The organism is Flavobacterium calami (assembly GCF_038290035.1).
GTDB classification, from domain to species: domain Bacteria; phylum Bacteroidota; class Bacteroidia; order Flavobacteriales; family Flavobacteriaceae; genus Flavobacterium; species Flavobacterium calami.
Genome location: NZ_JBBYHS010000012.1, coordinates 115,343 through 198,891 on the forward strand (window position 1 = coordinate 115,343; position 83,549 = coordinate 198,891).

General features: G+C 33.7%; 80 protein-coding genes (1 of these 80 cut by a window edge). 29 read left to right on the forward strand and 51 right to left on the reverse strand.

The features are described from left to right. A protein-coding gene (locus AAEO57_RS12550; protein ID WP_341693099.1) for a pectate lyase family protein crosses the window boundary here: on the forward strand, positions 1-189 show its end. Its footprint begins 918 nt before the window's first position; 189 of the gene's 1,107 nt are visible here — the last part of the coding sequence; its start codon lies off the left edge, out of view; it ends in the stop codon at positions 187-189. A 295-nt stretch (positions 190-484) separates the two neighbouring features. Here the strand turns inward: AAEO57_RS12550 and AAEO57_RS12555 are convergent, their stop codons facing one another. The 4 genes from AAEO57_RS12555 to AAEO57_RS12570 form a co-directional block, all read right to left on the reverse strand. Continuing rightward, positions 485-868 carry a DUF3037 domain-containing protein gene (locus AAEO57_RS12555; protein WP_341693101.1) on the reverse strand — a complete coding sequence of 128 codons (384 nt, stop codon included), beginning with the start codon at positions 866-868 and terminating at the stop codon, positions 485-487. Further along, positions 858-1,640 (reverse strand): HipA family kinase, encoded by a 783-nt coding sequence (locus tag AAEO57_RS12560; RefSeq protein WP_341693103.1) that lies wholly within the window; start codon positions 1,638-1,640, stop codon positions 858-860. Before AAEO57_RS12560 ends, AAEO57_RS12555 begins: the two co-directional genes overlap by 11 nt. 165 nt (positions 1,641-1,805) lie before the next feature. Further along, positions 1,806-2,852 carry an RluA family pseudouridine synthase gene (locus AAEO57_RS12565; protein WP_341693105.1) on the reverse strand — a complete coding sequence of 349 codons (1,047 nt, stop codon included), beginning with the start codon at positions 2,850-2,852 and terminating at the stop codon, positions 1,806-1,808. Then, positions 2,842-3,465, reverse strand: coding sequence for a PASTA domain-containing protein (locus AAEO57_RS12570; RefSeq protein ID WP_341693108.1), 624 nt, complete (start codon positions 3,463-3,465; stop codon positions 2,842-2,844). The genes AAEO57_RS12565 and AAEO57_RS12570 overlap by 11 nt, the downstream gene beginning before the upstream one ends. Before the next feature lie 465 nt (positions 3,466-3,930). Here AAEO57_RS12570 and AAEO57_RS12575 point away from each other — a divergent pair, with 465 nt between their 5' ends. From AAEO57_RS12575 to AAEO57_RS12605, 7 genes are all read left to right on the forward strand, one after another. Continuing rightward, on the forward strand, positions 3,931-4,902 hold the full coding sequence (locus AAEO57_RS12575; RefSeq protein ID WP_341693110.1) for a D-alanine--D-alanine ligase: 972 nt from the start codon (positions 3,931-3,933) through the stop codon (positions 4,900-4,902). A gap of 79 nt (positions 4,903-4,981) precedes the next feature. Continuing rightward, positions 4,982-5,584 carry a zinc ribbon domain-containing protein gene (locus tag AAEO57_RS12580; RefSeq protein ID WP_341693112.1) on the forward strand — a complete coding sequence of 201 codons (603 nt, stop codon included), beginning with the start codon at positions 4,982-4,984 and terminating at the stop codon, positions 5,582-5,584. Between the two features lie 62 nt (positions 5,585-5,646). Continuing rightward, a complete protein-coding gene (locus AAEO57_RS12585) occupies positions 5,647-6,339 on the forward strand; it encodes a DUF421 domain-containing protein (RefSeq protein WP_341693114.1) in 693 nt (230 codons plus the stop codon). Between the two features lie 97 nt (positions 6,340-6,436). Continuing rightward, a complete protein-coding gene (gene coaD / locus AAEO57_RS12590) occupies positions 6,437-6,895 on the forward strand; it encodes a pantetheine-phosphate adenylyltransferase (protein WP_341693115.1) in 459 nt (152 codons plus the stop codon). A 244-nt stretch (positions 6,896-7,139) separates the two neighbouring features. Further along, positions 7,140-7,718, forward strand: coding sequence for a PhnA domain-containing protein (locus tag AAEO57_RS12595; protein ID WP_341693116.1), 579 nt, complete (start codon positions 7,140-7,142; stop codon positions 7,716-7,718). 379 nt (positions 7,719-8,097) lie between these two features. Beyond that, on the forward strand, positions 8,098-8,622 hold the full coding sequence (locus tag AAEO57_RS12600) for an ExbD/TolR family protein (protein ID WP_341693118.1): 525 nt from the start codon (positions 8,098-8,100) through the stop codon (positions 8,620-8,622). Positions 8,623-8,634: 12 nt separating this feature from the next. Continuing rightward, positions 8,635-9,153, forward strand: coding sequence for an ExbD/TolR family protein (locus AAEO57_RS12605; protein WP_341693120.1), 519 nt, complete (start codon positions 8,635-8,637; stop codon positions 9,151-9,153). A gap of 85 nt (positions 9,154-9,238) precedes the next feature. On the opposite strand, the gene AAEO57_RS12610 is transcribed toward AAEO57_RS12605, so the two are convergent. The 4 genes from AAEO57_RS12610 to AAEO57_RS12625 all read right to left on the reverse strand — a co-directional run bounded on the left by AAEO57_RS12610 (position 9,239) and on the right by AAEO57_RS12625 (position 16,667). Continuing rightward, positions 9,239-11,359, reverse strand: a complete 2,121-nt coding sequence (locus AAEO57_RS12610) for a DUF7619 domain-containing protein (RefSeq protein WP_341693122.1) — start codon at positions 11,357-11,359, stop codon at positions 9,239-9,241. Positions 11,360-11,499: 140 nt separating this feature from the next. Beyond that, positions 11,500-13,275, reverse strand: a complete 1,776-nt coding sequence (gene rpsA, locus AAEO57_RS12615) for a 30S ribosomal protein S1 (protein WP_276173444.1) — start codon at positions 13,273-13,275, stop codon at positions 11,500-11,502. A 457-nt stretch (positions 13,276-13,732) separates the two neighbouring features. Continuing rightward, the gene (locus AAEO57_RS12620) at positions 13,733-15,226 is read right to left on the reverse strand and encodes an aminotransferase class V-fold PLP-dependent enzyme (protein ID WP_341693127.1); all 1,494 of its coding nucleotides are present in this window, start codon (positions 15,224-15,226) and stop codon (positions 13,733-13,735) included. Positions 15,227-15,401: 175 nt separating this feature from the next. Then, positions 15,402-16,667: a BamA/TamA family outer membrane protein gene (locus AAEO57_RS12625; protein ID WP_341693129.1), complete on the reverse strand. Its 1,266-nt coding sequence runs from the start codon at positions 16,665-16,667 to the stop codon at positions 15,402-15,404. A gap of 245 nt (positions 16,668-16,912) precedes the next feature. Between AAEO57_RS12625 and msrA the strand changes: the two genes are divergently transcribed. After that, positions 16,913-17,446: a peptide-methionine (S)-S-oxide reductase MsrA gene (gene msrA, locus AAEO57_RS12630; RefSeq protein WP_341693131.1), complete on the forward strand. Its 534-nt coding sequence runs from the start codon at positions 16,913-16,915 to the stop codon at positions 17,444-17,446. A gap of 3 nt (positions 17,447-17,449) precedes the next feature. Then, positions 17,450-19,015, forward strand: coding sequence for a protein adenylyltransferase SelO (locus tag AAEO57_RS12635; RefSeq protein ID WP_341693132.1), 1,566 nt, complete (start codon positions 17,450-17,452; stop codon positions 19,013-19,015). Positions 19,016-19,105: 90 nt separating this feature from the next. On the opposite strand, the gene AAEO57_RS12640 is transcribed toward AAEO57_RS12635, so the two are convergent. The 6 genes from AAEO57_RS12640 to AAEO57_RS12665 form a co-directional block, all read right to left on the reverse strand. After that, positions 19,106-20,086 (reverse strand): YpdA family putative bacillithiol disulfide reductase, encoded by a 981-nt coding sequence (locus AAEO57_RS12640; RefSeq protein WP_341693134.1) that lies wholly within the window; start codon positions 20,084-20,086, stop codon positions 19,106-19,108. A gap of 7 nt (positions 20,087-20,093) precedes the next feature. Then, positions 20,094-20,567 carry a CYTH domain-containing protein gene (locus tag AAEO57_RS12645; protein ID WP_341693136.1) on the reverse strand — a complete coding sequence of 158 codons (474 nt, stop codon included), beginning with the start codon at positions 20,565-20,567 and terminating at the stop codon, positions 20,094-20,096. 95 nt (positions 20,568-20,662) lie between these two features. After that, on the reverse strand, positions 20,663-21,709 hold the full coding sequence (locus AAEO57_RS12650) for an o-succinylbenzoate synthase (protein WP_341693138.1): 1,047 nt from the start codon (positions 21,707-21,709) through the stop codon (positions 20,663-20,665). Between the two features lie 106 nt (positions 21,710-21,815). Next, positions 21,816-23,018 (reverse strand): tetratricopeptide repeat protein, encoded by a 1,203-nt coding sequence (locus tag AAEO57_RS12655; RefSeq protein WP_341693140.1) that lies wholly within the window; start codon positions 23,016-23,018, stop codon positions 21,816-21,818. Between the two features lie 224 nt (positions 23,019-23,242). Next, positions 23,243-24,781 carry a DEAD/DEAH box helicase gene (locus AAEO57_RS12660; RefSeq protein WP_341693142.1) on the reverse strand — a complete coding sequence of 513 codons (1,539 nt, stop codon included), beginning with the start codon at positions 24,779-24,781 and terminating at the stop codon, positions 23,243-23,245. 109 nt (positions 24,782-24,890) lie between these two features. Further along, positions 24,891-25,424: a DUF6155 family protein gene (locus tag AAEO57_RS12665; RefSeq protein WP_341693145.1), complete on the reverse strand. Its 534-nt coding sequence runs from the start codon at positions 25,422-25,424 to the stop codon at positions 24,891-24,893. 105 nt (positions 25,425-25,529) lie between these two features. Between AAEO57_RS12665 and AAEO57_RS12670 the strand changes: the two genes are divergently transcribed. Continuing rightward, the gene (locus tag AAEO57_RS12670) at positions 25,530-25,817 is read left to right on the forward strand and encodes a DUF3817 domain-containing protein (protein WP_341693146.1); all 288 of its coding nucleotides are present in this window, start codon (positions 25,530-25,532) and stop codon (positions 25,815-25,817) included. Further along, a complete protein-coding gene (locus AAEO57_RS12675; RefSeq protein WP_341693148.1) occupies positions 25,810-27,069 on the forward strand; it encodes a mechanosensitive ion channel family protein in 1,260 nt (419 codons plus the stop codon). Before AAEO57_RS12670 ends, AAEO57_RS12675 begins: the two co-directional genes overlap by 8 nt. 60 nt (positions 27,070-27,129) lie before the next feature. On the opposite strand, the gene AAEO57_RS12680 is transcribed toward AAEO57_RS12675, so the two are convergent. Both AAEO57_RS12680 and AAEO57_RS12685 read right to left on the reverse strand, forming a co-directional pair. Next, the gene (locus AAEO57_RS12680) at positions 27,130-27,555 is read right to left on the reverse strand and encodes a hypothetical protein (protein ID WP_341693150.1); all 426 of its coding nucleotides are present in this window, start codon (positions 27,553-27,555) and stop codon (positions 27,130-27,132) included. Between the two features lie 82 nt (positions 27,556-27,637). Next, the gene (locus AAEO57_RS12685; RefSeq protein WP_341693152.1) at positions 27,638-28,024 is read right to left on the reverse strand and encodes an acyl-CoA thioesterase; all 387 of its coding nucleotides are present in this window, start codon (positions 28,022-28,024) and stop codon (positions 27,638-27,640) included. Positions 28,025-28,095: 71 nt separating this feature from the next. On the opposite strand from AAEO57_RS12685, the gene AAEO57_RS12690 reads away from it, so the two are divergent. The 3 genes from AAEO57_RS12690 (at position 28,096) to AAEO57_RS12700 (ending at position 30,475) form a co-directional block, all read left to right on the forward strand. Continuing rightward, positions 28,096-28,503 (forward strand): glyoxalase, encoded by a 408-nt coding sequence (locus AAEO57_RS12690; RefSeq protein WP_341693154.1) that lies wholly within the window; start codon positions 28,096-28,098, stop codon positions 28,501-28,503. A gap of 346 nt (positions 28,504-28,849) precedes the next feature. Continuing rightward, a complete protein-coding gene (locus tag AAEO57_RS12695; protein WP_341693156.1) occupies positions 28,850-29,425 on the forward strand; it encodes a Crp/Fnr family transcriptional regulator in 576 nt (191 codons plus the stop codon). 78 nt (positions 29,426-29,503) lie between these two features. Further along, positions 29,504-30,475, forward strand: a complete 972-nt coding sequence (locus tag AAEO57_RS12700; RefSeq protein WP_341693158.1) for a quinone oxidoreductase family protein — start codon at positions 29,504-29,506, stop codon at positions 30,473-30,475. A 64-nt stretch (positions 30,476-30,539) separates the two neighbouring features. On the opposite strand, the gene AAEO57_RS12705 is transcribed toward AAEO57_RS12700, so the two are convergent. The 3 genes from AAEO57_RS12705 to AAEO57_RS12715 all read right to left on the reverse strand — a co-directional run bounded on the left by AAEO57_RS12705 (position 30,540) and on the right by AAEO57_RS12715 (position 35,297). Continuing rightward, positions 30,540-32,282 (reverse strand): DUF885 domain-containing protein, encoded by a 1,743-nt coding sequence (locus AAEO57_RS12705; protein ID WP_341693160.1) that lies wholly within the window; start codon positions 32,280-32,282, stop codon positions 30,540-30,542. A gap of 60 nt (positions 32,283-32,342) precedes the next feature. Continuing rightward, positions 32,343-34,319 carry an alpha-ketoacid dehydrogenase subunit alpha/beta gene (locus tag AAEO57_RS12710; RefSeq protein WP_341693162.1) on the reverse strand — a complete coding sequence of 659 codons (1,977 nt, stop codon included), beginning with the start codon at positions 34,317-34,319 and terminating at the stop codon, positions 32,343-32,345. 228 nt (positions 34,320-34,547) lie between these two features. Then, positions 34,548-35,297 (reverse strand): 4-hydroxy-tetrahydrodipicolinate reductase, encoded by a 750-nt coding sequence (locus AAEO57_RS12715; protein WP_341693164.1) that lies wholly within the window; start codon positions 35,295-35,297, stop codon positions 34,548-34,550. A 247-nt stretch (positions 35,298-35,544) separates the two neighbouring features. Between AAEO57_RS12715 and AAEO57_RS12720 the strand changes: the two genes are divergently transcribed. From AAEO57_RS12720 to AAEO57_RS12750, 7 genes are all read left to right on the forward strand, one after another. After that, complete coding sequence (locus AAEO57_RS12720; protein WP_341693166.1) at positions 35,545-36,495, forward strand: isopenicillin N synthase family dioxygenase; 951 nt, start codon at positions 35,545-35,547, stop codon at positions 36,493-36,495. A gap of 97 nt (positions 36,496-36,592) precedes the next feature. Further along, positions 36,593-36,925, forward strand: coding sequence for a translation initiation factor (locus tag AAEO57_RS12725; protein ID WP_341693168.1), 333 nt, complete (start codon positions 36,593-36,595; stop codon positions 36,923-36,925). Between the two features lie 197 nt (positions 36,926-37,122). Then, on the forward strand, positions 37,123-37,992 hold the full coding sequence (locus tag AAEO57_RS12730; RefSeq protein WP_341693170.1) for a nucleoside phosphorylase: 870 nt from the start codon (positions 37,123-37,125) through the stop codon (positions 37,990-37,992). Positions 37,993-38,020: 28 nt separating this feature from the next. Then, entirely contained in the window at positions 38,021-38,401 is a 381-nt protein-coding gene (locus AAEO57_RS12735) for a VOC family protein (protein ID WP_341693172.1), read from the forward strand. 8 nt (positions 38,402-38,409) lie between these two features. Further along, entirely contained in the window at positions 38,410-38,883 is a 474-nt protein-coding gene (locus AAEO57_RS12740) for a DUF4265 domain-containing protein (protein ID WP_341693174.1), read from the forward strand. A gap of 113 nt (positions 38,884-38,996) precedes the next feature. After that, a complete protein-coding gene (locus AAEO57_RS12745) occupies positions 38,997-39,848 on the forward strand; it encodes a substrate-binding domain-containing protein (protein WP_341693176.1) in 852 nt (283 codons plus the stop codon). Between the two features lie 20 nt (positions 39,849-39,868). Continuing rightward, a complete protein-coding gene (locus tag AAEO57_RS12750) occupies positions 39,869-40,801 on the forward strand; it encodes a transglutaminase-like domain-containing protein (RefSeq protein ID WP_341693178.1) in 933 nt (310 codons plus the stop codon). An 18-nt stretch (positions 40,802-40,819) separates the two neighbouring features. Here AAEO57_RS12750 and AAEO57_RS12755 read toward each other — a convergent pair whose 3' ends face one another. The 12 genes from AAEO57_RS12755 to AAEO57_RS12810 form a co-directional block, all read right to left on the reverse strand. Continuing rightward, positions 40,820-41,410, reverse strand: a complete 591-nt coding sequence (locus tag AAEO57_RS12755; protein ID WP_243235720.1) for a hypothetical protein — start codon at positions 41,408-41,410, stop codon at positions 40,820-40,822. A 105-nt stretch (positions 41,411-41,515) separates the two neighbouring features. Then, positions 41,516-42,112, reverse strand: coding sequence for a bifunctional phosphoribosyl-AMP cyclohydrolase/phosphoribosyl-ATP diphosphatase HisIE (gene hisIE, locus AAEO57_RS12760; RefSeq protein WP_341693183.1), 597 nt, complete (start codon positions 42,110-42,112; stop codon positions 41,516-41,518). A gap of 175 nt (positions 42,113-42,287) precedes the next feature. After that, on the reverse strand, positions 42,288-43,043 hold the full coding sequence (gene hisF / locus AAEO57_RS12765; RefSeq protein WP_341693185.1) for an imidazole glycerol phosphate synthase subunit HisF: 756 nt from the start codon (positions 43,041-43,043) through the stop codon (positions 42,288-42,290). Between the two features lie 80 nt (positions 43,044-43,123). Beyond that, entirely contained in the window at positions 43,124-43,849 is a 726-nt protein-coding gene (hisA, locus tag AAEO57_RS12770; protein ID WP_341693187.1) for a 1-(5-phosphoribosyl)-5-[(5-phosphoribosylamino)methylideneamino]imidazole-4-carboxamide isomerase, read from the reverse strand. 89 nt (positions 43,850-43,938) lie between these two features. Then, a complete protein-coding gene (gene hisH, locus AAEO57_RS12775) occupies positions 43,939-44,532 on the reverse strand; it encodes an imidazole glycerol phosphate synthase subunit HisH (protein ID WP_341693190.1) in 594 nt (197 codons plus the stop codon). Positions 44,533-44,599: 67 nt separating this feature from the next. Next, positions 44,600-45,736, reverse strand: coding sequence for a bifunctional histidinol-phosphatase/imidazoleglycerol-phosphate dehydratase HisB (gene hisB, locus AAEO57_RS12780; protein ID WP_341693192.1), 1,137 nt, complete (start codon positions 45,734-45,736; stop codon positions 44,600-44,602). A 30-nt stretch (positions 45,737-45,766) separates the two neighbouring features. Then, the gene (locus AAEO57_RS12785; protein WP_341693194.1) at positions 45,767-46,192 is read right to left on the reverse strand and encodes a DUF2846 domain-containing protein; all 426 of its coding nucleotides are present in this window, start codon (positions 46,190-46,192) and stop codon (positions 45,767-45,769) included. A gap of 22 nt (positions 46,193-46,214) precedes the next feature. Then, on the reverse strand, positions 46,215-47,252 hold the full coding sequence (gene hisC / locus AAEO57_RS12790) for a histidinol-phosphate transaminase (RefSeq protein ID WP_341693196.1): 1,038 nt from the start codon (positions 47,250-47,252) through the stop codon (positions 46,215-46,217). Positions 47,253-47,349: 97 nt separating this feature from the next. Beyond that, a complete protein-coding gene (gene hisD, locus AAEO57_RS12795; RefSeq protein ID WP_341693198.1) occupies positions 47,350-48,633 on the reverse strand; it encodes a histidinol dehydrogenase in 1,284 nt (427 codons plus the stop codon). Positions 48,634-48,743: 110 nt separating this feature from the next. Beyond that, the gene (gene hisG, locus AAEO57_RS12800) at positions 48,744-49,601 is read right to left on the reverse strand and encodes an ATP phosphoribosyltransferase (RefSeq protein WP_341693200.1); all 858 of its coding nucleotides are present in this window, start codon (positions 49,599-49,601) and stop codon (positions 48,744-48,746) included. Between the two features lie 300 nt (positions 49,602-49,901). Then, the gene (locus AAEO57_RS12805; protein ID WP_341693202.1) at positions 49,902-51,290 is read right to left on the reverse strand and encodes a sensor histidine kinase; all 1,389 of its coding nucleotides are present in this window, start codon (positions 51,288-51,290) and stop codon (positions 49,902-49,904) included. 3 nt (positions 51,291-51,293) lie between these two features. After that, entirely contained in the window at positions 51,294-51,956 is a 663-nt protein-coding gene (locus tag AAEO57_RS12810; RefSeq protein ID WP_341693204.1) for a response regulator transcription factor, read from the reverse strand. A 208-nt stretch (positions 51,957-52,164) separates the two neighbouring features. Between AAEO57_RS12810 and AAEO57_RS12815 the strand changes: the two genes are divergently transcribed. Then, positions 52,165-54,258, forward strand: coding sequence for an LTA synthase family protein (locus AAEO57_RS12815; protein ID WP_341693206.1), 2,094 nt, complete (start codon positions 52,165-52,167; stop codon positions 54,256-54,258). 200 nt (positions 54,259-54,458) lie between these two features. After that, positions 54,459-55,091, forward strand: coding sequence for an MCP four helix bundle domain-containing protein (locus AAEO57_RS12820; protein WP_341693208.1), 633 nt, complete (start codon positions 54,459-54,461; stop codon positions 55,089-55,091). A 66-nt stretch (positions 55,092-55,157) separates the two neighbouring features. Here the strand turns inward: AAEO57_RS12820 and AAEO57_RS12825 are convergent, their stop codons facing one another. Then, positions 55,158-56,156 carry a zinc dependent phospholipase C family protein gene (locus AAEO57_RS12825; protein ID WP_341693210.1) on the reverse strand — a complete coding sequence of 333 codons (999 nt, stop codon included), beginning with the start codon at positions 56,154-56,156 and terminating at the stop codon, positions 55,158-55,160. Positions 56,157-56,338: 182 nt separating this feature from the next. Here AAEO57_RS12825 and AAEO57_RS12830 point away from each other — a divergent pair, with 182 nt between their 5' ends. Then, positions 56,339-57,295 carry a hypothetical protein gene (locus tag AAEO57_RS12830; protein WP_341693212.1) on the forward strand — a complete coding sequence of 319 codons (957 nt, stop codon included), beginning with the start codon at positions 56,339-56,341 and terminating at the stop codon, positions 57,293-57,295. A gap of 2 nt (positions 57,296-57,297) precedes the next feature. On the opposite strand, the gene AAEO57_RS12835 is transcribed toward AAEO57_RS12830, so the two are convergent. The 14 genes from AAEO57_RS12835 to AAEO57_RS12900 all read right to left on the reverse strand — a co-directional run bounded on the left by AAEO57_RS12835 (position 57,298) and on the right by AAEO57_RS12900 (position 74,178). Then, complete coding sequence (locus AAEO57_RS12835) at positions 57,298-58,263, reverse strand: YeiH family protein (protein ID WP_341693214.1); 966 nt, start codon at positions 58,261-58,263, stop codon at positions 57,298-57,300. A 74-nt stretch (positions 58,264-58,337) separates the two neighbouring features. Beyond that, the gene (locus AAEO57_RS12840; RefSeq protein WP_341693215.1) at positions 58,338-59,234 is read right to left on the reverse strand and encodes a LysR family transcriptional regulator; all 897 of its coding nucleotides are present in this window, start codon (positions 59,232-59,234) and stop codon (positions 58,338-58,340) included. Between the two features lie 123 nt (positions 59,235-59,357). After that, positions 59,358-61,385: a hypothetical protein gene (locus tag AAEO57_RS12845; protein ID WP_341693216.1), complete on the reverse strand. Its 2,028-nt coding sequence runs from the start codon at positions 61,383-61,385 to the stop codon at positions 59,358-59,360. Positions 61,386-61,493: 108 nt separating this feature from the next. Beyond that, a complete protein-coding gene (gene fabG, locus AAEO57_RS12850; protein ID WP_163410913.1) occupies positions 61,494-62,240 on the reverse strand; it encodes a 3-oxoacyl-[acyl-carrier-protein] reductase in 747 nt (248 codons plus the stop codon). 185 nt (positions 62,241-62,425) lie between these two features. Beyond that, on the reverse strand, positions 62,426-65,914 hold the full coding sequence (locus AAEO57_RS12855) for a T9SS type A sorting domain-containing protein (protein WP_341693217.1): 3,489 nt from the start codon (positions 65,912-65,914) through the stop codon (positions 62,426-62,428). 123 nt (positions 65,915-66,037) lie between these two features. After that, on the reverse strand, positions 66,038-66,463 hold the full coding sequence (locus AAEO57_RS12860; RefSeq protein WP_341693219.1) for a hypothetical protein: 426 nt from the start codon (positions 66,461-66,463) through the stop codon (positions 66,038-66,040). A 143-nt stretch (positions 66,464-66,606) separates the two neighbouring features. Then, entirely contained in the window at positions 66,607-67,479 is an 873-nt protein-coding gene (sucD, locus tag AAEO57_RS12865) for a succinate--CoA ligase subunit alpha (protein ID WP_163401176.1), read from the reverse strand. A gap of 86 nt (positions 67,480-67,565) precedes the next feature. Beyond that, on the reverse strand, positions 67,566-67,928 hold the full coding sequence (locus tag AAEO57_RS12870; protein ID WP_341693221.1) for a nuclear transport factor 2 family protein: 363 nt from the start codon (positions 67,926-67,928) through the stop codon (positions 67,566-67,568). Between the two features lies 1 nt (position 67,929). Then, positions 67,930-68,859 (reverse strand): UDP-3-O-(3-hydroxymyristoyl)glucosamine N-acyltransferase, encoded by a 930-nt coding sequence (locus AAEO57_RS12875; protein ID WP_341693222.1) that lies wholly within the window; start codon positions 68,857-68,859, stop codon positions 67,930-67,932. Positions 68,860-68,979: 120 nt separating this feature from the next. Further along, the gene (efp, locus tag AAEO57_RS12880; RefSeq protein WP_095929274.1) at positions 68,980-69,546 is read right to left on the reverse strand and encodes an elongation factor P; all 567 of its coding nucleotides are present in this window, start codon (positions 69,544-69,546) and stop codon (positions 68,980-68,982) included. Positions 69,547-69,628: 82 nt separating this feature from the next. Continuing rightward, positions 69,629-70,414: an acyl-ACP--UDP-N-acetylglucosamine O-acyltransferase gene (gene lpxA, locus AAEO57_RS12885; protein ID WP_163394580.1), complete on the reverse strand. Its 786-nt coding sequence runs from the start codon at positions 70,412-70,414 to the stop codon at positions 69,629-69,631. A gap of 70 nt (positions 70,415-70,484) precedes the next feature. After that, positions 70,485-71,873, reverse strand: a complete 1,389-nt coding sequence (locus AAEO57_RS12890) for a bifunctional UDP-3-O-[3-hydroxymyristoyl] N-acetylglucosamine deacetylase/3-hydroxyacyl-ACP dehydratase (protein WP_341693232.1) — start codon at positions 71,871-71,873, stop codon at positions 70,485-70,487. Further along, the gene (gene lpxD, locus AAEO57_RS12895; protein WP_341693234.1) at positions 71,866-72,909 is read right to left on the reverse strand and encodes a UDP-3-O-(3-hydroxymyristoyl)glucosamine N-acyltransferase; all 1,044 of its coding nucleotides are present in this window, start codon (positions 72,907-72,909) and stop codon (positions 71,866-71,868) included. Before lpxD ends, AAEO57_RS12890 begins: the two co-directional genes overlap by 8 nt. 39 nt (positions 72,910-72,948) lie before the next feature. Further along, positions 72,949-74,178: an HD domain-containing protein gene (locus tag AAEO57_RS12900; protein ID WP_341693236.1), complete on the reverse strand. Its 1,230-nt coding sequence runs from the start codon at positions 74,176-74,178 to the stop codon at positions 72,949-72,951. Between the two features lie 271 nt (positions 74,179-74,449). On the opposite strand from AAEO57_RS12900, the gene guaC reads away from it, so the two are divergent. Together guaC and AAEO57_RS12910 are read left to right on the forward strand one after the other, a co-directional pair. Then, complete coding sequence (guaC, locus tag AAEO57_RS12905) at positions 74,450-75,490, forward strand: GMP reductase (RefSeq protein ID WP_341693238.1); 1,041 nt, start codon at positions 74,450-74,452, stop codon at positions 75,488-75,490. Positions 75,491-75,492: 2 nt separating this feature from the next. Next, a complete protein-coding gene (locus AAEO57_RS12910; RefSeq protein ID WP_341693240.1) occupies positions 75,493-75,990 on the forward strand; it encodes a GNAT family N-acetyltransferase in 498 nt (165 codons plus the stop codon). Here the strand turns inward: AAEO57_RS12910 and AAEO57_RS12915 are convergent, their stop codons facing one another. From AAEO57_RS12915 to AAEO57_RS12930, 4 genes are all read right to left on the reverse strand, one after another. After that, on the reverse strand, positions 75,991-76,563 hold the full coding sequence (locus tag AAEO57_RS12915) for a pentapeptide repeat-containing protein (protein WP_341693242.1): 573 nt from the start codon (positions 76,561-76,563) through the stop codon (positions 75,991-75,993). Between the two features lie 85 nt (positions 76,564-76,648). After that, the gene (locus AAEO57_RS12920) at positions 76,649-77,962 is read right to left on the reverse strand and encodes an MFS transporter (protein ID WP_341693244.1); all 1,314 of its coding nucleotides are present in this window, start codon (positions 77,960-77,962) and stop codon (positions 76,649-76,651) included. An 85-nt stretch (positions 77,963-78,047) separates the two neighbouring features. Continuing rightward, positions 78,048-78,521 carry a 23S rRNA (pseudouridine(1915)-N(3))-methyltransferase RlmH gene (rlmH, locus tag AAEO57_RS12925; RefSeq protein ID WP_341693246.1) on the reverse strand — a complete coding sequence of 158 codons (474 nt, stop codon included), beginning with the start codon at positions 78,519-78,521 and terminating at the stop codon, positions 78,048-78,050. 49 nt (positions 78,522-78,570) lie between these two features. Continuing rightward, positions 78,571-79,989, reverse strand: a complete 1,419-nt coding sequence (locus tag AAEO57_RS12930; protein WP_341693248.1) for an adenosine deaminase — start codon at positions 79,987-79,989, stop codon at positions 78,571-78,573. Between the two features lie 349 nt (positions 79,990-80,338). Between AAEO57_RS12930 and AAEO57_RS12935 the strand changes: the two genes are divergently transcribed. Together AAEO57_RS12935 and tpiA are read left to right on the forward strand one after the other, a co-directional pair. Beyond that, positions 80,339-80,833 (forward strand): TlpA family protein disulfide reductase, encoded by a 495-nt coding sequence (locus AAEO57_RS12935; protein WP_341693250.1) that lies wholly within the window; start codon positions 80,339-80,341, stop codon positions 80,831-80,833. A 62-nt stretch (positions 80,834-80,895) separates the two neighbouring features. Next, the gene (gene tpiA / locus AAEO57_RS12940) at positions 80,896-81,648 is read left to right on the forward strand and encodes a triose-phosphate isomerase (protein ID WP_341693252.1); all 753 of its coding nucleotides are present in this window, start codon (positions 80,896-80,898) and stop codon (positions 81,646-81,648) included. Between the two features lie 58 nt (positions 81,649-81,706). On the opposite strand, the gene AAEO57_RS12945 is transcribed toward tpiA, so the two are convergent. Continuing rightward, positions 81,707-83,359 (reverse strand): M1 family metallopeptidase, encoded by a 1,653-nt coding sequence (locus tag AAEO57_RS12945; RefSeq protein WP_341693254.1) that lies wholly within the window; start codon positions 83,357-83,359, stop codon positions 81,707-81,709. Positions 83,360-83,549: the final 190 nt, after the last annotated feature.

Consider the following 83,549-nt stretch of genomic DNA (forward strand, 5'->3'; position numbering starts at 1 on the left):
ATGAGTGGCTATACAGCTGTTACTGAAAGCGACAATGTTTTCACTAATACAACAGGAAATAAAGCAGGTAACAAAACAGCTTTTACACCTCCTTATACTATTGTAAAACTTAATAAAACAGCTGTCAAAGCAGATATTTCTTCTAATGCGGGAGCTACTTTAGGCGGTAACATTTGCGGTTCATTCTAATGAAACCAAAATAGAAAAAAATTAGTTTAGTTTTTAACCACGGATTGCAGTTGTGCAGTTCGTGGTTTTTTTAGTTCAGCTTGAAATCAAATAAGTTTCTTATGTTTATTTTACAGTTATACAGTCTTTTAAGTGCTTTTTGTTTAACGCAGCATTTTAAAAAAATAATCCGATGAAATAAAACATTTTATCCATTTAATCTGTAAATAAAAAACTTTGCACGATTTTAAAATATTGTGTCAGACGTACAACAGTGGGGCTTTAGAGAAAATCTTTGAATATCAAACATCAAAAGCTAAAGAACCAGCTCTTCAAACAACCTCTGAATCGTTTTCTCCAAGTCCACACACAACCCCGGATGCGGCCTCGACGTTTGAATCGCAGAACTTCGAATAGCCGTTAACCATCTAAAGCGCTCCGGAATATCAAACTCAGCAATTGGACCGCCGTCTTTGGCTCCGTTTGTGATTTTTACTAATGACGTTAAATTGCATTCCAATTGTTCTATGTCAAAATCAGCAGAAAGGGCTCGTATTTTTTCTTTATTTAAGTGAAAAAGAACCTTTATAAATTTGGCTTTTTTGCAAAACAAAATGATTCCGATATTCAGGAATTCTTCGCGCTCTACCCTTGGCACAACCCGAATCACAGCATACTCATATAAGTGATTATCTTGCATTTTGAGCCTGATTTACAAATATTTCTGAATTGGCTAACCTTGTCTTTAAAAACTGTAAATATACATTTCGTAAACCTTCCGGTGTTTCGTCTGTGTCCTCCCATTCCAGCCAGTCAAGCGGAATCGTATTTACAATTTCTTCTAAAATTTCGGGTGTCAAAATCGCTTTAAATTCGGCGTCAACTTCCTTTAAAAGTGAGGCCTGAGGCAGTAAAACGTGATCTTTTATCAAAGCAAAAGGACTTTTGGCATGCTGTTCCCAGTTATTCCAGGAATGATGAAAATACAAACATGCACCGTGATCGATCAGCCATAATTCTTTATGCCAGATCAGCATATTGGTGTTTTTAAAAGTTCGGTCGACATTTGTGATATAAGCATCCAGCCAGACAATCTGCGAAGCTAATTTGGCATCGACAGTCGTAACAACAGGATCAAAAGTAATCGCACCCGACAGAAAATGAAGCGCCAGATTTAATCCCTGACTTCCCTGAAGCAAATCCTGAATCTCTTCATCGGCTTCGGTTCTTCCAAAAGCTTCATCGAGATTGGCAAAAACCAATTCAGGAAGCTGTAATTTTAAGGCTTTCGCAACCTGTCCGCCTACCAATTCGGCAATCAAAGCTTTTACGCCATGACCGGCACCTTTAAATTTCAGGACATATTTAAAATCGTCATCGGCTTCCGCCAAAGCAGGCAAAGAACCTCCCTCGCGCAAAGGCGTAATGTAACGCGTAACATTTACCGTTCTGAGATTGAAATTGTTTTTCATAATTATTTTCTGAAATACAAACTTAGTAATTTAGAATGTTAGACTTCTTAGATTTTAGACTTTTTAGATTTCAGTTTCTTTTCATGAAACGAAAAAGCTCCATTTTAAGGAGCTTTTCATTTTTAAAAAGTAATTATCTAATTGACAAATTATCTCATTATCAAATTATCCCTCTTCATCTTCAGTATTATGCGATTTCACATAATTGCGCCATTTTTCAATACAATCCTGAAAATCCTGAGGCAATTCGGTATCAAACCGCATCATTTCGCCCGTGTTCGGATGAACGAATCCAAGTGTTTTAGCATGCAATGCCTGACGTGGCAAGGCTTTAAAACAATTTTCGATAAACTGCTTGTATTTCGTAAAAGTAGTTCCTTTTAGAATCAAATGACCTCCGTAACGTTCATCATTAAACAATGGATGCCCGATATGTTTCATGTGCGCACGAATCTGGTGTGTTCTTCCTGTTTCCAGTTTACACGAAATCAAAGTCACATAACCAAAACGTTCGAGAACTTTATAATGCGTAATTGCAGGTTTCCCTATTTCAGGATCAGCAAAAACCGCCATTTGCATGCGGTCTTTTAAATGTCTGGCAAGATTTCCTTCAATCGTTCCGCTTTCTGCAGCCACATTTCCCCAAACCAAAGCAACATACTCACGTTCTGTGGTTTTAGCTTCAAATTGTTTTGCCAGATGCGTCATCGCAGCTTCCGTTTTGGCTATAATCAAAAGCCCGGACGTATCCTTATCAATTCGGTGAACCAAACCTGGGCGTTCGCTGCTGTTCATTGGCAAATTTTCAAAATGAAATGCCAAAGCATTCACCAAAGTTCCGGTATAATTACCATGACCGGGATGCACTACCAATCCGGGTGGTTTATTGATAAGCAGGAGCGCTTCATCTTCATACACGATATCCAGTGGAATATCCTCCGGATCTACTCTATTCTCAAACGGCGGATGCGACAACATTACGGTTATCACATCAAAAGGTTTTACTTTATAATTTGACTTTACCGGAATATCATTTACAAAAATGTTCCCGTCATTTGCCGCGTTCTGAATTTTATTACGCGTGGCATTCTGAATCAAATTCATTAAATATTTGTCAATACGCAAAAACGCCTGACCTTTTGGGACTTCAAATCTGTAATGTTCGAATAATTCGTCTTCCAGATCTAAATTTTCTTCAATATTATTGTTCATCAGCTGGGGTTTCTTCAATTGGCGCAGCAGTACTGTCTATAGCCTCACTTTCATCTACATAACTCGCTTTTCCGTCACCTAAAACCAAATCGATTTTAGACGCTTTCAGCACACGGTCTCCTGCTTTCAGGTTTCTGCCTTTATAACGGAGTTCCAGAACCATATCTTTTCCAAGATTCGGAATATACGTAATCGTTCCTTCCTGAAGTCCTAAAGCTTTCAATGTCGGAACTGCCTCGCGATAGGTTTTATCAATTAAATCAGGAATTCGAACAGATGAAAATCCCGACGCATTAATTTTAATATATATTTTTCGTCCTACTTTTACCATTGTTCCCGGCAGCGGATCCTGCTCTACAACGCTAAATTTCGGAAACTCACTTCTATAATCAACACTATCCAAAAGCACATAATCCAGGTCAAGTTCATCCAGTTTTTCTTCTACCTGCTCCTCAGTCAGTTTAGCTAAATTCGGAACCGCAATTTCATGTCCGTGATCTGTTGTAAACGTCAGCCAATGCATAAACAAATAACCTAAAACCGCAATAATAGCAGCTGCACCCAACACTTGTAAAAAAAACACACGGCTCGTTAAATACTTACGTAAACTCATAAATTTATTTTTAGATGAACGCAAAGATAAAGCTATTTCGTTTCAAAAAAAATGATAATTTTGTTTTAAGCAAGAAAGTAACGTGATGTTATAAATGCTGAAGACAAAGATTATTGGAATTTGGAATTTTAATATTTAGAATTTCAATTTTAAGGAGCTGTTTCCTGCTGTCCGCTGTATCTTTTGCGCCGAACCCCGGCACAAAAGGATGCCGCTTCCATCAGGGCTAGGTCTCCGGGTTTCATAACAACGTTTTCGTCACTATTATTGACAATCGTGTCAGACTGAGCGGAGTCGAAGTCCTATATGCCGAATCACTTTGCGGGGACTTCGACTCCGCTCAGTCTGACAAAAAAGAAGTTGTAAAACATGACACGAGGCTTTAACCGAATTGGCGTAGCAAACAAAGAAAACCTGAAACCTTAAACAAAGAAAATTAACGATTAAACACATAAACACCAAAAAATGAAAAACATAGCCATCATCATGGGCGGATATTCAAGCGAATATAAAATCTCTCTAATCAGCGGAAACGTAGTAAAACAATACCTTGACAAAACAAAATACAACGGATTCCGTATTCATATTTTCAAAGAAAAATGGGTGTATGTAGACGAAAACGATGCTGAATTTCCAATTGACAGAAACGATTTCTCTGTAACCGTAAACGGCGAGAAAATCAAATTTGACTGTGTTTTTAATGCCATTCACGGCTCTCCGGGCGAAGACGGACTCATGCAGGCGTATTTTGAATTGCTGGGAATACCTCAAACTTCCTGCGATTATTATCAGGCAGCCGTAACCTTCAATAAACGTGATTTATTATCGGTTTTAAAACCATACGGAATCAAAACAGCTATCTCTTATTACCTAAATAAAGGAGACGAAATCAATACAGCTGAAATCGTAAAAAAAGTAGGTTTGCCTTGTTTCGTAAAACCAAACAAAGCCGGATCAAGTTTCGGAATCTCAAAAGTAAAAACCGAAGCCGAATTGCCAATCGCTATTGAAGTAGCATACAAAGAAGACAACGAAATAATCATCGAAAGTTTCCTTGACGGAACGGAGGTTTCTGTTGGGGTTATCAATTACAAAGGCGAAATCATCGTGTTACCCATCACCGAAATCGTTTCTGACAATGATTTCTTTGATTACGAAGCGAAATACGAAGGAAAATCACAGGAAATCACTCCTGCGAGAATTTCAGATGAACTGACACAAAAAATTGGCGAAACAGCCAAACGTGCTTACGAAGTGTTGAAAATGAAAGGATTCTCAAGAAGCGAATTCATTATCGTAAACAACGAACCGCACATGCTGGAAATGAACACCATTCCGGGTTTAACAACAGAAAGTCTAATTCCGCAGCAAGCCAAAGCAGCCGGAATAACTCTTGAAGATTTATTTACCAATGCTATTGAGCTGGCTTTAGCGTAAGCTTGTCAAGATATTAGAGGTGCTGAGTTTCTAAAATTTCAGCACCTCATTTTTTTAATAAAATGTCACACATTAATTTATGATGATTTTAGTTGGAACGCGGGATTCAAACATAAAAAACGGAATAATTTTAAACGAAAAATGTCCAAAATGCAACGAAGAAAACACATTGCATTTTAGTATTTACAGAAAATATATTTCTCTTACTTTAGTTCCTTTGTTTCCGGTTGGTAAAACGGTTTTTATTAATTGTAATCATTGCGATGAAAATTTTGATTACGAAGATTTACCTGAAAGTATTCAACTAAAACTGAGAAATGAAAAATTAGATGCTACACCCTGGATGTTTTTGGGTTCCATTATTTTAGTTGCATTCATTATTTTTTCAATCAGTAATTATTTTGAAGAAAAGGACGAGACCAGCATTCTAATAAAAAATCCAATTGAGGGAGACGTTTATAATTTAAAGTTCTCTAACGGTTATTATTCGAACATGAGAATTGATAAAGTAACCAAAGACAGTGTTTATACTACCCATAATGATTTTGAGGTCTATATGCCATACGAAATCGACGATTTAGATAAGCCTGAAAATTTTTCAAATCAAAAAGTTTATTATTCCAGAAAAGATATTTTAAAACTTTATCAGGAAGATGAAATAATAAAAATAAGGCGAAAATAATAGTTTAATTTTCCAATAAAAACTCAGTAACTTAGTTCCTCAGAACCTTAGCACCTCAACAAATGAAAGAAATCTTCGAATGGAATAGATTGCTATTTAATGAATTACCGGGAGTATTTCTTCTGGAAGTCATATTTCGTTCCACCGTAATGTTTATTATTTTACTGCTGACCTTAAAACTGGCAGGAAAAAGAGGCGTAAAACAATTATCAATTTTTGAAACCGTAATTGTCATTGCTTTAGGATCTGCAGCGGGTGATCCTATGTTTTATGAAGATGTCGGGATTGTGCCGGCTATCATCGTTTTTGCCGTTATTATGATTTTGTACAGGACTGTAACCTGGCTGACCGGAAAAAGCAAAAAATTTGAAGAATTTATTGAAGGTAAAACCGAATGCCTTATTCAGGACGGAAAATTTTCTATAACCAGTTTCAAAAAAGAAACTTTGGCACAGGATGAATTTTTCTCTGAACTTCGTATAAAATCTATCGAACACTTAGGACAGGTGAAACACGCTTTTATAGAACCTAGCGGAGAAATAAGCGTTTTTTATTACCCAGACGAAGAAGTCGGCTACGGATTGCCAATATTGCCTGCTTTGTTTACTGAAAAAAGCAAAATTATTCCAACAGACGGAACTTATTCCTGCTCGTTCTGCGGACACACAGAAAAGCAAAAAGCAGGTACTGCAAAATGTAAGGTTTGTCAAAAAGAAGAATGGGTTGAATCTATAAATACAAAAAGGATAACGTAGAGAAATTCCAATATTTAAAAATACCAAATTCCAAAGCTTTCTGCTTTGAAAAAAAACTTAGAAGCTTAGCTCCTCAGAACCTTAGAAACTTTAAAAAATGAAAAAAGCTATATTTCCGGGATCGTTTGATCCTATTACTCTTGGACACGAAGACATTATCAAAAGAGGAATCCCTTTGTTTGATGAAATTATAATAGCCATTGGAGTCAATGCTAAAAAAAAATACATGTTTTCACTTGAAGAAAGAAAACGGTTTATTGAAGAAACATTCAAAGATGAACCCAAAGTTTCGGTTATCACTTACGAAGGTTTGACCATCGATCTGGCAAAAAAACTAAAAGCCAATTTTATTTTAAGAGGTTTGCGTAATCCTGCCGATTTCGAGTTCGAAAAAGCGATAGCGCACACCAATAGAAAACTTTCTAAAATTGAAACTGTATTTTTACTAACTGCAGCAGGTACTTCATTCATCAGTTCGAGTATTGTTCGTGATGTATTGCGCCACGGAGGTGAATATGAAATGCTGGTTCCAGATGCGGTGAGGGTTAAGAAATAATCTTATAAAACCTTTTGAAAGCAAAATTTTCTAATCTAGCCCTGATAAAAGCGCTATCCTTTTTCTAGCTTTTTAAATAGAAAAAGATACGAGCGGATAGCGGGACAAATGGTGTTGAAAAAATAAAACTTCTGCTTCAAAAAAATACACTCGCCGGCAATTTAAATATTTTGTGACCCTAAATATAAATTTGTAAGCCATTCAAATTATAAGTAATTTCGGCCTTTCAAATAAAAATCAAACAATGAGCATCGAAAGAGAATTAAACAAACGCAGCGGATCTAAATGTGAACTTTGCGGCGCTGAAGAAAACCTAAAAGTATATACCGTTTTACCAACTCAAAAAGGCGGCATTGATGAAGCTGTATTAGCTTGCAGCACTTGTATTGACCAAATTGAAAATCCTGATAACGTTGATTTAAATCACTGGAGATGCCTTAACGACAGTATGTGGAATGAAAACATTCCGGTTCAGGTTGTGGCCTGGAGAATGTTGAGCCGTATGCGTGCTGCCGGCTGGCCTCAGGAACTGCTTGACATGATGTATTTAGACGAAGATACTCTTGCTTGGGCGCAGGCAACCGGTGAAGGCGAAGATGACGAAAACAAACTCGTTCACCGTGACAGTAACGGCGTAGTTTTACAACACGGAGATTCTGTAGTTTTAATCAAAGATTTGAAAGTAAAAGGATCAAGTATGGTAGCCAAACAAGGCACTGCTGTTCGTAACATTCGTTTAGACCATGAAAATGCTGAATATATTGAAGGAAAAGTAGATGGTCAGCAAATTGTCATTATAACACAATACGTTAAGAAAATATAGGTTTAAAAAAAGTCACAGTTTTTGATTTAAATTACTAACTGTGACTTTACTTTTTAGAAAACACTTTTATTTACCCACATTGTGGTTCCTCCCCCCCTTCCCTATATTGGTTTTCGCATTTATAGTGAAATTCAAATTCTAAATTTAAACTGCTATTCCTAAAAATTTACTAGTTTTCACAATGAATGTTTTTAAGTTATAAGTTTATTTAAGTTATAAGCTTCGGTTTGGTTTTAGTTAAAATATTGAAAAGGATAAAAAGCACTGCATTTTTATCAAAAAAATCTACAAAACAAGACATTAAAAACTCGAAATATTTTTAAAAGAAATCATTTCGTACTTAAATATTGTTTAAATTTAGAATTCAAAACCACCTTTTATGAAAAACTTACCTCAAAAAATCCGAAGTAGAAAGCTAAATTCCAGAGTCGATTTAACCGCAATGGTCAGCGTTTCTTTTTTATTGATTATTTTTTTTATGGTGGCAGCAGAATTAAGAAAACCAAAAATAATGAATCTGGGTTTGCCAGAAAGATATTGTGATGACGATGGGGTAATACGTTGTGCTATTGGCATTGAAAATAGAGTTATGACCGTTTTACTTGATGAAAATGATAAAATTATAACTTATACAGGGCTATTAGAAGTCTCTGATAAATCACCTAAAAAAATAAAATATGGTCAGGAAGGAATCCGAAAAGAACTACTAAATAAAATTAGACAAGTTCAGGAATATACCGGAGACCCTGAAAGAGGTGTAATTGTAATCATAAAACCAAGTAAAAAGTCTAATTTCGGAAACTTAGTGGACATTTTAGATGAAATGGCTATTGTAAATATTGGCACCTATGCAATCGTAAATGACTTCACTCCAGAAGAATCAAAACTATTAGCAGCCAACTAAAATTCAAAAGCAATGGAAATTAATAAAAAAGTTCGAAGCAGTAAATTAAATGCAAAAGTTGATTTAACAGCAATGGTCAGCGTTTCATTTTTACTGATTATATTTTTTATGGTTGCAGCTGAATTGAGGAAACCAAAAATAATGGATTTAGGTTTGCCGGATTATGATGTGGCTATATGCGGATGGGGTTGTGGTGCCGGTTTACCAAATCGCACTTTAACTGTTTTACTTGATGATAAAAATAAAATTATATCCTATTTTGGTCTTCTAGGTTTTTCTCATGAATCTCCAAAAAAATTAAAATATGGCAAAGAAGGTATTCGAAGAGAATTAGTAACTAAAACTAAACAAATTCTGGAATACACTGGAGACTACAGAAAAAGCATCATAGTAATCATAAAGCCAAGTAAAAAATCTAATTACGGAAACTTAGTTGATATTTTAGATGAAATGGTTATTTCAAAAATTGATACATATGTTATTGTAAATGATTTCACTCCTGAAGAAACAAAATTACTTGCTTCAAATTAATTTTATTCTGAAAACGATTATCTCAAATTAAAACAATAAAAAAGTCCTACGCTGGTAGGACTTTTTTATTTTAATCAATATAGTTTTATTTCTTTATAAACTTCATACCGGAACTACCCTTATCTGTTTTCACTTTAATAAAATAATTACCAGTTCTAAGCTTTGAAACATCAACAGCAGAAACTGATTTCGCATTTGGAACCGCAATAATCAATTGCCCCAAAATATCATAAATAGCTAATGATTGTATTTCTATATCCTGTTTAGCATTAATATTCAAAACATCATTTACAGGATTTGGATACAAAGTAAAATAATTCGAAAATTCAAAATCAGGATTACTTAAAGTCGTTTGGAATTTTGATGTTGCTTTATTGGTCAGTATCGGGAAATTATAATCAAAATAAATATTAGCCTCGTTAGTAAACGAATCCCCAACTTTTAATGTTGGAAGTGTCTTGATTTTAAAAGCAACATAACCGTCATTATTGGCATCATCAAAAGGAAGATTGATATTTTCGAATATAAATTCTGCTTTATTACCTTCTGAAATTTTAGTAACAAAAGAATGACTTGAACTGGTTGGAATTAAAGTCGAAATATCAAATTTTGACAAATCAATCATGTCTTTTACAACGATGTTTTGTGCTGCATAAGTTCCGGTATTTTCAAAACGAATCATATAATGCACATACTCGCCTATTAAACTTGGAGTAATAAGAGAACCTTCTAAACAAGTCTTGTCATTTGGATCATAAGAGCCTACAACTGTCTGATTTAAAGTGAATGTGTTATCAAGTGGAGTTTCGTCTGCGCTTTGTGATGCTATTGTTGTTACAAATTTTAATATATCACCGTTGTTTACTGCAGGTATTTCCATTGGCGAATTTACATCTAATGTAAAAGTAATTTCTCTAGTCTCAAATGGTTTTAAATTAGAAAAAATCCAGGATAAGTTACCTTCAGTTTGAGTAGAAGCTACAGGACTAGCATCAACCAATTCCAAAACTGCATCTTTAAATTGTAAATTAATTGTCCCGTTTTCTATTCTGTTTCCTTTGTTTTTATAGATGATTTTATAATTAGCCTCAAAGCCTGGTCTGGCAGAATTAATAGGAACAACTATTACTTCAACATCATGTTTGTCAAAATTAGAAACACAGAAATTTTGAATAAACGGACTAACTTGTGTTGGAAAATTAACTGTAATATTTTGAGGAGTTATAGAAAAATAGCTTGGATTTTCTAGTAGTGGTGTTAGCGTGTATTCTCCAGCTTGTACAGGAATATAATAGGATCCAAAATTGTTTGCAAATAGTATTTGAGTAGAAGTACCATCACTAAATAAGTATTTGGAATACGGAATTAAATTATCATCACTATCACAACCGTCATTTAAAAAATCTAATTTTTGGTTACCTTCAATAGTATAAAAAGTACCTCCGGGTGTAAAACTACAATAAGTATTAACATGACAATTTGGTAAATTTGAAGTCTCCTTTTGAACCAACGATAAATCTTCTTCATCTGCACATATATATCTTAAATATCGTTCACCATTATGAATAAATAATTTTCCCCAATTATTGGTGTTACCATTTTTAATATTTAAAAATTCTAATTGATTATAAAAAGATACTAACCAATTTAAATTTGGGCAATTTGATACATCTAACGAAGTAAGTTTATTATCTTGACAAGAAATACTTTCTAATCTTACATTGTTAGAAACATTTATCAGGGTTAAATTATCAGATATACAAGTAAGTGTTTTTAAATTAATTAAATTAGATAAATCAATTTGACTTAAACTACCAGTATTGTAATTCATTTGAAATTGCACTAAACTTGGAATTAAGTTAAGTTCAGATAAATTTGATATTTTATTACTATGGCAAAAAAGTGTATGCAAATTACTAAAATATGATAAGCCTGTTAAATCAGTAATATTTGCATTAGAAATATCTAATGATTTAATTAATAATGCTTCACTAATTTGAATTTCACCATCATTGTTTGTATCAATCTTATTGTAATAAGTTGGATATCCTGGATTAACATATTGTATAGATGCAACCGGTACAGTATTTCCGGAAGCTGCTGTTAAAAGTTTTGCTTTTAATTTAGCATCAGGAAAATTAATAACCTGTGCACTCAAAACATTTAAAAAGCATACTGTAATAAGCAAAAAGTAGAGTTTTTTCATATAGTTAAATTTTGAAACAAAAATAACTTTTTAAGACTATAACACAACTTTATTTGTTAAATTTTCTTAACATTAAATATATAGTTCAAAAAAAAAGTCCCACATTACTGTGGGACTTTCTATTTATAAAAAGCTAAGAATTATTTTTTCTCAGTTTTTTCCATTTTAGCTTTTAAAGCAGCTAATACATCATTGTTGTCACCTAAAGTCGCAGCTGGTGCGTTAGTAGATGCAGATGCAGTAGTTTCAGCAGCAGCTTTCACGTTTTTCTCTTCTTCTTCTCTGAAGATAGCAGTGTGAGAAGCAACTACTCTTTTGAATTCTTTGTTGAATTCGATTACTTTGAAATCAGCTGTATCACCTTTTTTCAATTTCTTTCCGTCTTCTTTTTCAAGGTGACGAGTAGGAATGAAAGCAACGATATCATCTCCGAATTCTACAGTAGCTCCTTTGTCAACAATTTCAGAAATCTCACCGTTGTGGATAGTTCCTACAGCGAAAGAATCTTCGTATTGATCCCAAGGATTAGCAGTAGTTTGTTTGTGACCTAAAGATAATTTACGTCCTTCAACATCTAATTCTAATACAACAACATCAAGTTTTTCACCAACGTTTACAAACTCAGATGGGTGTTTAATTTTCTTAGTCCAAGATAAGTCAGAGATGTAGATTAATCCATCAATTCCTTCTTCTAATTCTACGAAAATACCAAAGTTTGTAAAGTTTCTAACGATACCTGTATGTTTAGAACCTACTGGGTATTTAGAAGTAATGTCAGTCCATGGATCTTGAGTCAATTGTTTGATACCTAATGACATCTTACGATCGTCTCTGTCAAGAGTTAAGATAACTGCTTCAACAACATCTCCAACTTTCACGAAGTCCTGAGCAGAACGTAAGTGAGTTGACCATGACATTTCAGAAACGTGGATTAAACCTTCAACACCTTCAGCAACTTCGATGAAAGCACCGTAATCAGCGATTACAACTACTTTACCTTTAACTTTATCACCAACAGTTAAGTTAGCATCTAAAGCATCCCATGGGTGAGCGTTTAATTGTTTCAATCCTAATTGAATTCTTGTTTTCTCATCATCGAAATCAAGGATTACAACGTTTAATTTTTGGTCTAATTCAAGAACTTCACTTGGGTGGTTGATTCTGCTCCAAGAAAGGTCAGTAATGTGAATTAATCCGTCAACACCACCTAAGTCAATGAACACACCATAAGAAGTAATGTTTTTAACAACACCTTCTAATACTTGTCCTTTTTGTAATTGACCGATGATTTCTTTTTTCTGTACTTCAATATCAGCCTCGATAAGAGCTTTGTGAGATACAACAACGTTTTTGAATTCGTGGTTAATTTTTACCACTTTGAATTCCATCATTTTGTTTACATATACATCGTAGTCTCTAATTGGCTTAACGTCAATTTGAGATCCTGGTAAGAACGCCTCGATACCGAATACGTCAACGATCATACCTCCTTTAGTTCTGCATTTAACAAAACCGTTAACGATTTCTCCAGTTTCATTAGCTGCAATAACTCTATCCCAAGATTTGATAGTACGTGCTTTTCTGTGAGATAATACTAACTGACCTGTTTTATCCTCACGGATGTCGATTAATACTTCTACTTTGTCACCTACTTTTAAGTTTGGGTTGTAACGGAATTCGTTTAAAGAAATAACACCTTCAGATTTAGCATTGATATCAACGATAACGTCTCTATCTGTAATTCTAACAACAACACCTTCAACTACTTCTTCCTGATCTGTAGCGATGAAAGTTTTTGATACTAGTTCTTCAAACTCTTGTAAGTTTTTCTCATCTACTGCGTCGATACCTTCTTGGAAGTTATGCCAGTTAAAATTTGCTAAAAACTCTTCTTGTGATTTTAATTGTTCAGACATGCTGATAAAAAAATTTGTATTCTGTTTTCCCCGAGTTTCATAAAGCAGTAAAAAAACAGAAGTTGTTTTACATAAATAGTTGATTCCTAATGGAAACTCTTCTCTGCCAAAAGGACTGCAAAATTAATACATTTATTTATAACAGCCAACTAAAAACGGAATGATTATCAGTTAATTGGTCAGAAGCAGATGATTTTGTGGTTTTCAAGACCAAAAGTCCCGCTATACGTTACAATCTTTTGCGCCGAACCCCGGCACAAAAGGATTTTCACTTCTATCGGGGCTAGGTTAGAAAATTATCATTTCATAAGAATCAACAAACCCGACAGATTTACGAACCTGTCGGGTCTAAACTTTATAATACCCCTAACTAAAAAGGTGTCAGGCTGAGCGGAGTCGAAGCCCTTTCTCGTCTAAAAACCTTCGACTCCGCTCAGGATGACATCTTAACTTTAACTTACGAATTAAACCAACCCGCCACCAATTCATCTTCAAACGAATTCGCATTTTTATGTACAAACTCATTCGTGTTTTTATCATAATTATAATCCAGCTTCCAGCTTTCGTGATTCTCAGCAAGTTCTTTAATACTTTCACAAACAAAAGCAATTTCTTCATTTGTAGTCGTCGGATGAATCGACATTCTGATCCAGCCTGGCTTTTTGATCAAATCACCAATGGTAATTTCATCAACCAGTTTACTTGAAGTCTCCTGATCTACATGTAGTAAAAAATGCCCGTAAGTACCGGCACAGCTGCACCCGCCTCTGGTCTGAATACCGAATTTGTCATTCAGCAACTTTACTCCTAAATTAAAATGCAGATCATCAATAAAAAACGAAATCACTCCTAATCTCTCCTGATGATGTCCTGCCAGAATGTTAATATTCGAAACCGGATTCAGTTCATTAAAAATAAAATCTACGATTTCATGCTCACGCTGCAGGATATTCTCAATTCCCATCTCTTCTTTCAGTTCAATAGCAAGAGCAGTTTTAATTACTTGTAGAAAACCTGGTGTTCCACCGTCTTCACGGTCTTCAATATTATCGATATATTTATGTTCACCCCACGGATTCGTCCAGCTAACGGTTCCTCCGCCCGGACAATCCGGAATCATATTGTTGTATAACTTTTTATTAAAAATCAACACTCCTGAAGTTCCTGGGCCTCCCAAAAATTTATGCGGCGAAAAGAAAATCGCATCAAGATAGGCTTCCGGATCTTCGGGATGCATATCAATTTGAACATAAGGTCCTGAACAGGCAAAATCTACAAAACAAACACCATTGTACTGATGCATCAATTTTGCCACGTCATGAAAAGGAGTTTTCAGCCCTGTTACGTTTGAACATGCTGTAATCGAAGCAATTTTTATTGTTCTGTCTTTATATTTTTCAAGTAATTGTTTCAGATTATCCAGACTAAAAAGCCCTTTTTCAGTTTCAGAACACGGAATAATCTCTACATCTGCAATCGTTTCAAGCCAGGAAGTCTGATTCGAGTGATGCTCCATGTGCGAAATAAACACAATTGGTTTTTTCTCTGCCGGAATATCTGTAAAAGGTTTTAAGTTTTCAGGAACTTTCAAACCTAAAATACGCTGGAATTTATTGATAACACCTGTCATTCCAGTACCATCTGTAATCAAAACATCATCTGAATTAGCATTTGTATGACGTTTAATAATATGGCGCGCATGATGATAAGCCTTAGTCATGGCAGTACCAGAAACAGTAGTTTCGGTATGGGTATTGGCAACAAAAGGACCAAATTGGTTTAAAAGTTTCTCTTCAATAAGGCGATATAGTCTTCCGCTGGCTGTCCAGTCGGTATAAATGATTTGTTTTTTTCCGTAAGGCGAATCAAATTCCTGATCTATACCTACTATATTTTCTCGAAAACGTTTAAAATATAACTCTAATGAAGTGCTTTTAGTTGTAGTGTCCATTTGTGCTTTTTTATTTGCACACAAATATATTCCTTTTTTGTAAAATTGTTAATTTATCAATAATAAAGTTTAAAATTTAACTTATGCAGTATTATAATTACAAAACAAGTCTTTTTTTAATCAATTTAATAATATTCCCTATATAACAAGTAGAGTAACTGGAAATTGATAAAACTTAAAAAGTTTCGCCTGCATTAAGATAAAATGCTTTAGAATTCCGACCCCATGCGTAATCAAAAACCAAATTAGTTTTTGTTGCTTTATCAATCAATAGTCGCAAACCAATTCCCGCAGAAGGCTGAATATGATTAAAAAGGCGCACACTGTTATCTTCATTACTTGTTGTTATAAAATTGGTAAAAACCGTACCGCTCAAAAGCTGATTACAGGTAATTGGAAACCTGAATTCGGTAGACAAATAAACCAAATTAGGACCTCTGAAAAGTCCCTGAGTGTATCCTTCTCCACTTCTGCTCCGCTGATCCCAGCCCAATGCAGGCAAATTTAAATAAGGAACTTTCCCACGGACAACAAATTGCCCATAAGTCCAAATTGCCAGTAAGTATCGTTTTTTAGGATTAAAAACAGGAATAAAATGACGGTATTCTCCAAATAAAACATTGCTGTACCTCTGATTATTGAATAGCACAGGATTAAAACGGTAATTGAAATTAGCAAACCAGCCTTTACTGGCATTTATTTGATTGTCTCTTGAATCATAAACCACATTAAAACTGAATCCGTTTAGAAAATATTCGAGATTGTCAAATTCATATTTTTGACTATAGTCGTAATGATAAGTTGACTGATTGTTTTCTAAATTCAGGTTATGATCTTTTATAGAGGAATACCAATCGATGTTTATCCCTCCTCCAACATAAAAGTTTTCCCGTACTTTCCATGAAGCAGTCTGATGAAATTTAAAATAATTATAATCCATTGGCTGTTCTATAGTACTGATGTCAAAATCGCTGTCTTCTCTTTTTTTCGGAACAATACCGGTTCCCAATCCATAATTTGACTGTGAAAAAACATACAATCTGTAATCCCCGCTCAGGAATATGTTGTTGTTATTAAGTAAAACATTGTTTTTTGCATTGATTAACCATTGCTTTTTTGTGGTATAGGTAACTCCCAGATTTACGATTGAGTATTTATCCTGAGCTTCTTTTCCTTTAAAAGTATATTGAGTAACCGCTCCAAATACAAACCCTGTTGCTGGCTGGGAACCAATGACCGGAATCACCAGAAAAAAATTGTCTTTAACCGGTTTCACTACCAAAACTGAATCTTTCTTTTTAAAAACATCAAATATTGTTTTTGGAGGACATAAAGTATCTGTAATAACTTCATTTTGCGCAGTCAGATCAGGAGAGTTTAAAAGTAGAAATCCTAAAAAAACTACACTTATTATGCGATATTTATTTTTAAAACTGCCCAAATGATTTTGATTTAAATGGTTATTTTCAAAATATTATTCATCATAGTAAATATACTCATATATAATTCATTAACAACTACATAAAAAGCAAAAAACAATTAAATATATTAAAAAAAGTATTCTTCATCTGATTTAAACCTGCTTAATTTATTTATAATTCAATTAACGTTTCAGACTATCAGAATCTGTATAAATAGTTTTAAATTTGATAAAACTATCCAATTCAGGAATCCAAAATTTACAAGATGAAAAATCAGTCAATTGCCACCTTTGGCGGAGGCTGCTTCTGGTGTATAGAAGCCGTAATCCAACGCTTAAAAGGTGCAGAAACTATAAAATCAGGTTATTCAGACGGGCAGATTAAAAATCCTGCCTACAGGGAAGTATGCACAGGACGAACCGGTCATGCTGAAGTCGTACAAGTCGTTTTCGACCCGGATATACTTTCTTATCATGATTTAATTACTGTTTTTATGACCAGCCATGATCCAACAACCTTAAACCGTCAGGGTGCCGATGCTGGTACACAATACCGTTCAATCATTTTATACCATGACAATATTCAGAAAGAAACTGCCGAAAAGGTATTTGAAGAATTAAAATCTGTTTTTTCAGGTCCTATTGTTACCCAGCTAAAACCTTTTCAGGTGTTTTATGAAGCAGAAGAAGATCATCAGAATTATTACAATGAAAATCCGGACGCAGGTTATTGCCGAATGGTGATTGACCCGAAAGTACACAAATTGAAAAAAATGTACGCTGAAAAATTAACTGAATAGAACATGCACTTAAAAATAAACAATCGTTTTACTGCCGAATTGCCCGCAGATCCAGACGAAACCAACGAAATTCGTCAGGTTTCGAAGGCACTTTTTTCTTATGTAAACCCAACGAAACCGTCTGAACCAAAATTAATTCATGCTTCAAAAGAAGTAGCAGAATTGATTGGAATCTCAGCAGATGAAATTCAGACTGAAGAATTTTTAAATATTTTTTCCGGTAAAGAAATTCTGCCCGACACACATCCGTATGCGATGTGTTATGCGGGACATCAGTTCGGAAACTGGGCGGGACAATTAGGAGACGGTCGTGCAATCAATTTAACCGAGATAGAACATGACAAGCAATTTTATACGTTACAATTAAAAGGTGCCGGAAAAACACCTTATTCAAGAACTGCTGATGGTTTGGCTGTTTTGCGTTCTTCTATTCGTGAATATTTATGTGCTGAGGCGATGCATTATCTGGGTGTTCCTACTACCCGATCTCTTTCGTTGATTTTATCAGGCGATCAGGTACTTCGTGATATTTTATACAATGGAAATCCTGCGTACGAAAAAGGTGCCATTGTATGCCGTGTCGCACCTTCTTTTATCCGTTTTGGAAGTTTTGAAATGCTTGCTGCCCGAAATGAGCTTAAAAACCTGAAACAATTTGTGGAATACAACATCAAATATTATTTCCCTGAGATTAAAGGTGAGCCAAAAGAACAATATTTACAGTTTTTTAAAACCGTAGCCGATACAACCAGAGAAATGATTTTGCATTGGCAGCGTGTAGGTTTTGTTCATGGCGTAATGAATACCGATAATATGTCGATTCACGGAATCACAATTGATTACGGGCCTTATGGCTGGCTGGAAAATTACGATCCAAACTGGACGCCTAATACTACTGACAGTCAAAACAGAAGATACCGCTTCGGGAATCAGCCTCAGATTGCACAATGGAATTTATTTCAACTGGCAAATGCTCTTTATCCTTTAATCAATGAAGCAGAGCCTTTGGAAAAAATATTAGAATCGTTTATAATTGATTTTAATTCCGATTATAAAAAAATGATTTTAGGAAAATTAGGCATCATTTCACAAGCGGATAACGATGATGAATTTATCTCCTATCTGGAGTCGAATTTGCAATTATCTGAAACGGATATGACTATTTTTTATCGCAATCTGAATAAAATTAAAAAATCAGATTTGGCAGAAAATGCTTTAAAAGCTATTGGGGATGCTTTTTATAAACCTGAAGAAATTAAGGATACTATTAAAGAAAACTGGCTATTGTGGTTTACCGATTATCTGGAACGTCTAAATCAGGAAAACACTTCAGATGACGAACGAATTGCACTTCAAAATTCAGTAAATCCTAAATATGTATTGCGAAATTATATGGCACAATTAGCAATTGATGCTGCTGATAAAGGAGATTATTCGCTAATTACAGAATTATATGAATTACTTAAAAAACCTTATAACGAACAGCCTGAATACGAGAAATGGTTTGCAAAACGACCAGACTGGGCGAGGTCAAAAGTAGGATGTTCTATGCTTTCGTGCAGTTCTTAAAATATAAATTAACTTTTGTCAATTCGAGCGGAGTCGAGAACCTTTAATATTTGAAGCATTTCGACTCCGCTCAATATGACATTGTAATTACTATTTCTGTTTAGATTTCGAAGTAATATAATCCACAATCATACTGGCATGAATACGCGAGTTTTCAATGAACCATTTGTGAGTCTGCATTCCGCCGCAAACTACACCTGCTAAAAACAATCCTGAAACATTAGTTTCCATCGTTTCAGCATTGTAAGCTGGTATTTTCAATTCATCGTCGGATAACTGGATACCCATTTTTTCAAGGAAAGATAAATCAGGTTTATAGCCCGTTAGTGCCAAAACAAAATCATTTTTGATAGTTACTTTGCCATCCGGAGTTTCAATTTCTACTTCATCTTCCCGAATTTCAGTAATATTCGATTCAAAATATGCTTTTATACTTCCTTCGACAATTCGGTTTTCAATATCCGGTTTTACCCAATATTTTACTCTACTGTTGATTTCAGTTTTACGAATTACCATCGTTACATTCGCTCCTTTTCGCCAGCATTCCAGAGCTGCATCTACAGAAGAATTATTGGCTCCAACCACCAGAATATCCCTAAAAGCATATTCGTGTGCTTCTTTGTAATAGTGACGAACTTTTGGCAGTTCCTCGCCTTTTACTCTCATTTCAATCGGAATATCATAAAAACCTGTTGCGATAACTATATTTTTGGCTTCGTAAAAACCTTTATCAGTTGTGATTTTAAAGATTTGATTTTCCAGTTTATGAACTTCAGTAACTTTTTCGAATAAATTAATATTGAAATTAAAATAACGGTGAATGTTTCTGTAATATTCCAATGCTTCCTGTCGGCCCGGTTTTGGTGCCAGGCAATTAAACGGAATGTTGCCAATTTCGAGTCTTTCTGCCGTAGAAAAAAAAGTCATATACAAAGGATAATTGAAAATACTGTTTACAATTGCCCCTTTCTCGATAATCAGATAATTCAGGTTTTTCTTTTGAGCTTCAATTGCGCATGCAAGCCCAATTGGACCGCCTCCCACAATAATCAGATCGTATGAATGTGTCATAAAATTGTTATTTTTCCCAGTCTTTAAAAGGATTTTTGCTTAAATAAGCATTGTAGTAGCGCTCATCATTGGTCACCTCATCACCCAGCCAGTCCGGTTTCTCAAAAGATTCCGTTTCAGATTCCAGTTCAATTTCTGCGATAACCAAACCTTCATTTTCTCCGTAAAATTCATCCACTTCAAAAACATGTTTCCCGAATTTTATTTCAAAACGTGTTTTTTCAATCTTTCCTTTCTCACATAATTTAAGCAATTCCTGTGCTTCGTCTAGCGGAATTTCATTCTCCCATTCAAAACGCGACATTCCGCCGTGATGCCCGATTCCTTTTATCGTGATGAATCCCCTTTCGCCTTTGATTCTGATACGTACTGTTCGTTCAGGAAGCGAACTTAAATAACCCTGCGCAATTTTATTTTGGGCAAAAGCCTGAGCTTTGAATTCGTCCGATTTTACAAGAAACTTTCTTTCAATCTCAATCATTAGTTCTGCAAATTAAATTTTATGCAAGTTACTTAATTTAGCGCTAAACCCGGATTCGTTTGTTCTGATTTTAAGAAGGCAAAAAAGTGATTTTATCAGGCTTTTTCTAAAAATGAAGTATCCCAGTTTTTAGTTTTGCTGTACCACAATTGTCCGTTCAAAACTTCCAGCGGGCAATCGATATTATTGGTATAAAGTGCTCCGGTACCTAACCCCTGAGGCATGTTAGAATTTAGCAGAAATGTCCATTGTGCAATTGCGTTTAAACCAATATTACTTTCCAGTGCTGAAGTAATCCACCAGCCGATATTGTGTTTTTCTGCTAATGTAATCCACTCCTGAGTTCCTCTGAAACCACCCACAAAACTTGGCTTCAAAATGATATATTGTGGCTTTATTTTTTGTAAAAGCGCTTCTTTTTCTTCCAATGAGAAGACACCAATCAGTTCTTCATCCAAAGCAATTGGAAAAGGTGTTCTTTTACATAGCTCTGCCATACTGTCATTGTTGTTTTTTTGAACAGGCTGCTCTATACTATGCAACTCAAAACCAGATAATTGATTTAATTTATCTAAAGCTTCATTTAAAGCAAAAGCACCGTTCGCATCTACCCTGATTTCTATCTGTTCAGCAGTAAAATGAGTACGTATAAAACGTAATAATTCGAGTTCTTTTTGAAAATCTATGGCTCCGATCTTGAGTTTTATACAGGTAAATCCCAGTTTGAGTTTTTCTTCAATCTGTTCTTTCATGAAGACTTCTTCCCCCATCCAGACCAAACCGTTAATTACAATTGATTTTGAATTATTCGTAAAATCGGAAGGAAACAACAGATACGGATTTTCACTTTTCAAAGACAAAAAAGCCATTTCAACTCCGAATTGAATGGAAGGGAATTTTAGTAAATTTTCCCAAAGTACGTTTTCACCTAAATGAATATTTTGACAAACCCAGTTTAATTTTTCTTCATAATCTTCTCTGTCGTCTGCACTCAGTCCTCTAAGAATTCCACACTCACCTATTCCTTTTTTACCGTCTTCTTCAAGAATTATAAACCAGGTTTCTTTTTCGGTCATAATACCGCGAGACGTCCCGGAAGGACGTTTGAATTCGAGCATGTATTTTTCGTAAGTGGCTTTCATATTTGGTGCTTTTTTTAAACCATATAAGTGATTATAAGAAAATTTAAGTCAGCTTTTTTGGCAAATTTAAATGACCTTATAATCACTTATATGGTGAAAATGTTTTTTAATTATACAGCTTCAAAACTCTCTCAAAGTCTGATGAAGGTAATCCTGCTTTTTGAAAAAGAGCAAAATCCTGTTTGGTTTTGTCTATCCAACTCAGACTGTCTGTTACGTTTTGAGACTGGTATTTTTTATAAATTGCCTTTGCCTGACTGTAATCATCGCTAACTAAATAGGCATGAGCCAGATTTAATTTCACTAATAATTCGGTATCATCCAGTTTTTCACCTTCTTTTAAAAACTTTATGGCTTTTGCATATTGTTTGGTCAAAATATAACTGTAACCAATTGAGCTGTAATCCAAAGCAGTTGCTTTTCCTGCAGTTATGATTGTGTTTAATTTAGGAATCGCTTCGTTATATTTTTGAAGTCTAATTAAAGTATTTGCCTGTGTACGCAAATCATTGTAGACGTTTTTAGAAATAGAGGCATCATTATAACAGGCGTTCCCAAAATCCTTGTAAACCTTGGTTTTTTCTATTGCAAGCAATTTTTGGTACTCACCATAACGGTATTGTTTCATGATTTTATTCAGGATACAAACGCAAAAATCGTCTGAATTTGCCATTTTTTGGGCCATTGTAGAGGTTTTACATAAACTGACAATTTCATTTTTATTATCCTGATTCCAGCCACGGTTTAATTTTGTATCAACCCATGGCACAACTTCCAAAACTATTTTTTGTTTCAGTAACCAGTTTTTACTTTCGAATCCAAACCAAATTGTAGTGGTATTTGCACTTAAGCAAGAAGATTTATCAAGCGACAATCGTTTAGCATCTTTACTTACTGGTTCTGTCTGAGCGTAACAGGCATCGTTGGCTTTACCATCATCTACATATTTTTTGGCATTCACATCAGAGGTAAAAAGTGCATAGGCGCATTTATCATCCCCGGAAATTTTTGACATCAGGAATACGGCACCCGCAGAGCCCTGTCCTATTCCGTAGGGATCAGGAATAGCTTTTAATACATTCACCAGGCTGTTTGTCATTTGCTGGTTTTCGTCTAAAAGTGTTACCCTGTAAACGATTTCGGTTGTACCAACAGGCAAATCCTCAGTTTTAACAGTTATCCTGTCGCCTGCAGAAACGATTATTTCTTTTGTTGTAGCACGCTCCTTGTCCCAATACCCATCTTTTTGCGCAAAAGCATTATAAAAAGAACTAATTAAAAACAAAACAAATATTCTCTTCAAATTCATCTTTTATGGATTAACGTGTTTAGCCCTGATGGGAACGGCATCCTTTTGTGGCGGGGTTCGCCACAAAAGATACAGTGGACAGCAGGAAATTGCTTCTAAAAATTTTCAATATCAATTGCAATGTCAAAAATCAATTTCAATGCCAAACTAAAATCGATTCAACTTCATCAGCGTGGTATTTTTTAAACTGGAAACCAAACATGAAACCTGAAACAAAAGACGTATCAATCCGGTTCGTTCATGATTTTTTCACGATACTTTTTACCAATCAGTAATGTTAGGTTTTTCTTGTAATCATCAACCAGCCACTCGCGGTAGTTTTTACTGCACTGGCTCAGGCATTTTGCATAACGTTTGATTCTGCATTCGATATCGTCATCCAGCTCTTTTCCTAATGCTTTTGCTTCCTGAAGGGTTTCGGTATTATCTACACACATTGCTGAATGCTGCTCCAATGATTTGTCCAGCACAATTTTTGAACGCAGATTTTGCTTAATTGCTAATTTATGTTCTTCATCAACATCAAAAGTGACATCTGCAGTTTTACTGAATTTTGCACGCAATTCAGGCGGCATGCTGTATTTGAAAAACATTTCGATTTCATTGTCGTCCCGTAAATTCTCCAAATAAAATTCAGGTGATTTAAAAATATGCTGCCAGTTGACAGGATCACTCCACAAACCAAAACGGGCGGCATTGTTTCCTAAATCAATAACTGTAAATTCATCTTTTCCCGGCAGTTTACGGGATCCACGGCCAATCATCTGAAAATATAACGTAAGGGATTTTGTAGCCCTGTTTAAAATAATAGTTTCTACAGTCGGTTCATCAAAACCTGTCGTTAAAATTCCTACCGAAGTCAAAATAGCATCAGGCGTTTTTTTGAACCATGCCAAAATTTCTTTACGCTCTTCTGCTCCACTTGTGTTATCAAGGTGTCTGATGTCATAACCTGCTTCCCTGAAAGTATCATACACATATAAAGAAGTATGAATACCATTATTGAAAATAAGTGTTTTTTTACCCAAAGAACGCTCCGTATAAGCATGCAGCAATTTCTCCTGCATCAGCGTATTGGTGTACAAATCATCTGAAGATTTTACTGTATAATCTCCGTTGATACCTACTTTCAAAGAAGTCAGTCCTACATCATAACTATAGGTAGTCGCACGTGCCAGGAATCCTTTTTCAATCAATGAACCAATAGTGTCTCCTACAATCAGCTCATTATAGCTTTGATGCATCGGTAATTTTATATTAGAACTTAAAGGTGTGGCCGTTACTCCAAGAATGAAAGCGTTCTTGAATGAGTTTAACAGTTTTCTGAATGAATTGTAATGCGCTTCGTCAATAATAACAAGACCGATATTATCGAGATGCAGTTTCTCGTCATTAATACGGTTTTTTAAAGTCTCAACCATTGCCACAAAACATGAATATTCATTCTGATCCGGCAAATCTTTCACTTTACTGTTGATTATTTTGTTACTTACGCCAAATCCTTTCAGCATTTTTGAAGTCTGCTTACAAAGTTCGATACGATGTGTCAGGACAACTACCTTTTTATCGTTATTAGCTAAATAACGACGAACAATTTCAGAAAATATCACCGTTTTTCCACCACCTGTAGGTAATTGATAAAGTAAATGATGTTTTGAAGGAGCATTGTCTAACCGGTCAAAGATGGCGTCAATATCGCCTTTTTGATATGCATAAAGTTCTTTTCTGTCTTCTCTTTCTAATTCTAAAGTGTCTTGAGGCATTGTAAATTTTTGAATTTTTGCAAAAATACACCTAAAAAACAGTTTTTCATCTTAATTTAACCTAAAATAAATGTTTTTTTTAAACAAGATTTTTTTATACTAAAAGCATTTAAAAGTCGATTTTATCTACAATTGCTTCAAAATCATATTTATTTTTCCATTTTTGTTGAATAGTCTCTTGTTGGATCGCAATAATTCGGGCTTTAAATTCGCCTAAAATTCCATTAGAAATTGCAAAGTTTACCGCTTGTTCAAAGGAATTAAGCATACTCTTATAGAATAATTCCTGTTTTATAAAATTTTCTGCAGAATAGGTCTGTGCAATTTCAATATTATAGAGCATAATATCTGCAATCACAAAAGAATCAACTCCCAGAACGATAAAATGCTTAATTATTTTCTGTGCCACAGAACGACGCATTTTTGCTTTTGGACGCCATTTTACACCCGGCTTTTTAACCGGGAAATATTCATGAGAAATCTTCGTTCTGCTTTCCTGCAAAAGTTTATCTTCTTTCGGATTGAAAGCAAAATCATAATAGACTTTTACCGGACTGAATTTTTCGTACAATTCTATAATTTGTTCTTCGAGCTGCTCTTTATTCAATTCAGCCAAATATTTTTTTAAATCGCGTTTGCTCATAGCCAGAGTTTAAGAATACAAAAGTAAATTACTTTTATTACAGATACCTTAATAATCGCCGATAATACTTAATTTTGCCGGTATTAAATTCAAAAAACAAAAAGTATGCTCAGGATTTTTAAAGTTACTGCCATTTTAGAAGGAATCTCTTATTTAGTTTTATTCGCTAATATGCTTTTTATCAAAACGAATAACCCGGAACTTTACCACACCTTACTACAGCCACTTGGGATGAGCCACGGAATCTTATTTATTGGTTACATTATTTTGGCTTTTTTATTAAGAAAATCTCAAAACTGGGATTTAAAAACATTCGGAATCATTTTGGTTGCTTCTCTTATTCCGTTTGGAACTTTCTATATTGAGAAAAAATATTTAGAAAATAATGCATAAGCTTTTGGATAAAATATTCAACTTTTTATATCCACTTTTCAGAGATTGGGGAATGAGCCGCAGTTTTGCATCTTATACCAGCCTGATTTTTAATATTGCCGTTATGCTGGCTTTGGCTTATGCCATTTATTATATTGCCAAATTCGTTCTGGTAACGCTGACAGCTATTTTTGCACAACGTACCAAAACCAAATTTGACGATTATCTGATAAACAATAAAACCACAAAATACACCGCCTATTTAATTCCGTTTTTCTTTATTTACAAAGCAGTTCCTGTTATACTCGACAAATATGAATACTGGGAAGCTGTTTTCGGAAAAATTGTAGGCGTATATATCGTCCTGATCAGTTTATGGATTATCAGGACCATCTTTAATGCCTTGCGTGATTATTTAAAAAACAAACCTGAGTACAGCGACAAGCCGATTGACAGTTTTGTTCAGGTAATCATGATTGTACTCTGGATTTTTGGAGTAGCCCTTATAGTATCGACGTTGTTTGGTATGAAAAGAGGAGAACTCTTAACAATCTTAGGAACACTTTCGGCTATCATCATACTTATTTTCAGGGACACTATTTTAGGATTTGTATCGAGTGTACAGGTAGCCATCAACGATATGGTGCGTATTGGAGACTGGATTACTATGGATAAATTTGGCGCCGACGGAGATGTGATCGAAATTAACCTGACTACTGTAAAAGTTCGAAATTTTGACAATACCATTACTACAATCCCTACGTATGCCTTAAGTTCAGACTCGTTTCAGAACTGGCGAGGTATGCAAAATTCTCAGGGAAGACGCATTAAAAGACATATATTAATCAAAAGCAGCAGTATTCGTTTTTTGAATGATGAAGATTTAAATCAGATGAAAAAAATACAGCTAATAACTTCTTATATCGAATCCAGACAAGCCGAAATTGAAAAATATAATGACTTGCGGGGTGTTGATAAAAGTTTGGCAATTAATGGCCGGAATATGACCAATTTAGGCTTGTTCAGAAAATACATTATTCAGTATTTAGTAAATACCCCTGGTCTCAACAAAGACATGCATATTATCTGCCGACAGCTGCAATCGACTGCCCATGGGGTTCCGTTGGAAATTTATGTTTTTTCCAGTGACAAACGCTGGGCTAATTACGAATATATTATGGCTGATATTTTTGACCACGTTATGGCAGCCGTGGGCTATTTTGATTTAGAAATATTCGAGTTACCTTCTTCTCTCGGACGTTTAGACGGGTAATTTCAGAGATTTCAGGTTTCAGGTTTCAGGTTTTAAAAAAATTAAACCCGAAACCTGAAACTATTTTTTTACTTGCTTAAAAACAAACTCAGAATCCTTATAATCAAGAGTTCCAGGCAAAAAACACGGAAGATTCATATAGGTTCCTATTACACCATTTCCTAGAAACAGTTTATTTTCTTTCTTTAACAAAGCAATCGGAACCCTTTTCCAGCTACCTCCACTGGTTATGTAATGAAAATCGCCTCTTAAAGTATCTCCTTTTATATCTCCTCTTACATCTCCCGAGTCTTTACCATTTCTGTAGTACGATCTTTCATAACGTCCGTAAAAACGTTTATCGCTTATTTTAATAGCTAAAGTTGCAGTATCCTTGTTGTTCACGGCACGATAAACAACCTCATTATATTTATCTTTTTGTTCTTTAGAATTGCAGGACATTAAAAAAGTAAATAATACATAAAACGTTATGATTTTTTTGAGCATTTTCTAAAGTTTTTTAGCCATGTAAGTAATAAAAGCTCTTGCGCAAAGTTGCATAAACTCACATCACTTATATGGTGAAATTTTACAGCAAACGATCCTTTACAAATTCGATTTTGGTTTTACCGTGCGGTTTTGGCTTCCCGTCTTCACCTAAATTAACCATTGTAGTGTGGTCAATTGTAATGATGATTTCACGGGTCATCATATTTCTTACGGCACATTTAAGAACCAGAGAAGTCGTTCCGAATTTTACCACATCGATTCCAATTTCTACAATATCACCTTGTCTGGCAGAACTTTTAAAATTGATTTCAGACATGTGTTTGGTTACCACTTTCGGATTTTCTAATTGCACAATTGAATACAAAGCAAGCTCTTCGTCAATCCAGGCTAATAATTGTCCGCCGAATAAAGTTCCGTTCGGATTTAAATCTTGGGGTTTTACCCATTTTCTGGTATGGAATCTCATAATTTTTATTTTATAAAAACAAAAATAGGGTTTTACTATGGGATTTTTTCCTTAATTTTAAAAGAAAAACCATGAGCGACAGAGACACTTTTTTAAGAGAATTCAGAGGCGAAACTTTAGGAACCGTAAGCGCTCAGTCATCTTCTGATGAAATATTTCAAAATCAAACCATTAGACCAATTTTAAAACTTCAGAACGATTTATTCATTGCTGTTTTTATCAACTATGTAAATAAAAACAAAGCTGATTTTTATTCATATACTGTCGAAAAGAAACTGCAGGTGATCGAAAATTCTATTCAAAAAGATATCAAATTCAGAAATTCTTTAAAAGGAATTGTAATGGCGCTTTTTACCGTTGAAGAATATGAAACTTATATTCAAAATTCTTCCGACTTAAATAAACGAATGATGAATTTATTGATTGACAGATTGAAAAGTCAGGTGCAGTTGTTTGAAAAGGAATCTGATTTTAAATAATTTTTTAGATGCTTTTGTGAGATAACTCAAAAGTGACGACAAAGTCTTTTTTTCATCAGAATGGAAAATTATTGTTTTATTCAGTAGTAAAATTTAATTGGACAAATAGAGTTGTAAATATTTACAATCAAAATGATGATTTATTTTTAGAATTAAAATACAGATCATTTTTCATCAAACCCAATTATAATATTTTATTTCAAAAAAATCAATCTCGAACACCATTCATCCAAAATGGTAATTGATATAAACGATGAAAGTTTAGAGTTTTTAGATCAAATAGTAATACCTGTACTTTCAATGGAACTGGGGTTTCCGTTGATTAAATACCTCAAAATAATCCATAATGTTCGACCAATTTCGAAATAATTTTCCGCTTGACGATTCAAAATGGCATGAATATACAAGCTATTTCAATCGCATGGAAGTTCCTGCAAAAACAATTCTTTTAGAAGAAGGCGAGATTTCAAAAAAGCTTTTTATAATTGAAAAAGGCTGTATTCGGGTTTGGGTTAATACTAATGGCAAAGACATTACTACTCAGTTCTTTTTTGAAAATCAAAGTGTGGCTTCTATTGAAAGTTTTATTAAAAAATTTCCAAGTCCTGTTGTTGTAGAAACTATAGAACCTTCTGTTTTGTGGTGGATTCATAAAAAAGATGTTGATCTCATTATTGAAGATATTAAGGATATTCCAGCATTACGAGACCGTTTTATCAACAAGCTTTTTGAACGCACGTTTGATTATATGAAACACTTTGTGTCATTTATAAAAGACTCACCTACCCAACGTTATCTTAACTTAATAGAAGAAAGACCCCAGATTCCTTATCGGGTTCCGCAACATTATATTGCATCTTATCTTGGAGTAAGCAAAGTACACTTAAGCCGTATCAAAAGCAAATTACTTCACGAAAAATAATCGAATTTCATTTGATAACAAATGTTATCGTCTAAGTATAAACCGCTATCTAAATTTGCTTCATAAAATTTATTATATATGAAAGCAGCAGTAGTTTATAAAAAAGGTGAATTGCCTAAATATGCAGAATTGCAAGAGCCAATTGCAATCAATGAAAATGAGGTTTTAGTTGCGATGAAAGCAGTTGCGATTACAAATCTGGAAAAAGGAATCGTAAGCGGTAAACATTATTCGGCAGAAAATGAAAATCATGAGAAAGTCATAATCGGAAGTGATGGTATTGGTTTACTTGAAAACGGAACAAGAGTCTATGTTCGTGGAATCTCCGGTACAATTGCTGAAAAAGCAGTTGTAGATAAAACCAGAATGGTCCCGCTGCCTGAAGAAATTGATACTGCTATCGCTGCAGCCATACCCAATGCAGTTGCAGGATCAGCAATGGCACTTCGTTTCAGATCCGAAATAAAATCTGGAGAAACTGTTTTAATTAATGGTGCAACAGGTTTTACTGGTCAAATGGCAATTCAGATTGCGAGACATTACGGAGCAGCAAAAATAATTGCAACAGGACGAAATGAAAATGCACTTCAAAGTTTATTAAATTTAGGTGCAGATGAAATCATTTCTCTAAAACAAAATGACGACGAAATCATACAGCAACTCAAAGAAATTCATCTAAACACTCCTATTGATATTGTACTGGATTATATTTGGGGGCATTCCGCTGAATTGATTTTTAGTTCTTTGAAAGGAAACGGTTCATTTTCACACAAAGTGCGCTATATTTCAATTGGCGCGATGTCGGGAGATACTATTAAATTATCAGCATCGATTTTAAGAAGTGTCGATTTACATCTGTCGGGTTCAGGCTTAGGAAGCTGGACAAAAACTGAAGTCAGATTATTATTTACTGAAATACTTCCCGAAATGTTACTTTTGGCTGCCCAAAACAAATTAAAAATTAATATTGAAAATGTAAATTTAAGGGATATTGAAAAAGCATGGAATACTGAACTTTCAGATGGCAGGCGATTGGTTGTAAATATCTAAGAAAATCAAAAGGGTTCGATAAAATTAATTATCAAACCCTTTGTATAATCAATAATCTTAAAATTTAATTTTCAGACAACATCAATTCTCTGATGTATTTAACCGGAGCGCTTCCGAAGCTTAAGAATTTCTCATGGAATTTTTTCAGATTAAAATTCTCTCCTTCTTTCTTTTTAAGCTCTTCTCTTAAATTATAGATTTCGGTGTATCCTGTAAAATAAGAGCATAATTGTACTTGTGAAAGAGTTACACGCTTCCATTTTCCTTCTGCTTCTGCCTGCTGCTGAAAAGCTTCTTTGATAAGTAAATCCAAAGCCGCTTCTTTAGACATGTTTTTGGTATGGACACTAATATCCAAAATGGTGTTACAAGTTGCTCTTAAATTCCATTTATAATACATCAGCCACATTTCGTCAGAATTTTTGTAACCGCTTTCCAGCATCATTTTTTCTGCATAAACAGCCCATCCTTCTACCATTGCACCATTCCCGAGAATAGATTTAATAATACTTGGCGACTGATTGCTGTAAACCAGTTGCGTGTAATGTCCCGGAATTGCTTCGTGAATATTTAAAATCTGTAAAATATAATCATTGTATTCTCTCAAATAACTTTCAGCATTTTCTGCCGTCCAGCCAGACATACTCCCAACGTTGTAATAAGTATTTCCGTTTTTGTCATAAGGACCCGGAGCAGAGATCGAAGCTCCGGCAACTCCGGCCATATAAGCAGGCTCTTTACGTACAATAAGAGGTTTTGAAGGATCGATGTATAATAAATCTTTCGCTTTTACATAAGCGGTCAATTCTGGAATCTGTTTTTCAATTTCAGACTGAAATTTTTCAGGAGTAGTATGTTTTAATGAGATCTTATCAATAACCTGTTTGATTAAATCCAGTTTATTTGTTGGTTTTACTTCGTTTCCTTTGTATTTGGCCCAAAGTTTATCAGCCAGAGCAAACATTTTATCATGCAGGTCTTTTTTGTGATCAACTGCAATTTTATAAATTTCATCAGTAGAATAACCCGACTGAATATCAAAACTGAACTTTTTAGCATACAAATCAGCTCCTAATCTGAAAGAACGTGGTGTTTTATTGGACAGATTTTTAAGCCACTCTGCATAATCTTTGATTGCTTTTACAGAGACTTTTGCTTTGTCCTGAATTTCTTTTTTCTCAGCAGGAGTCAGCTTACTTTTTGCAAGAGCTTCATTTAAATCTGTTTCAAAGACAGAAGAGCCTCCTATATTTTGGGCAATTGCAAGTTCTGTGTGCTCAACCGTTGGGTTTTTAATATTCTTTTTAGCTGCTTCGTAATAAGCCGGAATAGCATTCATTTTTGCATTAAAAGAACGCAAACGAACTTCTAATGAATCGTATTTACCATTTAAAATTTCTGCAAAAGCACCACAGACATTATATCCCGATGGATCCCATTGCGAGGATTTTAATTCTTTGATACTAAAAATAGTAGATTCCAACTGATTTTTTATCATGTGATAATCTGTCTTATTTTTATCTGATAAATCTTCAGGATTATATTGTTTTAAAGAATCTAATTGTGCATTTGCAAAATCAAGCTGTGCCTTGTCTGCCACATCATCCGGAACCACCAAAACACTATCCAGTTTATGATAGCCTACAACAGAAGCCCAGCCTGGATTGATTTTCCATAAAGCGGTTACAAAACCATCTTTATACTTATCGAATTTTTCATCTAAGGCTTTATCTTCACCTGATTTCGTGCCTTTATTACAAGAAAAAAGGAGTGTAAGTGTAAAAATAGAAACAAACAGTTTTTTCATATTTTATTTTTTATAGTATTCATTTTTTAAATAATTCAATAAGTGCTAATTCTTTTAATTTTAATAAGCCAGTAAATCCAGAAGTTCTTTTTCGAATCTGTTTCTGGGCAAAAATTGATCTTCCAAAGCTTTTGTAAACGGAATTGGTGACTCTAAACTGGCCACTCTTTTGACAGGACCATCCAGATATTCGAAACATTTTTCCATAATCAGAGCCGAGATATCGCTGGCAATTCCACCAAACAAAGTATCTTCCTGATAAATAATCGCTTTTCCGGTTTTCTTTACAGAAGCAAAAATAGTTTCGTTATCCAAAGGCTGTAATGTTCTTAAATCTATTAAATCTGCCTCAATATCCGGGTTTTTATTCAAGGTTTCCAATGCCCAATGTACTGTTGCACCAAAGGCAATAATGGTTATCTTTTTCCCTTCTTTTAACAATGCAGCTTTGCCTAACGGAATTGTATAATAATCTGTTGGTACATCCTGATAAACACTTCTGTATAATAATTTATGTTCGAAAAACAATACTGGGTTAGGATCATTTATAGAAGCATTTAATAATCCTTTTGCATCATACGGAAAAGCGGGATAAACCACTTTTAAGCCGGGAGTTTTGGTAAACCAGGCTTCATTTGTCTGTGAATGAAACGGCCCTGCCTGAGTTCCGCCACCGCAAGGCATACGAACAACTACATCGGCTTTTTCGCCCCAGCGATAATGTGATTTTGCTAATAAATTTACAATTGGATTAAACCCTGTGGAAACAAAATCGGCAAACTGCATTTCTACTATCGCTTTATATCCGTTGACAGACAATCCCATGGCCGTCGAAACAACAGCACTTTCGCAAATTGGAGTGTTGCGGACACGATCTTTTCCAAAAAACTCAACAAATCCGTCTGTAATTTTGAATGCCCCGCCGTATTCTGCAATATCCTGCCCCATAATTATCAGGTTCCTGTGTTGCTGCATCGACTGGTTCAAACTATTGCGTATCGCATCAATAAAACGGATATTCTGACTTACTGAATCCGGATTAACCTCTTCGTGTTCATAAGGCTTATACACATCTTCTAATTCTCCCTCATAAGTAGGCACAATTTCTGGTTCTGCATTTGCTAAAGCCAAATTTTCGTCAATTTCATACTTTATTTCTTCATGGTATTGCTCATCAAGTTCTGTTGTAAGCACACCGATTTCTATCAGATAATTTCTATAATTGGCAACCGGATCTTTTGCAGCCCATTCATCCATCAATTCCTTCGGAACGTATTTGGTACCACTTGCTTCTTCGTGACCGCGCATCCTGAAAGTCTTAAACTCCAATAAAACCGGACGTGGATTTTGCTGCATTTCAGCCTTTAACTTAGCCAGTTTATCATAAACCTCAAGAATATTGTTTCCGTCAATAATATGACTTTCCATACCATAACCAGTTCCTTTATCGGCTAAATTTTTGCAGGCATACTGCTCGTTGGTTGGAGTCGAAAGTCCATAACCATTGTTTTCGATAATAAACATTACCGGCAGTTTCCAGACTGCAGCAATATTTAAGGCTTCATGAAAATCACCTTCGCTTGTTGCTCCTTCACCGGTAAAAACAGCTGTGATTTTTTTATTGTCCTGAAGTTTATTGGCAAGGGCAATTCCGTCAGCTATTCCGAGCTGAGGCCCCAAATGCGAAATCATTCCTATTATTTTGTATTCCTGAGTTCCGAAATGAAAACTTCTGTCACGTCCTTTTGTAAAACCACTGGCTTTACCCTGCCACTGTGAAAAAAGTCTGTGTAACGGAATATTTCTGGTGGTAAAAACTCCCAGATTTCGGTGCATTGGCAGTACATACTCGGATTCATCCAAAATAGCCGTGACTCCAACAGCAATTGCTTCCTGACCAATACCAGAGAACCATTTTGATACTTTTCCCTGCCGAATTAAGATGAGCATCTTTTCTTCGATCAGTCGGGGTTTCAGGATTTTTTTATATAAATCTAATAATTGGTTGTCTGTGAGGTTTTGCCTATAAAAGATCATTTGCTGTTTTTTTTTTATTTCAAATATATAAAAATACAACAATCATAATCTTAATTGTTAAAGAATTAATTATTTAAAACAGTAATCCACAATGTGAAATTGATTAAAATCTGATCCTAATAATCAGAAAGCTCTTCGATTCTGCTCAGCCTGACAAATGTGTACAAAAAAGCTCTGGTTCTAAATATATTTTATATTCAAAGGTATAATTCATTCATCAAACATTATTTAAACTGTAAAATACGGAGTTAGAATATCTTCAAAATTAAAAAGACCCTCTTTTTTATCCCCCAGATTTTCGGCAACAAAGATCACACCGCTTCCAAAAGCTTCTCTGGAAATACTTTCGTGTACCAATCTCACAGTCTGAAAAGGAAAACCAAAAACAACTTCATGTTTACCAACAATTCCACCAGCCCTCACCGAGTTTATATCTTCTTTTTCTACATCCAGAGCTTCAGCTATTTTTATGGCTGTTCCTGAAATCCCATCTTTTCCTTTAAAATGTTCTTCGATAATTTCAATATCTACCCAGGGAGCAATTTTCTTTAAAAATTTGGATGCAAACAGTAAATAATTCACGCCCAGAGTAATATTAGGACTCCAGAATACCGTTGTCAGTTTAGACAATGATTCCAAAAAATCTTTTTCCTTTTTTGAATAATGTGAAATGGCTGAAATTATTTTGATTTTCCGCTTGCCTGCTGCTTCGCCATAAGTATAAATTCCTGAACCTGATGAAAAATCAATAATCATATCAACGGGCTGATTGTCTAAAAGTTCTGTTATTGGAGTCGATTCACTGGAATATATTTTTCCCGTTTCTTCAGAGTCAATTCCAAGATATTCTGCTGTGGTGCGATTCTCTAAAGTGTGACTTCTTTTAACAACCCATTGAAGTGAGAATTTTTTGTTTTGCAATAAAACCGATGCTACTGCTTTTCCTGTTTTTCCAAATCCGATTAGTCCTATTTTCATAATGTTCGTTTTTAATAAAAATAGTGTTTTAGATTTAAAAACCCTGTGTTTTCAGAATTATTAACATGTTTTTAATGCAAAAAGAGGTTAAAATTAAAGTATAATCAAATTTTATTTTTCAGGCACAATGTTAAATTATTGCAGAAAAACATCAATTTTATACTGTTTTTTAAAATTCAAAAGTAAAATATTCTCTACCTTTGTTATGTAAAGGCTAAGACCTTTTCTTTAAATAAAAATGTAAAGTATGCAAAACATTCCTAGTGTAGACTTACGTGATTTCCTTTCGGACGACCCGAAACGTAAACAAAAATTTGTAAATGAAATCGGCAGTGCATTTGAAAACATTGGCTTCGTAGCCCTAAAAGGTCATTTTCTGGATGACAAACTGGTAGACGAACTTTATGGTGAAATTCGAAATTTTTTCGCCTTGCCAATAGACACTAAGCATAATTATGAAATTCCCGGAATTGGTGGTCAGAGAGGTTATGTTTCTTTTGGAAAAGAACATGCCAAGGGGCGCAAAGAAGGAGATTTAAAAGAATTCTGGCATTTTGGTCAATACGTTGACAAAGATTCCAAATGGGCTTCTGAGTACCCTGACAATGTTGAGGTAAAAGAGCTTCCTCGTTTTAATACAGTTGGAAAAGAAGCTTATCAGATGCTTGAGAAAACAGGTATTTATGTTTTGAGAGCTTTGGCTTTACACCTTGGATTAGATGAGTTTTATTTTGATGAATATGCAAAAGAAGGAAATTCTATTTTAAGACCAATTCATTATCCGCCAATTACATCGGAACCAGAAAATGCCGTTCGTGCAGCAGCACACGGTGATATCAACCTGATTACGCTATTGATGGGAGCTCAGGGAAAAGGTCTTCAGGTTCAAAACCATAATGGCGAATGGATTGATGCTATTGCAGCAGATGATGAGCTAGTAATTAATGTTGGAGACATGCTCTCAAGACATACCAACAATAAATTAAAATCTACAATTCATCAGGTTGTAAATCCGCCAAGAGAATTATGGGGAACATCACGCTATTCAATTCCATTTTTTATGCATCCTGTAAGCGATATGCGTCTGGATTGTTTAGAAAACTGTATTGACGCTGAAAATCCTAAAAAATATGAAGATATTTCTGCAGGCGAATTTTTACACGAACGTTTAGTAGAATTAGGTTTAATCAAAAAATAAACTTTTAAATCTCAATTTTTTAAATTCCAAATTCCAAAAACTATCTATTTGGGATTTGGAATTTAATTTTTAGAAACTATAAATCATTTTAATAGAAATGGACTTAAAAGATCAGTTAAAAAATTTATTCCCGGAGCATATAGAATCTAATGAACCTGAAGAAAATCAGGAGCAGGAACACGTTCTTTATGTACAGAAAGAACCTATGATCTGTAAATTCGAAAAACGAAAAGGGAAAGCTACAACCATTATTGAAGGTTACGAAGGAAGTGATGAAGACTTTAAAATTCTGGCCAAAGAAATCAAAACAAAACTGAGTGTTGGCGGAACTTTCAAAGATGATTCAATTATCATTCAGGGCGATTATCGAGATAAAATCATGGCAATTCTAAAAGAAAAAGGCTTTAAAACAAAACGTGTCGGTGGTTAAATTTAAATTCCAATTTTTGAAATTCCAAATACCAATTGGATTTATTTAACCGCAAGGAACACAAAGAATTATTAATAAAATATTTTAATACAACGTAGAGTTCGCAAAGCTTTGAATTCAATTTAGAATTTTTAAAATTGGGGGATTTCGTAAAAAAACCTTAGCACCTTTACCACTTTAAACCTTAAAGAAAAAAAATGATACAGGCATCAGAATTAATACTCAACCCGGACGGAAGTGTTTATCACTTAAACCTTCGTCCTGAACATATAGCCCACGATATAATTTTTGTAGGCGACCAAAACAGAGTGGAGAAAATCACCCAGTTTTTTGATTCGATTGAATATTCGACTCAAAAAAGGGAGTTTAAAACACAAACCGGAATTTACAAAGGCAAAAGAATTTCGGTTATATCAACCGGAATTGGTCCTGACAATATTGATATCGTTTTAAATGAACTGGATGCATTGGTTAATATTGATTTACAAACCCGCCTTCCTAAAAAAGAATTAACTTCTTTGAATATCATTAGAATCGGAACATCGGGTTCTTTGCAAAAAAATATTCCTGTCGATAGCTTTGTGATGTCTAAAATTGGATTAGGCTTAGACAATATGCTTCGCTCCTATCTGATTGATGAAGTTTCTGAAGATGCTATCGAAGATGCTTTTATCATGCATACCAACTGGGATATCCGAAAAGGAAGACCGTATGCTATTGCTTGTTCGGAAAAACTGGAAAAAATAATCGAATCTGATAAAATTTTTAAAGGAATTACTGCTACAGCCGGAGGTTTTTACGGACCGCAAGGACGTGTGTTGCGTTTGAATATTCAGGATGAAGATTTAAACAATAAAATGGATAATTTTGATTTTAACGATAACCGAATCACCAATCTGGAAATGGAAACTGCTGCCATTTATGGACTTTCGGCACTTTTAGGACATAATGCGCTATCTTTAAACGCTATTATTGCCAATCGTGCTTCAGGTACTTTTAGTGAAGATCCCTATAAAGCTGTTGACGAACTAATTGCCTATACACTAAATAAACTGGCTTATCATTAATTAGTCAATTTGTTTTAAAATTAAAACTATGATTTTAAGAGTTGCCCGACATACTAATGATCTAAAGAAAATTGAAGATTTTTATATCAACATATTGGGTTTCGAGCGTTTGGGAGGATTTCAAAATCACAATAATTATGATGGTGTTTTTATCGGAAACCCTGATTTAGACTGGCATTTTGAATTTACCCAATCCCAAACAAAAGCCAAACATGTTTTTGATGAAGATGATATTGTTGTCCTTTATACAAAAACAATTTTAGAATATAATTCAATACTAAAAAAGGTTAAAGACAACAAGATTCCAATCATCCAGGCTATAAATCCGTATTGGAATGAAAATGGAAAAATGTTCCTCGATCCCGATGGATACCGTATTGTAATATCGCCTTTAAGAGCACAAAATTAAATTAGAAAATGTCAGAAACACATATAAAAATATTATTTAAATATTACAGCGACTTATTAGAAGAGACTGTTTCAGAAACCATGTGGGCAGAAATTATAGATCTGGAAAAAGGAATCTTCAAATTAGATAATATTCCGTTTTTTGGTCCTTTAATTGCTACTGATGATATTTTTTTCGCTGAATATGATGAAGCCGAAGAACGTCTGGTTTATAAAAAAACAATCGAAAGTTTTGGAAATTCTATACTTCAGGTTGTAATTTTAGAAAAAGGTTTTGATAAAGAAATCATCAGGGAAGAATTAAAATCGATTAACTGTTCATCAGAAGGTTTAAATGAAACCTTATTTGCTGTTGAGGTTTTAAAAGATGTCGATTATTCCGTTGTAAAAAGCCTGCTGCTTCAATATGAAGATCAGGAAATCATTGAATTTGCAGAACCTTGCCTTTCAGACAAACACAGAACCGATTTATTGAAGAATTAGAGAATGTGTCAATTTGATAATGAGATAATTTTTAAAATCTAATAATTAAACAATCTAAAATCTAAACAGTCAAAAAAACATACCCAAACAACTTAACTTAAAACTTCAACCTAATGAAAACAGTAAAAATTGCAGGTGTTCCTGAACACTTCAATTTGCCATGGCAGCTATGCATAGAAAATGGCGAATTCGAAGCTGAGAACATCGATTTACAATGGAAAAATATTCCCGAAGGTACCGGTAAAATGTGCCAGATGCTTCGTGATGGAGAAACCGACATAGCGGTTATTTTAACTGAAGGAATTATCAAAGATATTATTGCAGGAAATCCCAGTAAAATTGTTCAGATTTATGTGCAGTCTCCCTTAATCTGGGGTATTCACGTGGCTGCAAAATCTGATTTCCATACCATAAAAGACCTCGAAAATAAAAAAGTGGCTATTTCACGATTGGGTTCAGGATCTCAATTAATGGCTTATGTAAATGCACATGAACAAGGCTGGGAAACTGATAACATACAATTTGAAATCATCAATACTATAGACGGTGCTGTGGAAGCCCTGACAAACGGAACTGCAGATTACTTTATGTGGGAACGTTTTATGACTAAACCTCTTGTAGATAAAGGCATTTTCAGACGTGTAGGCGACTGTCCTACTCCATGGCCTTCTTTTGTAATTGCGGTTCGTGATGAATTTTTGAAAAAAAATCCTAAAATCGTTGAAAAAATTCTTGAAATCATTAACAGCACAACACACGATTTTACTCAGATTCCTGATATTGACAAAACATTAGCCGATATTTTCAATCAAAAGCTGGAAGATATTCAGGAATGGCTCCAACTGACACAATGGTCTCAGAAAAATTTAACCGAAAAAGCCTTTATTAAGATTCAAAATCAGTTATTTGATCTGGGAATTATTGATAAAAAAAGTACTTTTGTTGAAACCGTAAAAGCGATGTAAAAACACTGCTTTTTAATGCTATGATAAAATTTCCAAAAATTGACTTTCCGCAATTAAAATCCAAATTACAGGTGAAATCTCCCTGGGATAGGATTATTATTATGGTATTAAGTCTTTTGATTACTATTCCGGTTTTTATCATATTGCACCAAAATCTGATTGATCTCAAGTGGGCCTTTAATTTAGACCGGGTATTTATTTTTATACTCGTTTTTGTTGTCCTGTTCTTTCTCCTGATGTTGTTGCGTACCATTATCATCATTTGTATTGTCATTTACTTATTGGTTTTATTTTACGGAAGCGTGATTGGAAATTATGGTTTTACCGAAATATCCGAGGATTATAATTCGATGATTTATACCATGTCTGACAATCCTTTTCCACAGGATATTATTGTCGCCAAATTGCTGCCTTTCCCCAATAAAACAAAAATTATAAATGCCATAGAATATCAGGATCCAAAGGTTCGGAATTTTGCCATTATGTCGACCACAAAGCATTTTAAGAAAGTAAAAGGCTATTCGGATTACAGAACTATCATTCAGTGTTTTGCCGTTTTTAAGGAAATTAATAATCGATGGAATTACGTTAATGATCCAAAAGAAGGCGATTATATTGCTACAGCCAGCGAATCATTGGAATATTTTTCCGGAGATTGTGACGATCATTCTATTTTGATGGCTGCAGCTGTACGATCCATTGGCGGGACACCAAGGTTAATTCACACCAAAGGACATATTTATCCTGAAATACTGATTGGGTCTTTAATCGATCTGGAAAAAGTCAATTACCTGATTAAAAATGTGCTTTTTGTGAAAGAAAGTAAAGGAAAAATAATTCATTACCATATCGACGAACGCGGACAGGTCTGGATGAATCTGGATTACACCGCCAAATATCCCGGAGGTCCTTTTATGTATGAAGAAATTTTAGGGGCTTTAACTTTAAATTAATCCCCAGCGGAATAGTTTTTAATCGTTAAATTGATAAACTGGATTATAATTAACTTTAGAATATGCTAATTCATAATCAACTAAAAACTTAAAAAACTTATTATTTTCTTTCATCTTACATATTTCAAATATAGATTTTTGAGAATAAAAAAAACTCCCATTTAAATTCTGTTGATAAGTATATGTTTCCAGATACATTGTAACTCCCTTCTTTAAAACTGTAGCATTAGAGAAATCTTTAGCTATAAATATATTAGTAAAGTTATCCTTATCAACATATAATTCTCCAGTACTTTCATTAATTGGATTATAATTGCCAGAAGGAGTCTTTTCTAAAAATAAAATTAATCTCTGTCCTGTTTTTAATTCACCAATTCTTGGATCACACATCCATTCTTTCCAAATGGAAACATTAATTTTTGAACCTGATTTCCCTTTCACAATTTGGCTTATTGTGAATTCGTAGCTATTTTTAAAAACTTTGGAAACAGTACCGTCTACAATTAAATCCGCTTTTGAAATGACAATACTATATGGTATCGTCATTTTTTTATAATTCAAATTAAATGTTGGAGCTATAAATAACAATAAACAGACAAAAAGTTTCATATAGAGATTATTTAAACAATAGAAGGTATTTTCAAATATAATACAAAAAATCGCATTATACCTCAAATGTACAATGCGATTTTATTTGTAAGCTACTATCAAAAACTACTTCTGACGCTTCTTCAAAACATCAATTACATCATTTAACTGATATCCTTTTGCCTGCAATAAAATCAGGTAATGAAAAAGCAAATCGGCACTTTCGCTCAGGAATAAATCGTCATTATCGTCTTTTGCTTCAATAACTACTTCTACAGCTTCTTCCCCTACTTTTTGAGCAATTTTATTGATTCCTTTTTCGAATAAGGATGCTACATAACTTTTCTCAGAATCAGCATTCTCTCTACGGGTTTTGATTGTATTTTCTAACTGGGAAATAAAACCATAATTGGCATTATTTGGTTCCTGCCAGCAAGTATCCGCACCAGTATGACAAGTTGGTCCAACAGGTTTCGCCTGAATTAAAAGCGTATCACCGTCACAGTCATTTTTGATACTTACCAGATTCAAGAAGTTACCGCTCTCCTCACCTTTTGTCCAAAGCCTTTGTTTGGATCTGCTGAAAAAAGTCACTTTTTGAGTTTCTATCGTCCTCTGAAGCGATTCTTCATTCATATAACCCAGCATCAGGACGTTTTTAGTCTCTGCATCCTGAATAATGGCCGGAATTAATCCGTGGGCGCTTTTGATGTCTATTTCCATTTTTATAATTTAATGATTGAAAGATTGAAAGATTGAAAAATTGAAAGATAATCTAATCTATATTCTAAAAATCCTTATTATTTTCTCTTGCTTCTTTCTTCTTTTCTCTATTTTCTATTCTCTATATTCTAAAACCCTTATTATTTTCTCTTGCTTCTTTCTCCTTGACTCTATTCTAAAGCCTAACTTCAATATCATTTTTCCTAAGTTCCTGTTTCAAAGCCTTAATTTCGATTTCCTTAAAGTGAAAAACACTCGCTGCCAAAGCTGCATCTGCTTTTCCTACTTTAAATGAATCTACGAAATGCTGAATGTTTCCTGCACCTCCAGAAGCAATAATCGGAATATTAATCAACGTTGACAATTTTGCCAGAGCTTCGTTTGCAAAACCGTTTTTGGTTCCGTCATTATCCATTGAGGTGAATAAAATTTCACCCGCTCCTCGTTCAGCTACCTCAACAGCCCAATCGAATAAATTCAATTCCGTTGGTACTTTTCCGCCTACCAAATGTACGATCCATTGTCCGTCAATTTGTTTGGCATCAATTGCAACTACAACGCATTGGCTTCCAAATTTCTGAGCCAGATCATTAATCAATTGTGGATTTTTAACTGCGGATGAATTGATCGAAACTTTATCAGCCCCATTATTCAAAAGGATTTCAACATCTTCTACAGATGAAATTCCGCCACCAACCGTAAACGGAATATTAATTTTCTCCGCCACACTTCGTACCATATTGACCAATGTTTTTCTACGTTCTTCCGTAGCCGAAATATCCAGAAAAACCAGTTCATCCGCACCTTCAGCCGAATATATTTCTGCCAGTTCTACAGGATCACCCGCATCACGCAAGTCAACAAAGTTAACGCCTTTTACGGTTCTTCCGTTTTTTATATCTAAGCAGGGTATGATTCTTTTTGCTAACATTTATCTAATGTGTTAATTAGATAATTAGTCAATTAAATAATTTTTTCATTGTGTGTAAATTATCTAATTATCAAATTATCTCATTTTCTAATTATAAAATCCTCGAGTTGTTTTAAGGAAATTCTTCCTTCATAGATTGCTTTTCCAATTATGGTTCCTTCACAGCCTAATTCGGCAAGCTTTGGCAATTCATCAAAAGTTGAAATTCCACCAGAAGCAATAAGTTTTACACCTTTGGCTTCGGCTAAAATTTTGCCATACAAGTCAAAACTTGGCCCTTCCAGCATTCCGTCTTTTGCAATATCAGTGCAAATAACGTACTGGATTCCATTCGTTTGATACTTCTGAATAAACGGAATCAATCGTTCATCTGAATCTTCCAGCCAGCCAGAAACCGCAATTTTCTCGTCTTTGGCATCAGCTCCTAAAATAATTTTATCGGAACCATATTCTGAAATCCATTTTTCGAAAATAGCTCTGTTTTTTACGGCAATACTTCCTCCGGTAATTTGGCTTGCACCGCTTTCAAAAGCAATTCTCAAATCATCATCTGACTTTAAACCGCCACCGAAATCAATTTTTAAACCGGTTTGCGTCGCAATTTGTTCCAATATTTTATAATTGACAATTTTGCTCGATTTTGCACCGTCAAGATCTACTAAATGCAGATATTCGATTCCGTGTGCTTCAAAAGATTTCGCCACTTCAAGCGGATTTTCGTTGTAAATTATTTTGGTATCATAATCACCTTTGGATAAACGAACGCATTTTCCGTCAATGATATCTATGGCTGGTATTATTCTCATTTATTTAAGTCTTAAAGTTTGAAAGTCTAAAGTCGTAAAGTCTTGATTTCAGATTTATAAAATTGATTTTTTAAATTGGAATTTGGAATTTAAAAATTGGAATTTAACCTCAGGAAATTCCCAAGTATTTTCTCTCCAACATCTCCGCTTTTTTCCGGGTGAAATTGAGTTCCATAAAAATTATTTTTCTGCAAAGCCGATGCATATTCTACTTCATAATTTGTTGTAGCGATGGCTTCAGCGCAATTAGGAGCGTAGAAACTATGCACCAGATACATAAATTCATTTTCTGAAATTCCGCTGAACAAATCGGTTTTCAAATTATAAATCTGGTTCCATCCCATTTGCGGCACTTTTACCTTATTTGAAAATTTAATTACATCGACATCAAAAATCCCCAGACCTTCTGTGTTTCCTTCTTCAGTTTTATTGCACATTAACTGCATCCCAAGACAGATTCCAAAAACAGGCTGTTTCAAATTCGGAATCAAACTATCCAAACCGCTTTCTTTGAGTTTTTTCATGGCGTAACTTGCTTCTCCCACACCCGGAAAAATCACTTTGTCAGCTGCCAGAATTTCCTCCGGATTATTGCTCAAAACAGCTTTAAACCCCAATCTTTCAATAGCAAACATAATGCTCTGAATATTTCCTGCTCCGTAATTTATAATTACTATTTTCATTTTTTTAGCTTTGGGCTTTGAGCTTTGAGCTTTGAGCAGATTGCCCACAGCTGAAAGCTCAGAGCCATTATAACATTCCTTTCGTCGAAGGCAAAATCATTTTCTCGGTATCTCTTTTTACGGCCACTTTTATCGCTTTAGCGAAAGCTTTAAAAATCGCTTCAATCTTGTGGTGCTCGTTATCACCTTCCGCCTTGATGTTGATATTCGCTTTTGCACCGTCTGAGAACGATTTAAAGAAGTGAAAAAACATTTCTGTTGGCATTTTACCTACCATTTCGCGTTTGAATTCGGTTTCCCAAATCAGCCAGTTTCTTCCTCCAAAATCAATAGCAACCTGAGCCAAACAATCGTCCATTGGCAAACAGAAACCATAACGCTCAATACCTAATTTATTCCCTAGCGCTTTTGCGAAAACCTCTCCAAGCGCAATGGCTGTATCTTCAATCGTATGATGTTCATCAACTTCTAAATCGCCTTTTACCAGAATTTCCAGATCCATTTGACCGTGACGTGAAATCTGATCCAACATATGGTCAAAAAAAGCAATTCCCGTATCGATTTTACTTTTTCCTGTTCCGTCCAGATTTAAATTGATAAAAATATCCGTTTCATGTGTTTTACGGGTAATCGAAGCAGAACGTGCTTCTAATTTCAAAAACTCATAAATCGTTTTCCAGTCCGTTGTCTGAAGCACAATAGTTTCATCTAACTCTTCACGTTTTGATGCAATTTCGGTACTTCCTGCTCCATCTGTCAAATTCATAAAAATGGCTTTTGCACCTAAGTTTTTAGCCAGTTCAACATCTGTCAGACGATCACCCAATACAAAAGAATTGACCAGATCGTAATTTGGATTGTCAATATATTTTGTCAGCATTCCGGTTCTAGGTTTGCGGGTTGGCACATTATCTTCCGGAAACGATCTGTCTACAAAAATATCATCAAACAAAACGCCTTCGTTTTCAAAAGCTCTCAGAATAAAATTCTGCGTTGGCCAAAACGTATCTTCCGGAAAACTATCCGTCCCCAGTCCGTCCTGATTGGTTACCATTGCCAGTTCATAATCCAGTTCATTGGCAATTTTAGCCAGATACTGAAACGCTTTCGGATAAAACTCCAGTTTATCTAAACTGTCTAATTGATATCCTTCCGGTTCTAAAACAATCGTTCCGTCACGATCGATAAAAAGTACTTTTTTCATTTTTTATTTTGCTTAAATGTCTTTAAAAATTTATAGACAATCTGTATCTTCTTTCATCTGCTCCATTTTCTTTTTAGCAGAATTCTCAGTTATTTCTTCGCAATAGATATTATTGATCCATAAACCTGTTTCGAATACAATCTGAACATAGGTTATTTTTCCTGCTTCAACTTCAACCTCAAATTTTTCAGCTCCTTCTTTTGATGTTTTCCCACCAAATTGAACCGAACAAACATGTTTTCCAACTGGTACTTCATGAATTGAATATTTTTTATTATTCAGTTTGCAAACAAATTTCTCATCAATAAATGTTTTAAATGCTTGTGCTGAACCGGTAAAACCTGTTGACCGCAAAAAATAAATTTTACCTGTATCTGTCTTTTGTTGAATATCTTGTGCTTTACCTGATGATACAATTATTGTAGCGAGTAAAAATGCAAATATTATTTTTTTCATGAATTAAGAGTGTTTTTTTAATCTACTTCAATGCTTCTATTAATTTCTTATTTTCATCTGATGTTCCAATCGTAAAACGCAAAGTGTTCTCACAAAGTGGCTGCGTAGTTCTGTTACGGATTACAATTCCTTTTGAAATTAATTCATCATAACGTTTATTAGCATCGTCCACTTTTACCAACACAAAATTAGCTTCTGTGGGATATACTTTTTCAACAAAAGTAACATCTCCCAAAACTTTAAGTAATTCTTCTCGTTGTTCGATGATAGCAGTAATTTCTTGTTTTATTTTTTCACCGTCCTTCAAACGCTCGATCGCTCTTTGCTGCGTTAATTCGTTTACATTATATGGAGGTTTAATTTTGTTTAAAATTGAGATCACAGCTTCTGAAGCATAACAAACTCCCAAACGGATTCCTGCCAGACCATACGCTTTTGAAAGTGTTTGTGTGATTACCAGATTTGGATACTCATCAATTTCAATCAGCCAGCTTTCTTTATCCGAAAAATCAATGTAGGCTTCATCAATTACCACTAAACCTTTAAAGTTTTGAAGTAGTTTGACCACACTTTCATCTGAAAATGAATTTCCGGTTGGATTGTTTGGCGAACATAAAAAGATGATTTTTGTATTGTTGTCAACAACTTCTAAAATTTTCTCCACCTGTGGCTGAAAATCTTTAGAAAGCAAAACTTCCCTGTTTTCTACTGCATTAATATTCGCCAGAACGCTGTACATTCCGTAAGTTGGCGGCAACGAAATAATATTATCAGTTTTCGGTTCACAAAAAGCCCTGAAAAGCAAATCTAAAACCTCATCACTTCCGTTTCCTAATAAAATTTGGCTTTGTTTTACATTATTATTTCTGGCTAAAATTGCTTTAACCGAATTCTGCTGCGGATCCGGATAACGGTTTACTCCATTTTGAAACGGATTTTCATTCGCATCCAGAAAAATCATTTCGGCTGTATCAAAATCTTCAAATTCATCACGTGCAGACGAATACGGTTTTAAAGATTTTACGTTTTCACGTGTTATTGTATTTATATCGAATTCCATTCTTTTATTTTTAAGGAGAAGAAAGAATCAAGAGACAAGAATAAAGATTTAAATCTATCCTTTAACTCTTTCATCTTGCTTCTTGTTTCTATTTTCTTTATTCTAAACTATTCAATCTCAACGTCACAGCATTTTTATGTGCCTGTAATCCCTCGGCTTCAGCCATAACTTCAATCGCTTTTCCGATATTCTGAATTCCTTTTTCTGAAATTTTCTGAAACGTCATTGATTTCATAAAACTGTCGAGATTTACGCCACTGTAATTTTTCGCATATCCATTTGTCGGCAAAGTATGATTGGTTCCTGAAGCGTAATCACCGGCACTTTCGGGAGTATAATTCCCGATAAAAACAGAACCTGCATTTACGATTCCGTTGCAATAGAAATCATCATATTCTGAACAGATAATAAAATGTTCCGGACCGTATTCATTGATTAAGTCCAAGGCAATTTTGTCATTTTCAACAAAAATTAATTTAGAATTCGTAATGGCTTTTTTTGCAATTTCTTTTCTTGGAAGTGCTTCAAGCTGAATTTCTATTTCTTTTTCAACAGCGCCAATCAATTTTTTCGAAGTCGAAACCAAAATTACCTGACTGTCACCTCCATGTTCTGCCTGAGACAACAAATCCGAAGCTACAAAGGCAGGAACGGCGGTATCATCTGCCACCACCAATAATTCTGATGGCCCGGCAGGCATGTCAATCGCTACACCAAATTGTGTTGCCAATTGTTTTGCCACCGTTACAAATTGATTTCCGGGACCAAAAATTTTATACACTTTCGGAATTGATTTTGTCCCAAACGTCATTCCGGCAATGGCCTGAATTCCGCCTACTTTTAATATTTTTGTTACACCACACAAATTGGCCGCATACAAAATCGCAGGATTGATTTTTCCGTTTTTATCCGGAGGCGAGCATAAAACAATTTCTTTAGTTCCAGCAATTTCAGCAGGAACAGCGAGCATTAAAACCGTTGAAAACAAAGGAGCTGTTCCGCCCGGAATATATAACCCAATTTTCTGAATCGGTCTTTTTTCCTGCCAGCAGTTTACCCCTTCAATCGTTTCAATTGAAATTCTGTCTGTTTTTTGTGCAGAATGAAATTTATAAATATTGTTTTTAGCCAGCTGGATTGCTTCTTTCAATTCGGCTGAAACTAAATTAATTGCTTCTTCAATTTCTGCCTGAGAAACTTCATAATTATTTAAAGTAATTCCATCAAAGATAGAAGTGTATTTCGCAACTGCTTCATCTCCTTTTTTCTGTACTTCTTTAAAAATTTCTTTAACCGTAACTTCGATATCATCGATGGTTTTCGTAGGTCTTTTTAATATTTGGGACCAGGTATCCGGTTTTGGGTTATTTATTTTATTCATAATATTATATATTAAATTCCAAATTTTTAAAAATTCCAAATTCCAATTCTGTACGATTGTAAGAAATGCAAAGTTGGAATTTGGATTTTACTTATTGAAATTTCCCTTTTTTATAGTACCATTTTCTCAATTGGGCAAACCAAAATTCCTTCGGCTCCGGCTTCTTTCAACTGATCGATTACGTCCCAAAAAGTATCTTTGTCTATTACAGAGTGTACGCTGCTCCAGCCCTCCTGAGCCAATGGTAAAACGGTAAGGCTTCTTAAAACCGGTAAGATTTTACCAATTTCATCAATCTTGTCGTTTGGTACGTTCATCAAAATGTATTTTGAATTTCTTGCTCTTAAAACAGACTGAATTCTGAATTTTAAGGTATCAATGTGCTTTTGAATTTCAGGAGAAACTTTTGGTGAAACAGCTAAAACTGCTTCACTTTTCAGAATTACTTCTACTTCTTTCAAATTGTTTTTAAACAAAGTACTTCCGCTGGAAACAATATCAACAATCGCATCGGCAAGACCAATATTTGGTGCAATTTCTACTGAGCCTGAAATCTGGTGAATATCCACTGTCAATCCGAATGAAGCAAAATATTCATTAACCGTATTGGGATAAGAAGTCGCAACTCGTAAACCCGCTAAATCCTGAATTGAATTGTACTCAAAAGTTTTAGGAACTGCTACAGAAACTTTGCATTTTGAAAATCCTAATTTCTGAACCACTTCGATTCCTTTTCCTTTTTCGACCAAAAGATTATCACCCACAATTGCTAAATCTACCACTCCGTCAATTAAATATTGAGGAATATCAGAATTTCTTAAATATAAAACTTCAAGAGGAAAGTTTGATGCTTCTGCTTTTAACTGGTCGATTCCGTTGTTGATAGAAATACCGCAGTCTTTTAAGATCTGAATGCTGTCTTCGTTTAAACGACCTGATTTCTGAATTGCAATTTTTAAAGTACTCATTTTTCTTTTTTTGTTTAATTAATAGTTTGAGTACAAAGAATAGGTAATAAAAAAACCCGTTTGATGTACTCAAACGGGTTTTAAAATATGATGATTTACATCCATACATTAACACATCGCCTGAGAGCAATTATGAAAATGATGATGATGTAATTGGTTTATAAACATTGTTGGTTGTTTTTTTATTCTTTGATTCGGTTGCAAATATACAGGTTAATTTCATAAAAAAACAATTTTTATTTTAACTTAACCGAAGTTTATTGTTAAAAAAAAGATTCTTTACGTTTTTTCAGACTATAATTATTTTTCTTCATTAAATTCTAAAACTACTGTAGTACCTATATCAATCTTGCTTTCTATCTGAAATTTAATTTCAAGAAGTTCTGTAAAACGTTTCACAATAGACAATCCGAGCCCTGTTCCTTTTATGTCGGGGTGTATCGCAAAATTTGATCTGAAAAAAGGATTAAAAACGGCTTCTAAATCTTTTTGTGCAATTCCGATTCCGTTGTCTGAAATTTTACAGATTATTTTGCTGTTTGCTTTAGACAGAGAAACGGATACCTCACCACTTTCATTTGTATATTTGACAGCATTCGAAATGATATTCCTTAAAATAGTTGCAACTAGATAATTGTCTGAATTGATATAAAAATCTTCACTTGCATCAAATTTCATATTTATTTTCTTGCTGTTTATTTTTTCTGAATTCAAGGTAACAACATCCAGTATTACAGCATTCAGATAAACAGACTCGTGTAATATATTTTTTCTTTGATTCTCAAACCTTGCCAGCATAAGGAGCTGATCAACCAGCATATTTAAATGGTCAACTTCATTGATACAATAGTTTATTTTTTCTTCGTATTCCTTATTATCACGGGGTTTTCTAACTAAAACTTCAAGAGTTCCCTTAATTACTGTTAAAGGTGTTCTTAGCTCATGTGAAGCATCAGACGTAAATTGTTTTTCGCGCTCAACAGCATCTTCTATACGATTTAACAGGCTGTTTATCGTTTCTGAAAGTGTGTATAATTCATCTCGTTTTTTGGGCAGAGGAATACGGGTTTTCAGATTATCCTTTGTAATCATACCTGAAATATCTGTAATTGCATTAATAGGTTTAATACTTCTTCCGGCAAAAAATCGCGCTATTAAAAAAAGTATTACTAAAATTACGGGAAATGCAATCAACAAGGTCTCAAAAAGATTGTCTAAAACTTTTGCCAAATCTGTCAGTGGCATGGCGATTATCAGATAGCCTATTTTTTTTGATTTTATATAAAGCGAAACCTGAATCTGCCTTACTTTGCTGTTTAATAATTTTGTATCAAACGTCTTAAAATGATCGATATTTTCATTAAACACAAGGACTTCATTCTTTAGATTAGGTGATTTTTCGATTACCTTTTTATTTACATCCAAAAACTGAACGAATACCGGGTTTACATCTACAGAATTATGTTCGCGTTCTTCCCATTCTTCAGCATCCATTAAAATGACCACATTGTTCTCTACTTTGATTTCTCTTAAATGATCCTCAATTTCGATCATTAAATTCTGATCCAGACGCTTATAGACCGTATATTTTACCGTGGAATAGATTGCCGAAAAAACTACCAGAATCAATAATCCGGTTGTAATAATATAGTATAATGCAATTCTGTTTCTAAAGGAAAGCTGTGTCATTTTTTAATCGTTTGCAATGTATCCTACGCCGCGGATGGTTTTTATGTAGTCTTCTTCGATTTTCAAATTCAGCTTTTTTCTGATGGCATTCATAAAAACATCAATAACACCGGTATCATACTCAAAATTGATATCCCATACATCCTTTAAAATCTGATTGCGGGTACATACTTTACCTTTATTTTTAATCAAATACACCAACAATTCAAACTCTCTTTGGGTAAGTGAGATTTCTTCATCATTTTTTAGAACCGTATATTTAGACAAATCAATTTGAATAGCTCCCAACGACAATGTTTCTGCACCTTTCTGATACCTGAAATGAACTTTGATACGCTCTACCAGCTCTTCAAAACTAAAAGGCTTTTTAATATAATCATTAGCCCCTGCTTTTAAACCTTCAATAGTTTCTTTTACAGTATCTTTTGCCGTCAAAAAAATAATGGGAGTTGTCTGGTTTTTAATTCTAATGGCTTTACAAAGATCTATACCACTTATTTTAGGCAACATCCAATCCAGCAAAATCAAATCAAATTGTTGGCTTTGAGTTAACTCAAAACCCTTTAAACCATCATTTGCAGTGGTTATCTGATATCCTTCTTCCTGCAGACCCTGCTGCAAAAACTGAACAATTCCTAACTCATCTTCTACTATTAAAATATGCATTGCTACTGTTTTTAAGTAAGACTAAACTTTGGTTTTATAGTTATTTTTGTCAAAGATAAATGTTTTGCATTCCTGAAAAACTTAAAATCATCACAATACAAAAAAACAGAGTTATCTTAAGTAAATATTAAGTTCACACTAAGTAAGGTAAAGTTCTTTCTTAATTCCGAATTAATCAACTGAAATTAGTTTTGTAAAAAAATAATTCATGATTTTCTACAAGAAGCTTTCACCGTTTTACAACCTTGGTATATTCTATTTTATTATCAGTTTTCTGTTACGGGTTGTACTTTTTTTTCATCCGATAACACAAAGTTCTTTTACTCTGTCGGAAAGCCTTAAAATCCTAAGTATTGGATTACTGTCTGATGTATTTGTTTTTATAATCATGAGCTTTTTTTTATGGCTCTATTTAATTTTTATCTCCAATTCAAAATACAACAAGCCTTTTGGTTATATAATCCTGAGCTTACTTGTAGTTCTATTTTTATATGTTGCATCCGGAAAAAGCATTTTTGACGAATATGGCGGGGCGTTGCCAGGAATTATTTTAATTTTTATCGGAATCAAAACTTTTTTATTTGCTCTCTTATTATTTGTTCCGAAACTACGAGAAAAAATCAGGTTTTGGCTCTTTGCTTTTGTTGTCTTTTTATATGTTTTACTGATTCTTCAAAATGGAATAAGTGAATTTTTCTTCTGGAATGAATTCGGCGTCAAATACAACTTTATTGCCGTAAATTATCTGATTTATACCAACGAAGTCATTGGAAACATCGTCCAGTCCTACCCGGTAATTCCAATATTTTCAGTTTTATTTTTGGCAACAGGAGCTGTCACCTGGTTTATACTAAAAAAATCAAGGCGTTATATCGATGAAATACCAGATTTTAAAACTAAACTACAAATTTCAGGGATTTATATAGTGCTCTTTTTAGTTTCATTGATAACAGTTCCGGCATTATCCAAAACAGAAAACTCAAAGAACGTATTTGTCAATGAATTACAGTCTAATGGATTATATAAATTTTATCTGGCTTTTCAGAATAATAAATTAGACTATTTTAAATTTTACAAAACACTACCCAAAGAAAAGGCTTATGCTGTTATGAAACAGCAATTTAGAACAATTTCAGATAGAAATACTACTCGTGTAATCAATAATGTTTCTCCTGAAAACCATAAAAATGTAGTGCTTATTACAATTGAAAGTTATAGTGCCGAATTCCTGAAACTATACGGAAACAACCAAAATATTACTCCATTTTTAGATAGTCTGGCTCAAAAGAGCTTACAATTTACCAATTTGTATGCAGCAGGAAACCGGACTGTACGCGGGCTCGAAGCTGTAACGCTCTGTTTGCCGCCAACTGCCGGCGAAAGCGTTATAAAACGTGAAGACAATAAAAATAAATTTTCAACCGGAAATATTTTTAAACAAAAAGGATATAATGTCAAGTTCATGTACGGAGGTGATGCTTTTTTTGATAACATGCGGGATTTTTATTCTGGAAATGGATATGAAATTGTTGATAAGCTGAATTTCAAACCTGAAGAAATTACGTTTTCGAATGTTTGGGGTGTATGCGACGAAGACATGTATAAAAAAGCCATTAAAATTATGAATAATGAGGCAAAACAAAAAAAACCTTTCTTTAATCATATTATGACTGTGAGCAATCACAGACCTTTTACATTTCCTAACAATAAAATTGATATTCCTGGAGATATAAAATCACGTAATGGCGGTGTAAAATATACCGATTATGCATTACAGAAATTTTTTGCTATGGCCTGTAAACAGCCGTGGTTTCAAAATACTGTTTTCGTAATTATTGCTGACCATTGTGCTTCAAGTGCCGGGAAAACGCAGCTTCCATTAGACAAATACCGCATTCCGGCTTTTATTTACAATCCGGGTATGAAGGCAGCAAAATACAATCAACTGATGTCTCAGATCGATATAATGCCTACTCTTTTCGGGTTATTGCATTTTAATTATAAAAGCAAGTTTTTCGGACAGGATGTTTTCAAATCAGATTACAAACCAAGAGCTTTTATCGCAACATATCAGGATTTAGGAATGATTAGGGATAATATACTTACTATTTTATCGCCAAAACAGCAGGTAAAACAATATCAGCTGTCTTTAATCCCTAAAAAAGGAGTTTCACGGGAATATCAAATTCATTACGAGGAAAAGGCTTTGAAAACAGAAAGAACCGATTTAGTAAATGAAACTATTTCGTTTTATCAGACAGCTTCGGATTTGTTGAAACGAAAAGGATATCAAAAATCGTAAAACCTTGCTCTGTTATGAAACCTAAAGCCCTAGCCCTGATGAGAGCGGCATCCTTTTGTGGCGGGGTTCGCCACAAAAGATACAGCGGACAGCAGGAAACAGCTCCTGAAAAAAATACTATTTAACAATCTAAATTTCAACAATCTAAAACCTTATATTTATGTATCTTTGAGAAAGAAGCTATTTATAAATCTATCGAAATGAAAGACATTTTAAAAAAATACAGCAACAAAACAAAAGCCGCTTTTATTTTACTTATTGTGATGCTGATCATTTTGCTGAGCAACTTTAATACGCTGCGAAATTCTAAAAATGTCAACGAAAACATCAATACGATTTACAATGACAGACTGGTTGTGGCGTACTATATTTTTCAGTACGCAAATGAGCTTCATTATATAAAAGCGGAAACGCAGAAAGAGAATCTGAATGATATCACGAAAAATGACGAAATTAAAAATGCCCTGAGAATAATTCATACCATTGATGATTTGTATTTTAAAACGGTACTGACTCCGAAGGAAAAAATTCATTTTGACAGTTTTCTGGCTTCCTGTTCTGCAATTAATACGGATGTACAGAATAAAAACTGGAAGCATATTGTGCCTTTGTGCGACAAGGCTTTAAACACGCTGAATCAGCTTTCTGAGATTCAGGTTAAGGAAGGAAAAGCCAAACTTGCGAGTGCTAATGCGATGCATAGCGGTAATAATACGCTGGGACAGCTGGAAATTGCACTGTTGATAATTTTGGGTGGAATTACTTTTTATTTACTGATTATAAAAAAGCACAAAAGAAATATTAAGATTCCGGGGTCGCCAAGTCTTAATTAAAACAAAAAAGCCTGTAAAATAATACTCTACAGGCTTTCGTTTTTAATTTATAGAGAATATAAATACTTAATCATTTTGATTCTGCATTCCGAAAAGGTTTCCTTTCTGGAATAATTTCAGTTCCTGCTTTAAAGCTTTACTGTTGCGTTTTGTAAGTTCTTTCGAATCTAAGTCGCTTAAATCCGGTTTTCCGGCATTTACCCAGGCCGTGTACCAAAAACTGGCTGTTGCTGTAATGGCCTTTTTCATTTGGTTTTCGACCATTCCGTTTAATTCGGTGTGCAATTTTGCTGCATATTCGTCTGAAAATTTAGCCGAATTGTATTTGCTCTTTACAATTTTACCATCAGCATCGACAACAAAAACCTGATTTTCGGGAGTTGAAGTTCTTAGTTTTTTATCCACTGCCAATAACGGCTGAACCAAACTGTGGGTATCTCTGATCATGTCCCAGGTCGCTTTATGAACATCGTCATAATATTGCGCTTCAGGAACATTTAATTTGTAATTTTTAACAAATAACTCTGGCAATCTGCTTTCCCAAAGCGAATGTATTCCTTTTTGATCGCTCAATTGGCCGTCATGATTGGCAGATGTGTGCAACGGCATGTGTGCATCTCCGATGTAATGACCTAAATCTGCAGCCAGAAATAAAATTTCGGCTCTGTTTTTTTCTTTGAAGGCCTTGGTTAATTTGGTCATCATGTCTTCGATATACCAAGGTAGAATTCCGTTATCATTTAGGAATTTTGCATCGTATTTTTTAGTTGCTTCCTCTAATGTTTTAGGCAGGCTATCCATTGCACCGAAGTTTTCCAAATCAATATAATGCCTTGGGTTTTCATCTTTGTACTTTAAGGCATATTTGCGAATATCTGGAACTGAAGCTTCCTGTGTAATAAAATCAATATGATTGTAAAAAAAGACTTGTAACTGTTGTGGTAAAGCCATTACAGCAGCTTTATTGATTCGTTCGTGGCCAACGATTCCCCAGGATAAGGTCAAAAATCCAATTCCAATGGCAAAAAAAGCGATAAGTTTTGGTTTGTTTTTAAAGTTTTTCATTTGAAGTTTATTTGAAGTGCAAATTTATTTCATTTAAAGATAATTCAAAAGAATAGTAATTAATATTGTGTTAATTTAATTTTACTCGGTTTTAGACCTAATTTACCAACAAGTTTGCATTAAACCTATTTTAAAAACTTTTTCCAAAAGTTTGTACTATTTTTACTTTAAAAATTAAATATATGCGCCTGATTTATTTGAGTATTGTCTTCCTTTTCATTTCTATCTGTTCAGCACAAGATGATATTGTACAATTAAAAAATGTTAGCGACACCATTTTAAATTCCGAAAGAAAATTAAAAATATCTGATCCTCTGAATGGAGTACAAACAATGCAGCAATTATTTCCCGGCAAGCTATACAAGAAGTCATCCTACAACACTTTTATAAGCTGGAAATGCAATACCTGTAAACCCTCAGTATTCACCGATGTCAATGGTGTTGAAGAAGACCCGTTATTTCCTTACACGCAAGGTGTTGCAACAAGACTTGATACCACAATCAGTTATTCGGATTCAAAAGGAAATCAATTCAAAATGTTGGTTTTTAATCATTCTGTTTATGATGCGGACGGATCACAAACCGGGCGTTTTAGCGGAGGACTATTAGGCTTAGCCAAATTTGCAAAAAATGGAAATGTCTGGGAAATGAAATCTTTTCAGCCTGCAATTGCTGCCTTTGGTGCTTTCTCTCATATACCTGCTTTGAAACTGGTAGAAATTGGCGAAGATCAATATGCTTTTTCGTTGATACATGCCAACGGAGGCGCTGGCGGACCTTATAATGCCTACCTATATCTTATCGTAGGTTTTAATGGAAAATACCAGACTTTAATGGAACTGGGAGATTACAGACTTTCTAATAATGCCGAAGGCAGTACCGAATGGTCCAGTACATACAAAGTCATTAACGATGGTAAGAAAAAGTTTTTCAGGGATTTTACAGTTACTACAACCGGATTCTATAAAAAAGCGAAAGGAACTGAAGATGACTTTGAACTGGATATGCCAAAGGAGTTAAGTGAAATGGTGAAAACGAAAAAGCAATTTAATTTTACAATTGAAAAACACCTTTCATTTGATGGCAAATGGTACACTATTGTAGGGAAACCTGTTGTGAAATTTTCTAATATTAAATAAATCTATTTCAAATAAAGAATTGACACCAAAGCTAAACCCGCAATAAATATCCAAAGAAACACGCCCTGCAATAAAGGCCTTACTCCTACTGACTTTAAAGCATTACTATTTAAAGTTGCCCCGATCAAAAATAAAGTTATTGTTAAACCGATTTTGGCAATTCCTACAATATTTGGGGTAAAAATGGCTATTTGCGGTACGTATGAATTCAGAAGCATTGCCAAAATAAATAATCCAATAAAATAAGGAATCTTGATTTTTGAGTTTTTATTTTTAAAAATAATCGCTGTCAGAATCGAAATCGGAATGATCCATAATGCTCTTGCGAGTTTTACAGTTGTAGCAATCTGCAAGGCTTCGGCACCATATTTATTGGCTGCTCCTACTACCGAACTGGTATCATGAATCGCAATGGCGCACCATAATCCAAAATCTTTCTGAGATAAATCGAGTTGATGCCCAATAAAAGGAAACACAAATAAGGCAACTGAATTTAGAATAAAAATCACCCCCAAAGCTATTGAAGTCTGATTTTCATTTGATTTAATTGTTGGCGAAATAGCGGCAATAGCACTTCCGCCACAGATTGCAGTTCCACATGAAATTAAGTGTGATGTTTTTTTCTCGGTTTTAAGCCATTTCCCTAAAAGTGTACCAAAAATTAATGTACTGAAAATAGACAGGACAGTTAACAAAAAACCTTCTTTTCCTGCTGAAATTGCTGATGAAGCATTCATTCCGAAACCTAAGCCTACTACAGAAAACTGCAATAAAAAGGTGATGGCCTTGTGATTGAATTCTAAAAACGGATTCCCAAAAACATTTACAATCAGAACACCTAATAATAAAGCAATAGGCGGTGAAATAACTGAAAACAGACATAAAATGATTACTGCTCCAAAAATAAGCTGCTGAAGAAAAAGATTAACTTCTACTAAATGGGATGCTGTATGTTGTTGTGTTTTCAAAATAGGGTACTTAATATTTACCCTGCAAAGTTCTGCCCTTTATATTAAAAACGCCAATCGTAAAATACAATCGACTATAACTTCAGGTTATAATAAGATGAAATATTTTGAATAAACAGTTCAGACAAAGCATCCGATTTCCCTAATAATGTAATAATGTAAAAGTATCTTTCAATCTTTAAATTCTCTACATCCAGAACAACTAATTCATTATTTTTAAGCTCCTTGTCTACTGCGTGTATTGACATGAAAGCAAAACAATCTGAATTGAGCAGATACGATTTGATGCTTTCCGTATTTCCTAACTGCATTTCGATTTGCAAATCAGTTAATTTTACGCCGACTTGTTTTAAAGCATATTCAATAACTTCTAGTGTTCCGGAACCACGCTCGCGGGTGATGAATTTCATGGTTTTTAAATCTTCCAGTGAAATTTCATTTTGTTTTACCAAAGGGTTTTGAGTATTACAAACTAAAACCAATTCGTCTTTTATAAACGGAACATATTTAATAGACTGATTTTTAGACTGTCCTTCAACAATTCCGATTTCGATTTCCTTGTTAATTAAGGCATTTTCAATCTGTTCCGTATTTCCATTCAATAAATTGACTTTAATATCCTGCTGTTTTTGATGAAACCTTGCTAAAACAGGCGAAATAATATATTGTGAAATGGTCGTACTTGAACCTAATCGCAGTAATCCCTGGCGTTCGTTACGAAACGAACTCATATCAAAGTCGATTTCACGATAAATTTCGAAGATGTTTTTGGTATGTTCTAAAAGGATTTTTCCTGCCGGAGTTAAAGCAATTTTAGAACCGTTACGTTCAAAAAGCTTGGTTTTATACGTTTCTTCGAGCTCTTGAATGTGTTTTGAAACGGCTGGCTGTGTGATATACAATTCTGTTGCCGCTTTAGTAAAGTTAAGGCGGAGTGCAACGGTGTAGAAAACTTTTAGCCTGAAGTCCATGATTACTTATTTTTAAATTCTTTGCGAATCTCTGTGAAATCTTTGTGAAACTTTGTGCTATAATTATTTCACAGAGATTCACAGAGCTTTCGCAAAGTTTCACTGAGATAAAATAAATATAAACTACAACATCCCGTTATACTTCCTAACAAACCATTCCGTAGTCAGTAAAGCAGCTATTAAAACCAATAGCCACACCCAATCAATTAGTGGTGTCTTTGTTGAAATATTCTTCTCTATCGATTTATAATCTTTGTTTTCTAAAAGTGTCTGAATCAAATCATCTGCCTGATTTTCGAAAAAGGCTTTTCCATTTGTTTGCAAAGCCAACTGTTTCAATTTTTGAACGTCCGGATTTACGAATTGTTTTTCAATATCAAAATCCAAAATCTCAAAATGACTTGAATAAGATGTATTTGAATTTAATTCTTTTACCGTAAAATTGTATTTTCCGGCTGTTAATCCGTCCAGATTAGCTGAGAAGGAATTGTTTCCTTTTAGTAAATCGTAATTTTTGGTTTGTTTCGTTTCAGCATTTGTAACCGTGATGGTTAATCTGGCTTTTTCGTCAAACTCATAATTTTTATTGAAGTATTGTGCATTGATGACAATAGCTTCTCCCGAATTATAAAAGCTTTCGTGTGTTACAACTAATGATTTTTTTGAAGCTGATGTTGCCAAATACTGAATAATCTTATCTATAAATACATCATATTTTTCAAACGACTGATTGTCAATATGGCTTTGTAAACGCCATTTCCAGCTGTTTTCTCCTAAAAGAAAAGCGGTTCGTCTGCCCTGATTTTCGGCGAAAGCCAATAAAGGCGCATTGGTCGAAACATTCCTGATTTTAGAAGAAAGCAAAACCGATACATTTCCGCTCGTCGTCACACTCCCGAATAGATTCTGTAATGGGGGGAAGTTTTCAAAACCAATATTTTCAATGGCAAACAAATTAAACTGAGACTGAAATTCGGTTAAATAATCTTCTCTTTGACCACTCATTTTAAAAACCAGATTATTCTGTTTTTGGTTCAGGAAATTAAAGTCGGTGTTATTTCCGGTAATGATAAAACTATTTGTTTCGGCTAATTTTTTATTATCAAAAATAGCTTTAAAAGATGCATTTGGCTGATACAAAACCAAAACTGAGACATCGTTTAATTTATCAAGTTCATTTGGTTTTGCCAGAATCACTTTGCGCTGTGCATTGGTTTCAATCGAACGTTTCAAAGCGCCAATATCCGGATGATTTATAGTCGAAACGATTGCAATAGTTGACTTTTGATCGATTACTTCAACAGCAAAATTTTTGATATTGTTGTAACTGTTTTTCTCTTTTACGTTAGAAGAAATATTGGCTCTGAAAATTTGCAGTCCAACCTTGTCAGCAGGTAAGAGTAAATTTAAAGAAGCTGTTTTTTTAGAAGGAGAAAAAGAAACTTTCTCTCTGGCAACTACTGAATTTCCCTGTGAGATTGTAAAATCGGCATTTACAGCTTTAGTACCGGCATATTGCAGAAACACTTCAACCGGAAATTTATTTTTATGAAAAGCGTATTTATTGACGTTTAACTGATTGATTTTTAAATCAAAAAAAGTGGTTGTATCTCCCACAACCAAAGGATACACTTTATTAACAGGATCAAAACGATATACATAATCATTTCCTGTAGTCTGATTCCCGTCGGTAATGATAACCGTTGGAAAGATCAGGTTTTTATTGATGCTTTTTAAGTTTTTAGCAACTTCATCCAGATTGGTTTGTTTTCCTTTGAAATCAAATTTATCCGAAGGCTTAAAATCGGCATCAAACTGATAAGACTGAATTTCAAACTTTTCCTGAAGGGCTGCGTTCGAAACCAGTTTTTGATATAATTCTGTCACTTTTTTATCAGATTTCAAAGCCGTAATAGAACTCGAATTATCTACCGCAATTGCCAAAGGCGCTTTGGTAACCTGAAGTGAATTTTTAGTCATCACAGGATTAATCAGTAAAACCAATAACCCAAAAATGATTAAAAAACGTAAAAAAGCCAAAAGTATATTCACATTTGAATAACTTTTGGCTTTATAAAAATATTGAAAATACGACAATCCACCAGCTATTACTAAAGAAAGTAGTAATAATAGAATCGTGTTTGTAGTCATAATTTAAATTTAAAGATTGAAAAATTAGAAGATTGAAAAATTGAAAAATCAAATAGCTACGAATATAAGAATCTTTAAATTTTTAAATCATTAAATCTTTTAATTTATCTAGGTAAGCATTCCTCCGCAAACATTAAGTACCTGTCCCGTAACATAAGCACTTAAATCTGAAGCCAGGTAAAGACATGCATTGGCAACGTCTTCAGTAGTTCCGCCACGTTTCAACGGAATTCCGTCTCTCCATCCTTTTACTACATCTTCCGGTAATTTTGCCGTCATTTCTGTTTCAATAAATCCCGGAGCGATTGCGTTGCAGCGAATATTACGAGAACCTAACTCTAAAGCTACCGATTTTGTAAAACCAATTGCACCAGCTTTTGAAGCTGCGTAATTCGTTTGTCCCGCATTTCCTGAAACTCCAACCACAGAACTAATATTAACGATAGAACCTGCACGTTGTTTTAAAAAGGTTTTCTGAATTGCTTTTGTCATATTAAAAACCGATTTCAGATTGACATCGATTACCTGATCAAAATCAGCTTCAGACATACGCATCAATAGGTTATCTTTTGTAATACCGGCATTATTAATCAAAATATCAACTGTTCCAAAATCTGCTAAAACAGCATCCACAAAAGTCTGCGCTTCATTAAAATCCGCTGCATTCGACTGGTACCCTTTTGCTTTAACTCCCAAACCGTTCAATTCTGCTTCCAAAGCCTGAGCTGATTCTACAGATGAACTGTATGTAAAGGCCACATTGGCACCATGTTTAGCAAAAACTTCGGCAATTCCTTTACCAATTCCACGGCTTGCGCCCGTAATGATGGCTACTTTTCCTTCTAGTAATTTCATATTAAGGTATTCGTTTTTATTTTTTGAAGTACAAATATAGATTATTTGAGCGTTTTATAAAATTTGTAATACAGAAATTGATTTGAAATCTTCTTCTGTAAAATAAAAAACAGTTACAAGAATGTTCCTGTAACTGTTAATTGTATTATGTAAGTCCTGTCTCTTTTTTAGGAAACAATTCAGATTTACATTTTTATAAACTTCGAGGCTGAAGTCCCTATATTCGTTTTTATTTTTAGAATATAATTTCCTTTCTGAAGTTTTGAAACATCTACCGTTGAAACTTTTTCAGCATTTGGGACAGCTATGACTATCTGTCCCAAAACATCATAAACAGCAATCGATTTTATCTCTATAGTCTCTTTTACACCAATATTCAATACATCTTTTGCAGGAACAGGATAAATAGTAAAATAATTTCCAAAATCAAAATCCTGATTGCCCAAAGTAGTTTTAAAAGTTGAAGTAGCTTTATTGGTTAAAATTGGCAAATTATAATCAAAATAAATATTGGCTTCGTTTGTAAAAGAATCCCCAACAGTCAACGTTGGCAGTGTTTTTATTTTAAAAGCAATATATCCGTCATTATTGACGTCATCAAAAGGAAGATTAATTTTTTCGAAGATAAATTCGACTTTATTTCCATCTGAAATTTTGGTTATATAAGAATGACTTGAGCTTGTTGGCACCAAAGTATTAATATCGAACTTAGACAAATCGATTAAATCTTTGACTACAACATTTTCTGCCTGGTAAGTCCCTGTATTTTCAAATCGGATCATATAATGCACATATTCTCCAATTAATCCGGGTTTAATTACATTTCCTTCTAAACAGGTTTTATCATTCGGGTCATATGAACCCACAACCGTTTGATTCAATTCAAAAGTATTATCCGTTATCATTTCATCTGTTTCAGCAGAATTTATTTTAACAGTATAGCTCAAAATATCATTATTGTTTACTGCAGGAATCTCTGTTGGAGTATTTACATTTAAAATAATTTCAATTTCTCTTGTTTCAAAAGCTTTTAAATTTGTAAAATCCCACGCAATATTACCAGTTGTCTGACTAGAAAAAGTAACGTTTGAAGACACAAAATCTAAAGTTGTATCATCAAAAATAAGATTAACGGAACCAGATTGCGTTACATTTCCTTTATTTTTATAAATAATTTTATATTTAGCGTCAAAACCTGGCCTGGCTGGTTGAGTTGGTAAGATATTTATTTCCAAATCTTTATGTAATCCATTCGGTACTAAACAAAAATTCTGACTAAAAGGACTCGCTACCGATGGAAAAACTACATTTACAAAACCTGGCGATGTTGTAAAATAATCTGGATTTTCTAAAGTTGGCGTCACTTTATAATTCCCCGCTGAAACAGGAATCATATAACTGCCTGTAGCATTATTTATAATGCTTTTATTTTTAACAGTATCATCTATAATAAACTTAAGATTTGAAGCAGGAATATCCAAAGCATCACAGCCATTATTATTACTGTCAATTCTCGCATTACCCTGAATAACATAATTAATTCCTCCTGGTTTAAAAGAACAATAAGAGTTTACATGACAATCTGTATACCCATATTTAGTAACAGCTTCTTCAATTTCCTGAATTTTATCATCATTAACACAAATATATTTCAAACTATTATTATCTGAAAATGAAACAGAATATCCGTTGCTGTTTTTTAAATTAATTAATTCAAATTGATTGTTATTTAAAGTGTAATCACACATCGTCATAAAAATCATCATTCCATCCGCATATTCGTATGTATAAGTATCCGACCCCATAAAACCTTGCTGTGGCGTATAAATGACAGTCGAAAAATCTAAATTTTTTAATTTATTATTGGAACAATTAAATGACATAATATTTTGTAAACCACTTAAATCTATCGTTTCAACAGTATTATTTTCGAATGAAAGCATTTGTAACTTCTTTAATCCTGAAACATTTAATTTAGTTAACAAATTATTACCTGCTTCAAGCACTCCAAGATTAGTCAAACCTGAAAGATCTAAATCTGTGATTTGATTATTAGTACAATAAAATTCTTTTAAACCTGTTAGTCCGGAAACATTTAAAGTAGAAAATTGATTGTAACCACAATTTAATAACGCGAGATTAGTTAAGCCAGTTAAATCTAAAGCAGTTAATAAATTACGATGGCAATAAAGTAATTTCAGATTACTTAATCCTAAGACATTTAAGTTTGATAATTGATTTCTTCCGCAAGCCAAAGTTGACAATTTGGTTAAACCTGTTAAATCAATTTTTGTTAATGCATTAGTTGTACAATAAAATTCTGTTAGATTTTTTAATCCAAGTATATTAATGTCAGCAAATTTATTCGCGGAGCATGAAAGTATACTTAAATTGGTTAAACCAGTTAAATCTATAGAAGATAACTGATTAGTATCGATATATAATTCTGCTAAATAAATTGAGTTTGCAACATTTATATTGGTCAAAAGATTATTTTGACAGTAAACTTTCGTCAATTTTGCTGCGATGGTTAAATCTAAATTGGTTAATTTATTATTATTGACATAAAGTAATTTTAAATTATTTAAACCACTCAAATTTAAAGTGGTTAATAAATTTTCAGAACAAAATAAAGATTCCAGACTTGTTGACGAAGAAATATCTAAGTTTGTTAATTTATTCCCTCTAAGATCTAAGCTTTTAATTTTACTTAATCCCGTTCCTGTAAACGATGTAAATTTATTTTCAGAAAAATTAAGAGTTTCCAATAACGCAAGTCCGTTTACATTTAAACTCGTTAATTCATTTCGCCAACACAATAATTCAGTAAGGTTTTTCAAATTACTTGCATCTAATGTTGCAAGTTTATTGAAACCACAATCCAGATATTTTAGTTTAGTCAAATTACTCACATCTAATGTCGTAAACTTGTTAGAACTACAATCCAACCATGTAAGATTGGGTATACCACTAAGATCTAATGTTCCCGTGGAAAAACTGTTACTGCAATCTAAACGCTGTAATGCCGGCAAATTTTTAATTTCTAAGGAGGTAAACGTATTAAACTCACAATCAACATTATTAAGCTTGGATAAACCTGATAATTTTAATGAGGTCAAAGCATTTGATCTACAAATTAAAGAATAAAGATTACTTAAAGAAGTCAAATCCAATTCTGTAAATTTATTATATTCGAAATTTATTGTATGCAACTTACTTAAGCCAGTCAAATTTAAAGTGGTAAGCCGATTAGCATTACAAAACAAAGAAGTCAATTCAGATAAACCGCTTATTTCTAAAGAAGCAATTAAATTATAGTCGCATCTTAAAAATTGTAATTTTGATAAACTGGTAACATTTAGGCTTGTTAAAGAATTAGAACCACATTGTAACGTTTTCAAATTACTAAAATTTGAGATTCCTTCTAAAGAGTTTATTTGTGAATTAGTAAGGTTTAAATATCCAACTTTTTGTGCTTCAGAAACCTCAATTTCTTTATTGTCATTAGCATCAATTTTTATACTGGAACTATTGATATCTAATGCAATTTGATTTGATGTACCCGCCTGAAGCAATTTTGCTTTAAAATTTGCATCAGGAATATTAATTATCTGAGCATTTGTAAATGAAGAAAAAAGGCAGAAAGCCAGTAACGATAAGTAGTTTTTTATCATAATTTTGATTTGTTTTGCGATGATAAATATATAAAGCCAAAGATTTAAAACCTAATTTTTCATAAAAAAAGCCTTACTAATGATAGCAAGGCTTCTTCATGAAAATTTATTTAGAAATAACTTTTAAAAAGCCACATTCCATCTAGGCAATTTTCCATTCTCATCTAAAAAATTCTGCAAAACCTGTCCTTCAACAGTTGTTGGAATCGCTTTTACATCAGCATTGAAAGTTTCATACCAAACTACTTCAAGAGCTTCAATATTTTCTAACTTCATTTGTGCAGGCCATGAATATTTTCTTCCCGTTTTAGCAAATTGATGCCCGTTTACGATTTTATCATACAGCCCGCCATTTTTACTTTTTAAAGTTCCATCATTTTGAACGGTTCCGGTAGAACCAACCATAATTAGTTCTTTTGCATCTCCTTCAACAGCATACACAACGAAAACACCTGCACCATCGGGAGCATTACAAACTTGTTCTAAACTATCTTCAACCGTAAAAGCAAAACTATTGTTTGCCTTAAATTTTTCTAATTCTTTATACATATTTCTTCTTTTAGCTTCTAAGATACTGAGGCACTAAGATGCTGAGTTATTTTCTATTTTATACCTCAGTACTTTTAAATGTAAAAAAGTCTCAACAAAATATTGAGACTTTTTTGGAATTTATTATTTTAAATATTTGGAGATTATCCCAATACTTCTTTTACTTTTTTACCAATTTCAGCTGGTGAATCAACAACGTGAATACCGTTGTCTCTCATGATTTGTTTTTTAGCAGCAGCAGTATCATCAGAACCACCAACAATAGCACCTGCGTGACCCATTGTTCTACCAGCAGGAGCAGTTTCTCCAGCAATAAAACCAATAACTGGTTTACGGTTACCATCAGCTTTTACCCATTTAGCAGCATCAGCTTCTAATTGACCTCCAATTTCACCAATCATGATGATAGCTTCAGTTTCCGGGTCATTCATTAATAATTCAACAGCTTCTTTAGTTGTAGTTCCAATGATTGGGTCACCACCAATACCGATAGCTGTAGTAATTCCCAAACCTTGTTTTACAACCTGATCTGCAGCTTCGTAGGTTAAAGTTCCAGATTTAGAAACGATACCAACTGTACCTTTTTTGAAAACGAAACCTGGCATGATACCAACTTTAGCTTCTCCAGGAGTAATAATACCAGGGCAGTTTGGTCCGATTAATCTTGAATTTCTTTCTTTAACATAATTATTAGCCTTAATCATGTCTGCTACAGGAATTCCTTCTGTAATAGCAATAATTACTTTAATTCCGGCATCAGCAGCTTCCATAATTGCGTCAGCAGCAAAAGCTGGTGGTACAAAAATGATAGAAGTATCAGCTCCGGCCTGATCTACAGCATCTTTTACTGTGTTAAAAACCGGACGGTCTAAATGGCTTGTACCTCCTTTTCCAGGAGTAACACCACCTACAACATTAGTACCGTACTCAATCATTTGAGAAGCATGGAACGTTCCTTCGCTTCCTGTAAATCCCTGAACAATTATTTTGGAATCTTTATTAACTAAAACACTCATGATATATATTTTATGTAGTTTTTAAAATTGTGATGCAAAAGTAAGGTTTTGTAACTTATTTTCACCCTTTTTATTGGCAAAAAATATTAAGAAAATTGACTCATTTGATAACCTCTGTATAATTTATCCTCTTTTATTTGCCAAATCGTAAAAAAATGCGCTAACAGCATTTCTTCACGAGGATTTTCAATCGTTTTTACAAAATGAGAATAACGAACTGAAACCAAATCGTCTTCAGCTATTATATGGCTAATTCTGACTTTTGAACGTACATAAGCACGATTTAGTTCATTAGCCATATCTATTATTGAATTATAATCCATATGAATTAACCCTTTACTGCTATTCCACTCAATTGTAACGTCAGGATGCAGATAGGTCTTCAAAATTTCACTATCAATCAGGGCATCCGATTTATAAAATTTTTGAACAAATTCTTTAATAGACATATTATTTCAATTTATTTAGAATTTCTGGAATCTTTTTGATATTCGCTAATTGTTTTAGCTTTTCTCTTGATTCTTCTATTGGAGTTCCAAAATAAGATTTTCCACCTTCTACCGATTTAGTCACACCGGTTTGTCCCATAACCACAGCTTTCGCCCCAATTGTAATGCCGCTTGTAGTACCAACTTGTCCCCAAAGTGTTACTTCGTCTTCAATGATTACACAGCCTGCAATACCTGTTTGAGAAGCGATTAAACACTTTTTACCAATCACAGTATCATGCCCAACATGTACCTGATTATCCAATTTTGTTCCTTCTCCAATTCTTGTATCACCAGTAACTCCTTTGTCAATTGTACAAAGAGCACCAATTCCAACATTGTTTTCAATAACAACTCTTCCTCCGGATATTAGCTGATCAAAACCTTCTGGGCGTTTTTTATAATAAAAAGCATCCGCACCCAAAATAGTTCCTGCATGAATAATCACATTATCTCCAATTACAGTATGATCGTAAATAGAAACATTAGAATGTATCAGACAGTTTTTACCAATTGTCACGTGATTTCCAACAAAAGAATTTGGCTGAATAACGGTTCCTTCGCCAATTTTTGCAGATGGAGCAATAGCAACATTTGCAAACTGAAAAGGCTTAAAGTGTTTGGTGAGGATATTAAAATCTCTGAAAGGATCATCAGAAATCAAAAGAGCTTTACCTTCGGGACAATCTACTTTTTTATTAATCAAAACAATCGTGGCAGCCGATTGTAAAGCTTTATCATAATATTTTGGATGGTCAACAAAAACGATATCTCCCGGTTCAACTACATGTATCTCGTTCATACCTAAAACCGGAAAGTTTTGGTTACCAATAAATTCGCAGTTAAGCAAATTTGCAATTTCTTCTAAAGAGTGAACCTTTGGAAATTTCATATTTTATAATTAGAAAATGTGCCAATTAGAAAATGAGTCAATTAGAATGTGAATATACAAAATTATGTCTATTCAAAAATCACCTAATTGACTCATTATCAAATTATGTTATCAAAAAAATTACTCTTTTACACGCTCCATGTAAGAACCTGAAGCCGTATCAATTTTTATTTTATCGCCCTCATTGATAAACAACGGAACGTTAATATTAGCACCCGTTTCTACTGTAGCATTTTTTGTTGCATTTGTAGCTGTATTTCCTTTTACTCCTGGCTCTGCATAAGTAACTTCAAGAATTACAGATGCTGGCATATCTACTGATAATGGTAAATCTGTTTCTGTATTAATCTGTACCATTACATTCGTTCCTTCTTTCAATAAATCCGGAGCATCCAGAATATTTTTGTTCAAAGAAATCTGCTCAAACGTTTCAGCATTCATAAAATGAAATTCATCACCTTCCGGATATAAATATTGAAATGTATGTGTTTCAACTCTAATAACGTCAATTTTGTGACCTGCAGAAAATGTATTATCCAATACTTTACCTGATGTTAAACTTTTTAACTTTGTTCTTACGAAAGCTGGTCCTTTTCCAGGTTTTACGTGAAGAAATTCAATGATTTTATAGATATCGTGATTAAATTTAATACACAATCCGTTTCTAATATCTGATGTAGATGCCATTTTATTATTTTTATTTTAATGTTTTTTATTTGTGCTAACTTGCTTCAATTAAACTGATGCCAAATTAACGAATAAATTTTATTTAGTAATTCCCTGAATATCCTTTCATAATTCCTCTTGATGAATTTCTGATAAAATCTAAAATTTCATCTCTCTCAGGAGTAGCTTCCATTTCGGCTTCGATTATACTTAAAGCCTGAGTTGTATTGTAATTTTTCTGATATAAAATTCTATAGATTTCCTGAATTTCCCTAATTTTTTCGGTAGAAAACCCTCTTCTTCTTAAACCCACAGAATTAATTCCAACGTAAGACAATGGCTCTTTTGCAGCTTTTGTGTAGGGCGGAACATCTTTTCTAACTAAAGATCCCCCTGAAATCATAGCATGATCCCCAATATGAATAAATTGGTGAATTGCAGCCAAACCTCCAATTACAGCATGATTTCCAACTACCACATGACCTGCTAAAGCAACTCCGTTTACGATAATAGCATTATTTCCGATAACACAATCATGAGCAATATGAGCATAAGCCATTACAAGACAATTATTTCCCAGAACTGTCTGACCCGAAGCAATTGTTCCTCTGTTAATAGTGACACATTCTCTAATTGTACAGTTATCTCCGATAATAGCCAACGAATCTTCTCCCCCAAATTTTAAATCCTGAGGAACAGCCGAAATAACTGCGCCAGGAAAAATATTACAATTTTTACCAATTCGGGCACCCTCCATAATGGTTACATTAGAACCTATCCAGGTACCATCACCAATAACTACATTATTATGAATTGTTGTAAAAGGCTCAATTACAACATTTTTAGCGATTTTAGCGCCAGGATGAACATATGCTAATGGTTGATTCATCTGAGTTTTTTATATTTTAATTTAAAATAGTCTAGTTTGGGCAACAAACGTAAACAATAATTTTGATTAATTACTGCTTTCTTGCAATTTGAGCCATTAATTCGGCTTCAGCTACTAACTTTCCGTTAGCGTAAGCATTCGCCTGCATGTGACAAATTCCTCTTCTGATAGGAGAAATCAAATCACACTTAAATATTAAAGTGTCACCCGGCAACACTTTATGTTTAAATTTAACATTATCTATTTTCATAAAATAAGTCAAATAATTTTCAGGATCCGGAACTGTACTTAGAACCAGAATTCCACCCGTTTGTGCCATTGCTTCAACGATTAATACACCCGGCATTACAGGAGCATCAGGAAAATGTCCTACAAAGAAATTTTCATTCATCGTAACATTTTTCAATCCCACTACATGGCTTGATGACATTTCGATAATTCGGTCAATCAACAAAAATGGAGGTCTGTGAGGCAGAACCGCCATGATTTTATGAATATCCATTAACGGTTCCTGATTCAAATCGTAAACCGGAATATGGTTTCTTTGTTCTATTTTTATAATTTTTGCTAATTTTTTGGCAAATTGTGTGTTCACATAATGCCCCGGTTTATTAGCTATGATTTTTCCCTGAATTCTTACTCCAATTAAAGATAAATCTCCAATAACATCCAAAAGCTTATGTCTTGCAGCTTCGTTTGGATAATGCAAAGTTAAATTATCAAGAACACCATTTGGCTTAACCGAAATTTCATCTTTTCCGAAAGCTTTTTTAAGATTTTCCATTGTAGATTCAGAAATCTCTTTGTCTACATAAACTATCGCATTATTTAAATCACCGCCTTTTATCAATCCATTTTCCAATAAAGACTCTAATTCATGCAAAAAACTAAAAGTTCTTGAATGTGAAATTTCATCTTTAAAGTCAGCAATGCTTTTTAAAGTAGCATTTTGGGTTCCTAAAACTTTAGTACCAAAATCTACCATTGTTGTAACCTGATAATCATCGCTTGGCATAACCAGAATCTCGCTTCCTGTAGTTTCATCTGTAAATGAAATTACCTCTTTTACTACATAAACATTACGTTTTGCATCCTGTTCTTCGATTCCGGCTTTTTCAATAGCCTCAACAAAATATTTTGAAGAACCATCCATAATAGGAAGTTCTGAAGCATTCAGTTCTATAATAACGTTATCCAGATCACAACCTACTAATGCAGCTAAAACATGCTCCGGAGTTTGAATTTTTACACCTAATTTTTCTAAATTGGTACCTCTTTGTGTATTAACAACATAATTGGCATCTGCCTCAATTATCGGCTGACCTTGTAAATCAATCCTAACAAAAGTGAAACCATTATTAATCGGAGCAGGTTTAAAAGTCATTGTAACTTCTTTTCCAGTATGTAATCCAACTCCTGTTAGTGAAATTTCATTCTTGATGGTCTTCTGTTTAACCATTATTTCCATTTTTTGGGTTTATTATTTGTTTCTTTAATTCTTCTAATTCGGCAACAATCTTAGGCAAGTTCTTAAAATGAACATACGATTTACTAAAATCAGTATAACCAAAAGTTGGGCTTCCCTGCAAAACTTCATCATCTTTAATGTTTCTGCCAATACCAGACTGTGCCTGAACCCGAACATTATTTCCAATTACCAGGTGCCCTGCAATACCAACCTGACCGCCAATCATACAATTTTCTCCAATTTTTGTAGAACCCGCAACGCCTGTTTGAGCTGCAATTACTGTATTTTTACCAACTTCCACATTATGGGCAATTTGAATCTGATTGTCTAATTTTACTCCTTTTCTAATAATTGTAGAACCAAGTGTAGCCCTGTCTATTGTAGTGTTAGCACCAATATCTACATTGTCTTCAATAATAACATTCCCGATTTGGGGTACCTTATTATATTCTCCTTCCTCATTTGGTGCAAAACCAAAACCATCTGCTCCTATAATAGTCCCTGAATGAATTGTACAATTATTACCAATTATAGTTTCAGAGTAAATTTTAGCGCCAGCAAAAATATATACATTATCGCCAATAACGACGTTATCGCCAATAAAACTGTTTGGATATATTTTTACATTATTACCCAAACTCACATTTTGTCCTATATAACTAAAACTTCCCAAATATAGGTTTTCACCATATTTAGTTCCTTCCGTTATAAAAGCCTGAGGTTCGATTCCGCTTTTATTTAATTTGACCTGATTATAAAATTCTAAAAGTTTTGAAAAAGACGCATAAGCATCTTCAACTTTAATTAAAGTGGTAGTAATTTCAGATTCCGGAACAAAAGAATCATTAACAATTGTAATGGAGGCTTTTGTCGTATAAATGTAGTTGACATATTTTGGATTTGCCAGGAAAGTAAGAGAACCTTCCTCTCCTTCTTCTATTTTAGAAAGCCGAGAAACTTCTACATTGGGGTTACCAACAACTTCTCCTTCTAAAATTCCTGCTATTTGTTCTGCTGTAAATTTCATCCCGACAAAAATATAAAAAATAGGTTTTAAATGTTAATTTTAGATAAGTTGTTTTGGAAAACAGATGTAATATTTTGTCACCAATTTAGATAACGATTTCAAATTCAACTGGTCAGATGCTTCAACAACATCTTCAATTGTTTTGTCTTTTTTCAAAATTCGTATAGGCTCCGCTTCTTTACTGTATGCCTGATTTTTAATTTTTCCTCTAAAAATAAAATACCCTGCCTCCAATTGCGAAATATTGTGCTCTTCTGCAAACTCTTCTTTCAGTGCCTGAGATTCTTCCATCGGGATTTTTTCTGCACTCATCTTTATCTTAAGCAAATCTCTGTTAATTATCATTTTACTTAAAGTAGACAAAATAAAATCGGGATGTCTTTGCCAGGCTTTTAAAGCGCTTATAATATCAAAATCATCTAATTGAGAAAACAAATCTAATTTTTCTGCATCAAAATCATCTAATGAAATTTTATTTTGCATAAAATATAAAAGCGGCTCACTGCAAGATAATTTGACGCCTTTCAACGTTAATTCCTTAGCCCGTTTAAGCACTTTCATCAAAATTAATTCGGCTACCAGACTTGTTTTATGTAAATAAGCCTGCCAGTACATTAATCGTCTTGACAACAGAAATTTTTCTACTGAGTAAATTCCCTTTTCTTCAATAACTAAAACATCGTTTTCAACATTCATCATCTGAATCAGTCGCTCAGAATTCACATTTCCCTCTGCAACTCCTGTGTAAAAACTATCACGCTTTAAATAATCCATTCTGTCCATGTCTAACTGGCTCGAAATCAATTGCAACATGAACTTTCTGTGATATTCTCCTTTAAAAACCTGAATTGCCAAACTTAACTTTCCATCAAATACATTGTTCAATTCATTCATAAACAACAATGAAATAGCTTCGTGATTGACATCTTCTACAATACTTTTTTCCATTGCATGAGAAAAAGGTCCGTGTCCTATATCATGCAATAAAATAGCAATATACAACGCATTTTCTTCTTCAGATGAAATAGCTACACCTTTAAAACGAAGTGTGTCAATTGCTTTTTGCATCAAATGCATACAACCCAAAGCATGATGAAAACGTGTATGATTGGCTCCGGGATAAACCAAATATGACAATCCCATTTGTGAAATACGGCGTAAGCGCTGAAAATACGGATGCTGGATTAAATCATAAATAAGCTCATTCGGAATAGAAATAAAGCCATAAATTGGGTCATTGAATATTTTTAACTTATTGATATGATTCACTATTCTGGAATTTTTTTAAGTCAACAAATATAAGTAATTAACTATAAACCGTTTTCTGTTTTTTCCTATAAATATAAAAAAGAAATACCATTAAGAACAGATCTAGAAAACACTGATTATAAACCCTTTAGACCTAACACAAAAAATACAGGCAAAATTTTTGAAAAGGTGTTTTTTTTAATGTTAATAACTAAAGATTAGTTTTTGCATGGTTATAAACACTGTCACTTTCAAAATTAATATATTTGATAGTAACCAAAATTTGAAAGTCATGAGAATAGAAACCGATCTTAAATTAGGTTTTAAAGATGTAATGATCAGACCCAAAAGATCAACTTTAAAAAGCAGGGCTGAAGTATCTTTAGAAAGAAATTTTAAATTTTTGCACAGCACAGCCGATTGGACAGGAATTCCGATCATAGCTGCAAATATGGATACTGTGGGTACATTTGAAATGGCTGCCGTTTTAGCCAAAGAAAAGCTTTTTACTACTATTCATAAACATTATTCACTTCAGGAATGGAATGCTTTTTTACAAAATGTTTCTCCTGATTTCTATAATTATATCGCCATTAGCACTGGAACTGGTAAGGAAGATGCCAGTAAAATTGCTGAAATTATTAAGGCCAATCCGTTACTGAAGTTTATTTGTATTGATGTTGCCAATGGATATTCAGAACATTTTGTACAGTTTTTAAAACAAACACGAAAACAATATCCTGATAAAGTTATTATTGCAGGAAATGTAGTAACCGGCGAAATGACAGAAGAATTATTATTAGCAGGAGCCGATATTGTTAAAGTTGGAATTGGTCCTGGTTCCGTTTGTACTACCCGTGTAAAAACCGGTGTGGGATATCCGCAGCTTTCGGCTATTATTGAATGTGCTGATGCCGCACATGGCTTAGGCGGGCATATTATTAGCGATGGAGGCTGTACAATTCCGGGTGATGTTGCAAAAGCTTTCGGAGCTGGTTCAGATTTTGTAATGCTTGGCGGAATGCTGGCCGGACATACAGAAAGCGGCGGTGAACTGATTGAAATTAATGGCGAAAAATTCAAACAATTCTACGGGATGAGCTCTGCAACGGCAATGGACAAACATTCCGGTGGAGTTGCTGAGTATAGAGCAAGTGAAGGAAAAACAGTTCAGGTTCCGTTTAAAGGCAATGTAATCAATACGATTTTGGATATTTTAGGCGGTTTGCGCAGCACCTGCACGTATGTGGGAGCCTCCAGACTAAAAGAATTGACAAAACGCACCACTTTTATCCGCGTTAGCGAACAGGAAAATCAAGTTTTTACAAAATAAATATGATTCAAATTACCGAAGCCTCAATTGAGGATATTGCTAAAATTCAAAATATTACACATATAACCTGGCCCATAACCTATGGACAAATTTTGGCAAAAGAACAATTAGATTACATGCTGGATTTATTTTACTCTGATGAAGCCTTAAATAATCAATTAGAGAAAAAAGAGCAATTATTTTATTTGATTTCAGAAGATGAAACAACTTTAGGCTTTATTGGGATTGAACACCATTACAAAAGTCAAGCTGTAACAAAAATTCACAAAATTTATCTTTTGCCCGAAACACAAGGAAGAGGCATTGGAAAAAAAGTGATTGAAGAAATTGAAAAACTGGCTTTAGAAAATCATTCTACCAGTTTATTATTAAATGTAAACCGATTCAATTCAGCTTTAAGTTTTTATAAAAAAACAGGTTTTGAAATTATCGATGAAGTTAATATTGATATTGGAAATGGTTACCTCATGGAAGATTATGTGATGAAGAAAAAGCTGTAATTAACTCACAATTATATCATGCTTAAACAATAAACCTTTTACTTCATTCAAAGAAAAAGCAGCTTTTTTTAGTTTCGTTTTGGACGGGTCAATGGTATAGTTATAACTCGTTTTGAAATCGGCTTTGTTGGCTATCGCTTTATTAAACTCAGAGCGATACAAATCACAATTATCAAAAAGCACACTAGTAAGATCGGCAGCCATAAAATCGACCGCAACCAAACTACAATTGGTAAAAGTTGTTCCTTTTATTTTTAAGGTGTAAAATTTAGAAAAATCTAAAATACAATTGTTAAAATGAATTTCGAAAATGAGTTTGTCACACATGGCAAAATTGACATCTTTGATTTCACAGCGATTAAAAGTTGCGGTTCTAAAAGCCACATAATTGATTTTTGCTTCAGAAAAAGTGCAGTCATTAAAAACACAGTCAATAAATGTAACGGCTAAAAAAGTACAGGCAGAAAAATTGCAATTATTAAAAACACAAGATTCAAACTCCTTAAAATTAGCACCATCTTTATCATAAATGACATTATTATATTCTTTATCAAGGAAATACTCGCTTGTCATTAAAGATTTATTGTTTAATTTAAAATAAAAACGCAAGAATCAAATGTATGATAATTGCGTTTAGACTGAAATATTATTTTACTAATTATTTTTTATGCACTCTTTTTAAAAGAAAAATTGCAGTCACGAAAAACAATCCTAAGAATACAATTGCCAAACGAGGACTTCCTGTAATCTGATCGATAATTCCGTAAAGACACATTCCTATTACGATTCCTATTTTTTCGGCAACATCATAAAAACTAAAAAATGATGCTGTATCTTCTGTTTCAGGCAATAATTTTGAATACGTTGAGCGTGACAAAGCCTGAATCCCTCCCATTACAAATCCAGCTACTGTGGCCATAACATAAAAATGTATTGGTAAAGTAATGAAAAAAGCAAGAGCACAAAAGACTGCCCAAATAGTATTGATTACAATTAAAGTTGGAATATTACCAAATTTCTCCGAAGCTCTCGATGTTAAAACAGCTCCAATTACAGCCACTAATTGTATAATCAAAATACAAATAATCAAACCAGTTGTACTTTCTTCTTTGGATGCCCATTGAATTTCCTGAGCTCCAAAATAAGTAGCTACCAGCATTACGGTCTGAACCGCCATACTTGAAACAAAAAATCCGCCTAAATATCTTTTTAAAGGGATATTATTCTGTAATATTACCCAAACCTTCTTTAACTCTTTAAAACCATTAAAAATCACATCTTGTGATAACTTTTGGTTGGTTTCTTTACTCCCTTTCGGTAAAAAATAATAGCTGTACTGACTGAATAAAATCCACCAAATTCCGACCATTACGAAGGAATATCGCATTGCTTTCATAGCTGCTTCTCCATCTGTTCCTGTGATTCCAAATATTTTTGGTTTCATAATCATTGCCAGATTGATAATCAGCAAAATAACACTTCCAATATATCCTAAAGAATATCCTTTGGCGCTAATTTTATCCTGTTGTTCAGGAAACGCAATATCCGGCAAATAGGAGTTATAGAAAACCAAACTTCCCCAATAACCAATAAGCCCCAGAAAATAAAACAATAATCCTATGTAAATGTTTTCAAGGTTAAACCAATACAGTCCCATGCAGGATAAAGCTCCAACATAGCAGAAAAATTTCATGAATGATTTTTTATTCCCAACATAATCTGCAATACCGGATAGTAACGGCGAAAAAAAGGCTACAAATACAAAGGCAAATGCGGTTACAAAACTAATCAGAGCTGAATTTTTCAATTCCAATCCAAAAACTTCTATATAATGTCCTCGTTCAGAAAATAAGGCTTCATAAAAAATAGGAAATACAGCTGATGCTATTGTAAGCGTGTAAACTGAATTTGCCCAATCGTAAAAAGCCCAGGCATTCAATAATTTTTTACTCCCTTTTGGTAAGTTCGTCATGGTTATGGTTTTGAAGGAGCTAATTTATTTATTTTTTCTTATAAACATCACTGAATCTTCATTAATAAATAATCAATAATTAGTTTTATTGATGATGATACGGTTCGTTTCTTAAAATTGTAAAACCTCTATACAATTGTTCTATAAAAAACAAACGCACCATCTGATGCGAAAATGTCATTAAAGAAAGTGAAATTTTACCTTGTGCCTTATTATAAACTGTTTCTGAAAAACCATACGGACCGCCAATTACAAAAACCAGCGTTTTAATTCCGGAGTTCATCTTTTTTTGCAACTCTTCAGAAAAACCAACACTAGAGAAGTTTTTCCCATTTTCATCCAATAAAATCAACTGATCTGTTGGTGTTAATTTAGATAAAATCAACTCTCCTTCTTTTTCTTTTTGTTGGCTTTCAGACAAATTCTTTACATTCTTAATATCGGGAATGATTTCTAAATCAAATTTGATATAAAAAGACAGCCGTTTAGTATAATCATCGATTAAAGTCTGCAATGATTTGTTATCTGTTTTGCCAATGGCGATAAGTTTAATATTCATCTGAAGAAATATAATTTGTTTTCCTAAACATTTTTCAATTTAAAATATTCTAATTTTTAGAAAACTGTTTTTCAAAGCTTTTGAATCTATTATCCAAATCTTTAAGTAATTGTTTTTTTACCGCTGAGTCTTGAATAAAACTATAATTGATACTATTGTAAACATACTTTTTAATAGTATCATAAGAAACATCAGGATATCTTTTGGCTAATAAAACGTATTGCTCCGTCATATTGGTTCTTAAAATCCCTGCATCATCAGTACTAATTACGATAGGAACATTAAATTCTTTATAAAGTGTAAAAGGGTGCCTGCCTTCTTTAACCTTTAAAATAAATTCGTTACTGGCCAAATTGATTTCAATCGGAATATTATTTTTTGACATGTAACGCAATAAATCATAGGAATTGGCTTCGTAAGCAATATCAACTCCGTGTCCTATTCTATTAGCTCCTGCTAAATAAATAGCCGAATTAATATGCCATGTTAAATCTTCCGGCTGAACCAATCCTAATGTCAATTCGCCTGCATGAAGCGTATATTTCACATCAGGAAAACGTGAGTGGCAATATTTAAACATGACCATGTGAAGCCAATAATCTTTCATTGAGATTTCGCCATGTTCTGGAGAGACAATATTTACTCCGGCAACCAGTTTACTTTCGTTAGCAGATATAAAAGCAATCGTAAGGTTTTTAAATAAATCAACAGGTTCCATAAAACGCAATACGAAATTTTGATAACGCATCGTAAATCGATCATCGTCAATTTTTAAATCTTTGTGAAGTTTTGTTACAAAATTGCTGTTAAAATCTTCTGCGTATTTTTTAGCATCTTTTTGTTGAATATTTTTATACAAATCGTCAAGTAGTTTTAAAACAGCCTTTTCGTCTTTTTGACTAGCAGCCTGACGAAGTTTCAAATTGAAATCATTTAGATCATCTACTTTCATATCACACGGAATCGTAGACAACTGTGTTTCAATATAACTTACATTTTCAGAAAGTGCACGGTTTTTCAATTCTACTAAACCCTCAGCAAAATGGCCTTCAATGGCCGGGGAAAACTTTTGAAAAGAATCAAAAAACAAATCGTCTGAAGGAACTGATACACCATTAAAATCTTTTGCAGACCAGGTTTGCATTATCTGTTGTTTATAAAAAGAAAGTTTATCTTGGTTTTTTAAAGACGAAAAAGTTTCCCAATTACCTTTTGCAGGTTTTGTTTTTGAAATTTCCATCGTTTCTAAATTAAGGTAAAAATCTTCTGCAATAACTCTTTCTAAAATAGGTTCTGCATAAATAGATCCCGAAAAATGATGGTGTAAATCGCCTCCTTTGGGCATTTGTTGAAAAAAAGCCACCAGGGCAGCCTCATTATTTCTGATTTTTTCTAAATAATTTTCAGCTGATTGAGAAAAATTTAATTGTGATACCAGCAAACAGAAAAGTGTAATTATCCTCGTCATATTCAAAGTTTAAATTACATGCAAATATAGCTAATTTTAAAAACGCAGAAGAGAATAAATTTCATAATCAATTCTTTGAAAAACCAACATTTCAAATGTCTATAAAATCTTTTTTAGCATTATTTTTCTATTTTGTTGAATAAAAAGCAAATAATTAATCTTCTATTCACTAAATGATTTTGTTGAATTATCAAAAAATTAAAAATTAAGTAATAACTATTACGATTTCATTTTTTCTTTACTAAACAATTTTTCTCTTTTTAAATGTAAATTTGAGTGTTTCCTGAATTTTTATAATCTGCATTTCTGTTTCAAATTGTTTGTTTAACTTTGTTTAAAACATATAAAAATGAAACAATTAGTTATATTACTTATTGCTTTTGCTACATTTTCATGTACAAATGCTCAAAAAAGCAGTTTTTCGAAAGAAGCCTTATCTGAAAAATTATTATCTGCTAATGAAAGCCAGGTTGCTTTTAAAGATATTTTAAAAAAATACAAAGGAAAAACTTTAGTAATTGAAATTTGGGCTTCGTGGTGTGGGGACTGCGTAAAAGCGATGCCTAAACTAAAAGAACTTCAGGTCAACAATCCTGATGTTTCCTATTTATTTATTTCAGCAGATAAAACAGCAGATAAATGGAAAGCAGGAATTGATAAACATGAATTAAAAGGAGACCATTATATGATGAATGACGGAATGAAAGGTGTTTTTGGAAAAGCAGTAGATTTAGACTGGATTCCAAGATATATTATACTTGACAAAACCGGAAAAATTATACTCTATCGTGCCATTGAAACTGATTTTGATAAAATCAATGAAACATTAAAAAGTCTTAAATAATTTAACACATATTTAAAACAACCTTTAAAATCTATAAAAACAAAAATTAATAACTATCCGAAATGAGAAAAAAAATTGTTGCAGGAAACTGGAAAATGCATAAAAATGCGAATCAAACTGAAGAATTATTAAACGAATTAATCACAAAAATACCAGCAAAAACAAATGCTCAGGTTATAGTAGCACCTACTTTTGTAAATTTAGCTACAGCTGCTAATAAATTAAAAAACACTCCAATTGGTGTTTCAGCGCAAAACGTACATCAGGCAGAAGGTGGAGCTTTTACCGGAGAAATTTCTGCAGATATGCTAAAAAGTGTTGGTGTTGATACAGTAATTTTAGGTCACTCAGAAAGAAGATCTATCTTTAATGAAACTGATGCTTTAATTGCTAATAAAGTTGACACAGCTTTAAAACATGAAATGACGGTTATATTTTGTTTTGGAGAAGAATTAAAAGATCGCCAATCTGATAATCATTTTAATATTGTTGAAAACCAGTTACGTGATGGATTATTTCATATTTCAAAAGAATCATGGTCAAATGTAGTTTTGGCTTATGAACCAGTTTGGGCAATTGGAACAGGTGAAACTGCTTCTCCTGAACAAGCGCAGGAAATGCACGAATTTATTAGAGAAACAATTCGTAAAGCCTTTGGAAATGATATCGCAGATGAAGTTTCTATATTATATGGAGGTTCTGTTAAACCTGAAAATGCTAAAGAAATTTTCTCTAAGCCAGATGTAGACGGAGGTCTAATTGGAGGAGCAGCCTTAAAAGCTGATGATTTTCTTGCAATAGTGACAGCTATCTAAATTGTATATAAAAAAACCCGATAACTCTTCATAAAAAATTTATCGGGTTTTATATTTTTTATTCTGTGATATTAGAACTTGTTACATAAAAGTTTTTATCTACTTCAATTGTCCTCTGATTACTTGTGGTTTTTTCAGATTTCCATTCAGTAGTCGGTTTTAACCATGTATCAACACCATTTAACCTTACCTTTACCGGCATATCGAATTTAGTCACACAATTTGTCCAATGATAGCCAAAAGAACCTTCTTTAAAAATATATTCTAAAACCGGAATTTGAGTTGTTGTTAAATATTGCGCAAACACTCTGTTGAAATTAATTCCTGATTGAATATTAATATAATCCTCTATCTGCTTTGATGTAACGGTCTGATGATAAAAAGTACTATTTAAACCTCTTAAAATTGATTTCCATTTAACATCATCATTAATTATTTGACGAATCATGTGCAGCATATTGGCTCCTTTTGGGTACATATCACCTGATCCTTCATTATTTACATCATAATGACCGATAATTGGAATATCATTTTCAATATTTTTTCTACATCCAATCACATATTCCGCAGCAGCATCTTTTCCGTAATAATATTCCAAAAAAAGACTTTCCGAATAATTAGTAAAACTTTCATGTATCCACATATCTGCAATATCCTTGTAAGTAATATTGTTTGCAAACCATTCATGCCCAGATTCATGTATAATGATAAAATCAAACTTTAATCCCCAGCCAGTTCCGCTCAAATCATGCCCTAAATATCCTTTCTTGTACTGATTACCATAAGTTACGCTGCTTTGATGCTCCATTCCTAAATAAGGAACTTCGACCAATTTGTAACTATCCTCATAAAACGGATAAGGTCCAAACCAGCTTTCGAAAGCTTTCAACATTTTTGGAACATCTTTAAATTGTTCTTTTGCTACTGCCAAATTATCTCTCAATACATAATAATTGCAATCTAAATCTCCTTTTTCTCCTTTATACTTCTCAGAAAAATTTACATAATCTCCTATATTGATATTTACACCATAATTATTAATAGGATTAGAAACGTACCAATTAAATGTCTTTGTACCATCCTTTTCTTTTTTAACACTTTTCAATCTTCCATTTGAAACCTCTGTCAAATTTCCTGGAACATTTACACTAATTGCCATATTTTCTACTTCATCGTACATGTGATCTTTACATGGCCACCAAACACTGGCTCCCAACCCCTGACATGATGAGGCTACGAAATCTTTTCCATTTTTATCCTTTTTCCATGTAATCCCTCCATCCCATGGCGGATTAATCGCTTCTTTAGGTTTACCTCCAAACGAAACAATTATTTCTTTGGTTTCACCTTTTTTTTGATTTTCAATTAATTGAACAAAAAAAGCATTACCGTCTCTTTCAAATTTTAATTCCTTTCCATTTTGAGTTACTTTGTAAATTTGCATTGGTTCCTGCAAATCAATCTGCATTTTATTATATTCACTTAAAACCGTATACCTGATTGTATTGGACCCAATGATAGTTTTTCCAGTCGGATTAACCTTAATATTTAAATGATAATGCTTTAAATCCCACCATTCTCTTTCTTTTGTTATACTTCCTCTCAAAGTATCCTGATGGTTAAACACTTTTTCTGACTTATCAAGTAGCCCCTGTGCATTTGAAATAAAAACTATAAAAAAAGAGAAAAGAATAATTATATAATTTTTCATTAATATAAAAAATTTGAAATTTAAAAACTTAAACGAATCTGATTATTGACAAAAGTAAGCATTCAATGGATCAAGAACAAAACCTGGGGAACAATAATTAAATATTCTGATATTTGTAAAAAAAAAGCATAGAATTGGATTCGTATATAGAGCTATTGAAATTAATCCTACCTGAATTTTTGATTGAAAA

Excerpts from the sequence above, each read along its gene's own strand:
- AAEO57_RS12555 (WP_341693101.1), bottom strand. The coding sequence starts at position 868 with ATGCAAGATAATCACTTATATGAGTATGCTGTGATTCGGGTTGTGCCA.
- AAEO57_RS12560 (WP_341693103.1), bottom strand. The coding sequence starts at position 1,640 with ATGAAAAACAATTTCAATCTCAGAACGGTAAATGTTACGCGTTACATT.
- AAEO57_RS12565 (WP_341693105.1), bottom strand. The coding sequence starts at position 2,852 with ATGAACAATAATATTGAAGAAAATTTAGATCTGGAAGACGAATTATTC.
- AAEO57_RS12570 (WP_341693108.1), bottom strand. The coding sequence starts at position 3,465 with ATGAGTTTACGTAAGTATTTAACGAGCCGTGTGTTTTTTTTACAAGTG.
- AAEO57_RS12575 (WP_341693110.1), top strand. The coding sequence starts at position 3,931 with ATGAAAAACATAGCCATCATCATGGGCGGATATTCAAGCGAATATAAA.
- AAEO57_RS12580 (WP_341693112.1), top strand. The coding sequence starts at position 4,982 with ATGATGATTTTAGTTGGAACGCGGGATTCAAACATAAAAAACGGAATA.
- AAEO57_RS12585 (WP_341693114.1), top strand. The coding sequence starts at position 5,647 with ATGAAAGAAATCTTCGAATGGAATAGATTGCTATTTAATGAATTACCG.
- coaD (WP_341693115.1), top strand. The coding sequence starts at position 6,437 with ATGAAAAAAGCTATATTTCCGGGATCGTTTGATCCTATTACTCTTGGA.
- AAEO57_RS12595 (WP_341693116.1), top strand. The coding sequence starts at position 7,140 with ATGAGCATCGAAAGAGAATTAAACAAACGCAGCGGATCTAAATGTGAA.
- AAEO57_RS12600 (WP_341693118.1), top strand. The coding sequence starts at position 8,098 with ATGAAAAACTTACCTCAAAAAATCCGAAGTAGAAAGCTAAATTCCAGA.
- AAEO57_RS12605 (WP_341693120.1), top strand. The coding sequence starts at position 8,635 with ATGGAAATTAATAAAAAAGTTCGAAGCAGTAAATTAAATGCAAAAGTT.
- AAEO57_RS12610 (WP_341693122.1), bottom strand. The coding sequence starts at position 11,359 with ATGAAAAAACTCTACTTTTTGCTTATTACAGTATGCTTTTTAAATGTT.
- rpsA (WP_276173444.1), bottom strand. The coding sequence starts at position 13,275 with ATGTCTGAACAATTAAAATCACAAGAAGAGTTTTTAGCAAATTTTAAC.
- AAEO57_RS12620 (WP_341693127.1), bottom strand. The coding sequence starts at position 15,226 with ATGGACACTACAACTAAAAGCACTTCATTAGAGTTATATTTTAAACGT.
- msrA (WP_341693131.1), top strand. The coding sequence starts at position 16,913 with ATGAAAAATCAGTCAATTGCCACCTTTGGCGGAGGCTGCTTCTGGTGT.
- AAEO57_RS12635 (WP_341693132.1), top strand. The coding sequence starts at position 17,450 with ATGCACTTAAAAATAAACAATCGTTTTACTGCCGAATTGCCCGCAGAT.
- AAEO57_RS12640 (WP_341693134.1), bottom strand. The coding sequence starts at position 20,086 with ATGACACATTCATACGATCTGATTATTGTGGGAGGCGGTCCAATTGGG.
- AAEO57_RS12645 (WP_341693136.1), bottom strand. The coding sequence starts at position 20,567 with ATGATTGAGATTGAAAGAAAGTTTCTTGTAAAATCGGACGAATTCAAA.
- AAEO57_RS12650 (WP_341693138.1), bottom strand. The coding sequence starts at position 21,709 with ATGAAAGCCACTTACGAAAAATACATGCTCGAATTCAAACGTCCTTCC.
- AAEO57_RS12655 (WP_341693140.1), bottom strand. The coding sequence starts at position 23,018 with ATGAATTTGAAGAGAATATTTGTTTTGTTTTTAATTAGTTCTTTTTAT.
- AAEO57_RS12660 (WP_341693142.1), bottom strand. The coding sequence starts at position 24,781 with ATGCCTCAAGACACTTTAGAATTAGAAAGAGAAGACAGAAAAGAACTT.
- AAEO57_RS12665 (WP_341693145.1), bottom strand. The coding sequence starts at position 25,424 with ATGAGCAAACGCGATTTAAAAAAATATTTGGCTGAATTGAATAAAGAG.
- AAEO57_RS12670 (WP_341693146.1), top strand. The coding sequence starts at position 25,530 with ATGCTCAGGATTTTTAAAGTTACTGCCATTTTAGAAGGAATCTCTTAT.
- AAEO57_RS12675 (WP_341693148.1), top strand. The coding sequence starts at position 25,810 with ATGCATAAGCTTTTGGATAAAATATTCAACTTTTTATATCCACTTTTC.
- AAEO57_RS12680 (WP_341693150.1), bottom strand. The coding sequence starts at position 27,555 with ATGCTCAAAAAAATCATAACGTTTTATGTATTATTTACTTTTTTAATG.
- AAEO57_RS12685 (WP_341693152.1), bottom strand. The coding sequence starts at position 28,024 with ATGAGATTCCATACCAGAAAATGGGTAAAACCCCAAGATTTAAATCCG.
- AAEO57_RS12690 (WP_341693154.1), top strand. The coding sequence starts at position 28,096 with ATGAGCGACAGAGACACTTTTTTAAGAGAATTCAGAGGCGAAACTTTA.
- AAEO57_RS12695 (WP_341693156.1), top strand. The coding sequence starts at position 28,850 with ATGTTCGACCAATTTCGAAATAATTTTCCGCTTGACGATTCAAAATGG.
- AAEO57_RS12700 (WP_341693158.1), top strand. The coding sequence starts at position 29,504 with ATGAAAGCAGCAGTAGTTTATAAAAAAGGTGAATTGCCTAAATATGCA.
- AAEO57_RS12705 (WP_341693160.1), bottom strand. The coding sequence starts at position 32,282 with ATGAAAAAACTGTTTGTTTCTATTTTTACACTTACACTCCTTTTTTCT.
- AAEO57_RS12710 (WP_341693162.1), bottom strand. The coding sequence starts at position 34,319 with ATGATCTTTTATAGGCAAAACCTCACAGACAACCAATTATTAGATTTA.
- AAEO57_RS12715 (WP_341693164.1), bottom strand. The coding sequence starts at position 35,297 with ATGAAAATAGGACTAATCGGATTTGGAAAAACAGGAAAAGCAGTAGCA.
- AAEO57_RS12720 (WP_341693166.1), top strand. The coding sequence starts at position 35,545 with ATGCAAAACATTCCTAGTGTAGACTTACGTGATTTCCTTTCGGACGAC.
- AAEO57_RS12725 (WP_341693168.1), top strand. The coding sequence starts at position 36,593 with ATGGACTTAAAAGATCAGTTAAAAAATTTATTCCCGGAGCATATAGAA.
- AAEO57_RS12730 (WP_341693170.1), top strand. The coding sequence starts at position 37,123 with ATGATACAGGCATCAGAATTAATACTCAACCCGGACGGAAGTGTTTAT.
- AAEO57_RS12735 (WP_341693172.1), top strand. The coding sequence starts at position 38,021 with ATGATTTTAAGAGTTGCCCGACATACTAATGATCTAAAGAAAATTGAA.
- AAEO57_RS12740 (WP_341693174.1), top strand. The coding sequence starts at position 38,410 with ATGTCAGAAACACATATAAAAATATTATTTAAATATTACAGCGACTTA.
- AAEO57_RS12745 (WP_341693176.1), top strand. The coding sequence starts at position 38,997 with ATGAAAACAGTAAAAATTGCAGGTGTTCCTGAACACTTCAATTTGCCA.
- AAEO57_RS12750 (WP_341693178.1), top strand. The coding sequence starts at position 39,869 with ATGATAAAATTTCCAAAAATTGACTTTCCGCAATTAAAATCCAAATTA.
- AAEO57_RS12755 (WP_243235720.1), bottom strand. The coding sequence starts at position 41,410 with ATGAAACTTTTTGTCTGTTTATTGTTATTTATAGCTCCAACATTTAAT.
- hisIE (WP_341693183.1), bottom strand. The coding sequence starts at position 42,112 with ATGGAAATAGACATCAAAAGCGCCCACGGATTAATTCCGGCCATTATT.
- hisF (WP_341693185.1), bottom strand. The coding sequence starts at position 43,043 with ATGTTAGCAAAAAGAATCATACCCTGCTTAGATATAAAAAACGGAAGA.
- hisA (WP_341693187.1), bottom strand. The coding sequence starts at position 43,849 with ATGAGAATAATACCAGCCATAGATATCATTGACGGAAAATGCGTTCGT.
- hisH (WP_341693190.1), bottom strand. The coding sequence starts at position 44,532 with ATGAAAATAGTAATTATAAATTACGGAGCAGGAAATATTCAGAGCATT.
- hisB (WP_341693192.1), bottom strand. The coding sequence starts at position 45,736 with ATGAAAAAAGTACTTTTTATCGATCGTGACGGAACGATTGTTTTAGAA.
- AAEO57_RS12785 (WP_341693194.1), bottom strand. The coding sequence starts at position 46,192 with ATGAAAAAAATAATATTTGCATTTTTACTCGCTACAATAATTGTATCA.
- hisC (WP_341693196.1), bottom strand. The coding sequence starts at position 47,252 with ATGGAATTCGATATAAATACAATAACACGTGAAAACGTAAAATCTTTA.
- hisD (WP_341693198.1), bottom strand. The coding sequence starts at position 48,633 with ATGAATAAAATAAATAACCCAAAACCGGATACCTGGTCCCAAATATTA.
- hisG (WP_341693200.1), bottom strand. The coding sequence starts at position 49,601 with ATGAGTACTTTAAAAATTGCAATTCAGAAATCAGGTCGTTTAAACGAA.
- AAEO57_RS12805 (WP_341693202.1), bottom strand. The coding sequence starts at position 51,290 with ATGACACAGCTTTCCTTTAGAAACAGAATTGCATTATACTATATTATT.
- AAEO57_RS12810 (WP_341693204.1), bottom strand. The coding sequence starts at position 51,956 with ATGCATATTTTAATAGTAGAAGATGAGTTAGGAATTGTTCAGTTTTTG.
- AAEO57_RS12815 (WP_341693206.1), top strand. The coding sequence starts at position 52,165 with ATGATTTTCTACAAGAAGCTTTCACCGTTTTACAACCTTGGTATATTC.
- AAEO57_RS12820 (WP_341693208.1), top strand. The coding sequence starts at position 54,459 with ATGAAAGACATTTTAAAAAAATACAGCAACAAAACAAAAGCCGCTTTT.
- AAEO57_RS12825 (WP_341693210.1), bottom strand. The coding sequence starts at position 56,156 with ATGAAAAACTTTAAAAACAAACCAAAACTTATCGCTTTTTTTGCCATT.
- AAEO57_RS12830 (WP_341693212.1), top strand. The coding sequence starts at position 56,339 with ATGCGCCTGATTTATTTGAGTATTGTCTTCCTTTTCATTTCTATCTGT.
- AAEO57_RS12840 (WP_341693215.1), bottom strand. The coding sequence starts at position 59,234 with ATGGACTTCAGGCTAAAAGTTTTCTACACCGTTGCACTCCGCCTTAAC.
- AAEO57_RS12845 (WP_341693216.1), bottom strand. The coding sequence starts at position 61,385 with ATGACTACAAACACGATTCTATTATTACTACTTTCTTTAGTAATAGCT.
- fabG (WP_163410913.1), bottom strand. The coding sequence starts at position 62,240 with ATGAAATTACTAGAAGGAAAAGTAGCCATCATTACGGGCGCAAGCCGT.
- AAEO57_RS12855 (WP_341693217.1), bottom strand. The coding sequence starts at position 65,914 with ATGATAAAAAACTACTTATCGTTACTGGCTTTCTGCCTTTTTTCTTCA.
- AAEO57_RS12860 (WP_341693219.1), bottom strand. The coding sequence starts at position 66,463 with ATGTATAAAGAATTAGAAAAATTTAAGGCAAACAATAGTTTTGCTTTT.
- sucD (WP_163401176.1), bottom strand. The coding sequence starts at position 67,479 with ATGAGTGTTTTAGTTAATAAAGATTCCAAAATAATTGTTCAGGGATTT.
- AAEO57_RS12870 (WP_341693221.1), bottom strand. The coding sequence starts at position 67,928 with ATGTCTATTAAAGAATTTGTTCAAAAATTTTATAAATCGGATGCCCTG.
- AAEO57_RS12875 (WP_341693222.1), bottom strand. The coding sequence starts at position 68,859 with ATGAAATTTCCAAAGGTTCACTCTTTAGAAGAAATTGCAAATTTGCTT.
- efp (WP_095929274.1), bottom strand. The coding sequence starts at position 69,546 with ATGGCATCTACATCAGATATTAGAAACGGATTGTGTATTAAATTTAAT.
- lpxA (WP_163394580.1), bottom strand. The coding sequence starts at position 70,414 with ATGAATCAACCATTAGCATATGTTCATCCTGGCGCTAAAATCGCTAAA.
- AAEO57_RS12890 (WP_341693232.1), bottom strand. The coding sequence starts at position 71,873 with ATGGTTAAACAGAAGACCATCAAGAATGAAATTTCACTAACAGGAGTT.
- lpxD (WP_341693234.1), bottom strand. The coding sequence starts at position 72,909 with ATGAAATTTACAGCAGAACAAATAGCAGGAATTTTAGAAGGAGAAGTT.
- guaC (WP_341693238.1), top strand. The coding sequence starts at position 74,450 with ATGAGAATAGAAACCGATCTTAAATTAGGTTTTAAAGATGTAATGATC.
- AAEO57_RS12910 (WP_341693240.1), top strand. The coding sequence starts at position 75,493 with ATGATTCAAATTACCGAAGCCTCAATTGAGGATATTGCTAAAATTCAA.
- AAEO57_RS12915 (WP_341693242.1), bottom strand. The coding sequence starts at position 76,563 with ATGACAAGCGAGTATTTCCTTGATAAAGAATATAATAATGTCATTTAT.
- AAEO57_RS12920 (WP_341693244.1), bottom strand. The coding sequence starts at position 77,962 with ATGACGAACTTACCAAAAGGGAGTAAAAAATTATTGAATGCCTGGGCT.
- rlmH (WP_341693246.1), bottom strand. The coding sequence starts at position 78,521 with ATGAATATTAAACTTATCGCCATTGGCAAAACAGATAACAAATCATTG.
- AAEO57_RS12930 (WP_341693248.1), bottom strand. The coding sequence starts at position 79,989 with ATGACGAGGATAATTACACTTTTCTGTTTGCTGGTATCACAATTAAAT.
- AAEO57_RS12935 (WP_341693250.1), top strand. The coding sequence starts at position 80,339 with ATGAAACAATTAGTTATATTACTTATTGCTTTTGCTACATTTTCATGT.
- tpiA (WP_341693252.1), top strand. The coding sequence starts at position 80,896 with ATGAGAAAAAAAATTGTTGCAGGAAACTGGAAAATGCATAAAAATGCG.
- AAEO57_RS12945 (WP_341693254.1), bottom strand. The coding sequence starts at position 83,359 with ATGAAAAATTATATAATTATTCTTTTCTCTTTTTTTATAGTTTTTATT.